This is a genomic window from Geotalea daltonii FRC-32, assembly GCF_000022265.1.
Classification (GTDB): domain Bacteria; phylum Desulfobacterota; class Desulfuromonadia; order Geobacterales; family Geobacteraceae; genus Geotalea; species Geotalea daltonii.
Map to the genome: position 1 here is coordinate 57,672 of NC_011979.1, position 115,343 is coordinate 173,014.

Below are 115,343 nucleotides of genomic sequence, written 5' to 3' on the forward strand. Positions count from 1 at the left end.
TGGCGATCTGCCGGATTTGGAAACGGATAGAGCTGCGCTGGAGGAGATAATGGGCGGACTTCTGGATAATGCAGTCAAGTACCGCGCCCATGGACGCAGGGCCAAGGTCGAGGTAAGTGCCGAGAATTCGGACGAGGGCTGGCTGTTCCATGTCCGCGACAATGGGGTCGGCATCAGCGAAGAGGATATTGGCAAGATATTCGATCCGTTTCGCCGTGCCGGCAAACAGGAGTCTACGGGAGAGGGGATGGGGCTGGCATATGTACGGGCACTGGTAAAACAATGCCATGGCCGCATATGGTGTTCCTCTGAAGTGGGCACAGGAAGTACTTTTTCTTTCACCATAGGGGAAGAATGGCTAACTACAGCGCAGGGAGGCAGAGCATGAAAAGAGATCTTATTTTCAAAAGGGCCATGGTCTGCTTGATCGTGGCGGGGTTTCTGACAGCCACAGCGGCATCGGCAGAAACAGTGATAAAAGTCGGGGGCTCGGGGGGGCCTCTGGGCTCGGCGAAGCTCTTGGCCAAAGCATACATGAAGATCCATAAGGGAGTGTCCATCAAGGTACTGCCGAGCCTTGGCAGTTCGGGAGGGATAAAGGCGGTGATCGGGGGGGCAGTTGACATTGCCCTCAGTGGCCGGCCGCTGAAAGCAGAAGAAAAATCCAGGGGCGCCGTGGAGACGAAATATGCCAGATCGCCGTATGTTTTCATAACCCATCGGCAAGTCAACAAAGAGTCAACAACCATCAGAGAGGTGGAACAGTTATACGGCGGCAAGATCAGGGAATGGCCGGACGGCAAGCAGGTTCGCCTGGTAATGAGGCCGGAAAGCGATTCCGATACCAAGCTGCTGCGCAGCCTCTCTCCTGGTATGGATCAGGCCGTTTTGTCAGCGATCCGCCAGCCGGAAATGAATTTTGCCGTCACCGATCAGGATAGCATCGACATGGTGATGAAGATTCCCGGCAGTTTTGGCGGAGCCACACTGACACAGGTTTTGACAGAAAAATTGCCGGTAAAGGTGTTAGCCCTTGATGGCGTGCAGCCCAAGGCCAAGACGATGAAGGAAGCCTATCCGGTCTGGAAGGAGTTTTACATAGTAACCCTGGGCAACTCATCGGAAGCGGCCAAGGAATTTGCCGCTTTTTTCTCTTCGCCGGCCGGCAGGAAAATTCTTGCAGCAAACGGCAATCAACCGCTCTAAAAACCAATTTGACTGGTACCGACCATGAGTTCTGAACACAACAAATTGATAAGAATTACCAGCTGCATTGCCGGAACGGTTGCAATTGCCATAACGGTTGCTTTGCCCCTCATCTACTTCCTGGTTTCCTATAAATATACGATGGGAGGTCTGGAAACAGAGGCTGAAATAAACGCCCGCAATATAGCCTCCATCATCAGAAGTAATCCCGATTTATGGAAATATGAAACGCCCAGGCTTTATGAACTCCTGGCAAGAAGACCACGGGCAGGGCACGCCGAGACAAGGCGGATATTCGACAAGGGTGGAGAGCTGGTGGCGGAAAGCACCGACAGGCTGAATCCCCCGGTGGTCAGCAGCACCTATCCCCTGAAAGATTCAGGGGTGGAGGTAGGAAAAATAGAAATCAGCCGTTCACTTGCTCCCCTTTTGCTGCGCGTCGGTCTGGTGGCGCTGATAGGTATATTCTTGGGGACCGCTGTTTTCATTTCGCTGTTGATGATGCCAAAAAAGGCGCTCAATGAGTTGAAACGGGCTGAAGAGAGGCTGCAGCACTTTGCCCAGAACCTTCAGGAGGTCAATGAGGAGCTTAAGAACTTTGCCTATATCATTTCCCACGACCTCCGGGCGCCTTTGGTAAATGTCAAAGGCTTTACCGGCGAGTTGCAGGCCTGCATGCAGGAGCTGGATTCCATCACGAGAAGAAGGGAATGCGATTTAGACGGCAATGACGGCAAAAGACTCACCGAGATTCTTGAAACCGATGTCCCTGAGGCGATCGGGTTCATCACCTCATCGGTGAGCCGTATGGATACACTGATCGGCCTGGTTCTGAAGCTGTCCCGCCTTGGGCACCGCGAGTTGAAACCGGAGCCGGTCGATCTCAACGAGCTGGTGGACGGTATCCTGAAAACGCTGACCCATCAGCTGGAGCAGAAAAATGCCCAGGTGAGCGTCGGAATGCTGCCAGAGGTAGTCCAGGACAGAGTTGCCCTGGAGCAGATTATAGGTAATCTGCTGGATAACGCCGTCAAGTACCTTGACCCGGAGCGACCGGGCAGGCTTGAGATCTCGGCGGAAAAGACGCATGAGGGATACATCTTCAACTTTCGCGACAATGGCAGGGGAATTTCCCTTGATGACCAGAACAAGGTGTTCGACATTTTTCGCCGGGCAGGCAAACAGGATGTCCAGGGGGATGGGATGGGACTTGCCTACGTAAAGGCTCTGGTGCGGCGACTCGACGGCCAGATCTGGTGTGCTTCGGAATTCGGTGAAGGGAGCACCTTCAGTTTTAGCCTGCCATTGACAGAAGACGGCATGGGAAGAGTATAAACCACGGGAGAAGAACAATGGTCGACGAAATGGGTGCAGTTGACGGCAAAGCCGATGGCGCTCGTATTTTATATATGGAAGATGATGCCGGGCTGGCCCGGCTGCTCCAAAGGACCCTGCAGCGGCTTGGGCACGTGATAGACCTGGCGGAGAATGGCGAGCTGGGGCTGGCCATGTCGGAAAAGGTGGAATACGATGTAATCCTGGTCGACTACAACATGCCTCTGTGCGGCGGTATAGATGTGCTGCGCATCCTGACCGCGCGGGAAAAACATCCACCAGTGATCATGGTAACGGGCAGCGGCAATGAAAAGGTAGCTGTGGAAGCACTGAAGCTGGGCGCCACGGACTATATCGTCAAAGATGTGGAGATGGGCTATCTGGAGCTGCTTCCACTGGTTATTGATCAGGTATTGCAGAAACAACAGCTTGTTGCCGAGCGGCAGCAAATGCTCACCGCCATCCACGAGAGCGAATGGCGATACAGAAAGCTGGTTGAACTGTCTCCCGACGGGATCGTGATCTGCTCCGCCGGGAAATTCGTCTTCATCAATCCCGCAGGTGTGAGCCTTTTGGGTGCGCCGGAGGCGAAGGACCTGCTGGGAATGGCCATGCTCGACTTCGTCCATCCCGACTTCAAGGAAATATTCAAGGCACAGCTGAGGCAGATGGAAGATTCGGGATATAACGTCCCCTGGATTGAGGAACGGTTTATCCGTTTTGACATGGCCGACATAGATGTTGAGGTCTCAGGCGTTCCCTTTACCTTCAACGGCGAACCAGCCGTGCAAATCATCTTTCGCGACATCACCGAACGCACCCTGGCCAAGCGCCGCCTGGAACAGTTGGCCCATTACGATATGCTCACTTCATTGCCCAACCGGACGCTGTTTTTCGACCGCTTCAATACCAATCTGGAACAGGGCAAAAGGTACGGCATTGCTTTTGCCCTGCTGTTTCTTGATCTGGATCGATTCAAGCAGATCAATGACCAGGACGGGCATGATGTGGGAGACCTGCTGCTGCAGAAAGTTGCGGAGAGGCTGAAAGGATGTCTGCGTAAATCCGATACGGTAGCACGTATGGGGGGAGACGAATTCGCCGTAGTTCTCTCCCGGATCAGCGAGAGAAAGGATGCCGCAACTGTAGCGAAAAAGATTATCGGCGAGCTCTCCGTGCCCTTTCAACTTAAGGGGAAGGAGGGTTCGATCGGCGTCAGTATCGGCATAAGTATCTTCCCTGATGACGGCACCGATTTGGAAAGCCTGCTGAAACACGCCGACACGGCCATGTATCGTGCCAAGCAGGGTGGCAGCCGGTTCGAATTTTACCAGGCAGGAGAGGGTAATTTAACTTGACTTTTATTTTTCATGCATGGTAGCTTTTCAGACGTTTTCTCCAACACTTCCCCGGTGCCACGGGCCGTTTTATCAGAAAGAGCGATAACAGAAATGGCGATAGAGAGGGATGATGCCTTCTGGATGGGCAAAGCCATCGCCCAGGCTGAAAAGGCCGCCGCCCGCGGCGAGGTACCCATTGGTGCCGTTATCGTCAGAGATGGTAAAATAATTGCCAGAGGACACAACCTACGGGAGGGGATGCAGGACCCCTCGGCCCATGCCGAACTGATAGCCATCCGGCGGGGGGCAAAAAAAAACGGCAATTGGCGCCTGCTCGGCACAACGCTTTATGTCACCCTGGAACCCTGCCTGATGTGCATGGGGGCGATCTTGCTGGCGCGGGTGGAAAAGGTGGTTTTCGGCTGCCACGACCCGAAAGGGGGGGCGGCTGGTTCCCTTTACAACCTGTCCGACGACAGCCGGCTCAACCACCGGGTAACGCTGGTTTCAGGGATCAGGGAAGCGGAATGCGCGGCGCTACTCAGCGATTTTTTCGCCGCCTTGCGCCGGGAAAAGAAGCAGAATAAAAGAGAATAGCAATCAAACGGAGAGGTGTCCGAGTGGTCGATGGTGCCTGACTCGAAATCAGGTGTACGGCAACGTACCTAGGGTTCGAATCCCTACCTCTCCGCCAGTTTTTCTGCTTTTGGCAGGCTTCCTGAAAACCCCCGACTTTCACCAGACTTTCACCAACGAAATTCTCGGTAAAAAGGAAGGGGTTTTGTTTTGATTTCAATGTTGTCTTCTCCGAAGTATTCGAGGATGTTCCAGTAGTCCCTCCTGCTGCCTTGCGCCTGTCCCGCCAATAGAATATCTCTCCCACGATAATCTAATTATCCTCCAGCTTTCGTACTCCATACTAAAAACGTCACTCGCGGTTGGCACTATTTATGCGGTTGTTGAGTTCCTATGATATGGCCTGATGTTTCCAACAGAGCATGGAGTAAGATTTTATAAAGGCATGCCAATTTTTTATAATTTCTGCTAATGCGTGTTTTAACCGAATTCAAATTAAATAGTAGAGGTCAGGTCACCATGGGGAAAACTATTGTACGAAAAATCAGGGGGGTTAGCCTTAGAGCTAAGATAGCCTTGATAGCAGGATTTACCATGCTGCTGAGCACCTTTATGTACCAAGGGTGGTATCGACCAGTGGTTGCCAGCGCTACAGAGATGGTCTCCAATGGGGTATTCAATGGCAGCGCCGGCTGGACATTCAGTACTGCCACTTACGACAGCACCACCACAAGGACAGCCAGCAGTGGTTCTGCAAAGCTATCCATCTCCGGCCGCAATACCGCGACTATCGGCACAGTGACGCAGGCTGTTTCCATTCCTGCCGGATCGACCATTGATGCGGTTTCTCTTTACGCGCAACTCACCACGAGCCACGAAACCACTGGTGACAACATCTCGGTCGACCTTCGCTATTCCGATGCAACGACCGTCAACATCCTCAGTTCCGGCGAACTTACCAACAGTTCATGGACTGTGAGCAACGGCACAGGGGTTACTCTGGCCATGGATGTAAACCAGGTGATCATCACCATGAACACCAAATCAGGCAACAATTCTGCCTCCACGGCATCGCTGTGGGTGGACGAGGTTACTGTTTCCTACACTGCAGGCCTTCCCTGTTCGCTAAATATCCCGACCTTGGCCGTATCCCCTTCATCGTCTCTGGTTGCTGCCGGGGCCAATATGCTCTATACAGCAACTGTCACAAACAATGACAGTGGTGCAGGTTGCAGTAATGTTACCTTTAACTTGGGGCTGATCAACACCAACACGTCCGATTTTACCTTAACGGCAATTTCTCCTGCGTCACTTTTGCTTCCAGCAGGTGCGCAGGGAACTGCCGAATTTACCGTAACCGCCCAGGCTACCGCTGCAGACGGGGCGGTTAATACATCCACCGTCAGCGTCAGCGCCTTCGGCCATACTGCCCCACCCAACGCCACAGTGCAAACAACAGTAAACAGCGGCGGATCGCCGCTGCTGCACACAAGCGCCAATTTGGATCCAACAAACGCAAAGGGCTACGGTACGTGGGGGGCATCCTATGCCTGCAGCACCTGCCACAATAGAAATTCCACCAACGTCAAGCGGGTTCTGGAAACGATAGTTACTCCACTTGGCAGCAGGCCTGTGCTTTTCTCGCGCATGACAGCATCGATTGCCAATACCCAGGGGACTTTTGGTGATGATCTCAGGACCACCTATGCCAATGCTTCCCGCAACGTCTGCGAAGTATGTCACCACAAGACCCTGTATCACCAGTACAGTTCGACAAAGATTGCCAACCGGAGCACCGATCCCCATTATAACCGCCAGGATTGTGCTGCTTCCTGTCATCCACACAGTGCAGGCTTTAAAGGGTCCGGTTGCGACGGCTGCCACGGCAATCCACCTACCAGTACGGCAACACTGGTAACCAGCCCCGAGGCGACACTGGCCCTGGGCGCCCCCCCGACCAGCGGAGGTTCCCATTCAGCACACGTGACAGGTGAAGGAATGAAGTGCACCACTTGCCACAGCGGCAATACCATGCCGTCGGTGAGCAAAACCATCCAGATTGGCTTCGATATCAACAATAGCAACTGGCCCGGCTTTGCCGGACCAGTTGCCTTCGGCTCCTTTAGCGGACGTTCGCCCCTTGGCGGCACTCCTGCCTACAGCTTTGTTTCCAGCAAAACCGGCACCGTCGTCAATACCAGCGCCAGCTACCGTACCTCCTGCAATGTCTATTGCCACGGCCAGTGGACCGGCGCCAATGGCTCGATAAATCCATCGTGGATTGTTACCGACGGCAGCCAGTCGGCCTGCGGTACCTGTCACGCCGCTTCAGCGGCCAATGTTCCTGCAACCGGAAAGCATACTACCCACGCCAGCAGCAGTGCCGGCAACTATGGATTCTCCTGCACCAAGTGCCATCCGGGTGCAAGCAGCTTCAACCATGTCAACGGCAGCGTCCAGTGGCGGTTAAGCTCCTCCACCACCGGTCTCATCGGCTCTACCTCCAGTTATTCCCCGGCTGTTACCGGAGCCGATCCGGCAGGAATCAGCGGTAATACCAATAAATTAGCCCCCAGTGCCACCTACGGTACCTGCACCAACATCTACTGCCATTCCAATGCCCAGTCAAACACCGGTGCTGCTACACCTGTTGCCTATACATCACCAGGGTGGAACGATGCCTCCCTTGGCTGCGGTGGGTGCCACCTGGATATGGACACCAACGCCTCCGCCACCGGTGACCATGTGAAGCACGCCCAGACCTACGCCATTTCCTGTGTCACCTGCCATAACGGCTATACGGAAACCTCTGTTACGACCGCCACTCACGTAAACAAGGTGATCGAGATTTCTTTCAGCGGCAATGGCGCTGGCACCACTTATTCCCAGGCCAACCAGGCACCTGGCAACGGCTACGGCACCTGCAGTACCAGCTACTGCCACAGTACAGCCCAATCATCCACCGGTGGCGCGACTCCCACCTATCCGGGTACCGCACCAACCTGGGGCAGTTCGACAATGAATTGCGGCAGTTGCCATCTTAATATGGATAGCAATACATCCGCCCCCGGCGATCACGTCAAACACGCCCAAGGAACAGCCAACTTCACCTGTGCAACCTGTCATAACGGCTATACCGAAACATCAGTTACAACCTCTACCCATGTGAACAAGACCATAGAACTCTCCTTCAGTGGCACCTATGCCACCGGTACCGTTTATTCCCAGGGAAATGGCGCCGTCGGCAATGGCTTCGGCAACTGCACGGCAAGCAAATGCCACGGCCAGGGTGCACCGGTTTGGGGCGGTGGTTTGTACTCGGCAACCGTTCCTTGTGAAAACTGTCACGGCTCGGCCGCAACCAGTCCGTTCTACTCCACTGCGGCTACCGGTGCTGCGCCGACAAAGGTGACGGCTGAGAATGATAGCAAGGTTGGTGCCCATGTTCCTCATCTCACGGCACGAGCGGCATATACCGGCATCGTTGCTTGCGGGGATTGCCATACCGTTCCAGCTACGATTACTGCCGTAGGCCATATGAATGGTGTTTCAGCGCCGGTCTTTTCCGGCGATGCGGTACTGAACACAGCTAATCCGACCTATGCATCTTCAACCTGCACCGCCACCTACTGCCACGGCGGAAAGATGATCAACGGCTCAAGCAACGGGTCGGATACCAGCCCGACCTGGACCAATACTGCCTATCTTACCGGTACCCCGTCAAATACGGGTGATTGTGCCATGTGCCATGGCTGCCCCCCTACCGGTTATACGGGCAGTTCCCACAGCGGCACAGAAGCCTTGTCTGCATGTAACGGCTGCCATTCCCACGTCAATGCAGACGGCACATTTACTGCCGGCGCCAATCGTGCTCTACACATTAACGGTATAGTCGAGGCATCCGGCGGGGACTGTCTCGGTTGTCACGCCGGCCTCAAAAATAACACGGGCAACGCCGATATCGATAATAATGGTGTTCGCATAATCACAGCAGAATTTTCCAGAACTTCACACCATGTCACCGGTGTAACCTTGACCGTACGCCACTGTGCCATGTGCCACATGGAGGGGGATACCAGCGGCGTCAAGGGAACACTGCATGAAAATGGCCAGATTGACCTGCGTAATGTTGATACCAACACCGCTATTGTCTGGACCGGTTCTGAGCACGCCAATATGGATAATTTTTGTTTTGCCTGTCATGACAACAATGGGGTCAACAATACTACTGTTCAAAGCATTACGGGTGGAACGGCGACCAACCCCTTCAACGACACCCTGAGAAACAGTTACGACCAGGTCACACGCCCTGGGGTAATCGATGTCAAAACGCAATTCACTACCACCAACTACTCCCATCACGCCGTGTCCGGCCAAAAGTATACATCGTCGACACCACTTTTCTCGGCCAGTCCAAACCGGTTCGTATCCACCTTCACCCCACTCGGAGGTAGCGTTTCCATCCGCGATACCTCGACAATCCACTGCGGTGACTGCCACACCAGCGGTAAGTGGGCGACATCAGGCGGCATCGGCGCTCACGGTTCCACCAACGAATATATGCTGCAGACCGCTAGCGGCACGGACACAACCCATACATCGACCGATTATGTCTGTTTCAAATGCCATGTCGGATCTATCTACAACGATTTAGGTGGCAAAACCCTGGGCGGTACCGCTGCTCACATTACCGGCGGTAACGGGAGCGATTACACACACACTGCAGGGACAACCGGCCTGTCTGCCCGTACGAATGGCGATGGACACATCACCGGCATGACCTGCTCAGGCTGCCACAACTGCGGCCAAACCGGATGGGGGGGCATTCACGGCGGCAATGCCAGCTACACGGACGGTAACAATACTTCTCAGCAGACGAGGCGGTTCATGCCTGGTATGGGAAACTCCAAGTACATCCCTGGGGGCTGGACATCGGGAACCGGTGCAACCTGCTATACGCTGAACAACTCAAGCTGGAGCACGTGCAATCAGCATCCTTCCGGCGGAAAATCTGTCACCAGAACGCCACGAGCAATCACCTATTGACTCCTAGCGCATTGTTGCATGAAAGGGGCCAGGCAACCGGCTCCTTTCTTTTATTTTCCTGTTTACTACGAGCGGAGATGCAGGTAAACGAAAGGGTGATGCACACAACCCTAACAGGTTGTTGAAAAACTATTGCGGACCCGCGGGGCCTAAAGAGTCGCTCTGCTGCGTTGCCGCTCGCTCGGAGACTCAACGTACAGAGGGTACGCCTCGTCCCCTCGCTCGCTTGAGCCTTGCATAGCGACCTCCTCATGACGTTTTTCAACAACCCGCTAAATCACTTTTTAAATTTATGATGACACGCATCCGTTTACTGTTCCCTCTGGTCGTTACCTCGCCACTTGCTTTTGGTGTATTCCTCATCATTCCGCTGGTGGTGGTTCTCCAGCGCATCAGCGGGGGGAGTTCCATCTCCCCGATAATCCTGCTGATCAACAACCTGCTCTGTCTGGCCTGGCTCCTTGCACGTCTGTTCATTGATGTGAGACGATTCCGTTCCGGGAAACGATATGGTTCAGAAGCGCTGTTCCGAGGGCGGGCCGCAACCGTACCCTTTGGCCGGGAACAGCTACGCGAGCATCTCGTGCGAACAGGCTATATCCTCGATGAATCCGGGCGCTACGGAGAGCGGCCTGACCGGGGGTATTGGGGAAGGCTCCTCCTGCTGACAGGGCTGTCATTCACCCTTCTGGTAGGGACCTACGACAACGTTCGTCAATTCTCCGGCACCATTCTGCTTGGGGTCGGCGGGCCGCTCAAGCTCTTCGAAGCCTCCTCCTACGGGATTCTCACCAAGGGTGCACTCTCCTCGTTCGATGAACTGCCGGTCAAGCTTCAGATAACCCGTCAGATCCTTCCTGATGGCAAGTATCCTAAAGGCGCTACCGACATCGTCATATGCGACCCGGACGGAAAGGAACTGCAGCGGGCGACCATCAGGCCTGGCTCTCCCCTTAGCATCGGCGCCTTTGAGATCCACATGGCCCGTTTTTTGTTCGATGCCTGGCTGGTCGTCACCACCACATCGAACCACATCGTCTTCACCAATTTCGTCAAACTCCTTCCCCTGGACAAACCGAAAGAGGGATATACATTCCATGGTGAAATCGATGATGATCATTTCGAGAAGGTCAAGGGAGAGGTATGGCTCCGGCCACAGGACAAAGCCATGAAAGTGGCAGTGGACTACAAAGGATCTCGTATAGTGGATACCGAACTATTCCTCTGGGGAGAGAACAAAAAGGAATCGGCCGGCTATGTTGCCAAGCTCGAAGGACTGGGGCAATGGAGCGAGATCCATGTAACCCGCCGCCGCCACAAGAGTGCGCTGTTTGCCGGTGTGTGGACTGCCCTGCTAGGATTGTTGATACGTCTGAGCTGGAGGCCTCGACGGGTCTGGATTACAGAAACGCCCGACGGCATATCTTTGCGCACTACGGATGCGAAAGTACTTAAAGCCATCAACGACTCAACCGTTGACATATAAACATCCCATTCACCTACCCACATTACAGGACCCAACCTATGACATTCAGATGCCTTGTTTCTTTCTTACTATTCATCACTATGGCCCTTGCCGCGTGCAGGCAGGAGACGGAGCCTCCCCTACAGAAAGGAGAGGCAGTGCGCCTTCTGGTAAGGCAAAACGGCAAGTTCGGCTATATTGACCAAAGTGGAAAACTGGCGATCCCGGCCCGATTCGAGAACGCGTCACTTTTCTCCGAAGGGCTGGCAGCAGTGAGGATTGGTGGCAAGGATGGCTATATCGACACATCCGGCAAAATTGTCATCGAACCCCGGTTCAAGGCGGCCTCTATCTTTAACGAAGGGCTGGCGGCAGTTCTGGTTGGTGACAGGTGGGGGTATATCAACAAGGCCGGCAAGATGGTTATCCCCTCAAGCATTGTTTCGACCTTTGCTTTTACCGAGGGTTTGGCGGTAGTCGTGGCCGTCACCAAAGATGGTTACAAGGCCGGGTACATGGATGCAACGGGCAAGATGATCATTCAGCCGCTTTACGAAGATGCAAGGTTCTTTTCAGAGGGTTTGGCGCCAGTGAAGAAGGGAAAAAAATTCGGCTTTATCAATCGTTCCGGGACCATGGTGATCCAGCCGATGTTTGATGATGCTACCCCCTTCCGCGAAGGGTTGGCTGCCGTGAAGATCAATGGCAAGTACGGCCAGTGGGGCTTCATCGATACCAATGGCGTCTGGGTAGTAGAGGCAAAATATAAAAACTGCCTCCGGTTCAAGGAGGGCGTGGCCGCAGTAGAGCAAGAAGGCACCTGGCGGTTTATTGACCGGCGAGGCAAGGATGCCGTGCCGCTGACAATGGACGGACCATCGCTCTTTTCAGAGGGGCTTGCGCCGGTCAAAATAAGGGGGAAAGTCGGTTACATCGACCGCCAAGGACGAGAGATCATCCCTCCCCGTTTCGAGGCTGCAACGATTTTTATCAAAGGGTTGGCGGCTGTGCGCCAAGGGGACCTGTGCGGATACATCGACAAGAAAGGGAATCTGGTCGTTCCTCCCACCTATGAGTGGTACCAGCCAATTATCGACCAAGTGGTCACCTTCGCGGCAGAAATTGAGTAAGTCGTGACGAAAATGCTAAAAGGCTTGAAGGTTTAACAGGTTTACTTGTTAACGGATGGCATGATATTTTAATAAAACCGGCAACGGAGCCGAAATTTGGAGGTTTCTCACTGTGGCACCTCTTGAATCAATCTTTGTCTGGATATCCCTCTGTGGTTACGGAATCATCAGTAGCCTGTACATTTATGCCTTCGTCTTCAGGAAAGAAAACATCCTCCAGAAGATCATCTACCCCATTGCTGCGGTATTTCTGATCCATACAGCCTCCATCATCGCCAGGTATGTTGCTGTCGGGAACCTGCCGTGGGCAGGGGATTACGAATCGGCAACGGCAGGTTCCTGGTTCGTGGTGCTGTTTACCATCATCTTTATATGGAAACATCGCAGCCTCAGTGCCATCGGCGTCGGCACTATTCCGTTCTCCCTGCTCCTGTTCGGTTTCGGTGTCATGCGTTCTCCCCAACTCATTCCCATGTCGGTTTCTTTGAAGTCTTTCTGGTTGGGAATCCATGTTTTATTTGCCTGGCTGGCTTTTGGCGCTTTTGCCATCGCCTTCGGCCTGGGAATTATCTACCTTCTTAAGGAGAAGAACCCCCGGAAGGAGTTTTACGCAAAATTCCCCGATCTGCCGATGCTTGATGAATTGATGTTCAAGTATGTGGTCTTCGGCTTCATAACCGATGCCGTGATGATCCCGTCCGGAGCTATCTGGGCCAAGGATCTGTGGGGGAACTATTGGTCATGGGACCCGGTTGAGACTTGGTCATTGGTGACATGGCTGATATATGGTTGCGCCATTCACCTGCGTCTCACCATGGGGTGGCGAGGCCGCCGACTGGCCTGGATCGTTATTTGGGCATTGGCTGGAATGGTCATTACCTTTTTCGGCATCAATTTCTTTGTCACATCGAGCCTGCACCTCTTCCGTGCGATGCAGGGGCAGTAGGAGCAGGCGTGCTGAAAAACTTACTTGCAGCCCTCAAGTCTTTGAAGGTCACTGCCGCACTGATCATTGCACTGGCGATGCTCTGCCTGTTGGGAATCACAGTGCCCCAGAAGTCCATTCTCGGCAGGGAGGCGTACTTGGCATGGCAGCAGGATCATCCCACTCTGGTCGCCTTGCTTGAGACCTTCAATCTCACGGAGTTCCACTCTTCCCCCCTGATGATGACCCTGTGGGTGCTGTTTTTCGGAAACCTCCTGTTGGTCATGATCGACCGGCTGCCTGGGATCTGGAAACTCTGCAGGGAGGTGCGGCTACCTGATAATGCCGGGTTCGTGCAAAGCTACCGCTGTTCCGCTGAACTGAAAGGTGCATCGCTCGATAATATTGCATCGGTTCTGGACAGTCATGGCTATCGGGTGATGCGTGACGGCGCGGCGTTGGCCGGCATTCGTAATCGCTATGCCCCACTGGCCACTTTGCTGTTCCACCTGAGTTTTCTGCTGCTGCTGGCGGGAGGGGTGCTAACAATCTATACCAAATTCCGCGCCGAGGTTGATCTGGCTGTCGGAGAGCAGTTTGACGGGAATTATAAACAAATTTTTACACGCCCCAAATTCGGCACCGTGCCGTCCTCGAAATTCACCGTAACCGCTGTGAAACCGACCTACTACAATCAGGCGGTGCCGGTTGACCTGGCAGTTGATCTGGAGACCCGTCAGGGAAGGAAGAGCATCAGCATCAATCGCCCTTACTATGATGGCCGGTTATCCTTTCTCATCAAGACTGTCGATGTCGCCCCTCTTTTTGTCGTTCAGGATTCTGCCGGCAAAGAGATCGACGGTGTGTTCGTCAAACTCAAGATTCTGAACGGTGATGAAGATGGCTTTTCTCTGCAAGGGTATACCGTCCGCGCCCGGTTCCATACCGACATTGTCGCCGAGCAGAGCCGGACAAGGGGCCTGTCGTCAAACCTGCCCCAGGCGCTGAAACAGCAGCCGAATGACAGCTCATCCAAACAGACCAGGGAAATCGTCAATCCAGCAATGACACTCTCCCTTGAAAAAGATGGGCAGAGGCTGCAGACCGTAACCCTCCGCCCCCATGAGTCCGTCTTGTTTGGCAACGGGCAGCGCCTGGTATGGCAGGACTACACCTACTGGATCAATTTTTACGTTGGGCAGGAAAGGGGGCTCATGATAATTTACGCCGCTTTCGTGCTCATGACCATTGCGCTGGTCATCCGTTTTGGCTTCTATCGCCGTGATATTCGAGCCCTGGCAGAGGAAGAGACGGTATTTCTTGCCGGCCGGTCCGAGTACTTCCCGGTCATGTTTAGGGAAGAGTTCGCCGGACTTAAGGCGGCAATGCAGTTTTCCGGAACAATAGAGGTACAAGACGAGCCATGAAGCTGATTCTTGTCTCACCCCCATTCGGTGAAAAAGGGCAAAAATCGAAAGGCCTTCCCATTGCGCCGCCGGTGCTGGAATATCTTGCCGGGCTGACCCTGCAGGTTCGTCCGGACGTGACGGTTGAGCTGGTAGATGCCAACAAGGAGCAGTTCAACCCGGACCAGGCCGATGCCGACCTGATCAGTTTCACGGTGCTTACCCCCCAGGCTCCCTGGGTCTATCGCATGGCTGACCGGCTGCGCCAAATGGGGCGGCAAGTGCTCCTTGGCGGCATACATGTGACGGCACTGCCCGATGAGGCGGGTCGCCATGCCGATGCTATTGTCCTTGGCGAGGCTGAAGAGATCTGGGGAGCGCTTCTGGACGATGCTGAGAAGAGGCGATTGAAGCCGGTATATCAGGGCGGATTCCCGGAGCTGAAGGGGCTCTCCAGGCCAATCACCAACCTGTGGAAGACCAACTACGTTTACGGCTATTTTCAGACTTCCCGCGGCTGTCCCCATCGCTGCACCTTCTGCTCGGTTCACGAATTCTTCGGCGGCCGGGTGAGAACCCGCCCGATTGACGAGGTGGTTGCCGAGATTGCCCAAAGCAAACGGCGCCTGTTCTGGGGGATCGACGACAACGTCTGGGGTGTCAACATGGACTATACCATCGAGCTCTACCTGGAGATGGGGAAGAGCCTACGGGGCAAGTCCTGGTTCGGCTCAGGCGACTTGGTTTCGGTGGACCACCCCCGGGCAGGCGAGCTTTTGACCAATGCCCGCAAGGCCGGCTTAACGGCGGTGCTGGTGGGCTGGGAATCCAACAACATCGGCAGCCTGGAGGAGTATAAGGCGGTCACCAAGCAGGGGCGACAGCGGCGGGATGCCATTAAAAAAATCCGGGATCATGGCATCGAGGTCATGCTCTTCATGATGATCGGCGGCAGGCAGGACCGGCGCGAGGATTACGAAGGCATACTCAAGTTGTGCGATGAACTGAAAGTCTCGGCCCATCCGGTTATGACCACTCCGTTTCCAGGGACACAGCTGTACGAGCTGTATAAGCCGTATCTTGTTCCCGGCCTCGACTGGGACAGCTTTGACGGCAATCATGCCGTATTTACCCACGATGACCCACTGATGAGCATCGACTACCGGGAAGAGGCGATCGTCAAGCTGCGGGCCGAGCTTTTCACCATTCCACGAATTCTGGGACGTATCCCACAGATCTCCTGGCGCGGTTTTCCCATGTCCCACATCACTTCGTGGATGATACAGTATCCCCAGGGGCGGGCATTTACCCAGTTCGCACGGGAGCGGGAAGCACTGAAGAAGACCGAGGCACCGGGATAGCGGAACTTGGCCTGTTGGGAGTTTGGTTTCTGATATATATCGGTACTGCCGACTGCTGCGCGATTGGATCGAGGTGAGATGAAATGCTTGATAAAAGGAAGATCAGTGCCATTGTCCTTGGTGCATCTTTTTTTTCCGGGGCTGCGGCGCTGATTTACGAGGTGGTCTGGTCACGGGCTATGTCGCTGGTACTGGGGAGCACCGTCTACGCCCTCTCAACTATGCTTGCCACCTTTATGGCCGGACTGGCTGTTGGAGGGTTCATCGGCGGGCGTCTCGGAGACCGGATGGACCCCGTGAAGGCGCTTGGCCTCTGCGAGATCGGTATCGGTATAGGCGGGATCGCCAGCATTCCTATTATCCATGCGCTGCCGGAGCTTTACGCAAGGATGTACCAGTCACTTCACCTGAATCCTCCCCTGTTTTTCACGGTCCAGATTGCCCTCTGCGCTTTGGTAATGTTCTGGCCGGCGCTTCTCATGGGGGCGACCTTCCCCCTGGTGACCAAAAGCATCACCGGTGAGCTTTCCGAGGTGGGGCGGAAGATCGGCATCGCCTATGGCACCAACACCCTTGGGGCGGTGTTCGGTTCCCTGTCTGCAGGGTTTTTCCTTATTCCCACGCTTGGAATCAAAGGGGCAACCTTTCTGCCGGCAGGAATCAACGTGATTCTTGGCATTGTTCTCCTGTTGACGGCACGTTCAGGCTTGCGCCCGGCGATTGGGATATTTACGCTCTTTTTAGCCGTGGCGGCCTGGAGTGCCGAGACGAAGGAACGAACCACCCTGGTCAATTTCTACACTGCCAATCGGGGTAGTAGTTGGGCGGAGTTGCCATTGGTGCAGAGCCCCTTTTTGGAATCTGCCCGGGTTTTTCATGAGGAAAACGCCTCCGGTTCGGTAAGGGCCTTCAGGATGCCGGACGGGAACCTGATGCTGCAGGTCGGTGGAAAAATCGAAGGAACACTCCAGCCCGATATCGCTAATACCCGCCTCCTTGCTTATCTTCCCCTTGCGGCCCACACCGAACCCCAAAAGGCTCTCATCATAGGTCTTGGGGCTGGCATTACCGTAGCCGCTGCCAAGGGGCATGTACCGGTAACGGACCTGGTGGAAATAAATCCGGCGGTGGTCAGGGCAGTGGCCCATCACGGAAAAAAAGGGCTGCTTGACGGGGTAAAGGTCATTGTCAATGATGCGCGACAATTTCTTACGATGAATGATGTCCGATACGACGTTATCTCCTCCGAACCGTCTTATCCCACCGAATCAGAGGTGGCGAGCCTCTTCAGCAGCGAGTATTACCGTATCGCGGCCGGCAGGCTGAATGAGGGAGGAGTATACTGCCAGTGGCTTCCCTATTACGTGCTTGCCAATGACGATGTGACGATGATGATCAAAACATTTGCCACGGCATTCAAGCATGTGATGCTCTGGAAGGTGCCTGAATCACTTGATCTGATAATGCTTGGCCGGAATATCCCGTTTGAGCGCGGAGAGGGGGAGATCAGGGAACGAGTTCACCGTATGGCCGGTGAAGATCTTGACTTTGTCCTGTCCCGGACTCCGGAACAGGTGGCAGAGCTGGTCAAAGACGGGCGTATACCTATAAACACCGATGACAGGCCAATTCTGGAGTTCCTTCTGGCCCGTAATTTTCTTATGGGGGATATTGCCCGTATAGAAAGAGACGAGAACCATTGAACCAGGTTCAGCGGAGCTGCCTCGCAGAAGCAACTTTTTGTACCTTCTATATTTGACAATGAGTGAGCAAGGAGAAAATCCAATGCAGATCAGCCCGGAGCTGGGTGTGGCCATCATGATGAACAATTATTTTCACGATGTGGCCACCGCACTTCTCGCCGCCTCCGCCTTCGTCATTCACGCCATCGTCAGGACCCAGGCAGTTATGGCAAGTCGGGAAGCAAGCCTCTTTTTCCTCAGGACCTATGACCAGATGGTCAAATTCTTTCGCTTTGCCCTCTGGTGGATCATTATCGGCGGCATTCCCCGGACCGTCTTCTACACCAGTTTCGAGTGGGCTAACGCCGCGGACAAACTGCAGGTGCCTGCATTGATGGTCAAGCATGTGGTGATGGCAGTGCTGGTCATCTGGGGGGTCTATGCATGGCGCCGGCTCAAGGTGAAGGTTGCAGCCCTCAGGCAAAGCGTCCAGGCCGTCGCTCAAGGGTAGGCTCCATTGCTCCTGCGCATACTGAAAAGCTCGTTTCTCAAACGGCCAAAGGCGGTATTGTTCCTGTTGCTCTCCATAACCATGGGCGCTGCCGTGGCAACAGCCTTCCTTGGTATTTACGGAGAAGTATCCCATAAGATGGCCCTTGAGTTACGCAGCTACGGCGCCAACATCCTCGTGGAACCCTCCGTTACCGATGATGGGGGGGAACTGGTCGAGGCCGACCTGAAAAATATCAAAACCGTTTTCTGGAAGTACAACATTACAGGCTTCGCACCATACCTCTTCGGTATCGTCGAGCTGGAAGCCGCCGGCAGAAAAGAACGCGGCGTTGTCAGCGGTACCTGGTTCGCCAAGGAACTGCAGGTGGAAGGGGCAGAGCCGTCAACCCAGGGGGTACGGCAGATTGCTCCCTGGTGGGAAATAGCCGGTGAATGGCCTCAAGCTGCAGACGAAGCAATAGTCGGCGTCTCCCTGGCAAAAAGATTCGCCTTGAACCCGGGGAGCGAGATCATTGCCCGAAAGGACGGCAGAAGCCGGCGGTTCAAAATCTCAGGGATCGTGACCACTGGCGGTTACGAAGAGGAGCAGCTCTTTGCCCCGCTGGCGACAGTGCAGGGACTGCTGGCAAAGGAAGGGCGCATCTCCAGAGTTCTGGTCAGTGCCCTGACGGTGCCCATGGATGAGTTCGGCTCCAGGGATCCGGCGACCATGAACAAGCTTGAATACGAAAAATGGTACTGCACCGCCTACGTCACCTCGGTTGCCAAGAATGTGGAGGAGGTAATGACCGGGAGCAGGGCCAAGCCGATCTGGCAGATAGCCAGTGCCGAAGGTTCCCTGCTTAAAAAATTCAATCTGATCATCATCCTTCTGACGTCCCTGGCGCTGGCGGCATCGGCCATTGCCGTCTCCACCAGCCTCATGGCATCGATGGCCGAAAGGCAAACGGAGGTTGCGCTGATGAAAACCCTTGGCGCTGACCGCTTCCAGGTAATCGCCATTTTTATCGGCGAGATTCTGATCATTTCCGTGATTGGGGGGCTGCTCGGCTACCTGCTGGGGGATCAGCTGGCAGAATTGATCAGCCGTGTGGTGTTCAACTCCAAGATCAAATCGCCTCTATGGCTTTTTCCCACTGCCATCCTGTCTGCGTTTGCCGTTGCCGTGGCCGGTAGCGTAGCTCCGCTGCAAAGGGCGTTGCTCATTAAGCCGGTGCAGGTAATAAAGGGGTGATATGAGCAGGAAACGCTGGTTTTTTCATGTGGTAACCCGCTCCCTTGCCCATCGCAAGGGTGGCACGCTGCTGCTGTTGCTTGTTCTGGCCATGGCATCGAGTCTGGTTACCGCTCTGGGGATTGTTTCCTTCTCCATGGAGAAAAAGATCGCCGAGGAGATCAGGCGGTATGGCGCCAACCTGGTGGTTGTGGGAGACAGTGCCGGAATGGAAGTGGGAAGTGGTGGCATGAATTTCGGTATGATAGCTGAACCGGCTTATGTGGCTCAGGGACAGGTGGAACAAGCCCTATTGCAGGATCGTACCGTACGGGCGGACTATTCCCCAAGCCTGCGGGGAGCTTTCAATCTTAAAGGCAGAAATGTTGCTGCGGATGGCGTTGAGTTTTCAACGGTACGCAGGCTCTTCCCCTGGTGGCGGGTGAGTGGCGGGTGGCCGCAGGCACACGAATGCCTTATCGGGAATGACATTGCCCTGCGTCATTCCGTAAAACCGGGTGATGAGCTGACTTTGGCGGGTTCGGCCGGAAATCTGGTTGTCAGGGTTGCGGGAATTGTCTCCAGCGGCGGCGAAGAGGATGGGCTGGTTTTTGTTAATCTGCAGGCCCTGCAGAAGGCGCTGGGAGTGCCCGGGCAGGTAACGGCAGTCAGAGTTTTGGCTTCGGCGTCGGGTGAGGATCTCCGGCGGTTTGCGGGCAACCTGCAGAAACGTCTGAATGGGGCTAAGGTGAAAGAGGTTCGCCAGGTTGCCAGGACCAGTGAGTCGTTGCTGAAAAAGGTTCAACTGTTGATGCTGCTGGTGACGGCGGTGGTGCTGACCGCCTGCGGCGGCAGTGTTGCCGGCACCATGGGCAGCAGTGTGCTGGAACGCGGCAAGGAGATCGGCCTGCTCAAGGCAATCGGCGCCTCCAGGAAAGAGGTCCTGCTGCTTTTTGGGGCAGAGTCTGCCTTCTTGGGTCTTGTTGGGGGTCTGGCAGGATATGTTGCCGGCTATGCCATTGCCATCCTGGTTACCGAAACGGTCTTTTCCGTGGCTGCCGACTTTTTGCCTGCCCTTTTCCCGGTTGCCCTGGCGGCCAGCTGTTTCTTGGCCCTCCTTGGCAGCACGGGATCCATGATCGCGGTTTACCGTCTCGATCCGGTTTGCAGCCTGAGGGGGGAATAGGGGTGACATCCGTGAAAACTGAGTCTTCGATCATCAAGACCGTTGGATTGACCAGAAGCTACGGCGAAATTTGTGCCCTGGCGCCTCTGGATTTGCAGGTAACCGAGGGGGAATGGCTGACGATCATGGGGCATTCAGGGTCCGGTAAAAGTACTCTGCTGAATCTTTTGGGGGGTCTGGACCGCCCAACAGCCGGCACTCTGCTGGTTGACGGGGAGAACCTCCTTTCCCTCAGTGAAGACCAGTTGGCCAGGTTCAGACGGGAATCCGTCGGCATCATCTTTCAACAGCACCACCTGATTCCCTATCTCACCTCATTGGAAAACGTGATGATGGCCCAGTATTTTCACAGCATTCCCGATGCTGTTGAAGCCAGTCTGGCACTGGAAAAAGTGGGGCTGGGCAAGAGGCTGGCCAACCGGCCGAGAGAACTGTCCGGGGGGGAGCAGCAACGGGTCTGCATTGCCAGGGCTATCATTAACAATCCGAAGCTGCTCCTCGGCGACGAGCTGACCGGCAATCTCGACCATAAAAGTACCCATTTGGTTATGGAATTGCTGAAAGAACTTCATGAGACGGAACGGTTTACCCTGGTGCTGGTTACACACAATCAGGAGGTGGCCGGCTGGGGACAGCGGACCATCTTCATGGATGACGGCACAGTGGTAAAGGATGTGCGGCAGGGGAGGAGTAACTGATGCCGCTCCTTGTCAAGGGCTTGACCTTGCTGATTCTCTGGGGTGTCCTGGTAGTGGGCCTGACGCGGGCCTTTGCCGCGAGAAAGAGTGCGCTGACGGCCGGTTCCGTGCTTGGGCTGATTACCGGCACTGTTGCCGGTTTCCTGCTCTTCGGTTCTTTCACCGGCGAACTACCCTTTGCCATCATTAAATCTCTGGTTGCCGTTGCCTTTATTTCCCTTTTTATCGTAGCCGCTTTTGCCTGGCACAAGGCTCCTGCACCTGCGATAACGGTGTTCTCTCCTTCTCTGTCCGACCATCCTGCTGTCACCGCAATGGCAGCCTTTCTCACCGCTACGGTTTTTGCCATCCTGGCTGTCTTTCGTCTATCCAACAGCGGCGATAATGCCACAGTGCTTGCAGTAGGCTTCATTCTTCTGGCAATGGTGGAACTCTGGCTGGTGGTTTACCGGCTGGAGCCGCTCCTGCCATCGGTCCTCAAAATGCCCAGGGGGGGGCTACCCCTTCTGGCCGTCTCCCTGTTCCTGTTTATCGCTTCCTCTTCCCCCCGGCTCGACCTTTTTTCGCCCCTCAGCATGAAGGTGATGAAGCTTATCCATGACTTCGTCCACCAGTTTTTTGAATCCATGCTCATTCCGGACCATCCCTTTTTCCGTACCGATGTCTGGGACTATATAGGAATGCTTTTCAGCAACGGTGTCGGTTTCTGGGGGGGGCTTATCATCTGGTTTATTCCAGCGGCATTGATAGCAATTGCCGTATTCCGCCAGCCTCTCCCTTCGGTGGCCCATGTGCGACAGGCCGCCACACGCCGCAAGTTGATCGCGGGCCATCTCCGCGAACGGCGCTGTCTGCTCTTTTTTCCGTTTTTTGCAACTATATTGATGGCAGTTGCAGTATATGAGAGTGGCCACCCTTCTGTTGAATACTGGGACCCGAAGCCTATTGCCGTAAAAGCAGATGGTGCTGGGACGATTCACATCCCTGTCAAGGATGGTGAAACAGACCTTAAAGATGGGAAACTTCACAAATATATCTTCCTGCAGGGTGCAAAGAAGGTACGCTTCTTCGTCCTTTACCGTTCAGATGAACTGACCGTCGTCCTCGATGCCTGCTCCATCTGCCAGCCGGAAGGGTACGGACAGAGCGAAGGTACAGTCATCTGTTATTATTGCAAGACCTTGATCCCGCTGGAGACGGTGGGCAAGCCGGGAGGCTGTAATCCGGTACCAGTCTCATTCACCGCCGACGCTGGTGGTGTGCATCTTTCTGCCGTGAGTCTTATCAACACCTGGAATGAACAGGTTCAATCGGCGAAAAAAGTCCCAGGGGGGCCAGAATGAGGCGCCTGCTCCGAGGTTTTCACAGTATCATCGCTTCACGTGCGGTAACTCCCATCATTCTTGGATGTTTCGCTCTCATCTACATTATCATCGCCTTTTACACTGACGAGACCTTGGTCGCTCTTATGGCCCTTGTCAGGAGTAACAGCCCCCTTATCCTGCTCCTATCCTGCATACCGGTAAATCTCCTTGCCATTCTTTGCCGCGAAACAGCCCAGTTCAGCGACAGAAGGCATGCAGTAAGGCTTTCAGCGAAAGGATTACCCGTCGGGACTTATCAGGAAAGGGTATTTCTCGGCACAGTTCAGACAGGGCTGTTGGAGAAAAAAATTGAACAATCAGGCTACCATTATCGAATAAAAGGAGACTCTTGCGCTGCATGGAAGGGAATAAGCATTTTCCCCGCTCGATTTCTGTTTCTCATGGGCAGCTTTTGTCTCTTTGCGGGCATATTGGTCAGCCTGACCACCAAGGTTTCTCTGCGGGATGTCGTTATAGAGGGGGAACCCTTGCCCGAGGCAGTCGGGGTGAGGGGGCGAGTAGAGCAAATCACTCTTCGTCAACATAATGGCATCATTTTGTCCCATAGCCTCGACATGGACATCACCTTAGGGGAGGGCGATGAAGCGAGCGTGAGAAAATTCGGCGTTTACCCCCCTGGCCGGATTAATGGTATCTTTTTCTATCCCCGTTACCTCGGCCTTGCCCCACTTATCGAATTTACTCCCCCTGAATCCGGACAGGTTTTTTCCAGCTATATCAAACTAATGATCTACCCTCCGGGAAAAGAGGATGGCGTCCAGATTCCCCGGTCTCCTTACAGGATATCCTTTACCATCATCGAGCCCATGACCGGGGCAGAGCCGTATATCACAGGCAAGTTCAATCTGCGCTTCAAGGTCTTGAAAGGCAACGATCAGGTTTCGGAAGGAACGCTGCCACTGGGGGGGACCGTGAGCAGGGGAGGGTACACACTTTCTTTTCCTGATGCAAAAAAACTTGTTGCTGTAGATTTTGTCAAGGATCCTGGCCTGCCGCTGCTGTGGATCGCCGGCCTTCTCTTCCTGGGAGCAATTGTTGCTTATATTCCCATCAGAATGTTTGCTCCACGCAGGGAGATTATCTTTATTCAACGTAATGGATCAACAGAGGTCTTTTCTCGGGCAGAAGGACGAGCAGCAAAACACCGCGGCATCCTCCACAATATGCTCGATCACCTCTGCCAAAGTCAGTGATTTCACATTTTTTCAGCAACCAGTATTCCTGATGGCCGGCAATTTTTCTCTGTGAAGTTGCACAAGATGCTAAAATCTTGCTTGTAAAAAATCAGGCTGAATAACCATGCAGGGGAGTGGAAATTGCAAAACAGAGGGTGGAGACAGTCCATGGAAGCAAGCAGAGCAAAGAAGATCCTTTTTGTCACCCCTCCGTACCACTGTGGCGTGGTGGAGGTCGCCGGGCGGTGGATACCGCTGAACTTCGTCTATCTTGCCGGTGTTGCCCGAGAAGCCGGTCTGGATGCGGAGATATACGATGCCATGACCAAGGATCATGGGTATCCTGAGATCGAACAGCGTTTGCAGGCGTCTACCTTCGATGTGGTGGCCACGACAGCTATTACTTCCACCATCAACGACGCTCTCAAGACTCTGCAACTGGCGAAGCAGATCAATCCCAATGCCGTCAGCATCATCGGCGGAGTCCATCCAACCTTCTGCTATGAGGAAGTTTTCAATACAACCGATGCAGTGGATTACATCATCTGCGGCGAAGGGGAGACAACCCTTAAAGCCCTGCTGATGGCACTGGAAAAGGGAACTGACGTGGCCGAGGTTCCGGGGGTTGCCTTCAAAAGGGATGGCCGCGTCATCAAAACCGCCAAGCGCTGCTTTCGGGAGAATCTCGATGATCTGCCAGCAGCCTGGGACCTCCTTGACTGGTCTGATTACAAGTACTTCGTCATCCCCAATTCCCGTTTAGGCGCCATCAGCACCTCCAGGGGCTGTGATCACGATTGCATCTTCTGCTCACAGCAGAAGTTCTGGGAGCAGTCGTGGCGGGGTCGGGATCCGCAGAAGGTGGCAGACGAAATCCAGTACCTCTTCGAGATCTATGGGGTAAATGTCTTCCTCATTGCCGACGAGTACCCGACAAAAGACCGGGAGCGGTGGGAAGCCCTGCTTGATATGGTCATCGCAAAGGACCTGCCCATTTACCTTCTTATGGAGACAAGGGTTCCGGATATCATCCGTGACAGGGAAATCCTCTGGAAGTACCGAAAGGCCGGGGTGGTTCACATCTATATCGGCATCGAAGCCACCGATCAGGAAACCCTCGATTTCATCAAAAAAGAGCTTGATGTGGACCAGTCAAAGCTGGCCCTTGATCTGATCCACGAGCATGGCATAATCACCGAGACCTCTTTTGTTCTCGGCTTTCCCGATGAAACAAAAAAGAGTATCGAAAAAACGTTGAAGCTGGCCCAGTACTATAATCCCGACAATGCCCATTTCCTTGCCATAACGCCCTGGCCCTATGCCGACATGTTCAATGACGTCAAGGACTACATCAAGGTTCATGACTACGCCAAATACAACCTCATCGATCCCATCATCGAGCCGAAACGGATGAGCCTTCTCCAGGTGGACGTGGCCATTGTCGACTGCTATCGACGTTTTTACATGAAGAAGCTACCTGAGGTCTTCAACATGAAGGACCCGTTTAAGCGCGATTACTTGATGAAGGCGATGAAGCTGATCATGAACAGCTCCTTCATAATCAAAAAGCTCGGTAAGGGTACGCTGGGCAAGGTGCCGGCAATGATCGAAGAAATGATGGCAAAGATGTCCTGAACCTGGTTTTTGTAAAAAAGCGGGAGAGGGTTTTATTAAAGTCAAGAAGGGGCTGGACATTCAATGTCCAGCCCCTTCTTGTTTAATCATGTCTTATCAAGAAAATGCTGCTACTGAACCTTCCCTAAGGCCGCCTGTTTCACCGTTTTAACTCTCATTAATTCCGTCATCCGCGCCAGTGGTGTTTTATTCACTCGGGTTCCGTCATGGTAAAAAGTTACCAACTGGAGAGCGCCATCTTTGGCTGCCTTCATGGCAACATCGTCAGGAGTGAAGGTGGTCCGTCCCAGGGAGCGTTTGGTGGGCCACTCTACGCCGCTGTAGCTGAGATAGACCAGCTTGGAGCAGTAGACTCGCTCCTTGGACTCCACATCGAAGTTGAAATCGTACGGTTTACCAACCTGGCGCAGGGTCTGGATGACCGTTTTGGCCCGACTTTCCCTGGTCAATTCAGGCTTGCGCAGGGCGCCGAAGCTGTCGATGTTGAAGAAGTGGTCCAGGGTATTCATCTCCACCCCGGAACGGAGCGCCTCCACCACCAGCCGGCCTTGGCGGATCTGGTCGTGGTAGCGCTTCACAACCGGATTTTCCCAGATACCGAGCTCCTTCAGTTCCGTTTCGTTGCCGACCCAGACCGCCGCGTGGCCCCAATAGCCGGGGATCAACTTATCGGTAAGGCGGAAAGGAGTCTTTTCCAGCAGGATGTCTCCTGCCTGCAGGGTTGCCTTGACCTCTTCCAGCATCTCCGATTTGCCGTAAAGCTTGCCCTTGCGTGTTTCCACCAATCCGACCGCATTGCCGAAAAACATGCTGAACAGGTTCATGCCGCCGCGCTCGAAGGAGGATAACGTGTCGGTGGTGACGGCACCGAAAAAGCCGAGCTTTCTTCCGATGACATAGAGGGGGGACCATTTGCGAACCATGGTATAGGAGGGGCTCTGCTGGATCAGGGTAGAGACATATTCGATTTCAGAGCTTTTTGCCATTGAACGGTTGAGCCTGACCGATTCTTTTTCGTAAAACTTGATGGCCTTGCGCACCCGTTGCCGGTTGGCCACCGAATCGTAATGGAGGGTAACCTTGGCCAGGGCAGCGCTGTTTACGGCATAGCCCGGATCCCGCTCGTTGAGGAGCCGCCGCAGCTTGCTGTCTCCCTCGAAGAGGGAGATGGCAAGCAGATAATTGTCGTAGAGGACCAGGGCCGAGGAGAGGGAAAGCATGATTCCCTTGAGGCGCGCTTCAGGTGTAATGCCAAGCTGTGCCAGGTCTTTTTCCGATCTGTCCAGCCAGCACTCGTGTGACTCGGCTACGGCGAGTAGTTCCTTGCGCAGGGCAAGGTGTTCGACAATCCCCTGGTTGAGCAGGTCCAGGTCTTCGCCGGTCAGGGGCTTGCCCTGTTCCTGCTTGTTCTTGATGCTATTGCCCACTTTGATTGTCTCGGCCCGCAGCATCAGCGCCCGTTCTGCCAGGAAACGGAAATCGTTCAGTTCCTCCTGTAGCGTTTTTTCAACGGAGGCATTGGTGGTGCCATGGTTGCGTACGAGATGGTCTTTGCATATATCGGCTGCAAAGGCGGGAATGGAGAGAAAGAGGGTGGTTAACAGGGACAGGGCAGAGAGACGGTGCTTCATCAGACGATCTCCTTCATGCGGTGATGTATCCGTCATGCATCAGGACAGGACGGGGTCATTGCTTCAATTCACTACCATACCGGCGGATGAACTTCTTGAAATTGATCCAGATGTCGTTGAAGCCGAAGGCCTGCATCTCCTTTTCCGCTTCGGCCAGGGACCATTTGTCCACCTTCATCCGATAGGCGGCAACGACGATGCCGGTCCGGTCCTGGCCATGGCGGCAGTGGACGAAGATCGGCTGATTGGCAGGATCAGCCAGGAGCGCGACAACCCCGTCCACCTTCTCTTTCAGCCCATCCCGCGACATGGCAATGGGTACGGCGATGGCTCGCATCCCGGCAGCTTCCACCTGTGCTTTTTCGCTTTCACTGGTCCTGAGGTCGATCACGGTTTTGATCCCCATTTTTTTCAGGGTGGCATAGCCGTCGGCGCCGGGCTGGGCACCGCGGTAGATACCGGGTGCGATGTGGCCGACGTTGGTCAGACCGGGAAGGTTGGCAAGCCCCTCGGCGGCACGGGGGCTGGCAGGTGCAGACGCGACAGTCTGCCGGGCAAGGCCTGGGGTTCCGCCCAGGACGAGGCAGGAGACGATTAGCCAGGAAAAGGTCATTAGGCGGGCACAGGGGCGGTGGTGATTCAATCCGGGAAATCTCATGAGTCCTCCACGCATTGGGGTACCTTCATGTATCATAAGAGCCGTGCGGAGTGCCACCGTTTTTTCCGGCCGTTGCGAAAAAAACCTCAGTAAAATCTTTTTCATTTTCCTTTCCTTCTGATATCGACCGTGGTCATCAGTCCTTCCGGTGTGAAAGCCAGGCGGGCGTTGACCCTCTCCAGGGAGTTGACCAGGGAAAGTGTCTTCGACGACCGGTTGCCGGCGGCAGGCTGCTTGGGTTGCCAGACGTTGCCGTGGACCGTGCAGGTCACGGAGCCGCTCATGTCATCGATCATGTAGCGCCCGCCTGACGGGCAGTAGGGCTGGTAGCCGCGCAGTCCGGTCACGGTCGATTCAAGGCCCTCGGCCGGCACGCCGATGGTCTTGAGCAGGATGGATGCCAGGGGCAGGTTCTTCTGGCAGGCATGGCGCAGATCCTCCTGCCATCCCAGGCTGACGGTCTCCTCCAATTGTTTGAATGCGGAACGGTAGACCGACATCTCCATGTTCCCTTCCTGTTTGACCACTTTCTTCGCACTTCCTTTGGCTCCAGCATCCATCAGCTCAGTAACGATGTCGCGCCGCGAGGCGATCACCAGTCGATCGTCCACCACGGCGGAGTAGAGCCTCAGCTTTATGACCCACAGGTTGAACGCGGCCACATAAAGCGGTTTACCACGATGGTCCTCGATACTGTAGGTTTCGACGCCCAAATCATCACTGCGGCTATGGCGGGGGCCGAGTGCCCGAAACAGTTGGGGAATGGCGCGCGCTGCCTTTTGGGAGTCAGTGACTTTTACTGACATGTAGGTGGGGAGATTGAGGGCCGAGCCCAGATAGCCGATGACCAGAGGTTCCAGGGATGACCGCCCCATCTCCTGCCCCATGAGCCCCAGGGCGTTGTGCCCCGCGGAAAAGAGCACCTGGCCGTCGCAGAGATTGAGGGAAATTTCGTCCCCCAGCCAGCCCGTGGGGAGATTGCCCCGCTTGGACAGCTCATGGAGCGGCGTGAGGCCATTCAGCCACTCTGTTGACATGTGACCCCGCAGCGACAGGATGGTGCGCGGCAGGACCATGCTCTCGGTCAGCGTGCCGGGAGAGCGACCGGAGAAAGCGGCCAGGCCATCGTACCAGGAGTTCTCGATCAGCGGCAGGATGCAGGTCTGAATGCGGATGTCCTTGCCCATCTTCACTCGAATGCCGATCGGATCGAAGAAGCGGGTCCAGTAGCGGTTATAGTTTTCGACGAATGCCTTGTAGCGGGCAGCCTCCAGGGGGGTGACCGACACCAGCGGGAGTTCGTCGACCGGGGTGAGTACCCCCTGGCGGTTATGGAGCGAACAGTGCGGCTCGCCATGACCATCGATGTCGTAGTCGCCATGATCCGGACAGATGGTGGGATGCTCACCCAGGTAACCGCCATCCACGAGCTCCTTCATGGTTGGCTCGCGACGTTTCTCGGCCTTGAACCAGAGACGGGCATTGGCGATCAGCGCCATATTGCCGCTGCAGCGCATACGCCTGGCCTCTACGATCTTGGAGCGGGGACCGACCAGATTCCTGATATGGGCATCGGACAGGTAGATGAAGATGTCTTCGTCCTTGGCGTTTTGGGGGAAGATGGTGCGCATGTAGCGGAAATCTTCGGCCTGGGCCAGGGAGGGGAGCCGCCCGGCCAGGACGGCAGCGATTTTTTCGATCTCTTTCTTACTGGTGGAGACAATGGCGGTGTTGCCGACGATCAAGGCACAGGAGGAGACCCGCCTGTCGGGGGATACAACGGCGACGCCACGGTGGCCGCCGATGGCGAACGGGGAGCGAACTGCGCCTCGCTTGGCGACTGCCTCGGCATAATGCTTATCCAGCTGCTTGCGGAACCGGTCCCGGTCCTTCAGGGAAAACAGCACCGTGAAAGCGGTCCCCTCCTTGAGAAAGGGATCGCTGCCGGTAAAGGCCATATCCGCCACGACCCGGTCGCCGAACCAGCGGGTGAGTTGGCTGTTTTCCAGGCAGAGCTGGCTGCTTACCTTCCGGCGCACCTGGAAGTCCCTGGCGCTTGTCTCGACCTGGTGCAGCAGATTGCCCCCCCATTCGTCCAAGAGGTCGGCCAGCTCAATCTCTTTGTTGATGTCGGCAAAGAAGACTGCGTAGTGGTCTTGGGGAATGGCCGCCGCCAAGGGAGGCAGCTGGGGATTGCGACCCTGCAGCATATCCTGGAAGGGATGGGACTTGATCGTCGGGCCGCTCAGGCTGGAGAGCGGCAGCTCTGCCTCAGGTGCCGCTTCAGTCTTGAGGATTGCGTTCCGCTGTGCCGGGCTCTCAGGGCCGGTGCCCAGCAGTTCCAGCTGCAACGACTCCTGGATAGCGGCGGCGCCGGTAAAGACGCTGTATAGGTCAGGCGGCTCCCGCCGGAAACGTGCTGTCGCTTCGTTTAGATTTGGTGGCAGGCCGTAGCGCGGGGCGATGGCCAGGTTCCAGTAGTGGCTGAAGGAATCCTCCCCGTGGGGATCGGCCAGGGCGAGGCTTATCTGCTGTTGCTGGGCCCATGCCCGGCGCACTTCAGGATTTTCCTGGGGTGCGTCCGGGAGCTGGAAGGACAGCTTCACCAGAGGCCGGTGCGATTCGCCGGCTGTGCGGGCGGTGATGGTGAGCCGGATCGGGCCGCCATGGTCGTACCGGCCGGTAACGGTAAAGGTCCGCTCGGTAGCGCTCTCCGCTGGCGAATCCTCCGCGTCATCATCCCGGTCGGCTGGCGGCTTATTCTCATACTGAGCCTGGGCCGCAACCAGCCAGCAGTCCCCCGACTCCACCGTTACCCCCAGCCCCATGGGACCGGCCGGGGTATCCTTCGGCAGCGGGACCTGGAGGCGGAAATAGCCGTCATCGCCACTCCGATGAACCTCCGGGATGACGGGCTTCGTCGGGACCGTGGCGACACCGATTGCCGCCACCGCCGCAAGGGAAAAGCCGACAACAATGGGGATAATCAGTAACAGGGTGATTCTTTTCATAATAGTACCTCCTGACGCAGATCCTTTTTTCATTCTTGAGCCTAATGTTCCTCACGATGTGGCGGCACCGGCGAAAACCAGCCGATGACCAGAAGAAGGAGTCCGACGGCGACGAAGGAGACGATCCGTTCCACGGTGCCATGCCCGGCCAGGTCCACCAGGAACAGTTTCAGGACGGCCATGCCGAGGAGTGCTGCCCCCGCCAGCCAGGCTGCACGCAGTCCGCGTCGTGTGGCCGTGACCATGGTGCAGAGGGCCAACAGGCTCCAGAAGATGGCAAAAGCGGTCTGGGCCAGTCCCGAATGCAGCAGTGCCTCTGGGGTAAAGGGGATGCCGCGCCAGTGGTGCAGCGCCCGGGCAAGGATCGAATTGAGCCAGATAAAGATGGTCAAGGAGCCTGCAGCGGTCAGCACCGTGCGGTTGCCGTCCACGAGTTCGGCCAGGTGGGGTAGCTGCAGCAGACGCTTGATCCACAATAAGAGGGTGGTAAAGGTAGTAACTATAGCCAGGTCGAGGGGGTTAAGAATCGGCAGCCAGGGGAAGGGCCACGGATCACCACTGCATCCCAGTGACACAATCACTGCCCAACAGAGGGATACTACTGCCAGGGGCAAGGCCACGATGCCCAGGTACAGTTCTTCATGTTTTCGCAAAGGCCAGACAGACCTTTTGCCAGAGGTAATGCCAGCGAGCATGATGATGACAACGATACCCCGGCTGATGGTGAGCCAGCTGCCGGTTTTGCCGAAGAAGAAGTGCACCTGCCAGCCCAGTTCCCAGGTTGCCAGGTAAGCGGCCAACCAGACGGCACCGCCGTGGAGAAGGGTGCGGTTAATCGGCTGCAATTCATCCTCTTGCTGGTAAAGGAGCCACCAATGGGCGGCAAAGGCTGCCGGCCAGGCAAACCAGCCGCCGTGAGCCAATGGATGACGCGGCAGGTCGGGCAGGAGGAAACAGACCATGGCTGGCAGGAGCAAGAGGGGCGGGTAACTCAGGTCCTGCCAGGACAGGCGGCGCTGCAGGAGATGACAGGCCAGGCAGGAGGCGGTGACGAAGACCAGGCTGAAGCCATAGGCGAGATCGGCTGCAGTGTGAAGATGAATCTCGTGCAGACCGCCGGCGAACCACCAGATGAGCCCCCACGCGGTCAGCAGGTGTCCGAGGGGCTGCTCCCAGGCCGCTGCCTGCCGCTGGTGCTGCCGGATGGTCCAGGAGCTCAGGAGCCCTGCCATGCTGATCAGGATGCCGCCCAGGTACAGGCCGTTCAGTATGGGCAGGTAACCTGTGGATGAAGGGAGATCGGCGATAAAGGCGATACCGCCGGCAAACTGGAGGATGATACCCAGTGCCCGAGCCAACTGACGCTTCTGGCGGAACCCGACCCAGATCAGGGCCGCTCCCTCCACGGCCCAGGCTGCCGAGGTCCAGCGACCGTCAAAGGCGAGGGGCACGGCAAGGGTGAGGAAGACGGCCCCGAAGGTGAGGAAGGCATCGGCAAGGGTCCGCAGGCGGTCATCGCTCAAGAACAGGTACAGAACCAGATAAAGCATCCCTGCTGCTAAGGCGCTCCAGGCGAGCCCGTAGCGGAAATTTTCCACCAACCCCGCCTGCAGAGCAAAGGCGGCGATGGGGGTGCCGAAGACAAGGGTGCCGTCGACGATCCCCTTGAGCTCCGGTGGCTGGCGGAAGGCGAAGAGAACGGCAATCCCCACATAGATGAGGAAGAAGAGGATGAGGAACGGCTCTACCGTGGTGAAATGGGCGGGATGATAGAACTGGACCCCCCAGATGGTGCCCAGAACAAATGTATAGGCGAAGCCTGCCAGATTTAGGGGGCGCCACGAGCGATACCAGGCGATGCCGACAATAATGGCGTTGAGCACGGCATAATAGCCGAAGAGAAAGGCGGGGCTACCGGTGCCGATGGACGCCAGGAGCGGCGCGATGAAGCCACCCGAGATGCCGAACAGGGCCAGGGTGCGGGAACTCTGCACAACGGCCAGGGTGCCGCAGAGGCCGGAGATTGCCACCAGCAAGATGAAGGAGGCGGTGGGCGAAAGCAAGGCGAAGAGACGGAAGGCAGCGTAGGTGGTCAGGAAGAGAATGCCGATCCCGCCACCTTGTAGTGCCAGGGCATACTCAGCGCGACGGTCGCGCAACCGCCAGCCGGTGCCGAGAAGTGCCAGGCCCCCCATGGCGGTCAGTACGAGGCGCAACTCGATGGGGAAGTGGCCATGGGCTGCGGCATATTTGACCAGAAAGGAGACGCCGAAAAAGAGTATCACAATCCCCAACTTCACCAGCAGGTTGCCACCGGTAAAAAAGTTGGTGATGGCGTCCATGATCGGGGATGGTTCAGGTGGCGTCTCGGCGACATACACCGGCCGGGGCGGATGCACGGCAGGTGCAGGTTTCTGGACTGTTTGCGCAGCGGGTACAGGGCCCTTGACGGGTGGGGAGGCCTTTGCCTGAGCCGGTTCAAAACCGGGTGCCGCTGCCATGGGCATGGTTGCCTCGGCCGTTACCTTTTCCTGGCGCTGTGTATGCTCTGCTAGCTTGCGGCGCAGCCAGCCTACCTCCTTTTCCAGGGCCGCAAACTTCTCCCGCAGCTCTGTCAGGCTCCCCATTAGCCACCCAACACATGCACCGAAGATAGCGCCGGGAAAACGGTCCGTGGCCCCACCAATTACTGCGCCGATTAATACATAGAAAAGCGTAGGCATAAAATGCTCCTCCCTAGCGCAGCATGACGCCGGTTCCCAAAGCCCGCTCCATGGCTCTGCGGATGCGATGGTACGACAGGGGCCGATGGGCCAGCCTTCGCCGATGCAGCGTGTAAAAGAGGGTGGTGGAAAAAACCAGGGCTAAGAATGGGAGAACAGCGACGGCGATATGGACGAGTAATGATTTCATGGGTTACCTCCCTGTGATGCACTTGATGAAAGGTACATAGCAGGGAGGGTGCCAAGCTTTCTGGTTCTGCTAACTATCCGTTTTTCCTTTTCTTATTTGATTGGTGGTGGGGCTATTGATAGGGAGCTGATGAACATGATGTGCATTTTTTGTATGTATCCCATCATAAAATGTAGGCTAATTATCAATGACAAGAGGTGAGGTGGGCGGGGAACCATTTTCTTTTTCCCCGCCAGGGACCACTGGCGTTTTCTATCCACTACTTCAGCGTAATGTCACTGACGGTTAGTGTCCCGCTCTTGATGGTCAACACCGGGATGATTGCCGTTCCTGTAAGCGTAGTGAAGGATGAATCATACCCCCCCTGCAAGGTGAGGGAAACGGGCCTGTCCATTACCAGCGACTGGCCGAGGTTGAGATCCCGTGCCTTGATGATGCTCCCGTCCGGTGAGTCGGTAAGGGCTTCCTGGATATATGCGTAGCACGCGGAGGATACCATCGACCCGCATCCGTAATAGTAGGCATTGACCGAACGGTCTTCGCTCATTGTGAGCGTGCAGGTGGTGCCGTTGCTGCTGCAGGCGCCGCTCCAAAAACCGAAGTAGGAGGTGGCGCCGGGAGAGGCGGTGAGGGTTACTACGGTGTCTACGCCGTATGTCTGAGTACAGCCGCCGGAGGTGCAGGAGATGTCGGGGGAGGGCGAAGAATGGACATTGCCAATCGTGAGGGGGAAGTTGAGGCTCAGTACGGCGCTCGTCCTGGTGAAGGTCGCTGTAGCATTCTTTACCGCATCCATGACGACGGTACAGCTGCCCGTGCCGCTGCAGGCACCTGACCAGCCGGTGAAAGCGAAACCCTTGGCGGGGGTCGCAGAGAGGGTGACGGTCGTGCCGCTGTTGTACGTTCCGCTGCACGTCCCGGTAGAGCAGTTGATGTCAGGGGTTGGCGTGGAATGGACGGTGCCGCTGCCGGAAATTGTTACGTCCAGCGAATATGTGGGGACAAAGGTCGCGGTGACGGCGCATAACTGGTTTGTCGTTATTACGCAGGAGCCGCCGCCGCTGCAGGCACCCGACCAGCCGGTAAAGGCGTAACCGGGGGCGGGGGTGGCACTGAGGGTGACGGTGGTGACGCTATTGAATGTCTGACTGCAGGTGCCGATTGAGCAGGCAATGTCGGGTCCAGGCGAGGAGTGCACGCTGCCGTTCCCCCATATGGTGACGCTCAGGATATACGAAGGAATGAAGGTGGCGGTAACCATGCGCGGTTGGTCCATCGTTACCGAACATGCTCCAAAACCGCTGCAGGCACCGGTCCAGCCGCCGAAGCCGGAGTCAGTGCCGGGGGAGGCGGTCAGGGTTACAACGGTGTTGCGGGTATACGACTGGCTGCAGGTGCCGCCGGAACAATTTAGGTCGGGGGAGGGTGAGGAATTGACGGTGCCGTTGCCGACCACGGTAACTCCAAGGGGCTGTGACGGCTCGTTCGCATCATAAACCATAAAGCTGGCGGTTTTAACTGCGTTCCAGCTCCCCTCCTTACGGCCGCTAAAATCGCGGGCCAGGAAGGAGATGGTGTAATTCCCGAGGGTCGTGGGGGTCCAGTGCAGGGTGCCGGTCCCGTTGCCGTTGTCGGTAAATGTGGCCCCTTCGGGAAGTGCTGTTGCGGCGTCGGGCCAGGTCCCCCCGACGGCTGAAATATCCACTTTGTCCCCTTCGGGATCGGCGGCGGTCATCGTCAGCGAAAAGAGGGAGTTCAGTGCGACCGCCGTATCGCTCACCCCTCCGACTGTGGGAACGTCGTTGCGCACCATGACGAGCGGGTCCGCCCACCACTGGACATGTCTTGTCCCAAAGCTCGGCCACATATTGTTGGTCGCCCCGGCGACGTAGTTGCTCGCGTAGAACGAGGTGGTGGCGGTAGCAATGTCGTAGGAGTAGAGATTTAATTTGGTCTCCCCGGTCTCGGAGCCGAAGGCGCTGAAAATGATGCTCGTCCCGTCAGTGGCATATGAGTATGGATGGGACGCATCGGTAACGTGGGTCTCCTGCTTCGTGATCTTGTTGAAGACATACATCGGGTACGTGAGGTTAAATTCGTTCTCCTCGGTCCAGACCACCACCCCTGAACCATTAAGGGCCTGTCTCACCGATCCGGCACCTCCCCCAACGACAGTCTTCACCACCTCGTTGACCCCTGTGCCCAGGTCGGTGAGGTTGATGGTGACGTCGTTGTTGCTTCCTCCCGGATACCACATGTTGGTGACCACGCTGTTGTCCTTCAGGTACACCCCCGACTGGGAAGGATCTCCCTGGGGCATGGCGTATTCCTGGGACAGGGTGTGAGTGTTCACATCGTAGACGTAGACCAGCAATCCATAGAATGCGGCGCGCCCCTGGTTGAGGAGAATCTTGCCGTTATCATAGGAAAGGATCGGGTAGAAAAAAGAATCCTCCACGACCAGTTCCCCTGTGGGGGAGATGGATCCCACACTCGTCTTGCCGTAGCTGTAATTCGTTTCGTACCAGACGATCTTGCCCCCGGTGAGGAAAATTTGATCGATCCACGCCCCTGTCTTCGTCGGGTCGGGGTAGATGGTGATGAGCCTGTTCGTGGCCCCGTCGTACACCTTGCCGATGTCGCGCTTCGTGCCGCTCTCCTGCTGCTGCGGTTCCGTTTCGATCCAGGAGAACCTGTCCCCCTCCGACTGAGGACCCCTCTTGCCGAGCTGACCCGTCGCCAGGATGTAAAACTTCGGGTCCTCCTTGAAAAAGAGGATCTCCTTCACGTCGGTGAACACCTCATTATCCGTAGTCGTCACTTCGAGCTTGAGGAGGTAACTCTTCCCTGCCTGGAACAGCTCCGTGCTGAAGGTGGCCAGTACGCCTTCCGTTACCGCCTCGGTGGATTCCGATCCGAGGGGCTGCCATGAGCCAACGGTGGGGGTGTACGGGGTCTGCCCGAGGACCTTGTCGATGGGGGCGTAGAAGAGACGATACCCGGCGAACTTCGTGCCGTAGGCGTCTCCTTGTACGGTGACGGTTCCCGGCTTGGTTACGTTGACCGACTTCATCGGTGAGGTGATCCGCACCCGCGGCACCGAGGTGACCGCCACCGCTTTTTTCGCGTTCAGGCGTCCTGTGCCGCTCAACAGGTCAAAGCCTGTGGATTCCATATCGTCAGCAGATACCCGCAGTGCCTGTGAAACATCGTCGGGGGTGAAGGTCGGATGCGCCGCCAGCACAAGGGCAGCGACACCCGAAGCGTTGGGGGCCGCCATGGAGGTGCCCCTGGCGCGGTAATAGTACGTGTCGACGATGCAGAGCCCGTCCTTATACAGGTCGGTGGAACCTGCCCTGAGGGAAAGGATGTTTCGCCCGATACGGTTTGAGGAAGTATCGTCGCTGCCGCCTCCCGGCGCCGCCACGTCAATGAGAGGGCCAAGGTTGCTGAAATAGCTCCGCGAATCCACTTCGGAGCTCGCCGCGACGGTAATCACGTTGTTCGACTGGTTCTGCGGCGAGTAGAGGGTGACATCTGCCTGGCTGTTTCCGGCGGCAAAGACGACGACGGCGCCGAGACCCCGGGCGTAGGCCACTGCATCCTCGGCAACGGCATTGGAGCTGCACGGACTGCTGCACCCCCAGCTGTTGTTGATGACCTCGGCCCCGTTATACGCCGCGTATTTGATTGCCGCGGCAAGCCCTGCGGAACTACCGCTCCCCGTGTCGCTCAACCCCTTTACCGCCATGATCTTTGCCAGCGGTGCCACACCTACGATCCCCGTATTGTTGTCCCCCACCGCGGCGATCGTCCCAGAAACGTGGGTACCGTGACCGTGGCCGTCCATGGGATCGTTGTCGTTGTTATAAAAGTCCCACCCACGCACGTCGTCCACATAGCCGTTGCCGTCGTCGTCGATGCCGTTGCCCGGGATTTCTCTGCTGTTGGTCCAGATGTTCGTTGCCAGGTCCACATGGTTGTAATCGACCCCTGAATCAACGACGGCGACGACGATCCCCGCTCCCTTGGTCACATCCCACGCATCGGCCATCTGCATCTTCTTCAGTCCCCAGAGATCGTCATATCCCTGCCCCCAGCTGCTGAATGAGGCATAGAAAGGATCGTTGGGGATCCATTGGGCTTCCATTCGGAAGTTCGGTTGGCAGTAGGCGATGCTCGGATCACGGGAATAGGCGGCGCACGCCACGTTCACGTCCGTCTCAGGGTCGACCTCGACACGATATATGGAGCCCAGGTAGGGAAGGTCAGGGCCAGGAGCACCCGGCGGCAATCCCTTCTTTTTCAGCCGCTCTTCCCGAAGTGCCGCAACGTCCTTCCTGAACTTCTCCCGTTGCCGGCGGTGCCGGAGTTCCGCCGCCCCTGCATCCATCCGTCCGGAAGCGTTTAACGCGGGGGCCTCGCCAAAGACCCTGTGCATGGCCTTTACCTTGTACCGACTGTTTAGCCTATCCAGGTTGCCGTCCCCGGTGACGGGGGCGAACGGCTGTCCCCCCTTCACCAGGTCGGCGGCGACCGCACCGACCGATGCGTCATCCCTGAACTTCAATATCAGCTCACCCTGCAGATGGTCCTGTCTTGGCTGGTTGTCGGGGAAGAGCAGGAAGGGGGCCCTCCCCCGTGTTGCCTGCACGGGAGCATCCTCCAGAGTTAAAGCAGAGCTTGTGGCGGGAAAAGCAATGAAGGAGGCAACAATGGCTGCTACGAAAAAGACTTGAGGAAGAATGCTATCGGGGCGCATGTCATCTCCTTACAGTGAAGATAATGAAATATCTGGGCTATTTAACGGGGCAAGGCTGCCAGGTGGAGGGGGCATAAATCTTATTCGCTGTATCAGCCACGGCGATTTCGCCAGCAATCTTCCCTATTCTCAGGGTCCGGTTCACATCCGAGTGCCTCGAGTTGGAAGTAGGGAGGGGAAGCTGAAGGATCTGTTGTGCATTTATTGTATATGTACCAGTCATAAAATGTAAATAATTCTTTAATTGTGAGGTAAGGTGGGGTGTACTATCTCTTCAACCCAGGCAGATTGGCACTTTCCGTCATTGATTCGTAGATGAACTGGGCGAACGGTTTTAAATCACCACGAGAAGTAGCTGCATCGAGAGCAGTCATATATTCCTTTCGTCTTTCCACATTTAGTACTGTCCATGGGAAGCCTCCGGATGCAAACATCACATTCATCAAGAACCGGCCAAGCCTACCATTTCCGTCCATGTAAGGATGGATATAAACGAAAATAAAGTGACCTAGAACTGCACGAACCGCGGCACTTGCTTCAGATTTCAGCAGGTCGCAAAGTTCGGGCATCATCTCCCGCACAGCTTCTTTGGAAGGAGGTACATGCGCCGCATTCTTTATATAAACCGGATAATTTCTATATCCTGCCAAATCCGCCGGCCGAAGTAACCCGGCTGTGACACTGGGTTCCCATAGCTTTCGATACCATGTGGCGTGATCCACCCGGTAGGCTTCACCTGGATTAACACCAGAAAATATTTTTCTTATTGTTTCTTTGACCTCATTGTGCGCAAGCCAGTATCCCCGAGCAGCCATAGCGTTTTTAGCTTCCGAATCGGAGGCATTGACCTCAGGTCTCCAGTCGCCATTTGCAACCCGAAGTATAAGGTCATCGGAGACGCGATACCCTTCGATGGAGAGTGAATGATACGCATCATTCTTATATATGATCTCTAGATTTTCCATGAACTTCTCGATGCTTGCAGGAGGGCCTGGCTCTTTAGGGAAAGTGGTTAAAACAGTATCGCGCATTTCTTTCCACATTAAGCGTATTCGAAGCACATAGGGAGATTGAGCTCTTTCAAACTTCAGCTCAGGAGTGACAACTGAAAATGGGTTGGTTTCTGCAACTGTATATCCTGCAGCACGTAATGTATTTATTAGCTCTTCTCCTGATTCTTCTCTCCCTATTACGCGGAGAGCTCCTGCGAGACGGCCGGCTATAGAGCTATGTCCCCCCTCCAAAAGATCACCAAATAGCTCCGATGGGTCAAGCTGATGTAGAGCGATTTGGGCATCCCGTGGGAAATTTTTAAAAAACGCTTCAGATACACGGATGAGTGCGAGGGTAAGTGGCATTACACGAATGCCGCCAATTATCTGCTTCCTCTGCTCAGGCCATTCCTCGTTTTTACGGTAATCAAGTATCGAACATCCTGCTGGTAACTGGATCACGCCATTGGTGGCTTTAGGCGAATAAATGGTTACCTGATTGGGAGTTATGGTATTTCCTGCGTGTAACAATATTGAGTATTCAGGGGAAGCATGCCATTTATCTCCAAATCGGTCATCGCAGTACTCCCTGATGAAGTCTTTCGCAACTGCATACCATGATGTTGTATCTCCCGGATCTTCATCCGGACGAGAAGGCATATACCACCCTCTAATTATCTGCCTCAAGAAACCGTTTTTGAGGAGTGCTTCCCGTTGCAACCGCGTTAAATCACCTGTTTTGATGACAGTTTTGCCCGAATCTTGCAGCTTCTTTAACGCCTTAAGCGCTTCAGCGAGTTGTCGTTGTGCAGGACTTACTTTCACTTGTTCCTCGGGGTCTTTCCGGTTTGCATACTTGAGATAAAGAAAATATTATCAAAAAATATGGATACATGTTGTAATAAAAATATGATTTCATGTAAAGATAAAAATATGGTTTGATGACATGCCAATTATATGAAATGATGCTCAGTGGCGGCGGAGCCTTGACAGCCAATTGCTACCTCCTTATCCCTTTGGACTGTCGTTTCACCGTCATACAGCACCACTCCGGTCGTCTGATTGCAAATATCGGTGTTGCCGCTCTTTAGTTTACGCATAGATAGCCAGCTTCTTGCGGATTCACTTTATCGTGGATTTGCAAGAAATTGAGTCTCAGCCTGTATTCCGGTGCAAACACAAATTTACCCATAAATACCCAACTTTTAGCCACCCAGCGCCGTCAGCGCTATCTCCTTCAACCCCTTCAGATCCAGCTTACCGCTACCCAGCATGGGCAGGTCCTCCACCGCCACATAGCAATCACGCCCCGGTTTCCACAGGTTGGGAATGTTGCTTTCGGCCAGCAGCCGGTGCAGGGTTTCCCCGTCAGCCGCATCCTTGGCATAGACCACTACCAGTTTCTCCCCCTTCTTTTCGTCTGGCACGGCGGTTACCGCCAGCACCTGGGTCTGCCCGAGGCGGCCGTGCAGCTCATCCTCCACCACGCCGTGGGGGACCATCTCGCCGCCAATTTTGCTGAAGCGGCTCATGCGGTCGGTGATGCGGATGAAGCCGTCATCGTCCATGATGCCGATGTCGCCGGTGACGTACCAGCCGTCCTTCACCACCTGGGCAGTCTTGTCCGGCTGTCCAAGGTAGCCGTGCATGACATTTGGCCCCTTGACCAGGATCAGTCCCGGCTCGCCCGGCTTCAAGGCAGTCCCGCTGTCCGGATCGACTACGCGGATGGCGACACCGGGGATGGGATGGCCGACGCTCCCCTCCTTGGAGCCATGCTGGGCAACGCCGTCTATCTTCACATCGGGGAGGCTGAGGGTGATGACCGGGGAGAGCTCCGTTGCCCCATATCCCTCCAAAGGACGGATGCCGAAGCGCTCTTCGAAGGAATCGGCCACCTTGGCTTTCAATTTCTCAGCGCCGGTAATGACCAGGCGCAGGGAGGCAAAATCCTCTTTCTTTGCCCGGCGTAAGTAAGCGAGGAGAAAGGTGGGGGTGGCGATGAGCAGGGATGAGCGGTGTTCCCGGACCACCTGGGCGATCTTTTCACCATCCATGGGATTGGGATGGTAGGCGGCGGAAAAGCCGCTGAGGAGCGGCAGCCATAGGGTGCCGGTGAAGCCCAGGGAGTGGAAGAAGGGGAGGGCCGAGCAGATATTGTCGTTGAGGTTGACGCGAAAGACCATGCGCAGTGCCTCGATGTTGGACATGATGTTGTGGTGGCTGAGCATGACCCCCTTTGGCTCGCCGGTGCTGCCGGAGGAGAAGATGACGGTGGCGGTCCGGTCGGCATGGAAGCCTTGGCGGTTGCAGAGCAGGCGAGGGGGCAGCAGCCGGCCGCGGATCAAGGCCTGCAGCTTTTCACCCTTGGAGATGGTGGGGGCGATATCATCGAGAAAGAGCATGCCTTCCACTTGCGGCAGCGTGGGGAGCTTTTCCAGGAATGCTCGGGAGGTGACGATGGTGGTGATGCCGCACTGGGCGATGGCCGACCTGAGGGATGCTTCGGCGGCGGTGTAGTTGAGATTGACCGGCACCCGCCCCAGCAGGGAGAGGGCCAGGTTGGCCAGCGCTCCGCCGGCCGATGGCGGCAGCAGCAGCCCCACGTATTCTGCCTCGCCGATGCATTTATCAAGCTTGCCTGCCAGGGCCAGGGCACCTGCCAGGGTCTCGCCGTAGCTGAGCTCTTTGCCGGAGGTATCCGAAACGGCATGCCGTTTCCAGTTCTGCTTGGCGGCAAGGACGAAGTACTCGGCCAGTGGCTTGCGTTCGGCCTTGCGGGAATTGAAATAGTCGCAGGAAAGCTCCATGACCGCCTGTCGTACCTCAAGGGCGGTGCTGGTTGCGGGCATGGGGGTGCCGAAGAGGATCGAGACCTGATAGGGTGCCAGGGCCGGCGGACGGGAGAGCAGCTTACCGTGGGCGTAACTGAGGATGCTTCCCCAGGCGCCGCCTATGTAAACCGGGATCACCGGATAGCCGCTGTCCTTGACAATCCGCTCGAAACCGCCGCGGAACTCACGCAGCATGCCGTTCCTGGTCAACGCACCTTCGGCGAAGATGCAGACCATGTAGCCGTCGTCAAGGGCGGTGCGCGCCCTCTTGATGAACTCCACCATCTCCTTCCTGCCGTCTTTCGAGGAGACCGGAATCACCCCCATCATCCGGAACAGCCAGCGCAACAGGGGAGTGTTGTAGATGCGCCGTTCCATGACGAAGCGGATGCGCCGCTGGCAGGTGGCGGAGAGCAACAGGGCATCCACCCAGGTGACGTGATTGGGTATGAGCAGCGCCGGTCCTTCCACCGGGAGGTTTTCAGCGCCGATAATACGCAGTCGGTAAAAAATGCGCATGGTGACCAGACCCATGAAGCGGAGCAGGAAGTCGGGGAGGAGCCAGAGGGTGATGATGGTCAGCGCCAGGGTCATGATGCCGATAACGCTGAAGCCCTGGGCCGCGGAAAGCTGCAACGGACCACTGAAGAGCCAGGTGAGGGCGGAGGCGAGGAGGATGCCGACCCAGTTGATGAAGCTGGAGGCGGCCAGTACTTCCCCCCTCTTGTCCGGCTCGGCCCGGAACTGGATGAAGGTCTGCAGCGGCAGGCTGAACAGCCCGGCGCTGATGCCGAAAAGCACGAGGATGAAAACGCAGGAGGCGATGGTGGAAGGGACGGTATGGAGCAGAATGGCCGAGGCAGTCAGGCCGATGGCGCCGATGGGGACGATGCCGAATTCCACGTCGCGCCCGGAGAGTTTAGCCGCCAACAGTGAACCGCCGCCGATGCCAAGTGCCGCGGCAAGAAAGAGATAGCCGCTGCCCGCTTCGGAGAGTCCCAGCTGCTGCATGCCGTAGCTGATCAGGTTGAGCTGGGCGAAGGCGCCGACAAACATGAAATAGGCAAGGCCGATGATCGCCAGCATCAGGTCCCGGTCGTGGCGGACGGCCAGCACGGTGCGCAGGATTTCAGAGGGGAAGAGGGAGACCTTTCGGCTGGCGTCCTCCTGGCGGGTGGTCTCAAGTCGGGAGGCTGATGCCAGCCCTACCAGGGCCACCACAAGGCATACCAGCGCTGCAATCCAGAAACGTCCGCCGGTCGCCTGGGCCAGGACAGAGGCCAAGGCGGTGCCGACAATGATTGCCAGATAGGTAAATGACTCGATCAAGCCATTGACCCGGGACAAGTCGTCGCGGGAGGCTATTTCCGGGATGATGCCGTATTTGGCCGGTGCAAAGAAAGCACTGTGGGTTGCCATGAGGAAAACGACGGCATAGAGCCCCCATTCAAGCTTGAAGGCAAAAGCGACTACCGCTAAAAGGGTCACCGCCACCTCGATTGCCTTTATGATCTTGATCAGACGGGACTTGTGCAGACGGTCGGCCAGGCAACCGGCGGGCGCGGAAAAGAGGAGGAAGGGGAGGACGAATGCAGCGCCGACACAGGCGGTGATGACTCCGGCCTTGGCAACGCCCTGGCTGCCGATCAGGAAAAAGATGATGAGCAGCTTGAGGATATTGTCGTTCAGGGCGCCGAGAAATTGGGTGGTGTTGAGCCAGAGCAGGGATTGGTGTTTTTCATGGGAAGTCATGGCAGTCTCCGTATCGAGGAATTAAATGAGAATCTTATGCACCAGCAGGCAGGCGCAAAATGCGGGCGGCATTGGTCAAAACGTTTTCCGGCAGCCCCAGGGCCTCCTTGAGGGCAATATCCTGGTCCCAGGGATTGCGGATGTGGGAGATGGCGAGCACCTTGCGCGGCGACAGGCGATGGGCAAATGCCAGGGGGGTGACGATGAGTGTCTGGAGCAGGGGCATGTCGGTGCCGTAGAGCAGACGGCCATGCAGCTCCCGGTGTTTGAGTAGTCGGGGGAGATGGTTAAGCCTGTTGAGCTGGGTAAGGGCGGAAACATCGGCATAGAGGTTGGGGAATTCAGCGCAGAGGCGAAGGAAGCGATTAAAGTTGGCCTCGCCGTCGTTTTTGCCGCTGCTGGCAGCGTGGGCGGCGATCACTGTCACTCCGACACGGAGTGGCAACCGTAGCCGCTCTGGATCACCCAGGTGGTCCTGCTTGCAGGTAAAGGATTCCTCTTCGCCGGTGTGGGTAAGAAGCGGCAGCCCCTGACCCCGCAGGCACTCGTAGAAGGGGACCAGCCGCTCATCGGCGGGATCTATCCCCTGAATGGAAGGAAGCCACTTCAGAAGTACCGCCCCTTGTGCCACTGCCTGGTGGAGCCGCTCGATGGCATCGTGCCGGTAGGGGTTGATGCTGGCTCCGAAGAGAATGTTGTCATGACGGCTGGCGGCACTGGCAATGAACTCATTGGGAATGAACGCTTCGGTGCGTGCCATGTCCAGTTCTCCATTCTGGTCGATAACTCCGTCCAGGGCCAGCACCACAGCTTGTTGCACCCTTTCCGCTCCGGCTAGGAGCGCGGAGAGCCGCTCAACTATCAGATGGTCCCCCTGAACCAGCAGTTCCCGTTCCGAAACGCCGAAGGCCCGCAAATAAATATGAAATTTGAAGCTGCGGCGCATGGCAGGAGAGATGAAACAGCCGCTGTTGCCGGCGCCGATCCCGGCAGCATGACAATGGATGTCGATAATGGATTGTTGCATAACAGTACCTCGGTCATGGCATTAGAGTAATCGCCGGACTGTAGCAGGGGGTGTGCCAAGTGAATGAAGCCGCTGCCAGTCTTCTTTTTGCGCCAGTACCAGAGAAGAAACCTCCAGCCTCATTTTCAAAACTTGACATTTTTTGCTGGTACTTTATACATTGCATGCATGAATAAGAAAATTAAAATAAATCAGGAAGACCGGGTTTTTTTTGAAACGGTGGCCAAGGCTGCCTTTGCCAATCCCTTTGGCGGAAAGAGGGATGAGCTGGATGCCCTGATTGGTGGCGTGAAAGCGGGGATCTCACCAGAGAAGCTTCTGGCGGCGGTAGTTGGCCAGATCAGGCAGCGGATAATAGCGTTAAAGGAGAAAGATGCAGCAAACCTCAGGCATTGGGAAGGGGAGGATCGTGAAGCCTTCCGCATTGTAGTGCTCTTTCATCTCTTCCACCGCCATCTGGAAGACTTCGACCGCCTGACCCAGAACCAGCTGAAAAGCGGCGAAGCCTCCTGTCCGGTTCCCTTTGCCCGGACCGTGCTCGGCGAACTCCATGACTTCGGCTTTGCCGAGCATGAGGCGCTTCGTTTTCTGGCCGTCTTTTACCAGCTCCGGCGCGCCTTCTATTTCATCAAGAACGGCCTGGTCGGCAACTCCCCTTCCATGCGCACCCTTCGCAAGCACCTGTGGAACTGCGTGTTCACCCATGATATCCGCTGGTTCGAAAGCAGGTTCTGGGACCGCATGGAGGACTTTTCGGTGCTTCTCTTGGGAGCCACCGGCACCGGCAAAGGCGCGGCGGCATCTGCCATCGGGCGTTCGGGCTTCATTCCTTTCGATGTATCCCGCAATTGTTTTTCCGAAAGTTTCACCCGCAATTTCGTGGCGATCAACCTCTCCCAGTTTTCCGAAGGGGTGCTGGAATCTGAACTCTTCGGCCATCGCAAAGGGGCCTTTACCGGGGCTATGGACAATTATGAAGGGCTCTTCAGCAGGTGTGCCCCCCACGGCGTCATCTTCCTTGACGAGATCGGCGATGTCAGTCTGCCGGTACAGATAAAGCTGCTCCAGGTCCTTCAGGAGCGCCAGTTTTCACCGGTTGGGAGCCACGAACGGAAGCGCTTCAGCGGCAGGGTGGTGGCAGCCACCAACCGGCCCCTGGAGGAGCTGCGCCGGGAGGGCAAGTTCCGCGATGATTTCTACTACCGCCTCTGTTCCGATGTGGTGCACCTGCCTTCTCTCAGGCAGCGGTTGCAGGAATCGCCCCAGGAGCTTGACCTGCTTCTGACCAGCATCCTGGCCCGACTGGCGGGGAATGTGACGCCACGGGAGCAGCAGCTGGTAAAAAAGGTTCTGGAACGGGACTTGGGGGGAGATTACGCTTGGCCGGGGAACGTGCGGGAGCTGGAGCAGGCGGTGAAGCGGATCATCATTACCGGCCGCTGCCAGCGACCGGACAACGGACAATCCGTAAAAAAATCGTCCGATCTTTTGGTAGATGGCATAAAAGAGGGAAATTTAGATGCTGAATCGTTGTTGGCCCAATACTGCAGTATGCTCTACAGCCGCTATGGAACATATGAAGAAGTTGCTCGCCGTATGAAGCTGGATCGGCGCACGGTTAAAAAATATATCTCCTCATCTGACAGCAACGAGTAAGTACTGAAATTGTTACATGACTGCTGGTGTTAGGGGAGTGATATAAGCTCTTTTATTCCATTTGCGCTTTCACCAAGCTTTCACAAACCCTGCCTGATTCTGCTGCATTTCACCAGACTCAAATGGACTTTGGCCGGATCTATTCTGCAGCAGCCATTTGACGCAAGTTGATTATGTCCCGTAACGGCGGTGCCCCAAACAGGCGGTTGTATTCACGACTGAACTGGGAAGGGCTCTCATAGCCGACCTGAAACGCTGCGTTTGCGGCATCCATGCGTTCACTCAACATCAAACGCCTTGCTTCCTGCAGGCGCAGCTGTTTTTGATACTGTAACGGACTCAGTGCGGTCATCGACCTGAAATGATGATGAAAGGTGGAACTGCTCATGCGGGCTTGTTCAGCCAGTTCTTCGACGCGCAACGGCTGGGTGAAGTTGGTTTTCAACCAATCGATCGCTCGAGCTATTTGATGACTCTGGCTGCCTGCCGATGCGATCTGGCGCAGGCGCGTCCCTTGATCTCCAACCAGCAGGCGGTAGATAATTTCCTTTTGAATGATCGGCGCCAGGATCGGAATATCCTGCTGATCGTCAAGCAGGCCGATCAATCGATGAAAAGCGGTGACGAGCGCCAGCGTCATCACGCCGGTGGCCATTCCACGGCTCGACTGCTGGACACGTGGCGCGGGAAGATTGCTGTCCGCCATCAGTTGTGACATTTCCCGCTGATCGAGCTTCAATTTAAGCCCCAGGTAGGGCTTTTCCCGGTTCGCCTCGACAATCTGCACAACCGTGGGGAGATGCACGGAAGTGATCAGGTAGTGGAGCGCATCGTAGACAAAAACCTCGTCACCGAGCAGCACCCGCTTGGCCCCCTGGGCGACCAGGCAAATGCTCGGCTCGTACATGCCGGTCATGGGCTCGGTCGGTTCCTCCCGTCGATAAAGTGATAAACCGTGGATTGCGGTTATATGCTGTTCCCCTTCTTCGGTCAATCGGGCAATGCTTGTTGCCAAAGCTTCCAGTGCACGTTCCATGGTTTCTTCCTCAAAATCCCGTTTTAACAACCTTTTTTATCATTGAATCCTGATCTGAGGTTACCTGACTTCGTTGCCAATTTACAATTATTTTTTGGCCTGTCGGAAAATCAGGCAAGAAATGAGCAGGATCGATCTATCCGTCTGTGTTCTTTCTGGAGTAGGTTATAATCATCAAAGGCCTGAACAGGAGGAGAGACAATGCAAAAGCGTGCATTAGGGAAAAATGGTCTGGAAGTATCAGCTCTGGGGTTCGGCTGCAAGGGGATGAGCTTTTCCTATGGCCCCCCCAAGGACAAAAACGAGATGATTGCGCTGCTGCGTACTGCCGTGGAACGCGGCATAACATTTTTCGATACGGCGGAGGTCTACGGGCCGTTCACCAACGAGGAGCTGGTTGGTGAAGCGCTTGCTCCTCTGCGTGACCGGGTGGTGATCGCCACCAAGTTCGGTTTCAACATCAACTCAGGCAATGACCCGCGCGGGATGACCGGCAATATGCCGGCCCTGAACAGTCGGCCGGAGCACATCAGGGAGGTGGCCGAGGCGTCGCTGAAGCGCCTAAAAACCGACGTCATCGACCTGTTCTATCAGCACCGGGTAGATCCGGACGTGCCCATCGAAGAGGTGGCGGGGGCGGTAAAGGAACTTATCCAGGAAGGGAAGGTCAAGCACTTCGGTCTGTCCGAGGCGGGGATACAGACAATCCGCCGCGCCCATGCCGTGCAAAAGATTACGGCGGTCCAGAACGAGTACTCGCTCTGGTTCAGGCGGCCTGAAGAAGGATTGCTGCAGACATTGGAAGAGCTGGGAATCGGCCTTGTCCCTTACAGCCCGCTGGGCAAGGGATTCCTCACTGGCAAGATCGACGAAACTACGGCATTCGACAGTACCGACTTTCGCACCACGCTTCCCCGTTTTACGCCGGAAGCCCGCAAAGCGAATCAAGCCCTGGTCGATCTGCTTGGCAGAATAGCAGCACAGAAGAAGGGGACTCCGGCACAGATCGCCCTTGCCTGGCTGCTCGCCCAGAAGCCGTGGATCGTGCCGATCCCCGGCACGACGAAGCTGAACCGTCTGGATGAGAACATAGGTGCGGTGAGCATAGAACTCACAGCCGGCGATCTCAGTGAGATCGATAACGCCGCCGCCAAGATTACGGTGCAAGGAAACCGGTATCCGGAAAAGCTGGAGCAGTTGACCGGGCTCTGACAATATTCCCCTCGCCCCCGCCCCTCTCCCCACGGTGGCCGAAGGCTGGGTGAGGGGTAAGGCAGTAATGGTAATTCAACACCCGCAGCAAAAACCAAACAAAGGAGATTACTACCCATGTACAAAGCAAAAGCATATTCAGTAACCAGTGCCACAGCACCCTTTGCCTCGAATACCATCACGCGCCGGGAGACCACCGAACGAGACGTGCAGATCGAAATTCTTTTCTGCGGCATCTGCCACTCCGATCTCCATACGGTCCGTGACGAATGGCACAGCGTCATGCCCACCGCCTACCCCTGCGTACCGGGGCACGAGATCGTCGGCAAGGTAACCAAGGTCGGCGCAGCGGTCAGCAGATTCAAGCCAGGCGAACTGGTAGGGGTCGGGTGCCTGGTGGATTCTGACCATACCTGCCCCAACTGCAAGACTGACATGGAGCAGTTCTGCCCTGGTGCAACCTTTACCTATAACTCTCCGGACAAGCACGGCACTGCCCCCGTCACCTATGGCGGCTACTCTGAAAGCATCGTTGTCGATGAACATTTCGTGCTGCGTGTTCCTGCAAACCTTGACCTTGCCGGGGTGGCACCACTACTTTGCGCCGGGATCACCACCTACTCGCCGGTCCGTCGTTGGGGGGACATCAAGGGTAAGAAGGTGGGTATCGTCGGCCTTGGCGGCTTAGGACACATGGGAGTAAAATTCGCCCGTGCCTTTGGCGCCCACGTGGTTGTCTTCACCACCTCGCTGAAGAAAAAGGAGGACGCTCTGCGCCTGGGCGCCCATGAGGTGATCCTTTCCACCGATCCGGTACAGATGAAGCAGCATGCGGGTACCTTCAATTTTATCCTGGACACCATCGCCGCCGAGCATGACATCAATGCCTATATCACCATGCTCGGCCTCGAAGGCAACATCACCCTCGTCGGTGCACCGGAAACACCGCTCCAAGTCTCTGCTTTTGCATTATTGTTCGGCCGTAAAAGCATTTCCGGTTCGCTCATCGGCGGCATCAAGGAGACCCAGGAGATGCTCGATTTCTGCGGAGAGCACAACATCACCTCTGATGTGGAAGTTATTCCCATCCAGAAGATCAATGAGGCCTATGAGCGGCTGGTGAAGTCTGATGTGAAGTACCGCTTCTCCATCGATATGGCATCATTAAAATCCGAGTAAACGAAAGGAAAGGTGGGGGAAAGAATAAGCCGACAACAGGTTTGAACCAAGCTCTCAGCTGCGGATAGCAGGATAGGGGTTCAACAGTCGAGGCACTAATATCCCTTTAACGGTATATGAGCTTAAAAATATATATTGCAAATATCCCTTTAAGGGGATATTTTCTGATTATGTCTTTAAAGGGATAAAGTGGGGTGAGAGATGAGCGGAATTCGTTCTCCAAAAGAACTAGGGGAGGCACTTCGCCAGAAACGTAAGGCAAAGGGGTTGACACAGACGGCTGCAGGGAAGCCGGTTAACCTGGTGCAATCCAAAATATCGCAGATCGAAAACGGAACCCTTGCCATCGAGTTGAGTACCCTATTCCGACTTCTGGCGGCACTTGACCTGGAGCTGGTGGTACAGCCACGACAAAAGCATGAAATTAAAGGAGATGAGTGGTAATGCCCAGGAATCTAGCGGTTTACCTTAATGGGACCAGGGTAGGAACTTTGACTCATGCTGCCAGAGTGCTTCAGTTCGTTTATGCTACCTCCTGGATTACCTCCAGCGTGAGCCGTCCCCTCTCACTTTCAATGCCCCTTCGGAGGGAGCCCTATTCAGGGGACGTCGTCGAGAATTACTTCGATAACTTGCTTCCTGACAATCAGGCGATCAGGAATCGTATCCAGACAAGATTTGGTTCTCCGTCAAACCGTGCATTTGATCTTTTGTGGCATACCGGCCGTGATTGCGTCGGTGCAGTTCAATTGATACCAGACGGTGCTGAGGCTGTAGATGTTAGAAGGGTAGAAGCTACTCCTGTATCGGACGTAAAGATAGCGGCCATCCTTAACAATTATCGGACAATGCCGTTGGGTATGCGACCGGATATTGACTTCCGAATCTCGCTGGCAGGCGCGCAGGAGAAGACGGCTTTGCTCCGGCTTGATGGCAGGTGGTGCATCCCCTCGGGGGTGACTCCAACAAGTCACATCCTGAAGCTTCCGATCGGAACGATTGCCCATAGTGGTATGGACCTCACTGATAGTGTCGAGAATGAATGGCTTTGTCACCTCATTCTGAAGGAATTTGGTGTTCCGGTCGCCAATGCGGAAATGGAAGTCTTTGAAGGGGTGAAGGCTCTTGTGGTAGAGCGATTCGACCGACGCTGGGCTGAGGATGGCTCGTGGTTGATTCGACTTCCACAAGAGGACATGTGCCAGGCGATGGGAGTGGCGCCCGCATTGAAATATGAGAGTGATGGAGGCCCCGGCATCCAGAAGATCATGACTTTTTTGCTCGGATCGGCAGACGCGCTGGGTGACCGGCGGGTATTTATGCAGGTGCAGGTACTTTTCTGGCTTCTGGCTGCAATCGATGGCCATGCCAAGAACTTCAGCATCTTTATACGCCCGCGTGGCGAGTTTTCCCTAACCCCGATGTATGATGTGCTTTCCGCATATCCTCTTGTAGTAAAGGGACAACTAGATCCACACAGGTTGAGAATGGCGATGGCTGTCAGTGGCAAAAACCGTCGATATGAGCACATCTCCATCCGCTACAGGCATTGGCTGGCAACGGCTCAGAGAAATAACGTATCGCCTGAGGAAATGGCGCTGATAATTGAGGAGCTCCTTGATCGGGTGGACAGCATAACCGCAGCTGTGGCTTCCAGATTGCCCCATAATTTCCCTGGAGATGTCGCTGAAAGCATCTTTGAAGGGATGCGGCAGTCTCGAGATAGGTTGGCGTCGCAGAAACACGAACGCTGAATGATGGTTGAACGATAGGCACCTGAGATCCGGGGACAGCAGGTACCTGCTGCTCGCCTTGTTCGGTCCATCAGGCAATGGGTTTTCCCAAAGCTTCTATTGCATCTTCCATTTCCTTATCCCCTGATCCCTGCTCACAAAAAGGTTTATCCGCGTTTACGTCATTAAACACTGCCTGACCTCATCGTGTGTCCACAACTAAAAATTTTGCCTATCGGACTATCAGGCAAGAAAAGAGCAGGATTAGTCTATCGCCTTTGTAATTTCAGCGGTACGATACACTTACTGTAAAGGACGCTCGAAAGTTTCAGGGGCTTCACCTCCTGTCTGAGCGGGGCCAGTGAAAGAGGGGTCATCTGTGGAACCGGAGCCTGGAGCATCGGGGACATCAAAGGTACTCCGGCGATGACACAGGCGTATGAGATGGGAAAAAAGGCATAGCAGAGCGGTCTCACAAAGATCAGTCAGGGAGGCTGACATGGATAATGAACAAAAGGAAACTCACGGTCCTGATGGACCGGTCAATCTCACCCGCCGGGATTTCATCAAAGGGGTCGGGATAGGGGGCGGAGCGCTGGTCCTTCTGGGCCAATTCGGCATCAATGGCTTGGCGTGGGCCCTTTCGGGAGACCCGGAGCTGAAAATGGTGCTGGTGGACTACACCAAATGCACCGGCTGCCGGACCTGTGAGGCGGCCTGTTCTTCCCGCAACCGGCCGGCAACCATCGGCGGCCGGGAAGTGCCCGGTCTTGGTAATCCCTGCTTTGCCAATATCCGGGTCCACAGCTTCAATCCGGACGTGGATGTCCCCAGCGTCTGCGCCATGTGCGCCGATAACCCCTGCGTCAAGGCCTGCCCGGTGGAGCCCGACCCCAGGACCGGCCGACGCGCCCTCTACCGTGATGCCAAGACCCACGGCATCCGCAATGACGCCGGCCGCTGCCTCGGTTGCCGCAGTTGCGCCAAGGCTTGCGCCTCCCAGAGAACCGGGGTGATCAGCCCCAACTTGGCAACGGGCAAGCCGGAGCGGATGTGCACCCTGTGCGGCGGTGATCCCCAATGCGTCAAGCGCTGCCCCTTCGGTGCGCTGACGTATGTGGAGGTGCGCCGTGACAGAAAATTCTACGGCCTGGGTCCGGAAAAAATAGCGGCTGAACTGGCGAAGAACTGGTATGGGACGGCAGATTTCGGAGGAGCAAAATGAGCAGAAAGCCTGGATATCACGGCACAATACTGAATGTGGACCTTTCAACTGGCAAGATCGAAAAGCTTGCCGTCCCCTCGGAGGACCTGGACAAATTCGTCGGTGGGCAAGGACTGGGCATGAAAATCCTCTGGGACCGGCTGAAGAAGCCGGGGGTTGACCCGCTTTCTCCCGAAAACCCACTTATCTTCATGCCTGGGCCATTTTCCGGGCTGCCGGTCCCCTCCTCGTCCAGGACCTGCGTGGTGACAAAATCTCCCATTACCTCGCCGGTGAAGTCCGATTATCCCCATGCCTCGACCGTTTCCTACTCAAACATGGGTGGGTTTTTCGGCCCGGAAATCAGGTTTGCCGGCTATGACGGCATCGTCGTTACCGGTAAGGCAAAGGAGTTATCCTACATCGTCATCGACGACGACAAGGTGGAAATCCGGGAAGGCAAAAAATTCAAGGGGATGAGAACGGATGCCTTCGACAAGGCGATCCTGACCGAGCTGGGAGACAGGCGGTTCAAGACGGTCTACATAGGTCCGGCCGGGGAGAATCTCGTTCCCTATTCCAGCATCCTCCATACGGCGGGGCGGGCGGCAGGTCGAGGGGGCATGGGCTGCGTCATGGGTTCCAAGAATCTGAAGGCCATCGCGGTGAAAGGGTCCGGGCAGCCCAGCGTTGCCGACCATACGCGGTTTCTTGCCGCTTTGGAAAAAGCCCGCTCAGTCCTCTACGGCTCTGCTTACGCCAAGTCCTGGGCTGAGCAGGGAACGGCACGGGCCATCGTTGCCAACAGCAATGCCGGGACCGAGGCAGTGCGGAATTACCGGGAAGGCACCTTCCCGGAGGCGGACAAGATCGGTGGCGACGCCGCCCGGCGCGATGTCTGGGTGAAGGACATTGCCTGCTACTGCTGCCCGCTGGCCTGCAAGAAAAGCGGGATGACGAAGGGCAAGTACGGCGGCATCGTCCATGACGGTCCGGAATACGAGACCGGCGTCATGCTCGGCTCCAACTTGCTCATAGCGGATATGCCGGGGCTCTTGAAAGCGATTTACACCATTGACGACCTGGGCCTGGACCAGATCTCCACCGGAAACGTCATCGGTTTTCTCATGGAAGCCTATGAGAAAGGGTTGATCGACCGGGGTTTCCTGGATGGGATCGACCTGAAATGGGGGAATGTCGATGCCACCCTGGCAATGATCGAGAAGATCGCCGCCAAGGAGGGAGTGGGAGCCCTGGCCGCCGAAGGTGTGCGGGCACTTTCCTGGCACATCGGCAAAGGGAGTGAAAAGTTTGCCATCCAGGTGAAGGGGCTGGAACTGGCGGCGCACAATATCCAGGCCAATCAACCGAGAGGGCTTTCCTACGCCACCGCCGAAAGGGGCGCCTGCCACATGAGCGGCGATGATATCGCCACCCAGAACCGGCGGGCCATGATCGACTCCATAGGGCTGTGCCTTTTCCCCACCTTCGAACCGGCGCTGGAGGAGCCGATGCTTGCTCTGCTCAGCGCCATTACCGGCCGGGACTACGATAAGGCCGCGTTCGAAAAAACCGGCGAACGAATTTTCAACCTGGAAAAAATGTTCAATTACCGCGAGGGCTTTCGCCGTGCAGATGACTGTCTACCCGATCGTTTTTTCGAGGATGCCTTCACCATCGGGACGAAGAAGGGGGCGGTGCTCGACCGCAGCAAGTTCGAGGAGATGCTGACACGCTACTATAAGGATCGGGGATGGGATCCTGAAACCACCAAGCCGGGGAAAGCGAAGCTGCAGGAACTGGGACTGGTCAAGGCCTGAGCCCCTAACCTTCGAATGTTTCCAAAAAACGCCGTGAAGCTTGTATTAAAGGCTTAACGGCGTTTTTGTTGGTTCAAACTGGCGTAAGCCACGTCCCCCTTTGGTTCCCCTTTGATGCCCATGAGAAGTCAAGCCTCCCATGACTGCTGAACAGATACAAGACCTTGACTCCTTCCCAAAAAGCAGTTATAAAATCATTTCCTTACATTAATTTAATTATCAAAACCTACTTCACCGCCACAGCGAAAAAAAAATCAACGTGTAAGGGAAAAGGAGGGTATTTATGAAGAAAGTCACGGTTTTATTGCTGTCTCTCTTGCTTCTCACCGCGGCCTTCAGCAGCTCTGCCCAGTCTGTCTGTACAACCACCGGCGGCACTTGGGTAGCAGCCTGGACCGATCCCTACGGACAGACTACCTATAGTCTGGAGGCGCCCTGCGTCGCCTATGTTGGAGTCCCATTCAACATTACCGCCACCGTATCCGACAGCGTTTATCCCAACTCCAATGTGGGAGCCAGTTGGAGCATCCTCGACAACCAACTGGCCATTGCCTCGGGTTTCTGGATCACCACTGCCAACGGCATATGGCAGAAGGTCCAACAGCAGTCCTATAGTGACGACACCATGCAACACACAATCGATTTCAAGTACATCGATCTGGGACAGGGAAGCGGCGCCCATTACTGGACCCGTAACAGCATCGGCGACGTCACCGTAGTTGCCAGGCCGCTCAACAATCCACCTGTGGCAAATGCCGGGATCGACAGAGTCCTGTCCCGCGAGAGTCAGCAGCAGACTGTTCTCCTGGGTACCGCCACCGATGCGGACGACAATGCCCTCACCTATCGCTGGCTGGAGGGAGCCACCGAGCTTCAAGACTGGCAGTCGGCGGATGCCTTTGGCAATGCGCCGCTCAACCTTGCGTCACTACCGCCACTCGCCCTGGGTTCCCATATCCTGACGCTGCAGGTGAGCGACGGGACGGCAACAGCAGCCGATGAGGTTGCTGTCGTCATTGAAAACACCCCGCCGGTTGCCGCCCCCTTTGCCGGAGGCACTTACCAGGTCGGGCAGGACATTCGCCTCAATGGCAGCGTGGCCGACTATGACGGCGATCTCCTCACTTACAAGTGGTTTGAAGGAACAATAGTACTGGCGGAGGGGACAGTTCCGTCTCCGGCGGGCGGTGCGCCGGTACTCCTCCCGGAACATGCCGTCCCAGGAGGCCTTGCCCTCGGCAGCCACACCCTTACCCTTCAGGTCAGTGACGGAATAAACACCGTTGTTGCCACAACATCCGTCATTGTAATCGACACGGCAGCACCCTCCATCACCCCAGTGGCATCGGATATGATCCTGTGGCCGCCCAACTCCACCATGCGCACGGTGACCATCGACACCCAAGCTTATGACAATTCGGGCGAGCCGGTAATGCTGAGCGTGCTGATTACCAGTAATGAACCGGCAGAAACGGATAAGGACGGAAATATCATTCCCGATTTTTCGGTCGCCAACATCGACCAGGCAACAGGGGTGATAACGCTGCAGCTGCGGGCCGCGCGGCAGGGGAATGGAGGAGGCCGCACCTACTCTGTGACCATAACCGCCGTTGACGGATCGGGTAATTCTTCCAGCACGGAAGTACTTATCCGGGCGCCACACGATATGGCGCGGCAGTAATAAATTGAAGGAATGTGAAGAATGCACAGGAGGGGCCGCCACGGTGGCCCCTCTTTTGCGTCAGAAAGGACGCCCTATACCGTCCAATGACCTGTGGCTGGCTGCTTCCGCCCTTCAGCACGGCTTGGCATTGGCGATCTTCGACAATCATTTCAATACTATCAGCGGACTGCTCTTGGCAAGCAGGGACTAACCAAGGAGAATACCATGGCTACCGTTACATTACGCGGCATAGATGAGACACTTTTCAGTGCCTTGAAGGAAAAGGCCCGACGAGAGGATACCAGTGTCAATGCCGTAATGCTGAAGATTATCAAGGAATCGCTCGGGATCGAGAAAAAGAAGAGAACCAGTGGCCGGTTCCGCCCAGGCAACGGAAATATGGGGAGTGTCCCGCATTTCCCCCCGCATTTCCCCCCCGCATTTCCCCCCAGTTCAACTCCTGTCCCCTTTACTGCTCCAGAATGCCCAAGTGCAAAGCCCGACCTAACTTCTTTCGACCCCACCTCTTTCTTTGCTCCTCCGGTGGATGCATATTGCAAGTGCACCAGCTGCTCTCAATTGTCAATTAGCAAGATAGCAAGCAACGTCTCCCTTGAGTGTCTAAGGAAAAAGGCGTCCGTGGTGGACGCCTTTTTCTATGAGGAGGCCCGCCGCACTTGTCCTTTATCGGCGACCACATCAGTGGTTGACCTAAACAATCAGACCCAGAAGATCAATTACTGGACTGGCAGAGTCAAGGTCCGGTTAAGCACATTGCCCTCTGCGTCGGTAGCTTTCAAGTCAATGGTAACCTCGTTTATGTTGCTGCCAGTATTGTCGGCCAACGTTAACCCAGAAACCCGCAATTTGAAGAGAGATGCTTGATCGGCACCACCTGAATTCTCGGCATAGGTGACATCCCCGTCTGCAAACCCAAAAGATACTGGTGAAGAATTCGGCCAAGAGCCCGAACTGCTGATTCTTGTCGCAATGATGCTGTAGGTACCATAGACTTTTTCCGGGAAAACCAGCCACACCTGATTAGGCTGGGTTGTCCCCGTTGTTCCCGTCGTGCCGTTGAAATTATCAGCTTTTACCGCCGTTGTTGAGGAAAGCCCGGTCGAGGAGTTATCGGCAACGTAAACCTTATTGCTGAAGTATGGGTTTGATGCCGATACCTCACTTAAGCTGAGCGAGCGGCTTACTGAGTTGATTACGGCGGTAACGGTGCCATTGAAGATGTAAGTCTGATTCTTAAGGTAAGGGGCAGAATTGGTGATCGTTAAAATGGTTCCCGTCTCATCAAGTGCTGCCGATATGGTCGGTACATTGATGATCTTGCGGTAATCGGGATCTGATGATGCAACCTGATCATTAAGGTAACTGGCCGTTATGGCTCCGGAAAGGGTGACGGGATAGTTAAATACCAGCTTTATCACTGATTCAGGGAGTATGACTCGATGGTTGTAGGTAGAAGGATAGCTGTAATAGTTTTTGCTGCCGTCGCGCAACAGATTGGAGCCAACGATATTGATGTCACTGGTGCTGTTTGCGGGGATAAGTGACATTGAAAGGGTATGGCTGCTGCTTGCAGTATAGCTGGTAGTCGTGCTGAGATATTTAAGAGCACCATTATTGTCATAGAAGGGAGCACTGGCGATTGTGTAACTGGCTTCCTGGGACAAGCCTTTGAGAATGGCTTTGCCGCCAGCGTCAGTTACTGCCGTGATCGGAACTCCAGAACTTGCTGCACTGATGGTAACCCCGGCAACAGGCGTCCCCTCGTCGGTTGCGACTACCGTCAGATCGAAACCTTTTGCAAGGCTAATATTGCCGAGACTGGTCGTCGTTGGGGCATTATCGGCAGAGGATGACACGATTAAACCCATTTGCATGGTGGCATAACCAGATGCGGAAATTTTGAGGGTATGGCTGCTGACATAGGGAGCCGTTGACGAGACACCGGTAAATACAAATGTCCCTGCCAGATCCGGGTCACTGGAGGCAGATGTTTTTCCTGCCATCTTTTCGCCATTGGCAACAAGCGTTACGTCGGCATTCGCTATCGGCTGCATCGTCGAACTGTCGACGACCCTGCCGGTTACTATGCCTGTTTTTGCTCCTGTGGATGTGTAGACGTTGGTATCAGATCCACATCCCGGAAGTAAGGCAACGACTGTCACTAATACCAGGGAAACCAACCACATCATGCTGTTTCTTTTCATCTTTCCTCCTGTACATAGACATATTCTCATTGTGGTGCTTATCTTATTGCCCGAATGGTGTCGTTAAAGGTATCTGTAATAAAAAGGCTTGCCCCGTCAGTAGTTATGCCGCTAGGGTACCCGAAACTTGCGGAAACGCCTACGCCATCTGTTGATCCTGTTGATCCACCTGCAAGTGTCGTTACTGCCCCACTGGCAATTACGATTTTCCGAATCGTATTATTTGAGTCCGCTACATACAGGTTCGCTCCATCCGTGGTTATATCAGAAATGCGTCCAAATAATGCTGCAGTCCCAATGCCGTCAGCCCAGCCGTATACTCCAGCAGTTCCGGCCAGAGTGGTAACTGTGCCGGTGGAAATTGATATTTTCCTGACCGTTTGTTGGTCTGCCACATAAAGGTACGTTCCGTCTGTCGTGAGGCCTGACAATTCAGTGAAACTTGCTGCGAGCCCAGTACCGTCGGCAGTGCCGACGGTACCTGCTTTGCCTGCCAGTGTGGTCACTGGGAGAATTCCGGGGACACAGTACGTAATTCCCTGTCAATTAAACTATCGTGCCTTCTCCCCAAGCTTTAGCTCATACTTCACTGCCCGCCCCTGCCCCATTCGCGTGAGTATCCCCAACTGACTCAGTTGATCCAACTCTCGAAATGCAGTGGCCCGGCTGCAGTGGGACATGGATGCATATTTTTGGGTAGTCAGGCCCCCCTCAAATCCACCAGGGCCTTCATCCAACAGGCGGTTGATGACCTTTTTCTGGCGTTCCGTCAGGGAATCCTGGGCATGGAGCCTCCAGAATGCCGACTTGGAAAAGACCCCGTTGAGGATCTCGTCCGAGCGCTCCAGAGCCCTGGCGAAGCAGGCCAGAAACCATTCCAGCCAGCCGGTAATGTCGCATTTCCCCCTTTGCGATCGCTCCAGGATGTCGTAATACCCTTCCCGCTCGGCCATGATCTGGGCGGAAAGACTATAGTAACGCACCCGCTGCTTGTCGTCCTGGGCCAGTGCCAGGTCGGTCAGGGCACGGGCAATGCGGCCGTTGCCGTCGTCGAATGGGTGAATGGTAACAAACCAGAAGTGGGCGACAGCGGCACGAATGATCCCTTCAACCTTGCCATTGCTCTCATCCCACCACGAGAGTAAACGCTTCATTTCCTGGTCAAGCCGGTCTGCAGGCGGCGCCTGGAAATGGATCTTCTCCCTCCCTACCGGCCCAGAAATTACCTGCCTCGGTTCGGCGCCTTCACGCCATCCGCCCACCTTGATGCGGTGCATGCCGGAATAGCCCGACGGGAAAAGGGCCGCCTGCCACCCCCATAGCCGGTCCCGAGTCAACGGCTGGTCGAAATTCAGCGTGGCGTCGAGAAGCACTGCAACAAGATCGTCGATGCGGCGGTCCACCGGCATGCCTGCAGACGGGAGACCGAGCCGTCGTGCCACAGAAGAGCGGACGGAACGGGCATCGAGAAGTTCTCCTTCGATGGCAGATGTCTTCAGCGTTTCCTCCACCAGAATTTCCGCCTGGGCCTGGGGATCGAGATTGAAGCCGAGCCCTGCAACTTTGCTGAAAAGCCTGCCCTGCCTCAGACGACATTCGCCCAGAGGGACAATGAGCCTTTCCGAGTCCCAGGTCAGCCGTGGCCAGTTTTTATGCTGCCAGATGTACTGATTCATTCGCCTCAATAATCGCTTCAGATAATGAAATGATTATGTCTTATATCACATCATCAGACACAGGGCAATGTCTTGAAGTAAGAGAGCGGTTCTGGACGACCTAAACATCCCAGCCAAGATTTGCCCTCACTATCCCCGTCGCAACATCCAGAGGTACATCCAGTGCATGGGCTATGGCAGAAAGGGTGTCAACCGTTCCCTGGCGCTTACCCTCCTCGCCTTGCTCGTGTTATTGGCAAAAGAAAAAAATCAGGGATAATATCAAAAGCAACGATCTTTATGCTGTTGAAAACGCTGCCACATTACGAGCAGCCTAAGAATGCACCTTCCTGAGTCACTTGCCTGGGTGCTATTATGGCTTAGACAGTAAGTCTTACGACCCACGATGTATTTGTGCATACAGTCCAAAAGGAAAAGTGGGAGAGCGTCATGGATTCCGAATCCAAGCTGGGATTTAGCTCTTATACGCCAACTGAATTGATGGAACTATGCCGAAAAAATCCTGACCTTTTTGATGAGATGGCTGCCGACGCTATCAGGCAGGCCTGTCTCGGCGGGACTCCGGAGCAAACGCTCAAACTCCGGCAGATGCAATGGATTATTGACGCAAAGCTGCAGAAAGGGAAGACACCACTTGAAAGACTGCGTATAATGGAGAACATTTTCTACGATCAGGTATACAGTGATAAAGGGCAACTTTATAAACTCATTGCGGGGTGGGCCGAAGTGCTTGGCGCCATCAATCCTAGAAGGCCTGTTTCCGGCAAAAAATCCCATATGCGCCTGTTAAAAAAATAACGGGGTCAACCGACAACGGCGCCTGACCTGACCATTTCGTAAATTCTCCGCTATAGCCTTTATTGCTCCTTTGTTGCCCCGCTAAAAACTCAGCCACTTGCATCTCTCCCCCGGAAGGTTCATACTTTTGCAGATCAAAAAGCTCCCTTGGAGGGTTCCATGAAGGTGATAACCATCTTTGCCCTGGCCGCGTCGCTAATGCTGCTCGCCGCCTGTCAGGATCTGATGCTGGAGAATGTTGCCCGTGATTTTGGCCTGAGCGGCCTGACCCTGAATCAGGGCATTCTCGATGACGGAACGATCATCAAAGGACTGAAGGAGGCTTTGTCGGTCGGTACCGAGCGGGCGGTAGGGGTCGTATCCAGGCAGAACGGCTATTTCGGCAACCAGGTCATCAAGGTGCTGATGCCGGAAAAGATGCGCAACGTGGCGGAACTGCTTGGCAAAGTCGGATTTCAGCGCCAGGTGGATGAGTTTGTCCTCAGCATGAACCGGGCGGCGGAAAAGGCGGCGCCGGTGGCGGTGGAATATTTCGTCGTTGCCATCCGGGAGATGACCTTTGCCGACGCCCGTCAGATTCTCAAAGGGGGGGACACTGCGGCAACCGAATATTTCAGGGCCAAGACCGCCACCAGGATCAGCGATGCCTTCAAGCCGTCCGTGGCCAAGAGTCTCACCGATGTGGGAGCGACTCGCACCTATAAATCCATGATGGCCACCTATCGGTCGCTGCCTTTTACTTCAACCACCAGTTTCGACCTGGACCAATATGTGACGGCAAAGGCGGTGGATGGACTCTTTACCATGCTCGGCGAGGAAGAGAAGAAGATTCGTTCCAATCCTGCTGCCCGCACCACCGAACTGTTGCGAAAGGTCTTCGCCGGATAAGGTCCCGCGCAGCCCATCCAGGTGGCTCCTACCCAAGCAAGTACCATTTTCGAGCAAGCTCCTCCTTAAGTTATCCTTCTATGCCCCCTTCTTCCGAGAAAGGGGGCGAAAAGAAAAAACAAACAAAATAAAAATTTCTTTGTAACAACGTTTGATTTTTTACTTGCATCATAATAGGTATTATGGTACCAATATACATAATTAAGAAATATCCACTGTTTGCTGGAGAAAAACAGAGAAACAGAGATTCTAGAAAAGAGTACCAAGGGGAGGATTACATGAAAATTTTGGTATGTATCAAACAGGTTCCGGATATGGAATCACGTTTCAAGGTCAACAGCAGCGGCGACTGGTTCTCCGATGCGGACCTTGCCTTCCGCATCAACGAGTATGACGAATACGCCGTTGAGCAGGCTGTGCAGTTGAGGGAGCAGCTGGGTGACAGTTCCGAGCTGACCGTGCTTTCCATCGGTCCGGACCGGGTCCAGGAGGCGATCAAGAAGGCATTGGCCATGGGGTGCGATCGGGGCGTCCATATCCAGGATCCGGATGTACACAAGAAAGACCCGTGGCAGGTTGCCTCGATTATCGCCGCCTATGCCAAGGGTAAGAATTTTGACATCATCTTTACCGGCTTCCAGTCACAGGATCGTGGCTCCGCCCAAGTGGGGGTCACCGTTGCCGAACTCCTGGGTCATGCCTGCGCAACCACCCTGGTCGGTTTCGAGTATGCAGACGGGGCAGTCAAGGCGAAGCGGGAGCTCGAGGGGGGAGTCAAGGGGGTTGTCCGCCTGAAAGTGCCGGCCCTGGTGACCTGCCAGCTGGGTCTCAATATTCCACGTTACCCGACCCTGCCCAATATCATGAAGGCAAAGAAGAAAGAGATAGAAGCCATAGGAGTAGCCGATGTGCTCACAGAGCAGCCGTTGTCGGTTACCGCCAGCTTCTACCCACCGGCCAAAAAAGGTGGTGGCATCGTTCTCGAAGGGGATGTGGCGGATCTTAGTGACAGACTGATCAGCATACTCAAAGACAAAACTTCGGTTTTGAGATAGGAGATAACCATGAAAGCATTGCTCGTTGGTGAATACAGGGAAGGGAAGCTTCAGGACAATATTTACGAACTGGTTGCCTTTGCCGGCAAACTGGGGGCCGATGTTTCCATGGCGTTGGTCGGCGATGCCGCCAATGTTCCACGTTGCAACGGCACACTTCATCTGGCGGATGTGGCCAAATACGGCGAATACAATCCGGGTCTGCACCGGGACCTGATACTGGAAGCAGTGAAAAAGGAAGATCCCGACTACATTGTCTTTGCCCATTCATCCTATGGCTGGGACCTGGCTCCCCGCGTGGCGGCCAAGCTCAAGGCAGCCCAGATCTCGGAAGTGATCGGACTCAATGACGGCAGCCTGGAAGTGGGCTGCTGCAATGCCAAGATGCGCCGCACAGTCAAACCTGCAGCAGGCAAAGCTGTCGTGACTTTGCAGGCAGGTGCTTTCTCCTTTCAGGGGGAGCAAGGGACGCCGGCAGTGGTGGCTCTTGAAGTGGCCGGAGCTCCAGATGTGGAATTCCTCGGCTACGAGCCTGCCGAGGCAAAAGATGTGGATCTTACCAAGGCAGAGATCATCGTCAGTGCCGGCCGCGGCGTCGGCAAGAAAGACAATATTCCGGTTATCGCCGCACTGGCCAAGGCCTTCGGCGGCGAGCTCGGCGCGAGCCGGCCGGTGGTCGATGCGGGATGGGTTGAGCACAGCCACCAGGTGGGTACGACTGGGCAGACGGTCAGTCCGAAACTCTATGTGGCCTGCGGCATCAGCGGCGCCATTCAGCACCTGGCAGGGATGAAGAAATCCGATTTCATCGTCGCCATCAACAAAGACAAAGATGCACCCATCGGCGAGGTGGCGGATGTGCTGGTTGTGGCCGACGTGCTTCAGTTCGCTCCGGCCCTGACCGCAAAACTCCAGGGATAGCAGGCTGGGGTCGATTGTATCCTTAAATTAGTATTGCGGTACTCGTTTACTCTAAAATATAAGAAATGGAAATCAAAGGAGGCAACATGTCCGAAGTAGGCTATCGCTGGTCCATGACCGCCGTGGGGGAGCCCCTGGTGAGATCGGAATTCAATCCCTTTCCCCCTGCAGCCGGGGAAGTGGTGGTGGAGGTGGCAGGTTGCGGTGTCTGCCACACCGACCTGGGTTATTATTACGACGGTGTTCGCTTCAACCATCCTGCGCCGCTGGCTCTGGGCCACGAGATAAGCGGCCGCGTTGTCGCTGCCGGTGCAGGGGCGGAAGAATGGCAAGGCAAGGCTGTCCTGATACCGGCAGTCATTCCTTGCGGGACCTGCGATCTCTGCCTTTCCGGACATGGCACCATCTGTCGTCAGCAGCTCATGCCGGGCAACGACATCCAGGGTGGCTTTGCCTCGCACATCAAGGTGCCGGCTCGCGGGCTGTGCCCGGTGGATGAAAAGAAGCTGTCTGCAGCTGGCTTCGAACTGGCGGACATTTCTGTTGTGGCCGATGCGGTGACCACCCCGTACCAGGCGGTGGTACAGGCCGAAGTTGCCAAGGGGGATCTTGCCATCGTCATCGGTATCGGCGGGGTAGGGAGCTATGCCGTGCAGGTGGCCAACGCCTTCGGGGCAACGGTTATCGCCATCGACGTGGATCAGGCCAAGCTGGACAATATGGCAAAATACGGTGCGGCGCTGACCATCAATTCCCGCGAGGTGCAGGGCAAAGACCTGAAAAAAGTCATTCAGACCTTCGTCAAGGAAAAGGGGCTGCCCGCAACCTGCTGGAAAATTTTTGAATGTTCCGGGACCACCCCCGGCCAGGACACCGCCTTCGGCCTTTTGACCTTCGGCGCAACCCTGTCGGTGGTCGGTTTTACCATGAACAAGATTGAGCTGCGTCTCTCCAACCTGATGGCTTTCCATGCCAGGGCACTGGGCAACTGGGGATGTTTGACCGAGCTCTACCCGGCAGCCCTGGACCTGGTCCTGGATAAACGAATAGCCCTCGCTCCCTTTATCGAAAAGCATCCCCTTGACCAGATCAACGAGGTGTTTGCCGAGGCCCATGCCCACAAGCTGACCAGGCGGGCCATACTCGTTCCCAAAAAGTGAAGTACCGGATGGACGTAACGCAGAACGCAAAACAAGGACTGAAAGATAAAGGGAGGAGATGAAGATGAGTGAAAGCCCACTGAAAGTATCCCTGGAGCGGGATGGCATGCTGCTCCGGCTGACTCTGGCCAGACCCAAGGCCAATATTGTCGATGCCGCCATGATAGCAGCACTGCAGTCAGCCCTTACCGAACATCTGCCGAAGCCGAAGCTCCGGGCGGTGCTCTTGTCGGCGGAAGGCCCCCATTTCAGTTTCGGCGCCAGCGTCGATGAGCACATGCCGGACTGTTGTGCCCAGATGCTGAAGAGCCTGCATGCCCTGGTCCTGCAGCTGGTGGAGAGCCCGGTGCCGGTGCTGGTTGCCATAAATGGCCAGTGTCTGGGGGGTGGACTTGAAGTTGCCGCCGCCGGCCATTTGCTTTTTGCCGCCCCCGGCGCCATGATGGGCCAGCCCGAAATCAAACTGGCAGTATTTGCCCCCGCTGCTTCCTGCCTGTTGCCGGAACGGATCGGCCAGGCCCAGGCTGAAGACCTGCTGTTTTCCGGACGCAGCATCACCGCCGAAGAGGCACTGCGCATCGGCCTGGTGACTGCCATTGCTGAAGATCCCGACAAGGCGGCGCTGGATTATTTCGACAAGAACCTGGCTTCAGTCAGTGCCAGCACCCTGCGTTTTGCCGTGCGGGCCGCCAGGGGAGACGCCATGCAGCGTATCAGGGCCAAGCTGGCCGCCGTGGAAAAGATGTACCTGGTGGAACTGATGTCCACCCATGATGCAGTGGAAGGATTGAAGGCGTTCGTGGAAAAACGGCCGGCAGTCTGGCAGGATCGTTAAGCAGGAAGAAAACAATACCTAAAATCAACAATCATAAACGGAGGAGCAAATGGATCTGAAGGGAAAAAATGCAATCGTAACCGGAGCCAGTCTGGGAATCGGCAGTGCCATCGCGCTGGATCTGGCAAAGAATGGCGCCAACGTGGCCATCAACTACCGCAAGCACAGTGAAGAGGCCAACGCCATCTGTGCTGAAATCCAGAAGATGGGACAGAAAGCTATCGCTGTCCAGGCCGACGTGGCCAGCTTCAAGGATGCCCAGGCTATGGTGGACAAGGTCGTCGCCGAGCTGGGCAGCGTCGATATCCTGGTCAACAACGCCGGGGTCAACCGTGACGCCGTCATCTGGAAAATGACTGAAGAGCAGTGGGACGAATGCCTTGCCATCAACCTGAAAGGGTATTTCAACTACTGTCGCGCCGTTGCCCCCGTGATGAAGGACCAGGGGAGCGGCAAGATCGTCAACGTCACCTCCATCAACGGTATGCGCGGCAAATTCGGTCAGACGAACTACTCTGCCGCCAAAGCCGGCATCATCGGCTTGACCAAGGCCCTTGCCCGCGAACTGGCAAAATCCAACGTCAACTGCAACGCTATCGCCCCGGGCCTCATCGAGACGGAAATGATGGCAGCCCTGCCGGAAGATGTGAAGCAGAAATCCCTGGCCGACATCGTGCTCGGCCGCATGGGCAAGCCGGAAGAAGTGGCCTGGCTGGTCACCTTCCTCTGTTCGGAAAAATCGCGCCACATTACCGGTGAGTGCATCAAAGTTGACGGCGGACAATATATTTAGAACCATTCGGCATAACTCCCCCTGACCCCTTTAGGCCCCGCGGGTCCTCTTATCTTAAAGGGGGGGAATTCCTCTCCTCCCCTTAAGATAAGGGGAGGCCGGGAGGGATTATGAAGGGTGCCGAACACGATACAGATATTTAAAAAATATTTGCACAATTTTATGGAGGCTCCAATGCGTGAAGCAGTAATAGTAGATGCAGTACGGACGCCGGTCGGTAAATGGGGCGGCGCCCTTAAAAATGTCCGTTCGGACGACCTGGCCGCACATTGTATAGCCGAGCTGGTCAAGCGGACCAAGATCGATCCTAACCTCATCGAGGATGTGGTGCTGGGCTGCACCAACCAGGCCGGTGAAGACAACCGCAACGTGGGGCGGATGGCTGCGCTTTTGGCCGGCCTCCCTTATTCGGCTGCCGGGCAAACCATCAACCGCCTCTGCGCTTCCGGTCTCAACGCCATCAACAGCGCTGCCCAGGCCATCAAGGTGGGTGAGGGGGATGTTTTCATCGCCGGCGGCACCGAGTCCATGACCCGCGCCCCCTTTGTCATGGCCAAATCCGAGTCACCTTTTTCCAGAGACGTAAAAGTTTTCGACACCGTCATCGGCTGGCGTTTCACCAATCCCAAGATGACCGAGCCCTATGCCAAGGAAGGGATGGGAGAAACCGCAGAGAACGTGGCGGTGCGCTACGGTCTGACCCGCCAGGAGCAAGATGAATTTGCCCTGGATACCCAGAAAAAATGGGCAGCTGCCGATGCAGCCGGTAAATTCAATGATGAGATAGTACCGGTGGTTATTCCCCAGAAAAAGGGTGACCCGATAATCGTCAGCCGTGACGAGTTTCCCCGCGGAAACGACGTGACCATGGAGCAGCTGGCCAAGCTTCCTGCTGCCTTCAGGAAGGATGGCACCGTAACTGCCGGCAATTCCAGCGGCATCAATGACGGGGCTGCGGCGCTCCTGCTGATGGAGGCCGAAACCGCCAAGAAGCTGGGTTACAAGCCTCTGGCGCGGGTCGTTGCCAGTGCCGTTGCCGGTTGCGACCCCTCTTACATGGGACTGGGCCCCATCCCGGCGATCCAGAAAGTCCTGAAAAGGGCCAATCTGAAGATCGAAGACATCGATTTATTCGAGCTGAACGAGGCCTTTGCCGCCCAGTCCATTCCCTGCATTCGCGAGCTGGGCATCGACCCGGCCAAGGTCAACGTCAACGGCGGCTCTATCGCCATCGGCCACCCTCTTGGCTCCACCGGCGCACGCATCACGGCAACCCTGGTGCATGAGATGAAGCGCCGCAATGCACGTTATGGCATCGTTTCCCTCTGCATTGGTGTCGGCCAGGGTATCGCTACGGTGTTCGAGCGGGTATAACGATCCTATGTCGGACTGACTCCTAGGGGCGTGGAATATCACGCCCCTTGTTTATGCTTCATCCGGGAATTCTGTGAAATAAAAGACAGTCGCGACATCGTCCGTTCGCTCTGTCGCCACAGCTGCGGACCTTGCAATGCCGCCCGCATAATGGTACACGATGCGTGAATTGGTAGGTTGCCTCCGTTCCACATGCGGCGGGTGTCCGCTCGCCGCTGTAGCTCGTCGCTCTCTCCCGATGCCACGACTGTCTTCCCCGGAAATGTCTGAAGAATCTTGTTTTTCGGGGGATGGTTATGTCAGAGAAGACACGAAAACTGCGCATTGATTTCCATGTTCATCTTTCGCAGTACACCTACCACAAGCCGTGGGTAACGGAATGGATGAGCCGCCAGCATCCCGAAGGTTATGAGGCATTCATCCGTCGCTACAGCGATCCGGGGGCATTCGAGGAACTGCTCTCGGCGGAAGGGGTCGATTATGCCTGCATCCTTGCCGAGCTGAGCTACGTCACCACCGGCGTCTGTACCAACAAGCAGGTGCGGGAGTTCTGCGCCGGGAGAAAACGGCTGATTCCCTTCTGCGACCTCAATCCCCACCTCTATACCGATCTGGGGGCGGAACTGCACCGCAAAGTGGAAACCGAAGGCTTTCGCGGCATCAAGCTTTACCCCACCTACCAGCATTACTACCTCAACGACACCAGGATGTATCCCCTCTACCGGGCGGCCGAGGATCTGGGAATTCCGGTGCTCATCCATACCGGCTCATCGGTGTTCACGGGTTCGCGCATGAAGTATGGCGATCCTCTCCACCTGGACGACGTGGCCGGGGATTTTCCCTCGCTGAACCTGGTCATGGCCCATGCCGGACGCGGCTTCTGGTATGATAGGGCCTTTTTCCTTTCCAAGCTCCACGCCAATCTCTATATGGAAATATCAGGTCTTCCTCCGGCTAAATTGACTACCTATTTTCCGGAATTCTCCCGCAACACGGACAAAATCATCTTCGGCAGCGATTGGCCGGCGGTTCCCTCCTTGAGCGGCAACATGAAGGCAATTGGTGAACTCCCCATCTCCAAGGAAGGGGCAGATAACATCCTGGGGGGTAATGCGGCGAGGATTCTGGGATTATAGCGGTTGGCGAGTGGCAGGTGCGGTTGCCGTGGCTTCATTGTTCGTTCTGTCGCCCCAGCTGCGGACCTTGCGCCGACTCTTGTCCTGACTTCCTGAGTATCCGATTGCTGCTTCTTCATACTTCGTGGCGGGTGTCCGCTCGCCGCTGCGGCTCGGTCACTCTCTCCCGAAACCACGGCAACCTGGCAAATTTTTGCATTAGCACCGAAAACCCATTAAAGCCTTGCCAGCAGGCGGCGATAGTCCTCTTCCGTATCCAGATCCATGAGAATGGCCGGAGTTTGGACTTCGATGCTTCGGATTCTTCCGGCATATTCCTGAAAGAGGGTCCTGGCGCCGCAGTCGCCGTTCAATGTGTCCATAAGGGGAAAGGTTTCCCGGCTGAAAAGAACCGGATTGCCCCGCTGGCCGTCAAAGGTGGGGATGACGATGGGGGCGTGGGAATCGGCAAAACCGGCCATGATCAGGTCGATGGTCTCAGCGGTGACCAGCGGCTGATCACCAAGGAGAAAGAGGGCGGCGTCGAAATTCACCGGAATCGCGTTCAGTCCAGCTTTCAGTGACGAACTCTGTCCCGTCTCATAGGCACTGTTGATAACGGTAGTGACGCTTTTTTGCTCCAGAAGCGGCTTGATGCGTTCCGCTTCATGGCCGAGCACGACGATCACTCGCTGCAGGCTTGAAGCCAGGGCATTTTCCACCACCCGTTCAATGACGGTCCGACCCCGGAAGGGGAGAAGCTGTTTCGGTTGACCCATGCGGCGGCTGCTGCCGGCGGCGAGAACGATGCCGGCCACCTTGGGCTCAGGCTGATGAAAAAGCCCCGTCTGCCGCGTTGCCCTTACCATTCGTCGTTGCGGCGTACTCATAGGTGCGCCTCACTCCTCTGGTCTCGGGCGCCTTGCCCCTGGGACTTGTTGATCAGCCTGGCATACCCTGTCATTGGCTTCCTCCAACGTAGACACGGTGCACATTGATGCCTTCCAGAAGCTGACCGACCATGACCGCCTCGGCGACGGAGGGGGAGGCTCCGTTCAACTGGAGCGCGACGGCAGCTCCTTTCTCCTCCAGTTCGAGGGTATCAGCCTTGTTGAGGAAGATGAATCGTCGTGCCTGGGCCGGAGCCCCCTTGAAGGCACCGGAAGGATGGGCGAGAAGTCGGGCCAGGGCGGGAACGGTGATTGTTTCACCTGGCGAAAGCTGCATCAGTTCCCCTGCCAGTTCCGAGCGAAAGACCATTTCTTCTCCCAGGGGCCTGCCGAGCACCTCCAGCCCGGCCAGGGCGACGACGATGGAGGTATTTTCGGGGATGACCGGTTCATGGGCTGCCGGCGCCTTGAGGGGTTTTCTGGCTGCACCGTCGGCCTCCACGACCACCCAGTCGAATAGCCCGGAGTCTTCGAAGGTCCGGATCGCATCGGGGGGAAAGCCGTTCAGTTTATCGGTCTGGGGGAGATAGGCGGCTGCTGCCGAAATGTGCATTCCCGCAGCCTGATGGGTTTTGGCCTGGCGGAGGATGACCTGCGGGTCCTGGTCGATGAGGAGCGTTTCCGATTGCTCGGCGGTAGGAATGAGTATCTTGGTGGTGGTCGTCGTCAGAACCCGCTTGCCGGAGTAGGCCAGCTGCCTGGCCAGGTGAAACATCAGGCTTGTCTTGCCTCCTGCACCGACGATGCTCACTACGCCGTTCGGTCCGATCCCCACTATTTCGGCAAAGGATTTCATAGCCTTACCTGTTGTAAACAGCGAGTATCGCCTCCAGCACCGATCCCCCCAGCGCCCTGGCCTTCTCGGAAACTGTATGGCAATAGCCTGCATCGCCCCGCGGATCGATATCGCCGATCTTGAGGCCGGTGGTGACCTGGGAGCCGGGGCGGATCAGGCCGCGCAGGATGCCGTCGATGGGGGCAGTAACTGCCTCGGTGCCGACCTGGCCGATGACGTCACCTTTGGTTATCTGGTCGCCGATCTTTCTATCGGTGGTGAAGGGGCCATTAGCCTTGGCACGGAGCACCCTTTCCTTGGTGAAGCCGCCGATGTTCCCAGGTATGCCGGTATTGGCTTCCGCCTGACCTGCGGTAATCAATCGCCCAAGATTATGTCCCCGATTGGTTTCAACCACCACATGGCAATCGGTGCCGGCGGTAAAGCCGGGACCTAAGGCTATCACCAGCGGTGCATCGGTAATGGCTGTGCCCAGATTGCGTTTGGCAATGGTGGCGTCGATGAGGATATCGGGCTGCATACGGCCCACCGTGTCCCCTTTCGGATCGACCATGACGGCGATCCTTCCCGTTTCCCAGGCATGGGCGAGTCCTGCGCCGTCTTCAATCCTGACTGCTTCGATCCCTTCCACTGCCATCTGCCCGTCATGGACAGCTTCGCAGAAGGATACCTCCCGGCGAACCGCCAAGGGGAAGGAGGTCTCCAGCATGAGCAGGCGAGAGAACCCTGAGCGGTGAAGACGGCAGGCAATGCCGCTCGCCATTTCCCCGGCCCCTTTCATGATGATTACCCGTTCCTTCAGCGCTTTCATGACCTTACTCCCGGCCGTAATAGGTGGCAAGTAGCTGACTGGCAATGCTGATGGCGATTTCCCGTGGGGAATTGCCGCCGTTGTCGTGGCCGATGGGGCAGCGGACGAGGGATAGGTCAAGCCCCTTTTCCCCCAGGTTTTTCTTGATGCCGGCCCACTTGGATTTGCTCCCCACCATTCCCACGTAGCGGGTGTGGTGCGGCAGCACATCCTCCAGCACCTGCTGGTCCATGGTGCCGCTGTAGGTCATGATGGTGACGAAGGTGCGTTTGTCGCACCAGTTGGCTTTACCGATGAAATCACTGTAGTGGCACTGGTGTCTGATGGCGGTACCGGGAAGGGTGGGGGCGTTGATCCATTCGTCCCGCTCATCGATGAGGTGGACGCGGAAGGGGGTGCCTTCAAGGACATGGGCGAGGGACTGGCCGATGTGACCGGCACCGAAGATGTAGAGAACGGGGTTGTCATTGATCAGTTCCATATGGTACTCCATGGTGCCGCCGCAGGCGGGAAATTCGCCCCTCGGTTTCAGGGGAACGGTGCCGGTGCCCCCCTGCATGCTTTCGAAGCACTGACGGGCATCCTCCAGGGCGTAATACTCAGGCGTGCCTCCACCGACGGTGCCGAAAAAGGTCCCGTCCGGCAGGACAATCATCTTTGCCCCACCCTTGCGTGGCGTGGAGCCGCTGCTTTTGGTCACCGTCACCAGCACCGCCAGCTGATTGCTGCGCCGCAGTTCGTCCAATTTGCCGATCCAGTCCCACATGGCGTACCTCGTTTAGTCAAAACCATAACCTGTAAAACCTCAGCCACGAATTTCACGAATGAACACGAATATAACTAAAAACTCCTTTTGCTTTTAAGTGATTCGTGCCAATTCGTGTCATTCGTGGCTAATTGGCTTTATGCCTTTGCCTCTTCCCGTTCCCGTTTTTCTTTCAATGCCCGCCAGACCTTTTCGTAGGTCAGGGGGAGGCTGTTGACCCGCACCCCCATGGCGTCGAAGATGGCATTGGAGAACATCCCCAGCGTCGGATTTGTCGAGCCTTCGCCGATTTCCTTCACTCCCCACGGCCCGGACGGTTCGATGCTGTCCACAACCTCCGACTGGATGGGAGGCATGTCCATGGCGGTCAAAAGCCGGTAGTTGGCCAGCTCGGCATTCTTGATCCGTCCCTTGTCGTCAAAGAGGACCTCCTCCCAGACCGACTCCCCCATTCCCATGTAGAGGGCGCCATGGACCTGGCCGTGGAGCAGGCGCGGGTTGATGACCTTGCCGCAGTCGTGAACATCCCAGATGCCGACGACACTGATTTCTCCAGTTTCCTTGTCGATGGATACTTCTCCCACCTGGGCGCCGAAGCTGTAGGCGGGGGAGGTGCCGACCGCTGCCCCCTTGAAGCTACCCCCCAGTTTGGGAGGCGTGTAGGCGCCCCGGCCCAAAAGCGGTCCCTTGAGGACAAAGTGCCGGCGGGCCGCCTCCTCGAAGGTAACTGATTTTCCAGTGCGGGATTTGGAGAAGATCACCCCTTCCTCGCATTCCAGGTCATCGGCGGGGAGCGAAAGCATGGTCGAAGCCATCTCCAGCAGCTGTTTCTTGATCTCTTCCCCGGCCTGCTTGACGGCGGCCCCGGACATGTAAGTCTGGCGGCTGGCATAGGCGCCGAAATCCAGCGGCGTTATCTCCGTATCGGCGGCGACGATCTTCATCTGTTCGTAGCGGTAACCCATGGCCTCGGCGGCCATCTGACAGAGTATGGTATCGGACCCCTGACCGATGTCAACGGAGCCGGTATAGAGCGTCGCTGCCGTGCCGTCTTCATGGACCTTGATGAAAGCGGCGGCGTGGGGGAGGTCGGTGCGGTAGATGGGGTAGCCTGCGCCAGTGACGAAGCTGCCGGTGGCAACACCGATGCCGCGGCCGTGGGGAAGGTTTTTCTTCTTCTCATCCCAGCCGGAAATTTCCCTGGCCCGCTCCAGGCACTCGCGCATCTTGCAGGAGTTGACCTGGAAATCATTGGGGGTGACCGTGTCGGCACGCCTGGCATTGCGGATGCGGATATCCATGGGATCGATCCCCAGGTCAGCAGCCACATTGTCCAGGTGGCTCTCGAAAGCATACTTGGGCTGGGGTGCGCCGTGGCCTCGCTGGGCGCCACAGGCGGGGAGATTGGTATAGACCCGGAACATGTCGAACTGATAGTTGTCGAATTCATAGGTCATGGGGAGCAGAGCGCCGGCATAGTAGGCGCTGGCGATCCCCAAGCTGGTGTAGGCACCCCCATCCATGACGAAATTGGCCTTGGCGGCAAGGATCTTGCCGTCCTTGTCCACCCCGGTGGTTATCTCCATGTACTGTGCGTGCCGCCCCCGGTTGTGGGCGAACATCTCGGCCCGGTCATAGAAAGTGCGCACCGGCCGCCCGGTCCGCTTGGCAAGCACGGCCCCGGCGAACTCAAGACCGGTAGGCTCCAGCTTACCGCCGAACCCTCCGCCCAGATAAGGCTTGATGATCCTTACATCACCCATGGGCATGCCGAATTCCCGGGCGATGTAGTACTGGAAATAGTGGGGAGACTGGGTGCTGGCATAGATGGTCAGCTTTTCCCCTTCCCACATGGAGATGGAGGAATGGGGCTCGATGGGGGTCTGGTAGGTACGCTGGCCGACGAAAACGTCAGTGCGCACATGGTGCGCCTCTGCCAGGGCCTTTTCCACGTCGCCGAACTCCTGGTGGATCTCGGTGTTGATGTTCCGCTCGTACTCCTCGTGGACCAGGGGCTGCCCCTCATCCATGGCGTGGCGGAAATCGAGCACCGCCGGCAGCTCCTCGTACTCCACCTTGATCAGCTTCATGGCCTTGTAGCAGGTCTCCTCGTCGACGCAGGCGACGGCAGCCACCTTGTCGCCGACGAAACGGACCTTGTCGATGCAGAAGATGTTCTCGTCCCAGCGGGCCGGGCTCAGGCCGTACTTCAATTCCGGCACGTCCTTGTGAGTAATGACCGCCTTCACCCCCGGCAGAGCCTCCGCCGCCGAGGTGTCGATGGAGACTATCCGGGCGTGGGCGTAGGGGCTGGTGAGGATCTTGCCGTAGAGCATGTTGGGGAACTTGAGATCGCCGGTGTACTTGGCGCCACCGGTAACCTTATCGGGGCCGTCGATACGCGGGACGCTGCGGCCGATGACTTTATGGGTATCACTCATCTTGGATTCTCCATGTTCGCGTATGCGTAGGGGCGTACCCGTGTGTGCGCCCTTATCTCGGGCAGACACATGGGTTTGCCCCTACGAGGGTTGCGATGTTGTATTAATGGTCTTCCGGCGCTGTCCGCCCCTGGGAGGCTGCCAGCACTGCCTCCACAATATGGACATAGCCGGTGCAGCGGCAGAGATTGCCGGCGATGGCCTCCCTTACCTCAGTTTCAGTCGGGTGCGGGTTACGGGTCAAGAGCGCCTTGGCCGACAGGACCATGCCGGGGGTGCAGTAGCCGCACTGGACGGCGGCATGATTGATCATGGATTCCTGGATGGCGTCCAGTTTGCCGTTGGCGGCGACCCCTTCGATGGTGGTGATCTCCCGGCCGTCCACCTCCACCGCCAGCATCAGGCAGGAATCAACCGGCTTACCGTCAAGAAGGACCGTGCAGGAGCCGCAGTCTCCCAGCTCGCACCCCTTCTTGGTACCGGTAAGGTCCAGCTGGTCGCGCAGTACATTGGTCAGGATGGCGTTGCCCTTTACCAGCACCGTTTTTGCGTCACCGTTTACATTCAGGGTGATCAGGTAACGCTGCACCCCGTCTTTGTCAGTTATCATTTGTGGCATATCATTCCTCCTCACACGTGGCCTTCGTCAATAGCCTTGCGCAGTGCCCGTTTCGTCAGTACGCCAACCAGGTTACGCCGGTATTCGGCAGAACCGCGGATACTGTCCCGTGGGCGGCTTGCTGCCGCAGCCTTTTCCCCGGCTTCAGCCAACAGGTCGTCGTTTATTTTTTTGCCCCGCAGGAAGTCTTCCGCTCCCTTGGCCCGCATGACGGTAGGAGCTGCCGAGGCCAGGACGACCCGTGCGTCCTCCAGGATGTCTCCTGCAACCCTGACCGAGACGGCAACCCCCACAACGGCCAGGGCGCCGGAACGGCGCAAGCCGAACTTCATGTAGGTGCTGCCGGTGGTGGGCTGGTCCGGGATGGTGATGTCGGCAAGGAGTTCTCCCGGCGCAATCACTGTCTCGGCCGCACCATGGAAGAAATCCTCCAGGGGCATGGTTCGTTCCCCTTTGACGGATACCAGGCGGATAGAGGCATTAAGAGCAATGAGGATTGGCGGCAGGTCGGCGGAAGGGACACCATTGACAATGTTGCCTCCCACTGTCCCCATGTTGCAGATCTGGTTGGAGGCCATGGTGTGGGCAGCCATGGGAAGCGACAGAAAACGTTCCTGGAGAAGCTTCGAGGTGTAGATGGCATTGTGGCTGGTCAGCGCCCCCATGACGATGCCGCGGCCCGGTTCATGGCGAATGGTACGCAGGTCGTCCAGGTGCTTGAGGGAGACCAGGTTCTCCGGAGCCAGTTTTCCAACCTTCATCTTGTGCAGGACATCGGTTCCTCCCGCCAGAACGATGGCCTTGTTGCCAAGCTCTGCCAGGAGCGTGCAGGCCTCATCAAGGGTTTGGGGGGCATGATATGCAAAATCGGGCATGTACATGGTTCATCTCCTCAGGCTGTCGGGTCTTCCACAACTTTTGTCGGACCCTTGTCATTGTTATCTTGCATACAAGCTATTTCTTCAAAAAAAATGGATGGTGGTCATTCCCTGAAATCCTTGAGAAACCGCTTAAGGAGAAGCCTTTCCTCCGGTGAAAAGCCCTTCAGCAGTTCGTCGTTGGTCTGTTCCATGGTTGCCGCCAGTTGGCCGATGGCGGCAGTTCCCTTTTCCGTCAGGTAAACCCTTGCCACACGCCCATCCTGTGCGTCGGCCTCTCTTCTCACCCAGCCCGACGTCACCAGCCGGTCAAGGATGCCGGCCAGGGTGGCGGTATCAAGGGAGATGCGCCGGCCGATCTCGCCGACGGAAAGCCCGTCCTCCTCCCAGAGTGCCTCCATGAACAGGCATTGCATGGGAGTGAGGGCAAATGTCTGCAGCCGTCCTTTCAGGGTTCCCTGGGCGCGCTGATGGGCTTTGGCAAACAGAAAAACTATGTTGTCCCGGTAGGAGATCATCCTGGTCAATTCCTCTTGCATACAAGATATCTCCAGTGTGGTTTTTTGTCAATGGGAAATAAAACAGTGTTTCCCGGATTATATGTTTGTTGCCCTTGCTAGAGGGATGAAGGCTCTTTCTCATTGTCAGATTTACCATTGTCAGTCAATGCGGCCGGCTCCTCAGAGCCCTTCTTGAAATTCCTGATTGCTCCACCCAGTGCCGAACCCAGCTGGGGGAGTTTTGCCGGTCCGAAGGCGACCAGCATGATGACCAGGATGATGATGAGTTCCGGCATGCCGAATCCGAACATAATTTGCGCTCCTTTAGAACTTTTACTGGCCTACTGCCTTGTCCTGGCCGTCAAGTCTGATCTCTTCGAATTCCATGTCCAAAAGATTGATGCTGAGTTTCCGGTTACGCAGAGTGTTGCCGGCGCCAAGGAGAATCTTGCAGACTTCCGCTACCTCTATGCTGGCCACCAGCGCCGGGGTAAAGGATGGATTGCCCAGCCGCTGCTCAAGGCCCTTGCCTTCCACCCAGCGGCTGTACAGCTGCCGGATTGTTCCGTCTCCGGGAAACTGGGTGACGACTTGGCCGAACCAGCCGCCGATGGCGCCATGCACCAGTGGAAGCCCCAAGCTGTCACAGCTGTCGGACAAAGCCAGCCTGGTCGAAACCGAATCCAGTGCATCTACCACCACCTGGACACCATGGAAAAGCTGGGCGGCATTTTTCGGTGCATAAGCAATCTGCACCGGGACCAATGCCACCGCCGGGTTGATTTCTGCCACCCGCGCTGCAGCTGACTCAACCTTTGCCTCTCCCAGCCTGGCTGGGCTGGAGAGCAGTTGGCGGTTCAGATTGTGTTCTTCGAACACATCCGGGTCGATGGCGACGATGGTGCCAACTCCGAGCCGCGCCAGCTCTTCGATGATATAGCCGCCAAGCCCTCCACAGCCAGCCACTGCTACCACCCCTTGGAAAAGTGTCAGTTGCTGGGCAATGTTGATCGCCTGACGATTGCGCTGGTAGCGGGCAGGAAGAATCTCCAGGAGCAATGCCGTTTCTTCCACCTGGGCAAGGGTGGTACGGAAGCGTTCGGCAGCGGCAACCTGGCTGGCCCAGGAGATAAGGCCATTTTCCGCCCGCTCTGCAAGGAATTGGCGCAATTCATCCATGTCAGCCTCCTGCCACCAAAGGAAAGAGGGCAAGACTGTCACCATCCCTCAGCCGTTGATCCGGATCGGCATGTCTGCCGTTGAGCATGATCATGCTGATTTCAGAAACCGGAATCTGCAGTTCATCGATAATCTCGCTGATCTGCGTGCTTGGTGGGTATTGCCTTGTTGCTGCGGCAAAACGTCCGAAGCGGAATGTGGCGAACAATTTTACGGTTATGTCCATTGCGCAGCCCTTTCATCCCGATCTAGAAATTCCAGAACGCATCGATTTCCTCATCGGTAAAATCCCACACGGCATTGTGGGGTGGAAGCGGTTCCCTGAAGAACTCCGGCAGCCGATCATCCTTGTTGGTGAAACCGGCCGCCAGATTGAAGGCACGCTCGGTCTTCAAGGTATTGACCCCCAGGCCGCCAATCCAGTCTGGGGTAAGCTCCAGGCCGAAGCGGGCATTGAGCATGTCGAGCAAAGCCGGGACGCAGGTGGGAATATCTGCTGCGGGAAAACCTATGAATAGGCAGAGGCCGATGGAGTCGAGCATGACGGTGACGATCTGCAGGTGACGGGACAACTCAACTTGACCATCCTTCTTCAAGGGATCGACAATGCCTCCACCGACACCCATCAGATTGGTGGCGACGGCATAGCCCATCGTGTGGTCTGCACCCATGGTGCTGGTGGCGTAGGTGATGCCGATACCCTTGATAGATCGGGGGTCATAGGCAGGAATGGCCTGGTTTTTCACCACCGGTACCCGTGTGACGCCGTATACCTTGCCCACATGACCGGCGCCGCTGCCGATGATCCGGCCGAGGGGTGTCCCCTTACCGATATCTTCCTTCAGGATGCGGAGTACCCCTTCACCGTCGCCGAAAGGGAGCACTCCTGCCTCCATGGCTACGCCGAAAGCGATCGAGGTCTCGATGGAATCGACGCCGATGTCGTCCATGATACTGTCGGCAGTCGCAATCTGGTCAAGATCGCCAAGACCGGCGTTGGCTCCCAGTGTTTCAATGGTCTCATACTCGAAGCCGGAGGTGACGTAATTGCCCTGCTTGTCGTGGTAGACCTGGGAGCATTGGATGATGCAGCCAGGCTGGCAGCCATGCTTCGGTTTGCCACCGCGCTCGATGATGGTTTCCCGCAAAGTCTCGCCGGAGATCTTCTCGTGCCCTTCGTAACGACCATAGGTAAAGTTGCGGGTGGGAAGTCCCCCTGCCTCGTTGACGATGTTGACCATTTCCGCGGTGCCGAAGGTGGGCAGCCCCTGGCCGGTCCCTGGGTGTTCGAGGATGGCCTTGGCAAAGACCCTGGCGGCGGTGGTGAATTTTGTCGGATCGGCCAGCTTGATGCCGGGGGCATCGCTGTCGTCGATGGAAATAAACTTGATCCTCTTCGAGCCCATTACCGCTCCAAGGCCGCCACGGCCGTGGCTGCGCAGCTTGCTGTCCGAGTCCTTCACCGAGATGTTGGCGGCCAGCATCTTCATCTCGCCAGCCGGGCCGATGGTGATGACCCCTGTTTTCTTGCCGAGCCTCTTTTCAAGGGTTTCGACGACGGCAAAATTCCCCTTGCCGATCAGCTCCGACTCTTCGGCGATGGATACTCCATCCTTGTTGACGTGCAGGCTGTGCCAGTTGTTTCCTTTGGGCAGACCTTCAATGATCAGCGCCTTGATCCCCAGGCGGGCGAACATCTGGGCGGCCAACCCGCCGGCATTGCTTTCCTTGATAGTGCCGGTGAGGGGGCTTTTGGCGCCTGCGGAAAAGCGCCCGCTGTTAGCGGCAGTGGTGCCGCTCAACAGTCCAGGGGCAAAGACCAGCTTGTTGTTTTCCCCAAGGGGGTGGCAGGTGGGGGGAACCTCCTTGGCCACGATGGTGGAAGTCAGGGCGCGACCGCCGAGAGCTGCCCATTCCTTTGGTACCGATTCGGTGCCGGTGGTGAGAGTCGTCATGTTGACGCGAAGGATCTTGTTCATGGGGAGTCTCCCTTTCAGTGATTATTTGCAGTCTCCTTTCCGAAAGGGAGGTCCGGCCGTTTCCGGCCCGGCCTGCAGGCCTCCATGCCGTGGGGTTTGACGCCCTTTAGGCAATGGAGGCTCGGAGACTTGTTTTGTCATACGTTAGTGGAACGACAGGCCGCCGTCATGGACGATCATTTGGCCGGTGATGAAGGCGCTGTCGTCGCTGGCGAGGAAGAGCGCCAGGCCGACCAGGTCCTCCGGCACCGCTTCCCGCTTCAGGCAGCGAGCCTGGAGTTGGAGCTCTTCCAGGGGGGGCAGATCCAGCTTCTTGTTCTTGTCGAAATTGTTGCCGCCGTCGGAATGGGTGAAGCCGGGGGCAATTGTGTTGACGTTGATCTTGTAATCACCCATCTCACGGGCCATTGAGCGGGTAAGGGCCATGATGGCGCCCTTGGATGCCACATAATGGGGCATGCCGGGAACCCCTTCATTGATGGATGAGGAACCGATGTTGATGATCTTGCCCCCCTTGGCCTTCATGTGGGGAAATACCGCCTTCATGCAGTTGAACTGGCCGAGGACGTTGATCTCCAGGACCTTCATGAATTCCTGGGAGGTACATTCGGTAAACGGTTTCAAGACAATGCTTCCGAAGATGGCAGCGTTGTTGAGCAGTATGTCCACCGAGCCGAATTTTTCCTGGGCCGCCTTGGCCATGGCATCGCACTGCTCCTGGTTGCTGACATCGGTTTTGACGTAAATGGCGTCGCTGCCAGCCTTTTTCACTGCCTCCACCGCCTTCTGCCCGTCAAGGACATCGGCAATGACGATCTTTGCCCCTTCTTTCGCCAGGCCCACCGCGTATGCCGCACCGATTCCCTGTGCCCCCCCGGTGATGATGGCAACCTTTCCTGATAGTCTTCCCATGGTCTTTCTCCTTTATGCATATTTGGACTTCATTTCTTTTACTGATTAGCGTCATTCTTCCGCCCGATGACCAAGTCCCCCTTTATAAAGGGGGGAACTAGTGACGGAAGATTAGCGCTGATGCTTTTTGTTGTTCCGCTGCTCATGCCGCCTGCTCCTGCTTATAGATGGACAGCGCCTCTTCGTTGTTGAAATATCGCATGGCCGCGTCGGCCAGGGCTTCCATCTCGTTTTCGCCCGGATTGAGAAGAACGGGAGCAATGAATGAGATTTTTTTTTGCAGGCTGTTCAGCAGCATCTTTGAATACACCAAACTTCCTGTCAGGGCGATGGCGTCTACTTCCCCTTCAAGTACCGCGGCGCAGGCGCCGATCTCCTTGGCTACCTGATAGATCATTGCCTCGTAGACCTGGGCTGCCTTCTGGTCTCCCGCGGCGATTCGCCGCTCGATCTCCTGGGCATCGGTGGTCCCCAGATAGGCATAGAGACCGCCGCCACCGGTGAGCATTTTCAGCACTTCCTTCTTGCTGTACTCGCCGCTGAAGCAGAGTTTGACCAAATCGCCGGCGGGAAGCGATCCTGCCCGCTCCGGCGAAAACGGGCCGTCACCGTCGAGGGCATTGTTGACATCTATGATCTTCCCTCTGCGGTGGGCTCCCACTGAAATCCCGCCACCCAGATGGGTGACGATCAGGTTCGCCTCCTCATATTTTTTACCCAGCTCGGCGGCAATTTTCCGGGCAGTTGCCTTCTGGTTCAGGGCATGGAAGCTGCTCTGCCTGCTGATCTGGGGGATGCCGCTGTACCTGGCCGAAGTGCACAACTCATCGGTCATGGGGGGGTCGGCAGTGAGCACCGGAATGTTGAACTGGTTTCCCAGGTCGAAGGCGACCAGCCCCCCGACATTGATGGGGTGTCCGCCGTAGATGCCGCTCTTCATGTCCTCGATCATTTTAGGGCAGATCCGGTAGATGCCGCCGGGAAGGGGCCTCACATTGCCACCCCGACAGGCGATGGCGTCCATTTCTCCCATGGATAGATCATTGTCCTGCAGAACCTTGAAGATGGCGTCCCGGCGAAAATCATATTGGTCCCAGATGGTGGGAAACTTCCGCAACTCGGCGTCGTCATGTTTTACCGACTGGTTGATGACCATTTTCCCCTGGGTGAAAACGCCGATTTTGGTTGAAGTGGAACCAGGATTAACAATCAGTATTTTCTTGTCCGTTGTCATGTTCTCCCTCGCTTGATTGCGTTTTGTAAAAATTAGGCGCCGGTTCTGCATCCTCAGAAGGAATAAATCAGGTCTACCCAGAGCTGGTTTGCTTCGATGCGGTTTTCGGCGGAAATCGGCACCACGTATTTGCCCACAAGGCCGAACTTGCCGTTCTGGTAGCGCATGGCCGGGCCCATGGAGAACTCGAAGTCCTTGGTGTCATGCCGTTTCACGCCGCCGATCTCGTCGCTTTCCAGCCCCTGCCAGATCCAGCCGGTGACGCCGAGTTTAAAATCCTTGGTCAGGGCGTAGTTGACGTTGTAGTCCATGTGTATCGCCTGGCCGGTCTTATAGCCTTTGAGTAGGGTGCCCGGTTCCACATAATCGCCGTTCTTGGTGGGAATGGAGTACATGAGCTTGGCGCTGGTTTCGAAGCCGTTGGCAAAGAGACCGGTTACGGCTACCACCGGTTCGATGACGAAGGCATTATTGCCGGCATTCATGGGCTTGTTAGGATCGAAATGGCCGGTGGGGGTAATGATGTCCAATACCGTCAGCCAGTGCCAGACCGGAGTGTGCCAGGCATTGCCTATACCGAAGTAGATATCTCCCAGACCGCCGTCATGCCCTTGTACGGTGATTGGCCCGCCAGGTGTCTGTGCGGTTACGTTAGCCTCCATTGACAGCAGGGGAATGATGGAGTGGAACAGAAGGTTGCCGCCGAGAAGTCCCTTTTCCGCCACGTAGATCGGACGGAAGGCGAGGGCGGTAAGCGTTCCGGTCCCGTCCGTTAATCCCTGTCCCTTGTTTTCCACTTTTCTTATGTCCATATAGACGTTGTAGTCGATGAGGTGCAGCCCCGGAGGGGGGGCGGCGCCGGCGTAGAAGTCAGCCGTACCGTTGAAAGAACTTGAATTGAATGCCCAGGCCGGCTGGAGCAGAACGAGCGTTGCCAAGCAAACAAAAACCAAACCTTTTACCAGCTTCATGTGAGCCTCCTGTAACTGCTATTGAAAGAAATCAGCCTAATGTGATGCCGGATTTGCCCGGTGCCAGGATGTTGTTCGGGTCCAGTGCCTTTTTGATGGTGCGGTTGAGTCTGGCCATGGCCGGACCGTAGGAATCGGAAACCTTGTTCATGAAAGCGGTGTTGGTGCGGTTGATCGCCCAGCCATGCTTGATGAAGGATCCCACCAACTCGTCGTAGCATTTATAGGCACGCTTCGATTCAGCCGGATCAGCGTTGTTGAAACGTAAGTCCATGACGTGGCGTGCATCGCGCCAGAAGAAGCTGAACTCGCTGAGATAATCGAAGCCATGCCGGTTGATGATTTCGGTGGCCACCTTGACCTGCTGTGCGCATTCGGCCGGGCGGGCCGCTGCAGTGGGGCAGAAGAGCATTGAGCCGCCGCCGGCGCGCCATTTGTCAAGGGGGTTCTGCTGGGTAACGCCCCCCATCATCAACTGTTTTCGATATTCGAAGACCGGGTCTCCCTTGGCCTCCTTTTCGGTAATGATCTGAATCTTGTTGCCGAAGGCCTGCTTGAAGGTGCCGGATACATACATCCAGTTCAGTGCCACCTGCTCGGGAGAGCCGTAGACGGCGCCGTAAAGATTCCAGGCCCCGACCCGGTAGCTGTCCATGAGCTTTTTAGTGGGAACCGGGCCTCCGCCGTTTCTCACGAAGCTGCCGTTGCTTTTCCCATTGGCACTGAAGACGGTTGCCGCTTCCCAGCCGGCATTGACCAGTGCAGCGGCATTGGGCACGATCTGGGTTTCACGCAGAAACATGAGGGGTTTGATGATCTCGCTGATCATTTCCACCTTCGGGAATTTGATGCAGAATGGCATGTACCCTCCGGGAGGAGGCGCCCCCATCAGCCAGGTGCCGAGCTTGGTGACGATGCCGTTATTCCCCTGGGAGAAGAGCCCATCAACATAGGGGCCAAATCCCCATTTGAACACCTGCCAGCTGGTCGATTTGGGAATCCCTCCCATGCCGGTCCGGAACAGGTTGCCATCGGCAAGCACCACTTCCATTCCACAGGAGAAGAGGAAATCTTCACTATAGGGAGTGTAGCCGGCGCCACGCTCCAGAATGTTTCCGACGACGCTCATCCCAGCGGCAGAGGCCGGGGCATCGAGCCAGAGATCGATTTTGTTATTCTTCAGGTACTGCTGCAGCTCGCCGTAGGTTACCCCCGGTTCCACCAGGCAGTAGCCCAGTTCCTTGTCGACCTCGATTACCTTTTTCATGTTCTTGAGATCGAGAACGATCTGGCCGTTCGTTGCCGGGGTTGCGCCGCCATAGCCCTCGTTCTCGCCGCCGTAATAGGTCCAGAGCGGCGTTTTGAACTTGTTGGCAATCTTGACGATTCGCTGAATATCGTTTGGCGCAGAGGGGTAGATCACCGCGGAAGGTTTACGGGACGTCCCGTTTTCGGCGATGGTGGTCCTCATATAGGGCTGCAGGGAAGCCTGATCGGTCCGGACCTTGTTTTCCCCCAGAAGAGAGCGATACTCCCTGATGGCTCTGGCGAATATTTCTTCTTTCAATCCCTGGGGAAGTGCAATAAAGCTGCTCATGTGGATGCCTCCTCGACTTTAAGCGTCTGTTTCTCTCCGGCAAGGGCGCCGGCTGGGCTTTGCCGACAGTGGCCGATTTCGGCCTCTGTCATTGCTCCCGATTCCCGGTCACGGGACATCAAGCGGTCTGCCGTGGTTGAGTCCTTCGTTGAAGGCATAGCCGGGATTGTGGGGGTTAAGATCTATTCCCGATTTGCCTGGCGCCAGAATATTGTTGGGATCAAGCGCCCTTTTCAACCGGTAATGGATGTCGCGCATCCCCGGGCCATAGGAATGGGAAACCTTGTCCATGAAGGCGGTATTGGTTCGGTAGGTGCCCCAGCCGTTATTGGTGAAGACGGTCAGAAGCTCATCGAAGCACTTGTAGGCCTTGTTCATTTCTTCTCTGTCGGTACGATCATAGAGGAGATCGATAATATGGTGCATGTCCCGCCAGCCGACGATGAACTCCGAAACATAGTCGAAGCCGTACTTGTTCAGAACTTCGGTGGCCAGTCTCATCTGCCTGTCGCATTCCGATGGCCTGGCTGCCGCCACCGGGGCGAACCACATGGAACCGCCACCCCCCCGCCAGTTATAGAGACCGAACTCCTGAAGGGTGCTGCCCCCCATCATCAGCTGCCGGCGATATTCGAAAATGGGGTCGTCCTTGGCTTCCTTCTCGGTAATTATCCTGACCTGGTTGCCGAACTTGGCCTTGAAGGCACCGGAAACATACTTCCAGTTGAGGGCCACCTGCTCCGGAGATCCATAGACGGCGGCGTAGAAATTCCATGCCCCCACGTCATACTTGTCCATGATCTGCTGGAATACCTTGGGGGGAAGGCTGTCTTTCCCCTTGTAGAACGTTTCCCGATTGGTCCCCTTGCCGTTTTTGTCATAGGTGAAGTAACCGGCTGCCTCCCAACCGGCATTGACGACGATGCAGGCATTGGGGATGATCTGGGCCAGGCGGAGCGGCATCAGGGTCTTGATGATGTCGGCCAGCATCTCCACCTTGGGGAACTTCATAAGGAAGGGGAAATAGCCCCCTGGAGGAGGGCCCTTCATCAGCCAGACCCCGAGTTTGGTGAGGATGCCGTAGTTGGACTGGGTAAAGATGCCGTCAACATAGGGGCCATAGCCCCATTTGTTGGCCTGCCAGCTGGTGGAGTTGGGGACCCCGCCGGTGCCGGTACGAATGACATCGCCATTGGCCAGCACCACCTCCATGCCACAGGAGAAGAGGAAATGCTCGCCGTAGGGGGTATAGCCGACCCCTCGATCGGCGGTGTTGCCCATGGGGCTGGCCATGGCCGAGGGGGCCGGAACATCGACCCACAGGTTCATCTTGTGTTTCTTGAAGTGCTGCTGCAGGTCGTAGTAGGTCACCCCCGGCTCCACCAGGCAGTATCCCAACTCTTCATCCACATGAATGATCTTCTTCATGGTTTTCAGGTCGAGTACGATCTGGCCCCGGGTCGCCGGTGCTGAAGATCCATAGCCCATGTTCTTGCCGGTGCTGACGGTCCAAAGGGGTGTCTTGTACTTGTTGGCGATGGCGACGATGGCCTGAATCTCTTTGACCGTTTTCGGGTACATGGCCGCAGAAGGTTTATGCAGTTCTTCACTTTCCGGAATCATGATCTTCATATAGGACTGCAGGGAAGCCGGGTCGGTGCGGACCCTTCCCTCGCCCAATAGTGCGCGATATTCCTGGATTGCTTTAGCGAATGTTGCTTCTGACACTCCCTGGGGAAGCGCAACGAAACGACTCATCTTCTACCTCCTCGCAAATCGGATTACATCTGTGCGGAAAAGGTCACCCGATTCCGTTCTTCGTATTTAACGTAGTGGAAGCTGCCGCCGCTGTCGGCGATCGCTTCGTGGACAATGGCGAAGGTCGCCGGGTCAACCACCCCGACAAAGGTATTGGCATTGCCCCTGGCCTCTTCATAGAGGTTCTTCGTTTCCAGATAGCAGTCCACCATTTCTCCCGGTAGCGGGCGGGCTGTCCATTCGCCGGGGGCATTTCTGTTCATCTCCTCCACGAATTCGCTCGCTTTGCCCAGGCTGGGGACGTAAAGGCAGATACCTTTGATCTGACCGGTGTTTACAGCTTCGGCGACATGGGTCTGACTGCCCATGGTGGAGGCTGCCAGGGCCGCCCCGGCGGTGAAAACGGTCTTGAAAAATCCTCTTCTGCTCTGGTTGATCATTTCTTTGACCCTCCTTCCTGTACCGGTGCGGGCTTATAGTTGGGATGGCTCTTGCGATAAGCTGCCAGTTCTTTCAGGTATTTAACGATGCCGTCAAGCTCCTTTGGGCTCACTTCCGACAGTCGGAAGGCCGGCATGGCCTTAATACCGAACCGCACATTGTTCCGGATGAACTGCTCGTGCAGTGGGTTGCCGGTTTTGGACAGCATATCGAACATCCCCATCGGGCCGATCTGCACCCCTTCCTTGTGGCACATGAAGCAGTACATGCCAAAGACGTAGGGCATTTTCGGCGGTTCCTGTGCCTGGGCGGCTCTTCCCGGCAACATGCCGACCAATATCGCCCCTATGATGATCAGTAAATTAGAAATTGTTTTCTGCGTTTTTTGCGCAGTAAAAGATTTCGTCAATGCACTTATCCTGTTTATCAGGGCCAGATTTTTTCCGTTCATTTCGCTCACTCCTCTTTGTAAGGTCTTCCCGGTGCCAAGGATCGGCAAAGCTACTCGCTACTCTCTTCATCCTCCGAAGAACTGTATAACTCGGCTTCGGGGAGGGTGACGTCCACCTTGGGTGCAACAAAGTCCGCCTTCACCTTGGGGGTATACTGTCGCTGCAGATTTCGCTGGTTGAGGCTGAGTACATAGCTGGACAGCCACTCTATCTGCTGGTTGTTCATGGCATAGGTGCGCATGGGGGAACCGGGGCTGACCTTCTGCGGGTCTTTGAAGTGCTCGATGACCCAGATCTGTTTCGAGTGCTTCCCTTCAAGGTTCTCGAAGGAGAAGTTGCTGGGGTCCTTGTCGGCAAAGTTGCTCAGGTCGGGGCCTATGGCGCCCCCCTGTCCGTCGATCTGGTGACAACCGGCGCAATGCATCTCCTTATAGAGTTCCCGTCCCTTGATCAGCTTGTTTGCGCCAATGGCCTCGAAATCCTTGTGACAGTAGCCGCAGCGTGACTGCATCAGCTCCTTGGGCACCATGGGGAACGGCCAATTGGCAATGGTTCTGTGGGAGGCGCCATCATAGGTTGTCGCCAGCCCCTGTCCGCCATGACATATGGTGCAGCCGTACTTTTCCACCGGATGGTTCTTGAGCAGCTCCGGATAAGGGTGGGTCCTGAGGGGGAGAGCCGCATCGGTAAAGAGGGGATCTTCTATGCCCATATGGCAGCTCATGCACCGGTCGGTCGTCTTCCACTCGTCGATAACGACCTGCTTTACCTCCGGTTCCATGCCGGCAATCCGGTCATAGAAAGAGGGATTGCGCTCCCGGTTCATCTTTTTCAGGAGCAGTTCCTTGTATTCGGCCTGATAATCCTTCCATTCCCTCTTTCCGTCGCGGAAGGCAGTTACCCCCAGAAGGGCAATTGCTGCAAATCCGCAGATGACACAGAGTAAGGTGAGTTTGCGTAAGACTGCCTTTTCCATTCTATCCTCCGTCCTCAGACTACGAGTTTGGTCCGTTTCTGGTTCACCTTGGACGTATCCACCACGAGAGTTCCTGTGTTATCCATATACACTTCGTACCAGGGAAGATCCTTGGGTGCGGGGCCCCCCAGGACCTCTCCCTTGAGAGCGAAGGTGGAGCCGTGACAGGGACAGGCATAGCCCACCTCCGAATCGTTCAATACAGGTTTCAACAGGCATCCCAGGTGGGTACAGACCAGGGAAACGGCGTGGACGCCATCCTTTTCCCTGACTATCTCAATGCCTCGTCCCTCGATGACCGTTCGGCTGCCGAAGGGAAACTTGTTCAACTCACCAACCTTGAAGGTTCTCGACGGTTCATACAGCACATTGGGCTTGAAGAAGCGGCCCAGCTGGAGAACAGATCCACCGATCCCCAGCACCAGCGTTGTTAAGGTGAGTTTTTTGACAAAGCCCCTGCGATTCTCGTCAACCGCCTCGTCCGAGGCTTTAAGGGGCAAAATCGTAACATTTGAGTTGTTTCCCAATTCCATATCAGTTCTCCTTTAAAGGGGATGGTAGTTTCAACCTGCCATTACGACCAGGGCCAGTGCATAACCCAGTTCGGTCCCCGGACGTACTGGCCGATGATGATCAGAACGACCATGGCAACGACAAAAACGGTAAATAAAAGGTTGGCCAGCTTGCGATCCCGGGAGAACCAGACACCGGTACCCTTGGGATTCCTGTCCAGATAGGGGAGCAGCAGCAGGCCCACTACGATGCCGATGGGCACCACGATCCCGCCGAGAAAGGCCGAATAGCTGACCAGTTCCTGGATACCGACGAAATACCAGGGCGCCTTGGCCGGATTGGTCGAGTGCAGCGGATTGGCCGCTTCTTCAAGGGGGGCGTTGAAGAGCAGCGAGACGCCGAGAATGACGACCAACACCACCAGGAAGAGCAGAAGCTCGCGCACCAACAGGTGGGGCCAGGTCTGCACCGTATCTTCAGGGCCTCTTTCCACGTGGAAGGATTCCCCCTCCACAATTGCCATCAGGGAATAGGTCTTATTGGTGTCTTTTGGAAAAATCTCTTCTTTTTTAATTGCTTGCATGGTTTGCCTCCTCAGTTCTTTCGCTAGTCTTCAAGCTGGCTCGGCGGACGGGACAACCCTCCATCCTTGCGAATCCTCCAGAAATGAACTCCCACCAGCACCGCCGCAATCAGGGGCAGCACCGCAACATGAAGTACGTAAAATCGCAAGAGCGCCATCTGACCCACCTCATTGCCACCCAGCATGAGGAAGCGAACTTTGTCGCCGATCCAGGGCATGTAGGAGGCGATGTTCGAGCCGACGGTAACAGCCCAGAAGGCCAGCTGGTCCCAGGGAAGCAGGTAACCGGTGAAACTCAGGAAGAGCGTTACGATCAGCAGGCAGACGCCGATCACCCAGTTGAACTCACGGGGAGCCTTATAGGCACCGGTGTAAAAGACCCGGCACATGTGCAGGAAGGCCAGGGCGACCATGGCATGGGCCGACCAGCGGTGCACATTGCGCAATACCACGCCGAAGGAGACCACGTATTCCAGATCCTTCATGTTCTGGTAGGCGAGCTCCGTGGACGGGGTGTAATAGAACATCACCAGGATCCCGGAAAGGACCAGAATGAGAAAAAGGTAAAAGGAGATCAGCCCGAGCCCCAGGGTATAACCGGGGCGCAGGGCGTTCACATGCACCCTTACCGGATGAAGATGGAGAAAGACGTTGCCGAATACGTTGGCGGCCTGTTCCTGCTCCGGGGTTCCCGCTTCACGCCGGACGAAGGATTCCTTGATGTTTTTCGGCAGGTGCTTGATAGAGTCCATAATGCTGTAGGTCGATTCGCTCATGATCTTCTCCCGCTAAAATCCCCATGGGGGGAGTTGTATTAAAACCGTTATTCCCATTCCTCTTGACAGTAAAACTCGGCCATGGTTATCGCTCCTCCGGGACAGCGGCGGGCGCACATGCCGCAGCTGGCACAGCGGCTGTCGTCCTTGATGATGGCCGTCATCCCTTTCTTGCCGGATGACTTCTCCAGGGCGTCGGTCAGCTTCTCCAGATTGCCGTCCCCCTGAATATCCGCCAGCCGGACCAGCCTCAGTGCCCCATTGACACAGGTATCGACGCAGGTCCCGCAACGGAGGCAGCGGGAGCGGTCAAAGACCGTCTGGATACTGCACTGCCGGCATCGGGCAGCCTGCTGACGTGCCTGTTCTTCGGCAAAGCCGAGGGTGATCTCTTCCTGGGTCCTGATCCGTTCGCCCGCTTCCCGTTTCGGCACCTTGACCGAGGCGATGGTCTCACAGCGGGTATTCTGAAAATCCGGGGCCACCGTCCGCATGTATGCTTTCTTTCTGACCTGCAGATCTTTGCCGCTCAGGTAACCGTGGATGGCGCGAGCCGCCTTCTGCCCGTCTGCAATGGCATCGGTGGCATTCCTGCCGAAACGCCAGCGGTCATCTCCCCCGGCAAAGACTCCGGGCAGGTTGGTCGACAGGTCGTCATTGGCCCGGATCAGGCCGTTTGGCGTCAGCTCCAGACCCTCCATGCCGGAGAGGGAGGGAAGGGTGGAGGACTGTCCCACCGCCAGGATTACTGTGTCGGCCAGAAGGATGGTCGTGCTGTCCGGAACAAAGGTGGGATTGAACTTGCCTTCCGCATCGAATACCGAGCTTACCTTGAGAAACTCCACCCCGGTCGCGCGCCCCTCTTGTCCCACCACCCGTTGCGGTCCCAGGGACGGATAAAAGGTGATTCCCTCTTCCTGGGCATCTTCCTTGTCCGAAAGGCTGGCAGGCATCGTTTCCCATGATTCCAGGCAGGCGATGGCCACTTGTATCGCCCCTTGGCGCAGGGCATGCTGGGCACAGTCGATGGCCACCCCGCCGCCGCCGATGACCACGCAACTCTTCCCCATGGTCATCTGGCCATGGTCACGCACATAATCGATACCGGTGTAGACACCCTTTAATTCAGAGCCTTCAAGGGCAAGCTTCAGGGGGTCCTGGAGACCGATGGTGATGAAGATGGAGTCGTAGCCCTGTTGCCGGAGGTCGGCCAGGGATACGCCCCTGCCGATGGGGCTATTGAGCTTCAGCTCCACCCCAAGCTTCAGGATCGCCTCGATCTCCTCCATGACGATCTCCTTGGGCAGGCGGAAACCGGGGATGCCGGTCATCAGCTGGCCGCCGGGTTGCGGGGCGGCCTCGAAAATCGTCACCCGGTAACCGAGCAGGGCCAGGTCATGGGCAGCCGACAGGCCTGCCGGGCCGGAGCCAACGATGGCGACCCGCGGAGAAAGCTTCGTGTCCCCCGTTTTCTCCTTGGCCTTCTGCAGCCACCTTGACATGGTCAGGATATTGTTGCCGGTTCGGTCGCTCATCCATTCATCCCACTGGGAGAACTCATCGAGCCGTTCGGCGACAGCAGCGGGTGAGGCCACGCCATGCCGGTCGCAGGCAAAACGCTTCAGTGCCCGGATATCCACCGGGCTTCCCTCTGCCCCTTTCCGGCAGTTCTTTTCGCATGGAGCAGTGCAGACCCTGCTGCAGACAGAGACCAGGGGGTTGGTCTGCCTGGCAATGAGGAAGGCCTTCTCGTAATCACCTTCGGTAATGGCTCTGACGTACCTCTTGGTATCGGTTCCCAAAGGACAGGCGCTTTGACAGGCCGTCAAGGCCTGATAATCCTCGATCCCTAGAATCTTTACCTGATACTTGCCGTTGAGGTTTCCCATGTTCTTCTCCTCCTCTACTCTTACCTGGAGCTACGCGGCTGTCGGTTTCAGGGTTCTTTTCAAAAACAGGGACAGTAAAACGCCGATCATGGACGCTATGGAGATCATGCTGATCGCCAGATAGAAATTGCCTGATTTGCTGATGCTCATGCCGCCCAGGTATAGGCCCGCCGCACCGCCGAAGGTGCCGAAGCCGAACCACCAGCCGATCATCCTGCCGACAATGCCGGGGGGATAGTTCATGGCGATGAATGCGCTGATCGATGGGCCCATGAAGGGGATGCCCCAGCCGACAACGAGAAGGCAGAGTGCCAGGACTGTGATGCTTTTGGAGACCGCCGGCAGGAGAATGACGATGACGCAGGCGGAGATGAGAAAACCGATGATCGCGGCCAGTCGCGAATTTCCCTTGGCCACCTTGTCGAAAAAAAGACCGCCGAAAATGGTGGCGAACAGCCCGATGATGGTGACGGCAATGGAGAGCTTGCCGGACATGGCAGCCCCGAGGCCGAGTCCCATCGGGGCATCGGCCGCCAGGTAAGGAGGAACAAGGTTGTAAAGACCGTACATCGCCCAGGCGTTGCAGAAGACGATCAGGGACCCCAGCCAGGTAATGGGGCAGGCAAGGGCATCCATAAAACTCATTGAGGTGGGAGGGGTGTCGGAGGAGGAAATGGCTTCTTCAGTGCTGATTTGTGGAGGATTTTTCCGGGTGGCAATGATAGCGAGAAGGATTGCCGCCCAGCCGGGAATTCCCAGGGTGAAGATCGTTTTTTCCCAGCTTCCTGTCATTCCGAGAACCGCTGGAGATGCAAAAACACCGATTGCACAGCCCAGGGAGATTGAGCCGATCAGCAGGCCGCTGGCCATTCCGTGTTCCCTGGGATGAAACCAGAGGGCAAGAATAGGCCCGATGGTGGCGAAGACAAATCCAACCGATGCCCCTTGAACAAGCCGGGCCATCATCACCGCCGCATAATTGCCGCCTATCCATGGAATGATTGCCGTCGGCAGGGTTGAGCACAAAAGACCAAGGACAAGGGCTGTCGTGATGCCGAATTTGTCGCAGACAACCCCGCCCCAAATGAGAACGCAGGCCACGGATAAGACAAAACCCATCATGAGATTGGTGGCGGCGCCCATTTCAATAGTGAGTTTTTTTGCAATCTCTCCCAGTATTGGGGCATAGGCAATCATGTCCATGTAAATCGTGCAGATGGCCAGGCATCCCGCCAACAACACAAGCCATCTATAACTGGAATGCTTTTCGACAATTCCCATGCTTCACCTCGGTTTGTTGATTGTTTTGCAAAGTTCCATTTAATTTATTAAAACATCGTTCTTTTAATTTTGTCGATTTGATCAAACCTTTGCGAGTTTGTTGTTATAAAAGCACGGCATATGCCAAAACAGTGTTGTATTATTTGTGACAATGTGGCAACCAGCTGAAAATATTAAGTTTACTTGTCTAAAAGAGGAAAAATGGGAGGCAGGTGGGCTCTGGCAAATGGAGGGCGGACTAAAGAATTTTTGATCATTTGGTGAATTATGCTGATGAGGGGGGAATGTTTTTTTACCAATTGGTAAAACCGGGCTGGTTCCCATGGTAAACCGTTGCCGTGGCCTCGTGAATTTTTCTCCCTTGCAAGGAGATAGTTGGCAATGTAATATAACAATGTTACTTTAAATATAGCAGCCGTCCTTGACAAAAAACGGGCTAATGTGCCGGCCTGCGGTGCTGTCGGTCTTCTGCCAGGACCTTTTCCGATAATAAAAAAACATAGTTATAGGATGAGCTATGTACAAGCAAAGCGGCAAAACCAGAACTGTCAGCGACACTAATACCGGCGACCTGCGTGCGCGTTTGCGTTTTTGTGCCGAAACCGGCCAGATTTGGCTGCATGAACATCGCATGCTTCTCGTTCATGCTGAAGCCCAGGCCTCGCTGCGGCGGGAATTGATCGATACACTCGGCATGGACCGGGCGCGGGGGCTTTTGACTCGCATGGGCTATGCGGCAGGGATGCGTGACTTTGAACTGGCCCGTACACGTCCCGGGAGCGACGGCGATGTGGAAGCATTCATGGCTGGTCCGGAACTGCACATGCTGGAGGGAATCGCCCGTTCCACCATCATCTCGCTGGAATACGACCGCAATGCCGGGAGTTTTTATGCCGACATCATCTGGGAATATTCTTGGGAAAGTGAATGGCACAGGCACTACTATGGAAACTACTCCGAGCCGGTCTGCTGGAGCCAGGTCGGCTATGCCTGTGCCTATGCTTCTGCCTTCATGGGGCACCCGATCCTTTACAAGGAGGTGGAGTGTTCCGGCATGGGGGAGAGCCATTGCCGCATCATCGGCAAACCGCTGGAGGAGTGGGATGATGCCTCAGAATACAGCCGCTTCTTCGTAAAGGAATCCATCGCCGAACAGCTCATCGACCTGCAGACCCAGGTGGTGCAACTACGCTCGGCAATAGGGGAAAAAGAAAAAATCCCCTCTGATATCATCGGCAACTCTCCCGCCTTCCGAGCTGCCTATGATTTGTGCCAACAGGCCGCTGCTACGCAGATTACCGTGCTGCTCCTGGGGGAGACAGGGTCGGGAAAAGAAGTATTCGCCCGCGCTCTGCACAACAGGGGAGCCCGGCGTAACGAGTCCTTCATTGCCATCAACTGCGCTGCTATTCCCCAGGACCTGGTGGAGTCGGAATTGTTCGGCGTGGAGAAGGGTGCCTATACCGGCGCACTGACGGCCCGTCCCGGCCGTTTTGAACGGGCCCATGAGGGGACCCTCTTCCTCGACGAAATCGGCGATTTGCCCCTCTCGGCACAGGCAAAACTCCTGCGTGTCCTGCAGGAAGGGGAAATAGAGCGGCTGGGTGACGACAAGGTGCGGAAGATCGACGTGCGGCTGGTGGCGGCTACCAACGTTGACCTGAAGCAGATGGTCAAGGAAGGGAAATTCCGCTCAGATCTATACTACCGGCTCAATGCCTTCCAGATAGAAATCCCGCCTTTGCGCAAACGAAAGGAGGATATCCCCATCATTGCCAATCGCTACCTGGAAAAATATTCAGCCGTTCATGGGAAGAAGATCAACGGCTTCACCGACAAGGCCATGCGGGCGCTGTTGGCCTATCCATGGCCGGGCAACATCCGGGAACTTATGAATATGGTCGAGCGGGGGGTGATCCTGGCCCCTAACGGCAGCCGAATCGAGCTGGAACAGATGTTCTCGGGGAGCGCCGATAGTCCAGGCCCGGAGTTCGGGCTCAACAGCAACGGCAGTCTCGGTATGAACCAGACAGAAAGCGAAACGAATCTCCAGGATGAGGTCTTGAACGGCAGCATGACGTTGGACCAGGCCGAAGCCGCACTGATTGAAGCAGCCGTGAAGAAAGCAAACGGCAACCTTTCCGCCGCCGCCCGGGTGCTCGGTGTGACCAGGCCGCAACTGGCCTATCGTCTAAAGCGCCTGAATGGCACTGAATCACAACCTTCAGGCGTTACCCTCTCATCATCCGACGAATTGGCGGCAGGTAATCTGTAATGAAAGACACTCTGGGCATGGGGGTACAACGGTACCTGCGGGACCATCACGTTGCAAACCTGTCCACCTGTGGCCATGACGGCCCTTGGGGGGCAGCGATCTTCTATGCGAACGACGGCTATACTCTTTACTTTCTGTCATCGCCCACCAGCCGGCATTGTCTCGATCTGACGGACAATCCATGCGTTGCCGTGACTATCCAGGAGAACCAGGTGGATTGGCTGGCAATCAAAGGGGTGCAGATCCAGGGGATAGCCAGCAAGATTTCCGGTGCGGAAGAAGAAAAAGCCCGCAGCCTCTACGGAGAGAAATTTCCCCTGGTCGGTTTGCTGGCAAAGGCTCCGGCAGCCATTGTTCAGGCCATGGCCAAGGTGAGCTGGTACAAGGTCGTTCCCCACCGCCTTTATTTTATCGACAATTCTCTTGGACTGGGCCACCGGGACGAACTTGCCTTAGGTCTTCCGGATGGCGGGGGGAAATCCGGAGGCAATGATGGTGCTTGAAGGACGCCTGGCCGACGGACTGGGGCGGGGTGCGGCGTTTACCAAGCTCGACTGGGTGCGTTGCCGGCTCATGGATACCGTCGGCATCGATCCCTTTCCCGGGACTCTCAATCTGACCCTTGATGATGACAGTAATCTGGCTCGCTGGCGACAGTGGCAGGATATGCCTGGCCATTCCCTGGAGCCGCCCGATACCGGCTTTTGCCGGGCACGCTGCTATCCGGTGCAGGTGATGGGGCATATCCCTGCCGCAGTGCTGTTGCCCGAAGTTGCAGACTATCCACGCAACAAGGTGGAACTGGTTGCAGCGCTGCCGATCCGCAGGCATCTTGCCCTGGCCCCGGCAGCGCAGCTCAGTGTGGAGTTGTGCCGCCCCCTTGCCGTTAAAGCGGTATTATTCGATCTGGACGGCACACTGGTCGATTCGGTCGAGGCATATATCCAGGTGGCGCAGGTTGCGGCCGCACCCTTCGGCCTCCAGGTGACGGAGGAGCAGGTGCGAACGGCGCTGGCCAACGGCAGCAGCTTCTGGCGAGGCGCCGTGCCCAAGGACCGGAGTGATGTGGATGCGGTCGTCAAAGCCATAGCCGCCCAGGCTTACCGGGAGTGGCCGCGAATCCTTCAGGAACATAGCAGGCTGTTTGAAGGGATCATGCAGACCCTCGATGCGCTGAGGAGCCTAGGGATCAAGCTCGGCATCGTCAGCGGCGCGCGACAGGAAGTACTGGAACTGCTAAGGCCGGATAGGATCCTGGATCGGTTCGACGCAGTGGTGCTCGGCCCTGATGTGCCCACGAGAAAGCCTGATCCCGAAGGCATCCTGAAATGCCTCGGGATGCTCAATGTCACACCTGCTGCCGCCCTGTACGTGGGAGATGCGCCGATAGACATCATGGCAAGCCGTGCAGCCGGCGTCTATGCCGTGGGTGTACTAACCGGGGCAGGCGACAGCGCCTCCCTATCGTCCCAATACCCGGACCGCCTGATCTCCTCCCATATGAATCTGCCCGCCATAGTAGAAGCCGCCTGAGCGAAAATAAGGTCCGAGAGAAGTAGCTCCCGCAACAAGTCCCGCCATGTAATAGCGCCCAAATAACTGCAGTAAACCAGCGAAAGGGGATTGTTTCTGCACTTACAATGCACGGGTCGCCTCACAAGCCATGCAGATAGTGGATAATAACAGCTCAAGCCGTATAATCACCTGCATGGAGGCAGCTCTGCATTTTCTGCTTAACGAAGAAGAGGCTCTCGAAATAGTGGAACGGCAGATTGACTGCATTGAGGATGAAAGGTCTGCGATGAGGCAGCTTTGAGCGAGGTAGATCGCAACCTGTTATGGCAAAATCAAGTATTGAATCTGTTTGCCTTCGAGGGCTTGGAAGGTGGTCCTTTTGAAGGGTCGGCACGCAGGTACGGCCAGGGATGAGGAAAAGTGTCGATGCCTAAAAAAAGACCGTCTACGGCCGTATCTCCACCACCGTACCGTTCGGCACTGCCTTGGCAATTTCCGCTATTTCTTCGTCGGTTACGGCAATGCATCCCTTGGTCCAGTCGGCCTTGGTGTGCAGATCGCCAACATAGGAGAAACCATTCTTGAGGCCGTGGATCATGATGTTTCCTCCCGGTGCAACACCCAGTTCTTTTGCCCGCCTTTTGTCCCGCTCATTTGGATAGGAAATATGGAGAGCGAGGTGATAACGGCTGTCCCTGTTTCTTGAATCGATGAAGTAGGTTCCTTCCGGGGTCTTGTTATCTCCCTGCCTTTCTTTCGGGCCGTCCGGATTTCCTCCCAGGGCTATCCGGTAGGTTTTGAGCACCTCGCCCTTGGAGAATAAGGTCAATCGCCGCTGTTTTTTTTCTATCAGAATCCTGTCTGCAGTCACCTTCTGAATCGTCAGGGCAGAGATCTTCTGCTCAAGCCCTTCGATCTTTTTCTGTAGCAGGGTAATTTCATTCTCCTTATCTTTCACCTCCTGCCGGAGCGTTGCAGCCTCGTGCCGGAGTGTCTCGTTTTGTTTCTGCTGTGCCGCAATCGTCCCGTCCTTGAGAGTGACATTGTTGATATAAAACATCATCATCTCACTGTCCTGCCGGTAGCCACTGCCTGGGTAATCCCTTACGAGTTTCTGAAAACATTCAAGGGCTTTTTCATAATCTTTCTGCTCGTTCTGTGGATGCCCATGAATAACGCCCATCTCGAACAGAACCCTGTCCCCCATGGTGGGATATTGTTCCTTGATCTGTTTGTACTTGGTGAGAGCGGTGTGGTAACTGCCCTGGCTGAATAATTTATTCGCTTCTTCGAAGGTCGGCCTGGCTTTATATTCTTCACTGAAATGACTGCAGCCGCAGATCAGGGCCATAATGACGCAGATGCAGCCATGGCATATCCTGTCCGATTTTGATTTGACACGCTCACCCGTTCGCACGTCCAGACCCCTAGACCACCTTGTTAGATAAAGAATTGGCAGGGCTTTGCGACCCTGCCAATTGCATGATCCGTAGACCTTACTTCCGCATTGATTTCTGGAAAATGGCTTCAGCTCTCGCCGCCTTTTCATCTGCGGCCTTTTCCCGTTCCGCAGCTGCCTTTTCCCTTTCCTCTGCCATCTTTACCGCATTTTCGACGCGGGCTGCGGCAGCATCGGCCTGCAGCTTGGCTGCATCGGCTGCCGCCTTGGCAGCTTGTGCATCTCGAATGGCCTGATCAGCTTTGGCACCGGTCAGCTGTTCCTGCGCCTGCACTTTCTCCAGTTCACCGGTTGTTGCACATCCCGTCAGCGCGGTAAAAGCAAGCCCTATTGCGATAACCAAAAGACCTTTCCTCATTGCTAACTCCTCCTTTTTTGTTGAAATTTCCCTCTGCAAAAAGAGGGAACGCGTAAAGCTCGCATATCTCCCCACCTTGGGAAGGGGCGACTATATCTTCTTCTCAGGTTCGATCAATATGCCGTCGATCTCCAAGTCGATTTTCAAGCGCTTGATCGCATCTTTGGCGGCAGAGATATCGTCAAAGGGACCGGCGATTACCCGGTGACCATCGCTCTTTGATAACACCCGTGCCGGGATCGGTGGCCCCTGGTGGTTGATAATGGCGGCAATTCTCAGAGCTTCGATTTCATCCCGCATTTTAGCAGCCAGGACATACCACGCATCCGATTTCAGTCCGGGTACTTCCGGCTTGCCATATAATTTTACCGGATGTTCAACCTCTATCGGTTTCCCTGCCTCCTCTCCATCCTCTTGACTCATCTCGATGGGAACGGGAATCCCCCGGGCCTCGACCTGTACATTCTTGATTTTTTTCCAGTCAAGGGTGCGTGCCCCTCTCTTTTCTATGGATTTCAGTTTCGCATAGATCTTTTCCAATTCAAGAGCGCCCGAGCCTTCCTGGGGCTTATGGGCTTCCAGGTAAAGGACGCCGTTATCCTGACCGAGGAGATAGGGCTGGTTGACAATGACAACCGGTGTCTTGAGCGGGGTGTCGTCGTAGAGCATCTTCACGTTTTCCGGATAGAGTCTCAGGCAGCCATTGGATGCATTAAGACCGATGCTGGCCGGTTTATTGGTGCCGTGAATCAGGTAACTGGGTTTACTCAAATAGAGCGCGCATTCTCCCAGGGGGTTGAGAGGTCCGGGCGGAACACGGGCGGGCAGAGGATCTCCTTTTTTTCGATGATCCTCTGCTATTGAAGCAGGCACATACCAGGTCGGCCGGCTTACCTTGCGCTGCACGAACATCTGACCCATGGGGGTAGGACGCTCTTTGGTCCCGATACCGACCGGGTAGGTTGTCACCACCAGTGCGTTGTTGTCCCCCTTGTAGTGGAAGAGTCTCATGGTGGCCAAATTGACGACGATGCCCTTGCGGGGAGCGTCTGGCAGGATGAACCGCAACGGCAGAATTACCTGCTCCCCTGCCTTGGGCACCCATATGTCCACCCCCGGATTGGCGGCACTGATTGCCGTGACTCCCAAGCTGAAGTGCCGTGCCACATCCGGCAGGGTATCCCCCTCGTCAAGCTCCATGACACCCAACCGGCCAATGACGTCGTCGCCCAGGACAACGCGAAACCTGTTCTTTTCCACCTCCTTTGCAAATTGACCCGGAAAGGTGGATGGCCCCTCCTGGGCCCTTTGCATGGCAACGCATCCATTGAGAGATAGGATGACCATGCACAGGGCCATCAGGCGAAGCGGGAAATTGGATGAAAATGACAGGTCAACGGTTAGGCACATGGGTTAAATGAGGCACCTTTCAACAATGTTTAGACCACAAAAAAGCCGGGACCTAATATCTTGTGATATTTCGGCAACCCGGCTGTCTCAGTAAGACCCTATAGGCTTTCCGCCCCATTCTTGCAAATGGTTGAGTATTATCGTCTATCTTTCGAATAATTTCCGGCATTGCTACCATTTCTGTGCGCCGGTGTCAATGTTTTTTAAATTTATGCTGCCAGCGACGGTGCGTCGGCAAATGACACCAATGGAAGGGCGAATGGATCAGGATTGGTTGAGGAGGGAAAGGAGAATGACTCCTAGCGCCTTCTAATAAAAAGCGGTATACTCTTGTCCCATGCCAGAAGTCTGTCGGACTTAGAATGAATCGGCTGCGAAAATGGCAAATCGGTCCGGATCTCCGTAAATTTTCGACAAATAGGTCCACTATTCGCTCTCAAATTTCCAAATATCCGTCCTCGATTTTCCATTCTCTCGCTTCGATCCCTAAGTCCGACAGACTCCTGGGAGGACCGGGAAAGAGATATTGAGACTTGATCACCCTCCGTGGGAAATAAGGATGCCAGCCAATGGGAAGGAAAATCCTCGACGATTTTTTGAAAAGGATCGGAAGCAAACACCGCCTTGAAGATGAGACGTCACAGCAGAGCTTTGCCCTGCTGCAGGTCGTTTTCAATGAGGCTTTCCAGCTGATGGGGCTTCTGAAGCCGGACGGAACGTTGATCAAGATCAACAAGACTGCGCATCGTTCCATCACGGGTCATGAATCGGAGGTGATCGGCAAGCCCTTCTGGGAAACCCCTTGGTGGGTCCATTCTTCCATTGAGCAGGAACGTTTGCGCCAGGCCGTCAGGGATGCGGCTCGCGGTGAGTTCGTCCGCTTCGAAACGACCCATATGACCGGCGATGGTCAAATGATTTTTGTGGATTTTTCCCTGAAACCGGTTAAGGACCAAAAGGGGAACGTGGTGCTGCTCGTTCCCGAGGGGCGGGATATCTCTGAGCGGAGGCGGGCGGAGCAGGCCTTGCGGGATGTTGCGATGAAGTACCGGATCGTTGCCGACAATACCTATAACTGGGAGTTCTGGCTGGCTCCCGACGGTCGGTTTCTCTACACATCTCCTTCCTGCCTGCGCATCAGCGGTCATCGTGCCGAGGAATTCATCGCCGATGCCGATTTGTTGATCAGGATTTTACATCCGGATGACCGGCAAATGTGGCTCAATCATCGTCACGATATTGCAAAAAACAAGGCGTTGAGCGATGTGGAGCTCCGCATGGTACGTCCGGACGGCGATATCCGCTGGGTCCATCATATCTGTCTCCCGGTTTTCGCCGACAATGAAGAATACCTGGGGGTGCGCGGCAGCTTTTCCGACATTACGAACCGCAGGCTTGCCGAGGAAAAGAACGAGCGGCTGGCAGGCATCGTCGAAGCTTCCGACGATGCCGTGATCGGCAAAACGGTGGATGGCATCATCACCAGTTGGAACAAGGGCGCCGCAAAGATCTTTGGTTATTCCGAGAGCGAAGTTCGCGGCCAACCGGTTACCATGCTTGTCCCTCCCGAAAATGCAGCCCAGCTTCTCCATGTCCATGACCGGGTCAGACAGGGGGAGCATATAGAACATTTCGAGATCGTCAGTAGAAGGAAAGATGGGACCCTGATCAACATGTCCGTTACTTATTCGCCGGTCAGGGATGCCCTGGGAAAGGTGATAGCCGTATCGACCATCGGCCGGGACATAACCGAACAGAAGAAGGCAGCGGCCGCCATGGTGGAAAACGCCATGATAAACAGGGAGCTGGACATAGCGAAACAGATCCAGCAATCCTTCCTCCCCGAGTGCCCGTCATCACTTCCGGGGATGCTCATGACCTGCTGCTGTATTCCTGCAGCGCAGGTGGGGGGCGATTACTATGATTTTTTTGCCCTTGATGAGAGCATTATCGATGCCGTCATCGCCGATGTCACGGGGCACAGTATCGGATCTTCGCTGTTGATGAGCGTCACGCGCAGCGTGCTTCACGCCAAGGTGAATCTCAGCCGGTCCCCACGGGACCTTCTCGCAGCGGTAAATGAGTTGCTCTACGATGACCTTTCACGGACAGAGTTGCTCATCAGCATGTTCTATGTGCGGATTGACACCCAGAGATCCACCCTGGCCTACGCCAATGCAGGACACAACCATCCCTTTCTCTATCGCTGCAGACAGCGCGCGTTTATCGATCTGGATGCCGATGGTCTGGTCATGGGGGTTAGAAAGACTGTCTGTTTTGATGAAAAGGAGACGGTGCTGGAGCCGGGGGATATTCTGGTTCTTTATACCGATGGCGTCATCGAGGCGGAGAACGCAGAGGGTGAACAATTCGGCACTGATCGGCTCTGCCGCGTTATCGAGAGCCATTGCGGCCTGCATCCAAAAGAGATTATGGGGGCGGTACTGCAGGAGTCGATGCTTTTCAAGCGTACGGACGACGTCACCATGATCATCTTCAAAATTGTTTAGATGAGAAAAAGACAGGGGAAAAAATAGGTGCCCTTCTTGACAGTTTCGACCAAAATGGATCACAGGAGCTTACATGTGCAATGAAGCCCGGCCAGTTCAGGGAGAAAACCCGGCCAGCTTCAACTCTGCCCAAGCCAGGCGGGTGCCTGTTTCGGTGAAGAACCAGCTGTCAATCTGCGACGTGATCCATTGCCTGTACGGACCCTTCTCCTGACGGAACCGTTCCATGTCTATTGCCAGGCCGGTTGCGGTGCAACGGAAAAGCTTGTCGGCATCCTTGACGATCTTGTCGCTGTCTGAAATCGCCTGAATGCGGGAATCATGACCGTCGATGATATGGAGAATCTCGATGGTCTTTTGCGGATTATAGTCCAGGCGGCTCAAGATACCCCTCGCCAGTTTTACCCCTTCCACTTCGTGAATCCGTCGCAGATCCGGATCGAAACCGGGGCCGAACGCTTTCAGTTGCAGCTCTTCCGTGAGCTTTATCCACCCCAGATCATGACAGAGTATAGCCGGTATGACAACCTCAGGGTCTCCTGGTTCATCCTCAAGCAACCGCCAGGCAAAACCATGGGAAATCTCCACGTGGATGTCGTTCTTGCGGGTATTCAGATACGGCTTGGCCAGGGCGTATATTTTTTCGTAGATCGGTAATTTTACCATGCACTCACCCGTGATCTGTAATTGCGACAACGGTTGTTGAGGAAAGGTTCCCCCTCAAAGGGATTTTTGAGGGGGAACGTGGTTCAAATCAGGCCTGACGGGTCCTTTCCTGAAGGCAATTGCCTAAAAAGCATAGGAAATCTTGAACTGGGTCTGGTTGCCGGTGGCGATGTTGCGGGCGCCATACTCCCAGTACTGCTTGAGGGTCATGGTGAATGGCCCCTGTTTCGGCCAATACTTGATCCCGACGCCTATCCCTCCGACCCGGCTTTTATCGCTGGTTTTAGAGACACCGTTCACTTCATCTTCGGTGGTCTGCCAGTAGTTGTAACCGACCAGGCCGCCAGTCAGGCCGTTCTTCAGGCCATAGCCCAATGCCCAGTCCATGTGGAACTCCTGGCCAGGGTCAGTGCTCGTGTCGCTGTTTCTGGTGTTGAAGTCGTACATTAGCTTGGCAGAGATGTCGAAGCCTTCCTTCAGGTAAGAGACGGCCAGAACCGGTTCGAAGGTCCAGATGTTCTTGGAGAGGAGGGTGGTGGCAGGCCGATCCTTGTCATAATTGCCGGTAGGTGCCCACATATCCAGGGCAAAAACCGCGTGGAGCTCCGGACTGAAGTGCCAGCCGAGGACCAGGGGACTGAAGATGATGTCGCCAATCCCCTTGTCCCTGGAATCAAAATTGAGTGGAGGGATGGCTGCCGAGTCACTCTTGATGTCGGCACTGTAAAAGGGGAGAAATGCCTGGGCACCCCAACTGGCTCCCAACACTTTATAAGGGCTCACGTAGATGAGGCGTGGTACCTCGGCCACCACGTCGGCCTTGAAATTGGCGGGCAGGCCGTTCCCCGAATTGTCCCTGAGGCTGCTCTTCTGGGCCAGGATCAGGTAGTTGACCAGATATACACCGGGGGGAGGGAGTGCCCCCACGGCAAAGTCCTCGACTCCATTGGGGTAGTGCTGTCCACCTCCTGCCCAGCACGGGCCGGCGTACAGCAGAGAAAAAACGGCAAGAAATCTGAGCATGTGGAAAACGTGTTTATATGCTGATGCCATCATTGTAGTCCTCTTGATTGATATTGCGCCTGGTTGAATAGTGCATTTGCTCAAATAGCAGTCTCACGTGGCGATTCGCAGTGTTTCCCTCAGTTGTTCCTTTCGGTCATGCCCGTTCCAGCGCGTGAAAAGGTTATGCTCGATGCCCACCTGGTCCAGGGCCTTGCCGATGCTCTGATGGATGATGTCCATGATCGACTCGGGCTTGTGGTAGAACGCCGGCATCGGCGGCAGTAGTATTGCCCCGCAGTCGGCAGCGCGCGACATGAGGTCCAGGTGTCCCTTGTGCAATGGAGTTTCACGCACCATCAGCACCAGCGGTCGCCGCTCCTTGAGGGTAACGTCGGCGGCCCGCACCACCAGGTTATAGGTGAAGGAGTTGGCGATGGAAGAAAGGGTTTTTACCGTGCAGGGGGCGACGATCATGCCGCTGGTGCGGAACGAACCGCTGGCTACCGAGGCGCCGATGTCGTTGTTGTCATAGACCACATCCGCCAGGGACTTGACATCCTCAAGTGTGTACGAGGTTTCGATCTCCAGATTCTTGGCCGCCGCGTCACTGACGATCAGGTGGGTTTCCTGACCGAGGCTTTTCAGCACGCTCAGCATCTCCACCCCATAGATCACGCCTGTTGCGCCGGTGATTGCCACTACCAATGGAAGGCTCATGATATTGCTCCTTTTTGCATGAATTACCGGCTGGGTCTGGCAATCCGGCAATTCCTATTGCGAGGCCTGAACGGAAGTCTGGCGCCGCGGTGCTTTTCCGAGGGTTCCTGCTTCCAGGCTGCGGCACAGATGGGCGGCCAGCTGGAAGATTTCGGTGGCGGAGATGATCCCCACCACCACGCCATTTTCCATAACCGGAAACTGGGCTACCCGCAGTTTCTTGCCGTAATCCAGGCAATGCTCCATGGTGTCGTCCGCATTGACCGTCGCCGGATTGCGGACCATGATGTCCCTGACCCTGAGCCGGTTGATGAAAAAGCTGACTTCATCCGGGTTCTGGGTACGCGTCACATAGTGCCCCATGCGCATCATGTTGTGACGGGTCACCAGACCGCGCAACTGTCCATTATCCACGACCAGCAACGAATTCAGGTTATTGTCGATAAGTACCCGCTTTGCTTCCGAAGCCAGCATGTCGCTGGGAATCGTCAGGGGGTCGTTTTGCATCCAATTGCGCACGATCATCGCACACTCTCCTTTTAAACAGGTTTTGCTCACTGGGCCACTGCTCTTGCCGGAGATCCCTCATACAACCGCACGAACTCATCGACGGCAGCTCGGGCAAATTCCGAGGTGTACAGGTGCAGATCTACCTCTTTGATCCGGTGGGGTTCGGCGACTTTCTCCTTCAGGCGGGCGACAAAGGCGGCATCGGCAGCGGGGTCGTAAATGATCCTCCCCTTGATGTCCTGGGATGACCAGCCCTGCAAGGGAATGAGAAAGGTCCATTCTCCCCGAGCCTGGTTGAGCCGATCGGCGATGACATCTGCGGCCTGACGCAGCTCCTCGGCGGTGGTACGCACCTGAACCCTCAGGGAGTCCTGCACGTATTGGGGCCGATCCTTCGTCTTCTCCAGCATATCCGGCCGGCCGCCGTAGGAGAGGATATCCAGACCGCAGGGGGCCAGCACCATGGGAATACCGGCCTCCACGGCTGCCATCAACCGATCGGGGCCGGGGTCACGGTTGCCATTGAAGAGGTTTTCGACGATGCCGCCGGTACAGATGTCCAGCACCCCGTGAAAGGCGCCGGCGCGGATCATATCCTCCATGGCTTTGTCCCCTTTGCCCTGAGCGTGGCAGACAATAGGGGTGAAGCCGGCCTCATTCAGCATGTCGAGGGCGGCCTGCACTGCCATTTCGCCGAAGCCGAAGGAGGATATGGCAACGCAGGGTTTGTCGAACTGGATGTCCGTGCCCTGGGTCATCTCCACCATGCCGCAGATGGCGCCGACGGCGTTGGTGATCTGGGCCTTGAGCAGCGGATTCATTTTGACGATGTCGAGCACCGTGTGGTGCATGGTTATGTCGTGGGTACCAACGTATTTGCCAACGTAGACCGGATGCGCCGCCATGGGGGATGCCATGAGCTTGGGGATGCCAAAGGGCACACCTTTCATGACACTGGTGCCGACCAGGGAGGACGTTCCGCCGCCAACGCCAAATACCCCCTGGACTTTTCCTGCTTCAAGCATGTCGCCGACGATGGCGCTGGCGCCCCTGATCTGGTTTTCCATGGCGCGGTCCCGATCGGAGCGATAGCATTCCCTCACCGCTTCAATGGTCATGCCGCCGCGTTCGGCGACCTCCTCGCAGGTTATGTCCCCTTGGAACGGCGGGGGTTCTTCCATGCTGAAATCGAGGAAATAGGCCTGGTGCCCCCGCCCTTCGATGAGATGTTTGACAAAGATAATATCCTCACCCCGAGTATCCAGGTTACAGATGATGACGATACCCTTTTTCTGGGCCATGTGTGTGATCCTCCCTTTCGTGCAGATAGGGGCAGGCGGCCGTTGCGAGCCGCCTGCCGCTGCATGGTCACTTTTTCTTCACTTCGGGCCGGGTGAGGCGCGGGATCATTTCGGCCACCGGGCTTACCCCGCTGAAGCCATACTCGTTCCAACGATCGGAAACCTTCTGCAGTACCGCCCGATCCATGAAGATCTCGTTCGGCTTGTTTTTCCACTCGTAGGGGGTGGTGGCATCCATGATGATGCGGCTGACCACATCGCGGGCCTCGATGGGCAGACCGGGATCGAGCGGGGTGGAGCGGCCGCGGTTGATGACCTGGACCGAGCGCTTCGGATCGAAACGGGTGGCCAGCGCCCACCAGACGCGGTCCATGTCGTCTGCGGCGATGTCATGGTCGACGATGATGATTCCCTTGACGCCGTAGTGGCCGGTCGTGCTGCCGTTGATGGCATCGGCCACGTGGTTCGAGTGCCCCGGATACATCTGCTTTACCGAGGCGATGACCCAGAAACGGCCGGTGGCCGCAGCCGGGAAGTAGACGCTCTGGATTCCCGGAACCTTCATGGTTTCCAAATCGTGCCACAATGTTGCCGTGCGGTTGATGGACTGGACCATGTGGGTGTCGTTGATCGGTTTGCCGACCGTGGTTGACCAGAAAATCGGCTTGGTGCGATGGATGATCCGTTTGACGCGGATCACCGGCTTGGGATAGTCCTTCATCTTGTTGCCCGAGTAATAGCCGGTGTACTCGCCAAACGGCCCTTCCTCCATCAACTCCTCCGGGTCCATCCATCCCTCGACAATGATCTCGGCGTTGGCCGGCAGGGTCAGTCCGGTAAGATCGGATTTGAAAACCTCGATAGGACGGCCGCGCAGCGCGCCCCCCACGTCATACTCATCTGTCTGGGCGCTGACCAGGGTGGAGGAGGCCAGAAACAGTATCGGATCACCCCCCACCACGTAAGCGACGGGCATCTTCTCGCCCCGTTCCTGGTACTTCTTCATGTGAAAATCGCCGTGCTTGCCGCTGATGATCTGCGAGCCGAGGATATTCTTGCCCAGAATCTGCGAACGATAGGTGCCCAGGTTGGTCCAGCCGGTATCCGGGTCCTGGGTCACCAGGTAACCGGAGGTACCGAAGAAACGGCCGCCGTCATCGGGATAGAACCAGGGAGCCGGGAAATTTTCCAGATCTACTGCTTCTTCCGGAATGATGTTTTCCATTACCGGCGGGTTCTTGACGAAGGTGGGCTTGATCATCTGCTTGGTGGTCAGCTCCATCCATTTCCGGGAAAGCTGGCACATGGTGAGGGACGGGTCCTGCTCCAGGCAGATGGCGATACGTTCGGGGGTGGTGAAGGCACTGGTGAAGACCGGGATAGTGTGCCCTTTGACATTCTCATAGAGCAATGCCGGACCCTTCTGCTCTTCGTTCACCTTGGATACGTGGGCGAGTTCGAATTTCCAGTCTACTTCGGCCTTGACGCGATGCATGACCCCTTGGGCTTCCAGGGCTGCGATATAACTGCGGATGTCGTTGATGGGTTTTACCTTTGGATTTGTGCTCATACTTCCTCCTGTTCTTGGTTTTGAAAGCTATAATGGCTTCCTATAGTGTTTTCTTCAGGTCAGGCGTTTTCCTTCGAGCATGCTGGCCAATATGTAATCCATTGCCGAAGCGCCTCCCTTGACGGCACCTGGCGGCTGCTGTTTCTGGCTCCAGACCGTCTCCGGCCGCGCCTGCAGAATGAAGATGTTGCCGCCGAAGGGAAGGTCCTTGTCCACCGCCCATTCGATGTCCATGGGGCGGCCATAATGCTTTTCGATCAGCTTGCCCATCCGGGCCAGCTCGGTGATTTCGTCGTCCATCAACGACTGCACCTTCTGCCGCTCGAAGGGCACCTCTATGGCGCGGGATACCTGTGTCTTCTGGTCGACGGTGTAGTAGATGTCCTTCTGGGAAATGGTCCGCTCCAAGATGTCCAGGGTGATCTTGTTGACGACGAAGTTGTCGGGGGTTACCTCCCCTGAGACCACCGATTCGCCGAAACCGTAATTGGAGTCGATGACGATCACCGAACGGTCGCCGTTGCCCGGATGAAGCGTGAACATCACCCCTGCGGTAAACGAGTTGGCCATTTTCTGCACGCCGACGCTGATGGCCACCTGCTCGTCCGCGTACCCCTGGTTGATCCGGTAGGCGATGGCCCGCCCCGTATAGAGGCTGGAGATGCAGCGGCGCATGTTGTGCAGAACCTCATCTGCCCCACGGACCCAGAGATAGGTATCCTGCTGGCCGGCGAAACTGGCCCCCGGCAGGTCCTCGGCCGTGGCGCTGGAGCGCACAGCAACCGGTACTGCCGGCAGACAGCTGCGTACTGCCAGCTTGCGGTATTTTTCTGCCACCAGATCTTCAATTTCCGTGGAAAACGGCTGAGCCTCGATCATTTCTCGTATCCCGGCGCTGGCATTCTCCAGTGCATCCATGTCCTGGGAGTCAATGCCTTTCAGCCGGGCCTGCACTTCACGGTCGATGCCCGCATCGGCCATAAAGTGCCGATATCCCTCGGTGGTGAGGGCAAAACCTGGAGGCACGCGGACTCCCGCATTGATCAACTCGCCGAGGGAAGAGCATTTACCGCCGACGAGCGGCACCGAATCCTTCCTGCATTCCTCCAACCAGCAGACCATGGGCAGGTCCTTGTTTGCCGTATTCCCAGACTTCCCCATATTTGCTTTCGCCGTGTCAGTCATCATCAAATCTCCTTTCATCGAAATAACTCAGCGATCGATTGTGACGAGGCCGGTGGAACCATCGACCCGGAGCATCATGCCGGTCCTGATGATCTTCGTCCCGAGCCCGGTGCCGACCACCGCCGGCAAGCCGTATTCACGGCAGACTATTGCCGCATGGCTCATGACACCCCCCACATCGGTAACGGCGGCCTTGATTTTGGCAAAGGCAGGCGCCCAGGAAGGCGAAGTGGTGGGTGCAACCAGGATTTCCCCCTCCTGCAACAGGCGAATATCGTCCGCATTGCGACAGACACGCGCCTTGCCTTCCACAATGCCGGGACTGCCGGCGAATCCTTTCAGGGCGGTGATGCTGTCCGGATCGGTGGCGTCCTGCACCTCTGACCAATCGGTGATGGACGAGTTGGTTACCCCCCAGAGCACGATGGTGAAAGGCTCCTTGATTACTTCAGGGGCAGTGCCGATTGCCGGCGGCGGGCTCCACTGCTGGAATTTCTCCATGACCCCCTTGCGCCAGGCGATTTCCTTCGGCCACACCGCGGTGCCGCGCGGCTTGACTCCGGTTGCCCAGGCGGTGACCATGTCCCATAAGGCCTGCTTTATTTCGTCGCGGCGCAGATACCAGACATCTTCCACATCCTCGATCATGCCGTGTTCTTTCATGATGGCTGCCACTTCCCGCATCTTTTTCCAGAAGACAGTATGGAACCAGTGCTCCACGTAGAACAGATGGTTCTCCACATAGGGGAAGACGGTCTTGGCCGTGCCGAGCAGGTCATCGAAGGTCTTGCGGTCCTCGTCGGAGGTGATCAGGTCGCGGTACTCGGCGGTGATCCGGTCCCGTTCGGCACGCACCTTTTCCACCGGCCGTTCGATGTCGATGCCCTGCTTAAGCTGGTTAATGTAGGTGGCGATCCCGGACAGGGGAATATTCAGGTCGTCGTTCCATGATTTGTCACTGTGCGACCAGCCGGTGCCGGTGGAGACGTGGAACCATGGGTAACGGGCCTCTTCCAGGGCAGCGAGCCATTCCTTTCCCTTCGGGTTTTTCTTTAGCTCCGCCTTGGCATCCGTCCACTCCGTGCGCGAAGTCAGGATCTGGTCAATCCCCAGTTGGACGGCTTTCTTCGCCAGCTTCTTCAATTCATCGTCGGACCGGTACATGAGCACGTCGACACCGGCAATCATCTGGGTGACCCGTTGCAACGGAATGCTCGGAAAGAGCTTTTGCACGAAGTCGAGGAAGAAGACATAGGCGGCATAGCCCAGGTTGAGGAATTCGAAGTGGTACTGCCAGCACTGGATGCCCAGGTTGATCAGGTCGTCATAGGCCTTGAGCAGGTGAAAGCCCTTGGATTCGCCGATTCCCTCGGTTACCACGGTGATGTCTTCCAGGTCGGGGAGGCGGGGGATCGGCAATTCTTCGATCTCCTTGATGATCGCCTTCATCTTTACTTCCCATTTGGCTTCCAGCTCAGCCCAGTTCTTGTAGTAAAAACCGGCACGCTCCATGAAATTCGGGACCCTGCTGCCTACCTCCTCCGGGTCCATGACCGGCACCGGCGAGATATAGACATAGCCGTTGATGATCCGGTGGTCGACGCCGCGCACCGGTGGTACCTGAAAGATGCGGTTGTTGTACTGGGACAAGCCCAGGTACCAGGCCTCATCCCAGATGGTGTCGAAGGGATAGATGGCTTCGGGATAATGGAGTCCATCGTAGAACCAGAATGCCTGTTCTTCGTAAGCCTTGCGTTCAGGGTCGTCGGTGACGAACTTGTACTGGTACGGATACATCCTTTCCCAACCTTCTGTCCCGGGAATGTCCTTAACCTCGTGTGGCTTTGGAAACTTCATCGCGTGTCTCCCCCCATTGTCGTATAGTTTAGTGGATCGGAACGACAAATTTGATAATCTACAAACCCTGTTTTATAAAATAAGCATTGTCCTCATGAGCTCTGAATGCTAATCAACGTTTTCAGTTAAAAGAGCACCGAATATGCCAAACATTGTTTTGCTAAATTGAAAACCAAGTCCTGCTGCACAGATCAACTGGACTAATTGCTTGTTTAATAAGGATATTGGACGAATCAGAAGGCCGATAAATTAATCTGCGGAGGCACGTTTGTGAGGGGTCCTGCTTGTGTGGCCTTCCGTGGACAATTGACCATTTTGTAAATTTTCCCGGTGGCGAGCAGGGGTGTTGGACATTTTTGTCGACTTCACTGACTGTGACAAAGCCGGGTGAGATTATGGAAGAAAGTGTCTAATGGCCGATAAATAGCGGTATTGGGTGGGAGCTGGATTTGGCCCGGACTGTACAGGCAATCAGCAGCAGGGATCCGATTTTGCCGGCAGCCATTGTTTTGTCCCTTGCATGAAAATAAAGCGAATGTTATTATAACTATGTTTTATGAATAAGCAGATATAATCGTTTTGCAGTCAAGAATTGAATCTGCAGTCGATGGTGATGTCCGGCTGCAATGCTGTTTTTAGGCACCTTTTCCAAATCGTTGCTGGTATGACAATGTTATAAATAATGTTGAAAAAGAATGGTATCTGCGGCTACCGGCAGATGGAGAGGTGACAATTATGACCAAGGGGTGGCGTACCGGCAAGTCCGACTGCAAGTCAAAGGATGGAGACCTGCGGGCACGGGTGCATTTCTGCATGGAATCCGGCCACATATGGCTGCACGAACATCGCATGCTCCTGGTCCATGCCGAGGCTCAGGCAACGCTCCGCCGGGAGTTGATCGAAACGCTCGGCATGGAGCGCGTACAGGGATTGCTTACCCGCATGGGTTATGCGGCGGGTATGCACGATGCTGAACTTGCCCGGACCCGATTCGAGGGCGCAAGCGACATGGAACTTTTCATGACCGGCCCGAAGCTGCATATGCTGGAGGGGGAAGTAAAAGTGACACCGGTCAAGATCGAATTCGATCGTACCGCGGGAAGCTTCTATGGCGAATTTCTTTGGGAAAATTCATGGGAAGGCCAATGGCACAAGCGCCATTTCGGCACCAATGGGGAGCCGGTCTGCTGGAGTCAAATAGGTTATGCTTGCGGCTACTCCACAGCCTTCATGGGACGGCCGATCTTGTACAAGGAAGTTGAGTGTGTCGGCATGGGAAAGAATAATTGCCGCATTATCGGCAAGCCCATTGATGAATGGGAAGATGCCACCGACTACATGCGTCTTTTCAACCGGGAGTCCATTGCCGAACAGCTGATGGACCTGCAAACCCAAGTGGTGCAACTCCGCTCTGCCATAAACAAAAAGGAAAAGCTCCCCTCCGACATCGTCGGCAATTCGAAGATCTTTTGCACCGCATATGAATTGCTCCAGCAGGCTGCCAAAAGCCAGATCACGGTGCTGCTCCTTGGGGAGACCGGAGTCGGCAAGGAAGTATTCGCTCGCAGTTTGCACAATAGCGGTGCCCGCAGCAAGGAATCTTTCATTGCCATCAACTGTGCGGCCATCCCCCACGACCTGGTGGAATCGGAACTGTTCGGCGTGGAAAAGGGTGCCTATACCGGCGCCATGACTGCCCGCGCCGGCCGCTTCGAACGGGCAAACGGTGGCACCCTGTTTCTCGACGAGATCGGCGATCTGCCCTTTTCGGCGCAAGCCAAACTCTTGCGCGTGTTGCAGGAAGGGGAAATCGAACGGATAGGCGATCACAAAACCCGCAAGGTCGATGTGAGGCTGGTGGCGGCTACCAACGTGGACCTGAGACAGCTGGTCAAGGAAGGCAGATTCCGTTCCGATTTGTATTACCGCCTCAATGCTTTCCAGATCAACATTCCGCCGCTCAGGGAGCGTAAGGAGGATATTCCGCTGCTGGCCAAACGATTTCTGGAGAAATATTCGGCGATCCATGGCAAGAAACTGCGCGGCTTCACCGATAAGGCCAAGCGGGCACTCCTTTCCTATCAATGGCCGGGAAACATCCGTGAGATGCAGAACATGATCGAACGCGGCGTCATTCTGGCACCAAGCGGCACTCGCATCGAGTTGGAGCAGATGTTTTCGGCAAGCGGCGAAGAACATGGCCTTGAAATAGGTCTTGATAACAACGGTTCACTTGGGGCCAACGGTTGGGATTACGGCAAAGATCTTTGTGAGGCGGTTTTTAATGGTGTCATGACACTGGATCAGGTGGAGGCGATGCTCATTGAAACCGCAGTGGCTAAAAGCAGTGGCAACCTTGCTTCAGCTGCCAGAAAACTAGGTTTGACCAGACGCCAGCTTGCATACAGATTGGGAAATCTCCGCGAAAATGAACCTGCTGAGCCGGCAATCCCTGTTCCCCGCGAACAGCGGGTCAAGCAGTCGGAAACAGCCGGCTGAATTGAAAGCACCCGGACAAGTAACCGGGCTTGTTTGAGGTCGATGGGGCCAATCTCCCGGGAAGACTATTTATAGAACATATGACTTGCATTATTCGCAGACATAAGCTGCCGGTTGCCCTGTTTTTAATCTCGATCGGGGCCGTCGCCGCTCTGCTCCTGATTCAGCATGCGAACCGGGACGTGCGTGCCGAGGCGCGCGCCCGTTTCATCGAGCAGTACAACCGCCAGCAATCCCTGATGGCCGAACTGGCTTCCCACACCCTGGAAGAGCTGTTCGCCACCTACCATCGCAACCTTGACCTGGTGGTCAATCTGTTTGAAGGGAAAGCAGTTACCAGGCACCGCGTGGAAGAGGTCAAGGGGAGTCTGAAAAAAATCTACAGCTCCCTTGCCAACACTCCGGTCATCGAGATGGTGATCTTCGACAGCAAGGGGACAGCAATCACCATAGAACCCTATGACACGTATACAATAGGGCGCAGTTACGCCTGGCGCGATTATTATCACTGGGCCAGGGAAATGGGCAGGCCGGGGCAGATGTACCTGTCTCCCTACGCCCGCCTGCAAGGGGGAATGCAGCGCGGGAACAAAGCATTGATCGTAGCGGAAGGGATTTATGGCCCGGGCGAAAAATTCCTCGGTGTCGTCATCTGCGCCATAGATTTTGAAGTCCTGGCAAAAAAACATATCCTGCCCATCCATATTGGTAAAGAGGGCCACGCGTGGCTGGCTGACATCAGCAACAGGACCATGCTCGTCGGCCCCAGCGGACGCTTGGTGGGTCTCAGTTTTGAAGAAGCATTCCTCCCGCGCTGGCCAAGGCTGTATCAGCTTCTGCTTTCCATGGAAAATGGCAAGCCGGGAAGCGACTGGTATGACTATCTGGATCCCGGCACCTATCAGCATCAGGTACGGAAGATCGGCAGCTATCATCCCATCCGTATCGAGAACCGCCTCTGGGCGCTGGGCATATCCACTCCCGAGCACGAGGTGGAAGAGCTG

94 protein-coding genes, 1 tRNA gene and 2 riboswitches (2 of these 97 cut by a window edge) are annotated in these 115,343 nt (G+C 56.0%); of the genes, 44 read left to right on the top strand and 51 right to left on the bottom strand.

Annotation, left to right across the window (positions count from 1 at the left end):
* From GEOB_RS00240 to GEOB_RS00335, 20 genes are all read left to right on the top strand, one after another.
* On the top strand, positions 1 to 388 hold the final stretch of the coding sequence (locus GEOB_RS00240; RefSeq protein WP_012645154.1) for a sensor histidine kinase. It extends 1,574 nt beyond the left edge of the window; the window shows 388 of its 1,962 coding nt (coding positions 1,575–1,962); its start codon lies off the left edge, out of view; the stop codon is at positions 386 to 388.
* Positions 385 to 1,206 carry a substrate-binding domain-containing protein gene (locus tag GEOB_RS00245; protein ID WP_012645155.1) on the top strand — a complete coding sequence of 274 codons (822 nt, stop codon included), beginning with the start codon at positions 385 to 387 and terminating at the stop codon, positions 1,204 to 1,206. The genes GEOB_RS00240 and GEOB_RS00245 overlap by 4 nt, the downstream gene beginning before the upstream one ends.
* Positions 1,207 to 1,230: 24 nt before the next feature.
* Entirely contained in the window at positions 1,231 to 2,541 is a 1,311-nt protein-coding gene (locus GEOB_RS00250; RefSeq protein WP_012645156.1) for a sensor histidine kinase, read from the top strand.
* Positions 2,542 to 2,558: 17 nt separating this feature from the next.
* Positions 2,559 to 3,899 carry a diguanylate cyclase domain-containing protein gene (locus GEOB_RS00255; RefSeq protein WP_012645157.1) on the top strand — a complete coding sequence of 447 codons (1,341 nt, stop codon included), beginning with the start codon at positions 2,559 to 2,561 and terminating at the stop codon, positions 3,897 to 3,899.
* Between the two features lie 93 nt (positions 3,900 to 3,992).
* Positions 3,993 to 4,478 (top strand): tRNA adenosine(34) deaminase TadA, encoded by a 486-nt coding sequence (tadA, locus tag GEOB_RS00260; RefSeq protein WP_012645158.1) that lies wholly within the window; start codon positions 3,993 to 3,995, stop codon positions 4,476 to 4,478.
* Positions 4,479 to 4,487: 9 nt separating this feature from the next.
* Positions 4,488 to 4,575 (top strand) — tRNA-Ser (locus tag GEOB_RS00265).
* 476 nt (positions 4,576 to 5,051) lie between these two features.
* Entirely contained in the window at positions 5,052 to 9,503 is a 4,452-nt protein-coding gene (locus GEOB_RS00270) for a CxxxxCH/CxxCH domain c-type cytochrome (protein WP_041267018.1), read from the top strand.
* A 292-nt stretch (positions 9,504 to 9,795) separates the two neighbouring features.
* Entirely contained in the window at positions 9,796 to 10,989 is a 1,194-nt protein-coding gene (locus GEOB_RS00275) for a cytochrome c biogenesis protein ResB (RefSeq protein WP_012645160.1), read from the top strand.
* Positions 10,990 to 11,126: 137 nt separating this feature from the next.
* Positions 11,127 to 12,098: a WG repeat-containing protein gene (locus GEOB_RS00280; protein ID WP_049764252.1), complete on the top strand. Its 972-nt coding sequence runs from the start codon at positions 11,127 to 11,129 to the stop codon at positions 12,096 to 12,098.
* A gap of 112 nt (positions 12,099 to 12,210) precedes the next feature.
* Positions 12,211 to 13,044: a cytochrome c biogenesis protein CcsA gene (gene ccsA, locus GEOB_RS00285; RefSeq protein ID WP_012645162.1), complete on the top strand. Its 834-nt coding sequence runs from the start codon at positions 12,211 to 12,213 to the stop codon at positions 13,042 to 13,044.
* Between the two features lie 8 nt (positions 13,045 to 13,052).
* Positions 13,053 to 14,450: a cytochrome c biogenesis protein ResB gene (locus GEOB_RS00290; RefSeq protein WP_012645163.1), complete on the top strand. Its 1,398-nt coding sequence runs from the start codon at positions 13,053 to 13,055 to the stop codon at positions 14,448 to 14,450.
* Entirely contained in the window at positions 14,447 to 15,790 is a 1,344-nt protein-coding gene (locus GEOB_RS00295; protein ID WP_012645164.1) for a B12-binding domain-containing radical SAM protein, read from the top strand. Before GEOB_RS00290 ends, GEOB_RS00295 begins: the two co-directional genes overlap by 4 nt.
* An 83-nt stretch (positions 15,791 to 15,873) precedes the next feature.
* A complete protein-coding gene (locus tag GEOB_RS00300) occupies positions 15,874 to 17,493 on the top strand; it encodes a spermidine synthase (RefSeq protein ID WP_012645165.1) in 1,620 nt (539 codons plus the stop codon).
* Positions 17,494 to 17,575: 82 nt separating this feature from the next.
* Positions 17,576 to 17,983, top strand: a complete 408-nt coding sequence (locus tag GEOB_RS00305; RefSeq protein WP_012645166.1) for a hypothetical protein — start codon at positions 17,576 to 17,578, stop codon at positions 17,981 to 17,983.
* 6 nt (positions 17,984 to 17,989) lie between these two features.
* A complete protein-coding gene (locus GEOB_RS00310; RefSeq protein WP_012645167.1) occupies positions 17,990 to 19,219 on the top strand; it encodes an ABC transporter permease in 1,230 nt (409 codons plus the stop codon).
* Position 19,220: 1 nt separating this feature from the next.
* Positions 19,221 to 20,384: an ABC transporter permease gene (locus tag GEOB_RS00315; protein WP_012645168.1), complete on the top strand. Its 1,164-nt coding sequence runs from the start codon at positions 19,221 to 19,223 to the stop codon at positions 20,382 to 20,384.
* An 11-nt stretch (positions 20,385 to 20,395) separates the two neighbouring features.
* Positions 20,396 to 21,082, top strand: a complete 687-nt coding sequence (locus tag GEOB_RS00320; RefSeq protein ID WP_041267215.1) for an ABC transporter ATP-binding protein — start codon at positions 20,396 to 20,398, stop codon at positions 21,080 to 21,082.
* Complete coding sequence (locus GEOB_RS00325) at positions 21,082 to 22,425, top strand: DUF2318 domain-containing protein (RefSeq protein WP_012645170.1); 1,344 nt, start codon at positions 21,082 to 21,084, stop codon at positions 22,423 to 22,425. Before GEOB_RS00320 ends, GEOB_RS00325 begins: the two co-directional genes overlap by 1 nt.
* Entirely contained in the window at positions 22,422 to 23,660 is a 1,239-nt protein-coding gene (locus GEOB_RS00330; protein ID WP_012645171.1) for a hypothetical protein, read from the top strand. Before GEOB_RS00325 ends, GEOB_RS00330 begins: the two co-directional genes overlap by 4 nt.
* Before the next feature lie 150 nt (positions 23,661 to 23,810).
* Positions 23,811 to 25,277: a B12-binding domain-containing radical SAM protein gene (locus GEOB_RS00335; protein WP_012645172.1), complete on the top strand. Its 1,467-nt coding sequence runs from the start codon at positions 23,811 to 23,813 to the stop codon at positions 25,275 to 25,277.
* A 110-nt stretch (positions 25,278 to 25,387) separates the two neighbouring features.
* Here the strand turns inward: GEOB_RS00335 and GEOB_RS00340 are convergent, their stop codons facing one another.
* From GEOB_RS00340 to GEOB_RS00380, 10 genes are all read right to left on the bottom strand, one after another.
* Entirely contained in the window at positions 25,388 to 26,908 is a 1,521-nt protein-coding gene (locus tag GEOB_RS00340) for a YiiX/YebB-like N1pC/P60 family cysteine hydrolase (RefSeq protein WP_012645173.1), read from the bottom strand.
* Positions 26,909 to 26,963: 55 nt separating this feature from the next.
* A complete protein-coding gene (locus tag GEOB_RS00345) occupies positions 26,964 to 27,566 on the bottom strand; it encodes a fused DSP-PTPase phosphatase/NAD kinase-like protein (protein WP_012645174.1) in 603 nt (200 codons plus the stop codon).
* A gap of 101 nt (positions 27,567 to 27,667) precedes the next feature.
* On the bottom strand, positions 27,668 to 30,577 hold the full coding sequence (locus GEOB_RS00350; protein WP_012645175.1) for a hypothetical protein: 2,910 nt from the start codon (positions 30,575 to 30,577) through the stop codon (positions 27,668 to 27,670).
* A 41-nt stretch (positions 30,578 to 30,618) separates the two neighbouring features.
* Entirely contained in the window at positions 30,619 to 33,300 is a 2,682-nt protein-coding gene (locus GEOB_RS00360) for a DUF2339 domain-containing protein (protein WP_012645176.1), read from the bottom strand.
* Between the two features lie 13 nt (positions 33,301 to 33,313).
* Complete coding sequence (locus GEOB_RS20015) at positions 33,314 to 33,490, bottom strand: hypothetical protein (protein WP_012645177.1); 177 nt, start codon at positions 33,488 to 33,490, stop codon at positions 33,314 to 33,316.
* 259 nt (positions 33,491 to 33,749) lie between these two features.
* On the bottom strand, positions 33,750 to 38,252 hold the full coding sequence (locus tag GEOB_RS19145) for a S8 family serine peptidase (protein WP_012645178.1): 4,503 nt from the start codon (positions 38,250 to 38,252) through the stop codon (positions 33,750 to 33,752).
* 266 nt (positions 38,253 to 38,518) lie between these two features.
* Entirely contained in the window at positions 38,519 to 40,069 is a 1,551-nt protein-coding gene (locus tag GEOB_RS00370; protein ID WP_012645179.1) for a Fic family protein, read from the bottom strand.
* A 128-nt stretch (positions 40,070 to 40,197) separates the two neighbouring features.
* Positions 40,198 to 40,344: a hypothetical protein gene (locus tag GEOB_RS20255; protein ID WP_012645180.1), complete on the bottom strand. Its 147-nt coding sequence runs from the start codon at positions 40,342 to 40,344 to the stop codon at positions 40,198 to 40,200.
* Between the two features lie 105 nt (positions 40,345 to 40,449).
* Positions 40,450 to 43,830, bottom strand: coding sequence for an acyl-[ACP]--phospholipid O-acyltransferase (locus GEOB_RS00375; RefSeq protein ID WP_012645181.1), 3,381 nt, complete (start codon positions 43,828 to 43,830; stop codon positions 40,450 to 40,452).
* A 34-nt stretch (positions 43,831 to 43,864) separates the two neighbouring features.
* Positions 43,865 to 44,857 carry an amidohydrolase family protein gene (locus tag GEOB_RS00380; protein ID WP_012645182.1) on the bottom strand — a complete coding sequence of 331 codons (993 nt, stop codon included), beginning with the start codon at positions 44,855 to 44,857 and terminating at the stop codon, positions 43,865 to 43,867.
* A gap of 168 nt (positions 44,858 to 45,025) precedes the next feature.
* Here GEOB_RS00380 and GEOB_RS00385 point away from each other — a divergent pair, with 168 nt between their 5' ends.
* Complete coding sequence (locus GEOB_RS00385; protein WP_012645183.1) at positions 45,026 to 46,513, top strand: sigma 54-interacting transcriptional regulator; 1,488 nt, start codon at positions 45,026 to 45,028, stop codon at positions 46,511 to 46,513.
* Between the two features lie 139 nt (positions 46,514 to 46,652).
* On the opposite strand, the gene GEOB_RS00390 is transcribed toward GEOB_RS00385, so the two are convergent.
* On the bottom strand, positions 46,653 to 47,549 hold the full coding sequence (locus GEOB_RS00390; RefSeq protein ID WP_012645184.1) for an AraC family transcriptional regulator: 897 nt from the start codon (positions 47,547 to 47,549) through the stop codon (positions 46,653 to 46,655).
* Positions 47,550 to 47,750: 201 nt separating this feature from the next.
* Between GEOB_RS00390 and GEOB_RS00395 the strand changes: the two genes are divergently transcribed.
* The 8 genes from GEOB_RS00395 to GEOB_RS20020 all read left to right on the top strand — a co-directional run bounded on the left by GEOB_RS00395 (position 47,751) and on the right by GEOB_RS20020 (position 56,571).
* The gene (locus GEOB_RS00395) at positions 47,751 to 48,761 is read left to right on the top strand and encodes an aldo/keto reductase (RefSeq protein WP_012645185.1); all 1,011 of its coding nucleotides are present in this window, start codon (positions 47,751 to 47,753) and stop codon (positions 48,759 to 48,761) included.
* Between the two features lie 117 nt (positions 48,762 to 48,878).
* A complete protein-coding gene (locus GEOB_RS00400) occupies positions 48,879 to 49,940 on the top strand; it encodes an NAD(P)-dependent alcohol dehydrogenase (RefSeq protein ID WP_012645186.1) in 1,062 nt (353 codons plus the stop codon).
* Positions 49,941 to 50,141: 201 nt separating this feature from the next.
* Entirely contained in the window at positions 50,142 to 50,384 is a 243-nt protein-coding gene (locus GEOB_RS00405) for a helix-turn-helix domain-containing protein (RefSeq protein WP_012645187.1), read from the top strand.
* Positions 50,384 to 51,694 carry a type II toxin-antitoxin system HipA family toxin gene (locus tag GEOB_RS00410; RefSeq protein ID WP_012645188.1) on the top strand — a complete coding sequence of 437 codons (1,311 nt, stop codon included), beginning with the start codon at positions 50,384 to 50,386 and terminating at the stop codon, positions 51,692 to 51,694. The genes GEOB_RS00405 and GEOB_RS00410 overlap by 1 nt, the downstream gene beginning before the upstream one ends.
* A gap of 478 nt (positions 51,695 to 52,172) precedes the next feature.
* Positions 52,173 to 52,898, top strand: a complete 726-nt coding sequence (locus tag GEOB_RS00415) for a twin-arginine translocation signal domain-containing protein (RefSeq protein WP_012645189.1) — start codon at positions 52,173 to 52,175, stop codon at positions 52,896 to 52,898.
* Entirely contained in the window at positions 52,895 to 54,697 is a 1,803-nt protein-coding gene (locus GEOB_RS00420; protein ID WP_012645190.1) for an aldehyde ferredoxin oxidoreductase family protein, read from the top strand. Before GEOB_RS00415 ends, GEOB_RS00420 begins: the two co-directional genes overlap by 4 nt.
* A gap of 283 nt (positions 54,698 to 54,980) precedes the next feature.
* Positions 54,981 to 56,378, top strand: coding sequence for a hypothetical protein (locus tag GEOB_RS00425; RefSeq protein ID WP_012645191.1), 1,398 nt, complete (start codon positions 54,981 to 54,983; stop codon positions 56,376 to 56,378).
* Positions 56,379 to 56,421: 43 nt separating this feature from the next.
* A complete protein-coding gene (locus GEOB_RS20020; RefSeq protein ID WP_154650435.1) occupies positions 56,422 to 56,571 on the top strand; it encodes a PIN domain-containing protein in 150 nt (49 codons plus the stop codon).
* Between the two features lie 29 nt (positions 56,572 to 56,600).
* On the opposite strand, the gene GEOB_RS00435 is transcribed toward GEOB_RS20020, so the two are convergent.
* From GEOB_RS00435 to GEOB_RS00450, 4 genes are all read right to left on the bottom strand, one after another.
* Positions 56,601 to 56,789, bottom strand: coding sequence for a hypothetical protein (locus GEOB_RS00435; RefSeq protein ID WP_041267021.1), 189 nt, complete (start codon positions 56,787 to 56,789; stop codon positions 56,601 to 56,603).
* A 308-nt stretch (positions 56,790 to 57,097) separates the two neighbouring features.
* A complete protein-coding gene (locus GEOB_RS00440; RefSeq protein ID WP_012645192.1) occupies positions 57,098 to 58,585 on the bottom strand; it encodes a carboxypeptidase-like regulatory domain-containing protein in 1,488 nt (495 codons plus the stop codon).
* Between the two features lie 38 nt (positions 58,586 to 58,623).
* Positions 58,624 to 59,091, bottom strand: coding sequence for an NHL repeat-containing protein (locus tag GEOB_RS00445; protein ID WP_012645193.1), 468 nt, complete (start codon positions 59,089 to 59,091; stop codon positions 58,624 to 58,626).
* 45 nt (positions 59,092 to 59,136) lie between these two features.
* Positions 59,137 to 60,261 carry a Fic family protein gene (locus GEOB_RS00450; protein ID WP_012645194.1) on the bottom strand — a complete coding sequence of 375 codons (1,125 nt, stop codon included), beginning with the start codon at positions 60,259 to 60,261 and terminating at the stop codon, positions 59,137 to 59,139.
* 429 nt (positions 60,262 to 60,690) lie between these two features.
* On the opposite strand from GEOB_RS00450, the gene GEOB_RS00455 reads away from it, so the two are divergent.
* The 9 genes from GEOB_RS00455 (at position 60,691) to GEOB_RS00495 (ending at position 69,221) form a co-directional block, all read left to right on the top strand.
* Complete coding sequence (locus GEOB_RS00455) at positions 60,691 to 61,059, top strand: DUF3135 domain-containing protein (RefSeq protein WP_012645196.1); 369 nt, start codon at positions 60,691 to 60,693, stop codon at positions 61,057 to 61,059.
* 159 nt (positions 61,060 to 61,218) lie between these two features.
* A complete protein-coding gene (locus tag GEOB_RS00460) occupies positions 61,219 to 61,947 on the top strand; it encodes a DUF4197 domain-containing protein (protein WP_012645197.1) in 729 nt (242 codons plus the stop codon).
* Between the two features lie 278 nt (positions 61,948 to 62,225).
* Complete coding sequence (locus tag GEOB_RS00465; RefSeq protein WP_012645198.1) at positions 62,226 to 63,002, top strand: electron transfer flavoprotein subunit beta/FixA family protein; 777 nt, start codon at positions 62,226 to 62,228, stop codon at positions 63,000 to 63,002.
* 9 nt (positions 63,003 to 63,011) lie between these two features.
* Positions 63,012 to 63,923, top strand: coding sequence for an electron transfer flavoprotein subunit alpha/FixB family protein (locus GEOB_RS00470; protein WP_012645199.1), 912 nt, complete (start codon positions 63,012 to 63,014; stop codon positions 63,921 to 63,923).
* 86 nt (positions 63,924 to 64,009) lie between these two features.
* Positions 64,010 to 65,083: a 6-hydroxycyclohex-1-ene-1-carbonyl-CoA dehydrogenase gene (had, locus tag GEOB_RS00475; protein WP_012645200.1), complete on the top strand. Its 1,074-nt coding sequence runs from the start codon at positions 64,010 to 64,012 to the stop codon at positions 65,081 to 65,083.
* 64 nt (positions 65,084 to 65,147) lie between these two features.
* On the top strand, positions 65,148 to 65,918 hold the full coding sequence (locus GEOB_RS00480; protein ID WP_012645201.1) for a cyclohexa-1,5-dienecarbonyl-CoA hydratase: 771 nt from the start codon (positions 65,148 to 65,150) through the stop codon (positions 65,916 to 65,918).
* 49 nt (positions 65,919 to 65,967) lie between these two features.
* A complete protein-coding gene (gene fabG / locus GEOB_RS00485) occupies positions 65,968 to 66,711 on the top strand; it encodes a 3-oxoacyl-[acyl-carrier-protein] reductase (RefSeq protein ID WP_012645202.1) in 744 nt (247 codons plus the stop codon).
* Between the two features lie 174 nt (positions 66,712 to 66,885).
* Positions 66,886 to 68,085: a thiolase family protein gene (locus tag GEOB_RS00490; protein ID WP_012645203.1), complete on the top strand. Its 1,200-nt coding sequence runs from the start codon at positions 66,886 to 66,888 to the stop codon at positions 68,083 to 68,085.
* A 296-nt stretch (positions 68,086 to 68,381) separates the two neighbouring features.
* Entirely contained in the window at positions 68,382 to 69,221 is an 840-nt protein-coding gene (locus GEOB_RS00495) for an amidohydrolase family protein (RefSeq protein ID WP_012645204.1), read from the top strand.
* Between the two features lie 215 nt (positions 69,222 to 69,436).
* Here GEOB_RS00495 and mocA read toward each other — a convergent pair whose 3' ends face one another.
* From mocA to GEOB_RS00620, 25 genes are all read right to left on the bottom strand, one after another.
* Positions 69,437 to 70,090, bottom strand: coding sequence for a molybdenum cofactor cytidylyltransferase (mocA, locus tag GEOB_RS00500; protein WP_012645205.1), 654 nt, complete (start codon positions 70,088 to 70,090; stop codon positions 69,437 to 69,439).
* 70 nt (positions 70,091 to 70,160) lie between these two features.
* The gene (yqeC, locus tag GEOB_RS00505; protein WP_012645206.1) at positions 70,161 to 70,946 is read right to left on the bottom strand and encodes a selenium cofactor biosynthesis protein YqeC; all 786 of its coding nucleotides are present in this window, start codon (positions 70,944 to 70,946) and stop codon (positions 70,161 to 70,163) included.
* A 4-nt stretch (positions 70,947 to 70,950) separates the two neighbouring features.
* Positions 70,951 to 71,757, bottom strand: a complete 807-nt coding sequence (yqeB, locus tag GEOB_RS00510) for a selenium-dependent molybdenum cofactor biosynthesis protein YqeB (protein WP_012645207.1) — start codon at positions 71,755 to 71,757, stop codon at positions 70,951 to 70,953.
* Positions 71,758 to 71,761: 4 nt separating this feature from the next.
* Positions 71,762 to 72,523 (bottom strand): XdhC family protein, encoded by a 762-nt coding sequence (locus GEOB_RS00515; protein WP_012645208.1) that lies wholly within the window; start codon positions 72,521 to 72,523, stop codon positions 71,762 to 71,764.
* Between the two features lie 137 nt (positions 72,524 to 72,660).
* Positions 72,661 to 74,964, bottom strand: coding sequence for a 4-hydroxybenzoyl-CoA reductase subunit alpha (gene hcrA, locus GEOB_RS00520; protein WP_012645209.1), 2,304 nt, complete (start codon positions 74,962 to 74,964; stop codon positions 72,661 to 72,663).
* A 103-nt stretch (positions 74,965 to 75,067) separates the two neighbouring features.
* Complete coding sequence (locus GEOB_RS00525; RefSeq protein WP_012645210.1) at positions 75,068 to 75,583, bottom strand: (2Fe-2S)-binding protein; 516 nt, start codon at positions 75,581 to 75,583, stop codon at positions 75,068 to 75,070.
* Between the two features lie 11 nt (positions 75,584 to 75,594).
* Positions 75,595 to 76,464 carry an FAD binding domain-containing protein gene (locus GEOB_RS00530; RefSeq protein WP_012645211.1) on the bottom strand — a complete coding sequence of 290 codons (870 nt, stop codon included), beginning with the start codon at positions 76,462 to 76,464 and terminating at the stop codon, positions 75,595 to 75,597.
* Positions 76,465 to 76,565: 101 nt separating this feature from the next.
* Positions 76,566 to 77,000, bottom strand: a complete 435-nt coding sequence (locus GEOB_RS00535; protein WP_012645212.1) for a MarR family winged helix-turn-helix transcriptional regulator — start codon at positions 76,998 to 77,000, stop codon at positions 76,566 to 76,568.
* Positions 77,001 to 77,077: 77 nt separating this feature from the next.
* Positions 77,078 to 77,272, bottom strand: a complete 195-nt coding sequence (locus GEOB_RS00540; RefSeq protein ID WP_012645213.1) for a twin-arginine translocase TatA/TatE family subunit — start codon at positions 77,270 to 77,272, stop codon at positions 77,078 to 77,080.
* 22 nt (positions 77,273 to 77,294) lie between these two features.
* Positions 77,295 to 78,140: a HesA/MoeB/ThiF family protein gene (locus tag GEOB_RS00545; protein ID WP_012645214.1), complete on the bottom strand. Its 846-nt coding sequence runs from the start codon at positions 78,138 to 78,140 to the stop codon at positions 77,295 to 77,297.
* 1 nt (position 78,141) lies between these two features.
* Positions 78,142 to 78,366, bottom strand: coding sequence for a MoaD/ThiS family protein (locus tag GEOB_RS00550; protein ID WP_012645215.1), 225 nt, complete (start codon positions 78,364 to 78,366; stop codon positions 78,142 to 78,144).
* A 22-nt stretch (positions 78,367 to 78,388) separates the two neighbouring features.
* The gene (locus GEOB_RS00555; protein WP_012645216.1) at positions 78,389 to 80,119 is read right to left on the bottom strand and encodes an aldehyde ferredoxin oxidoreductase C-terminal domain-containing protein; all 1,731 of its coding nucleotides are present in this window, start codon (positions 80,117 to 80,119) and stop codon (positions 78,389 to 78,391) included.
* Between the two features lie 16 nt (positions 80,120 to 80,135).
* A riboswitch (molybdenum cofactor riboswitch) is annotated at positions 80,136 to 80,258 on the bottom strand.
* A 5-nt stretch (positions 80,259 to 80,263) separates the two neighbouring features.
* Positions 80,264 to 81,031: an SDR family NAD(P)-dependent oxidoreductase gene (locus tag GEOB_RS00560; protein ID WP_012645217.1), complete on the bottom strand. Its 768-nt coding sequence runs from the start codon at positions 81,029 to 81,031 to the stop codon at positions 80,264 to 80,266.
* A gap of 142 nt (positions 81,032 to 81,173) precedes the next feature.
* A complete protein-coding gene (gene buk, locus GEOB_RS00565; protein WP_012645219.1) occupies positions 81,174 to 82,265 on the bottom strand; it encodes a butyrate kinase in 1,092 nt (363 codons plus the stop codon).
* Positions 82,266 to 82,318: 53 nt separating this feature from the next.
* On the bottom strand, positions 82,319 to 83,236 hold the full coding sequence (locus GEOB_RS00570) for a SphA family protein (protein WP_012645220.1): 918 nt from the start codon (positions 83,234 to 83,236) through the stop codon (positions 82,319 to 82,321).
* Positions 83,237 to 83,267: 31 nt separating this feature from the next.
* A complete protein-coding gene (locus tag GEOB_RS00575; protein ID WP_012645221.1) occupies positions 83,268 to 84,833 on the bottom strand; it encodes an FAD-binding oxidoreductase in 1,566 nt (521 codons plus the stop codon).
* A 108-nt stretch (positions 84,834 to 84,941) separates the two neighbouring features.
* The gene (locus GEOB_RS00580) at positions 84,942 to 86,591 is read right to left on the bottom strand and encodes an FAD-binding oxidoreductase (RefSeq protein ID WP_012645222.1); all 1,650 of its coding nucleotides are present in this window, start codon (positions 86,589 to 86,591) and stop codon (positions 84,942 to 84,944) included.
* Positions 86,592 to 86,614: 23 nt separating this feature from the next.
* Complete coding sequence (locus GEOB_RS00585; protein WP_012645223.1) at positions 86,615 to 87,031, bottom strand: hypothetical protein; 417 nt, start codon at positions 87,029 to 87,031, stop codon at positions 86,615 to 86,617.
* Positions 87,028 to 87,483 carry a c-type cytochrome gene (locus GEOB_RS00590; RefSeq protein ID WP_012645224.1) on the bottom strand — a complete coding sequence of 152 codons (456 nt, stop codon included), beginning with the start codon at positions 87,481 to 87,483 and terminating at the stop codon, positions 87,028 to 87,030. Before GEOB_RS00590 ends, GEOB_RS00585 begins: the two co-directional genes overlap by 4 nt.
* Before the next feature lie 50 nt (positions 87,484 to 87,533).
* Positions 87,534 to 88,460: a c-type cytochrome gene (locus GEOB_RS00595; RefSeq protein ID WP_012645225.1), complete on the bottom strand. Its 927-nt coding sequence runs from the start codon at positions 88,458 to 88,460 to the stop codon at positions 87,534 to 87,536.
* A gap of 14 nt (positions 88,461 to 88,474) precedes the next feature.
* A complete protein-coding gene (locus GEOB_RS00600) occupies positions 88,475 to 88,993 on the bottom strand; it encodes a QcrA and Rieske domain-containing protein (RefSeq protein ID WP_012645226.1) in 519 nt (172 codons plus the stop codon).
* Positions 88,994 to 89,034: 41 nt separating this feature from the next.
* Entirely contained in the window at positions 89,035 to 89,556 is a 522-nt protein-coding gene (locus tag GEOB_RS00605) for a cytochrome b family protein (RefSeq protein ID WP_012645227.1), read from the bottom strand.
* 23 nt (positions 89,557 to 89,579) lie between these two features.
* Positions 89,580 to 90,332 carry a cytochrome b N-terminal domain-containing protein gene (locus GEOB_RS00610; RefSeq protein WP_012645228.1) on the bottom strand — a complete coding sequence of 251 codons (753 nt, stop codon included), beginning with the start codon at positions 90,330 to 90,332 and terminating at the stop codon, positions 89,580 to 89,582.
* Between the two features lie 47 nt (positions 90,333 to 90,379).
* Positions 90,380 to 92,221, bottom strand: coding sequence for an FAD-dependent oxidoreductase (locus tag GEOB_RS00615; RefSeq protein ID WP_012645229.1), 1,842 nt, complete (start codon positions 92,219 to 92,221; stop codon positions 90,380 to 90,382).
* 30 nt (positions 92,222 to 92,251) lie between these two features.
* The gene (locus tag GEOB_RS00620; RefSeq protein ID WP_012645230.1) at positions 92,252 to 93,502 is read right to left on the bottom strand and encodes an MFS transporter; all 1,251 of its coding nucleotides are present in this window, start codon (positions 93,500 to 93,502) and stop codon (positions 92,252 to 92,254) included.
* A 517-nt stretch (positions 93,503 to 94,019) separates the two neighbouring features.
* Here GEOB_RS00620 and GEOB_RS00625 point away from each other — a divergent pair.
* From GEOB_RS00625 to GEOB_RS00635, 3 genes are read left to right on the top strand one after another with little or no spacing between them, the layout of a single operon-like run.
* The gene (locus GEOB_RS00625; protein WP_012645231.1) at positions 94,020 to 95,777 is read left to right on the top strand and encodes a sigma-54-dependent Fis family transcriptional regulator; all 1,758 of its coding nucleotides are present in this window, start codon (positions 94,020 to 94,022) and stop codon (positions 95,775 to 95,777) included.
* On the top strand, positions 95,777 to 96,280 hold the full coding sequence (locus GEOB_RS00630) for a pyridoxamine 5'-phosphate oxidase family protein (protein ID WP_012645232.1): 504 nt from the start codon (positions 95,777 to 95,779) through the stop codon (positions 96,278 to 96,280). The genes GEOB_RS00625 and GEOB_RS00630 overlap by 1 nt, the downstream gene beginning before the upstream one ends.
* Positions 96,267 to 97,310, top strand: a complete 1,044-nt coding sequence (locus GEOB_RS00635; protein ID WP_230198998.1) for an HAD-IA family hydrolase — start codon at positions 96,267 to 96,269, stop codon at positions 97,308 to 97,310. Before GEOB_RS00630 ends, GEOB_RS00635 begins: the two co-directional genes overlap by 14 nt.
* A 427-nt stretch (positions 97,311 to 97,737) precedes the next feature.
* Here GEOB_RS00635 and GEOB_RS00640 read toward each other — a convergent pair whose 3' ends face one another.
* The 3 genes from GEOB_RS00640 to GEOB_RS00650 all read right to left on the bottom strand — a co-directional run bounded on the left by GEOB_RS00640 (position 97,738) and on the right by GEOB_RS00650 (position 100,519).
* A complete protein-coding gene (locus GEOB_RS00640) occupies positions 97,738 to 98,709 on the bottom strand; it encodes a L,D-transpeptidase family protein (RefSeq protein WP_012645234.1) in 972 nt (323 codons plus the stop codon).
* A 79-nt stretch (positions 98,710 to 98,788) separates the two neighbouring features.
* Positions 98,789 to 99,109 (bottom strand): Lpp/OprI family alanine-zipper lipoprotein, encoded by a 321-nt coding sequence (locus GEOB_RS00645; protein WP_012645235.1) that lies wholly within the window; start codon positions 99,107 to 99,109, stop codon positions 98,789 to 98,791.
* A gap of 90 nt (positions 99,110 to 99,199) precedes the next feature.
* Positions 99,200 to 100,519, bottom strand: coding sequence for a L,D-transpeptidase family protein (locus GEOB_RS00650; RefSeq protein ID WP_012645236.1), 1,320 nt, complete (start codon positions 100,517 to 100,519; stop codon positions 99,200 to 99,202).
* 69 nt (positions 100,520 to 100,588) lie between these two features.
* A riboswitch (cyclic di-GMP riboswitch) is annotated at positions 100,589 to 100,665 on the bottom strand.
* Between the two features lie 423 nt (positions 100,666 to 101,088).
* Here GEOB_RS00650 and GEOB_RS19150 point away from each other — a divergent pair.
* Positions 101,089 to 103,029, top strand: coding sequence for a PAS domain S-box protein (locus tag GEOB_RS19150; RefSeq protein ID WP_012645237.1), 1,941 nt, complete (start codon positions 101,089 to 101,091; stop codon positions 103,027 to 103,029).
* A gap of 96 nt (positions 103,030 to 103,125) precedes the next feature.
* On the opposite strand, the gene GEOB_RS00660 is transcribed toward GEOB_RS19150, so the two are convergent.
* The 8 genes from GEOB_RS00660 to GEOB_RS00695 form a co-directional block, all read right to left on the bottom strand.
* Entirely contained in the window at positions 103,126 to 103,695 is a 570-nt protein-coding gene (locus GEOB_RS00660; RefSeq protein ID WP_012645238.1) for an HD domain-containing protein, read from the bottom strand.
* Between the two features lie 123 nt (positions 103,696 to 103,818).
* Positions 103,819 to 104,751, bottom strand: coding sequence for a SphA family protein (locus GEOB_RS00665; RefSeq protein WP_012645239.1), 933 nt, complete (start codon positions 104,749 to 104,751; stop codon positions 103,819 to 103,821).
* Between the two features lie 60 nt (positions 104,752 to 104,811).
* Positions 104,812 to 105,417 (bottom strand): UbiX family flavin prenyltransferase, encoded by a 606-nt coding sequence (locus GEOB_RS00670; RefSeq protein ID WP_012645240.1) that lies wholly within the window; start codon positions 105,415 to 105,417, stop codon positions 104,812 to 104,814.
* Between the two features lie 54 nt (positions 105,418 to 105,471).
* Complete coding sequence (locus GEOB_RS00675; protein WP_012645241.1) at positions 105,472 to 105,942, bottom strand: CBS domain-containing protein; 471 nt, start codon at positions 105,940 to 105,942, stop codon at positions 105,472 to 105,474.
* A 29-nt stretch (positions 105,943 to 105,971) separates the two neighbouring features.
* Positions 105,972 to 107,228: a Tm-1-like ATP-binding domain-containing protein gene (locus tag GEOB_RS00680; protein ID WP_012645242.1), complete on the bottom strand. Its 1,257-nt coding sequence runs from the start codon at positions 107,226 to 107,228 to the stop codon at positions 105,972 to 105,974.
* A 67-nt stretch (positions 107,229 to 107,295) separates the two neighbouring features.
* Entirely contained in the window at positions 107,296 to 108,798 is a 1,503-nt protein-coding gene (ppcB, locus tag GEOB_RS00685) for a phenylphosphate carboxylase subunit beta (protein WP_012645243.1), read from the bottom strand.
* A gap of 54 nt (positions 108,799 to 108,852) precedes the next feature.
* Entirely contained in the window at positions 108,853 to 109,986 is a 1,134-nt protein-coding gene (locus GEOB_RS00690) for a PEP/pyruvate-binding domain-containing protein (RefSeq protein WP_012645244.1), read from the bottom strand.
* Positions 109,987 to 110,010: 24 nt separating this feature from the next.
* A complete protein-coding gene (locus GEOB_RS00695; protein ID WP_012645245.1) occupies positions 110,011 to 111,840 on the bottom strand; it encodes a PEP-utilizing enzyme in 1,830 nt (609 codons plus the stop codon).
* A gap of 735 nt (positions 111,841 to 112,575) precedes the next feature.
* Here GEOB_RS00695 and GEOB_RS00700 point away from each other — a divergent pair.
* Together GEOB_RS00700 and GEOB_RS00705 are read left to right on the top strand one after the other, a co-directional pair.
* Positions 112,576 to 114,339 (top strand): sigma-54-dependent Fis family transcriptional regulator, encoded by a 1,764-nt coding sequence (locus tag GEOB_RS00700; protein ID WP_012645246.1) that lies wholly within the window; start codon positions 112,576 to 112,578, stop codon positions 114,337 to 114,339.
* Between the two features lie 80 nt (positions 114,340 to 114,419).
* Positions 114,420 to 115,343, top strand: partial view of a sensor histidine kinase gene (locus GEOB_RS00705; RefSeq protein WP_012645247.1) — the 5' portion only. Its footprint extends 888 nt past the window's final position; 924 of the gene's 1,812 nt are visible here — the first part of the coding sequence; the start codon lies at positions 114,420 to 114,422; its stop codon lies off the right edge, out of view.

Bases quoted from the DNA above. Each gene is read 5' to 3' on its own strand.
- GEOB_RS00570 (WP_012645220.1), bottom strand. From the start codon at position 83,236: ATGAAGCTGGTAAAAGGTTTGGTTTTTGTTTGCTTGGCAACGCTCGTT.
- GEOB_RS00275 (WP_012645160.1), top strand. From the start codon at position 9,796: ATGATGACACGCATCCGTTTACTGTTCCCTCTGGTCGTTACCTCGCCA.
- GEOB_RS00600 (WP_012645226.1), bottom strand. From the start codon at position 88,993: ATGGAATTGGGAAACAACTCAAATGTTACGATTTTGCCCCTTAAAGCC.
- GEOB_RS00335 (WP_012645172.1), top strand. From the start codon at position 23,811: ATGGAAGCAAGCAGAGCAAAGAAGATCCTTTTTGTCACCCCTCCGTAC.
- GEOB_RS00465 (WP_012645198.1), top strand. From the start codon at position 62,226: ATGAAAATTTTGGTATGTATCAAACAGGTTCCGGATATGGAATCACGT.
- hcrA (WP_012645209.1), bottom strand. From the start codon at position 74,964: ATGAGTGATACCCATAAAGTCATCGGCCGCAGCGTCCCGCGTATCGAC.
- GEOB_RS00450 (WP_012645194.1), bottom strand. From the start codon at position 60,261: ATGAATCAGTACATCTGGCAGCATAAAAACTGGCCACGGCTGACCTGG.
- GEOB_RS00525 (WP_012645210.1), bottom strand. From the start codon at position 75,583: ATGCCACAAATGATAACTGACAAAGACGGGGTGCAGCGTTACCTGATC.
- GEOB_RS00490 (WP_012645203.1), top strand. From the start codon at position 66,886: ATGCGTGAAGCAGTAATAGTAGATGCAGTACGGACGCCGGTCGGTAAA.
- GEOB_RS00650 (WP_012645236.1), bottom strand. From the start codon at position 100,519: ATGTGCCTAACCGTTGACCTGTCATTTTCATCCAATTTCCCGCTTCGC.
- GEOB_RS00700 (WP_012645246.1), top strand. From the start codon at position 112,576: ATGACCAAGGGGTGGCGTACCGGCAAGTCCGACTGCAAGTCAAAGGAT.
- GEOB_RS00270 (WP_041267018.1), top strand. From the start codon at position 5,052: ATGCTGCTGAGCACCTTTATGTACCAAGGGTGGTATCGACCAGTGGTT.
- GEOB_RS00595 (WP_012645225.1), bottom strand. From the start codon at position 88,460: ATGGAAAAGGCAGTCTTACGCAAACTCACCTTACTCTGTGTCATCTGC.
- GEOB_RS00360 (WP_012645176.1), bottom strand. From the start codon at position 33,300: ATGCCTACGCTTTTCTATGTATTAATCGGCGCAGTAATTGGTGGGGCC.
- GEOB_RS00375 (WP_012645181.1), bottom strand. From the start codon at position 43,830: ATGACTTCCCATGAAAAACACCAATCCCTGCTCTGGCTCAACACCACC.
- GEOB_RS00540 (WP_012645213.1), bottom strand. From the start codon at position 77,272: ATGTTCGGATTCGGCATGCCGGAACTCATCATCATCCTGGTCATCATG.
- GEOB_RS00680 (WP_012645242.1), bottom strand. From the start codon at position 107,228: ATGGCCCAGAAAAAGGGTATCGTCATCATCTGTAACCTGGATACTCGG.
- GEOB_RS00325 (WP_012645170.1), top strand. From the start codon at position 21,082: ATGCCGCTCCTTGTCAAGGGCTTGACCTTGCTGATTCTCTGGGGTGTC.
- GEOB_RS00390 (WP_012645184.1), bottom strand. From the start codon at position 47,549: ATGGAACGTGCACTGGAAGCTTTGGCAACAAGCATTGCCCGATTGACC.
- GEOB_RS00550 (WP_012645215.1), bottom strand. From the start codon at position 78,366: ATGGACATAACCGTAAAATTGTTCGCCACATTCCGCTTCGGACGTTTT.
- GEOB_RS00620 (WP_012645230.1), bottom strand. From the start codon at position 93,502: ATGGGAATTGTCGAAAAGCATTCCAGTTATAGATGGCTTGTGTTGTTG.
- GEOB_RS00340 (WP_012645173.1), bottom strand. From the start codon at position 26,908: ATGAAGCACCGTCTCTCTGCCCTGTCCCTGTTAACCACCCTCTTTCTC.
- GEOB_RS00665 (WP_012645239.1), bottom strand. From the start codon at position 104,751: ATGATGGCATCAGCATATAAACACGTTTTCCACATGCTCAGATTTCTT.
- GEOB_RS00345 (WP_012645174.1), bottom strand. From the start codon at position 27,566: ATGAGATTTCCCGGATTGAATCACCACCGCCCCTGTGCCCGCCTAATG.
- GEOB_RS00255 (WP_012645157.1), top strand. From the start codon at position 2,559: ATGGTCGACGAAATGGGTGCAGTTGACGGCAAAGCCGATGGCGCTCGT.
- yqeB (WP_012645207.1), bottom strand. From the start codon at position 71,757: ATGAAAGCGCTGAAGGAACGGGTAATCATCATGAAAGGGGCCGGGGAA.
- had (WP_012645200.1), top strand. From the start codon at position 64,010: ATGTCCGAAGTAGGCTATCGCTGGTCCATGACCGCCGTGGGGGAGCCC.
- GEOB_RS00635 (WP_230198998.1), top strand. From the start codon at position 96,267: ATGATGGTGCTTGAAGGACGCCTGGCCGACGGACTGGGGCGGGGTGCG.
- GEOB_RS00350 (WP_012645175.1), bottom strand. From the start codon at position 30,577: ATGAAAAGAATCACCCTGTTACTGATTATCCCCATTGTTGTCGGCTTT.
- yqeC (WP_012645206.1), bottom strand. From the start codon at position 70,946: ATGAAATCCTTTGCCGAAATAGTGGGGATCGGACCGAACGGCGTAGTG.
- GEOB_RS00590 (WP_012645224.1), bottom strand. From the start codon at position 87,483: ATGAACGGAAAAAATCTGGCCCTGATAAACAGGATAAGTGCATTGACG.
- GEOB_RS00645 (WP_012645235.1), bottom strand. From the start codon at position 99,109: ATGAGGAAAGGTCTTTTGGTTATCGCAATAGGGCTTGCTTTTACCGCG.
- buk (WP_012645219.1), bottom strand. From the start codon at position 82,265: ATGACAACGGACAAGAAAATACTGATTGTTAATCCTGGTTCCACTTCA.
- GEOB_RS00380 (WP_012645182.1), bottom strand. From the start codon at position 44,857: ATGCAACAATCCATTATCGACATCCATTGTCATGCTGCCGGGATCGGC.
- GEOB_RS00560 (WP_012645217.1), bottom strand. From the start codon at position 81,031: ATGGGAAGACTATCAGGAAAGGTTGCCATCATCACCGGGGGGGCACAG.
- GEOB_RS00630 (WP_012645232.1), top strand. From the start codon at position 95,777: ATGAAAGACACTCTGGGCATGGGGGTACAACGGTACCTGCGGGACCAT.
- GEOB_RS00305 (WP_012645166.1), top strand. From the start codon at position 17,576: ATGCAGATCAGCCCGGAGCTGGGTGTGGCCATCATGATGAACAATTAT.
- GEOB_RS00405 (WP_012645187.1), top strand. From the start codon at position 50,142: ATGAGCGGAATTCGTTCTCCAAAAGAACTAGGGGAGGCACTTCGCCAG.
- GEOB_RS00530 (WP_012645211.1), bottom strand. From the start codon at position 76,464: ATGTACATGCCCGATTTTGCATATCATGCCCCCCAAACCCTTGATGAG.
- GEOB_RS00415 (WP_012645189.1), top strand. From the start codon at position 52,173: ATGGATAATGAACAAAAGGAAACTCACGGTCCTGATGGACCGGTCAAT.
- GEOB_RS00420 (WP_012645190.1), top strand. From the start codon at position 52,895: ATGAGCAGAAAGCCTGGATATCACGGCACAATACTGAATGTGGACCTT.
- GEOB_RS00400 (WP_012645186.1), top strand. From the start codon at position 48,879: ATGTACAAAGCAAAAGCATATTCAGTAACCAGTGCCACAGCACCCTTT.
- GEOB_RS00535 (WP_012645212.1), bottom strand. From the start codon at position 77,000: ATGCAAGAGGAATTGACCAGGATGATCTCCTACCGGGACAACATAGTT.
- GEOB_RS00480 (WP_012645201.1), top strand. From the start codon at position 65,148: ATGAGTGAAAGCCCACTGAAAGTATCCCTGGAGCGGGATGGCATGCTG.
- tadA (WP_012645158.1), top strand. From the start codon at position 3,993: ATGGCGATAGAGAGGGATGATGCCTTCTGGATGGGCAAAGCCATCGCC.
- GEOB_RS00695 (WP_012645245.1), bottom strand. From the start codon at position 111,840: ATGAAGTTTCCAAAGCCACACGAGGTTAAGGACATTCCCGGGACAGAA.
- GEOB_RS19150 (WP_012645237.1), top strand. From the start codon at position 101,089: ATGGGAAGGAAAATCCTCGACGATTTTTTGAAAAGGATCGGAAGCAAA.
- GEOB_RS00625 (WP_012645231.1), top strand. From the start codon at position 94,020: ATGTACAAGCAAAGCGGCAAAACCAGAACTGTCAGCGACACTAATACC.
- GEOB_RS00410 (WP_012645188.1), top strand. From the start codon at position 50,384: ATGCCCAGGAATCTAGCGGTTTACCTTAATGGGACCAGGGTAGGAACT.
- GEOB_RS00250 (WP_012645156.1), top strand. From the start codon at position 1,231: ATGAGTTCTGAACACAACAAATTGATAAGAATTACCAGCTGCATTGCC.
- GEOB_RS00580 (WP_012645222.1), bottom strand. From the start codon at position 86,591: ATGAGTCGTTTCGTTGCGCTTCCCCAGGGAGTGTCAGAAGCAACATTC.
- GEOB_RS00515 (WP_012645208.1), bottom strand. From the start codon at position 72,523: ATGTGGGACTGGATCGGCAAATTGGACGAACTGCGGCGCAGCAATCAG.
- GEOB_RS00555 (WP_012645216.1), bottom strand. From the start codon at position 80,119: ATGAACAAGATCCTTCGCGTCAACATGACGACTCTCACCACCGGCACC.
- GEOB_RS00425 (WP_012645191.1), top strand. From the start codon at position 54,981: ATGAAGAAAGTCACGGTTTTATTGCTGTCTCTCTTGCTTCTCACCGCG.
- ppcB (WP_012645243.1), bottom strand. From the start codon at position 108,798: ATGAGCACAAATCCAAAGGTAAAACCCATCAACGACATCCGCAGTTAT.
- fabG (WP_012645202.1), top strand. From the start codon at position 65,968: ATGGATCTGAAGGGAAAAAATGCAATCGTAACCGGAGCCAGTCTGGGA.
- GEOB_RS00395 (WP_012645185.1), top strand. From the start codon at position 47,751: ATGCAAAAGCGTGCATTAGGGAAAAATGGTCTGGAAGTATCAGCTCTG.
- GEOB_RS00300 (WP_012645165.1), top strand. From the start codon at position 15,874: ATGCTTGATAAAAGGAAGATCAGTGCCATTGTCCTTGGTGCATCTTTT.
- GEOB_RS00690 (WP_012645244.1), bottom strand. From the start codon at position 109,986: ATGATGACTGACACGGCGAAAGCAAATATGGGGAAGTCTGGGAATACG.
- GEOB_RS00605 (WP_012645227.1), bottom strand. From the start codon at position 89,556: ATGCAAGCAATTAAAAAAGAAGAGATTTTTCCAAAAGACACCAATAAG.
- GEOB_RS00670 (WP_012645240.1), bottom strand. From the start codon at position 105,417: ATGAGCCTTCCATTGGTAGTGGCAATCACCGGCGCAACAGGCGTGATC.
- GEOB_RS00315 (WP_012645168.1), top strand. From the start codon at position 19,221: ATGAGCAGGAAACGCTGGTTTTTTCATGTGGTAACCCGCTCCCTTGCC.
- GEOB_RS00660 (WP_012645238.1), bottom strand. From the start codon at position 103,695: ATGGTAAAATTACCGATCTACGAAAAAATATACGCCCTGGCCAAGCCG.
- GEOB_RS00385 (WP_012645183.1), top strand. From the start codon at position 45,026: ATGAATAAGAAAATTAAAATAAATCAGGAAGACCGGGTTTTTTTTGAA.
- GEOB_RS00610 (WP_012645228.1), bottom strand. From the start codon at position 90,332: ATGAGCGAATCGACCTACAGCATTATGGACTCTATCAAGCACCTGCCG.
- GEOB_RS00295 (WP_012645164.1), top strand. From the start codon at position 14,447: ATGAAGCTGATTCTTGTCTCACCCCCATTCGGTGAAAAAGGGCAAAAA.
- GEOB_RS00245 (WP_012645155.1), top strand. From the start codon at position 385: ATGAAAAGAGATCTTATTTTCAAAAGGGCCATGGTCTGCTTGATCGTG.
- GEOB_RS00575 (WP_012645221.1), bottom strand. From the start codon at position 84,833: ATGAGCAGCTTTATTGCACTTCCCCAGGGATTGAAAGAAGAAATATTC.
- GEOB_RS00675 (WP_012645241.1), bottom strand. From the start codon at position 105,942: ATGATCGTGCGCAATTGGATGCAAAACGACCCCCTGACGATTCCCAGC.
- GEOB_RS00615 (WP_012645229.1), bottom strand. From the start codon at position 92,221: ATGGGAAACCTCAACGGCAAGTATCAGGTAAAGATTCTAGGGATCGAG.
- GEOB_RS20255 (WP_012645180.1), bottom strand. From the start codon at position 40,344: ATGCGTAAACTAAAGAGCGGCAACACCGATATTTGCAATCAGACGACC.
- GEOB_RS00470 (WP_012645199.1), top strand. From the start codon at position 63,012: ATGAAAGCATTGCTCGTTGGTGAATACAGGGAAGGGAAGCTTCAGGAC.
- GEOB_RS19145 (WP_012645178.1), bottom strand. From the start codon at position 38,252: ATGCGCCCCGATAGCATTCTTCCTCAAGTCTTTTTCGTAGCAGCCATT.
- GEOB_RS00545 (WP_012645214.1), bottom strand. From the start codon at position 78,140: ATGGATGAATTGCGCCAATTCCTTGCAGAGCGGGCGGAAAATGGCCTT.
- GEOB_RS00455 (WP_012645196.1), top strand. From the start codon at position 60,691: ATGGATTCCGAATCCAAGCTGGGATTTAGCTCTTATACGCCAACTGAA.
- GEOB_RS20015 (WP_012645177.1), bottom strand. From the start codon at position 33,490: ATGAAATCATTACTCGTCCATATCGCCGTCGCTGTTCTCCCATTCTTA.
- GEOB_RS00440 (WP_012645192.1), bottom strand. From the start codon at position 58,585: ATGAAAAGAAACAGCATGATGTGGTTGGTTTCCCTGGTATTAGTGACA.
- GEOB_RS00330 (WP_012645171.1), top strand. From the start codon at position 22,422: ATGAGGCGCCTGCTCCGAGGTTTTCACAGTATCATCGCTTCACGTGCG.
- GEOB_RS00495 (WP_012645204.1), top strand. From the start codon at position 68,382: ATGTCAGAGAAGACACGAAAACTGCGCATTGATTTCCATGTTCATCTT.
- GEOB_RS00435 (WP_041267021.1), bottom strand. From the start codon at position 56,789: ATGCGGGGGGAAATGCGGGACACTCCCCATATTTCCGTTGCCTGGGCG.
- mocA (WP_012645205.1), bottom strand. From the start codon at position 70,090: ATGAGTACGCCGCAACGACGAATGGTAAGGGCAACGCGGCAGACGGGG.
- GEOB_RS00460 (WP_012645197.1), top strand. From the start codon at position 61,219: ATGAAGGTGATAACCATCTTTGCCCTGGCCGCGTCGCTAATGCTGCTC.
- GEOB_RS00585 (WP_012645223.1), bottom strand. From the start codon at position 87,031: ATGATCAACCAGAGCAGAAGAGGATTTTTCAAGACCGTTTTCACCGCC.